Annotated in this window: 88 protein-coding genes and 3 pseudogenes (2 of these 91 cut by a window edge); 41 read left to right on the forward strand and 50 right to left on the reverse strand. The window is 54.3% G+C overall.

What is annotated here, in order from left to right; translation table 11 throughout:
* From KRAC_RS58805 to KRAC_RS58815, 3 genes and pseudogenes are all read left to right on the forward strand, one after another.
* Nucleotides 1–24 (forward strand): annotated as a pseudogene (locus tag KRAC_RS58805) (RNA-guided endonuclease InsQ/TnpB family protein) (its annotated part extends 723 nt beyond the left edge of the window); the annotation flags it as partial.
* 12 nt (nucleotides 25–36) lie between these two features.
* Nucleotides 37–309, forward strand: a complete 273-nt coding sequence (locus KRAC_RS58810; RefSeq protein ID WP_007923260.1) for a hypothetical protein — start codon at nucleotides 37–39, stop codon at nucleotides 307–309.
* A 291-nt stretch (nucleotides 310–600) separates the two neighbouring features.
* Complete coding sequence (locus KRAC_RS58815; protein ID WP_007923262.1) at nucleotides 601–1866, forward strand: PD-(D/E)XK nuclease family protein; 1266 nt, start codon at nucleotides 601–603, stop codon at nucleotides 1864–1866.
* On the opposite strand, the gene KRAC_RS64810 is transcribed toward KRAC_RS58815, so the two are convergent.
* Nucleotides 1839–2186, reverse strand: a complete 348-nt coding sequence (locus KRAC_RS64810; protein ID WP_007923265.1) for a DUF7007 domain-containing protein — start codon at nucleotides 2184–2186, stop codon at nucleotides 1839–1841. The two genes, KRAC_RS58815 and KRAC_RS64810, sit on opposite strands and share 28 nt — an antisense overlap.
* 277 nt (nucleotides 2187–2463) lie before the next feature.
* On the opposite strand from KRAC_RS64810, the pseudogene KRAC_RS80690 reads away from it, so the two are divergent.
* From KRAC_RS80690 to KRAC_RS58845, 5 genes and pseudogenes are all read left to right on the forward strand, one after another.
* Nucleotides 2464–2529 (forward strand): annotated as a pseudogene (locus tag KRAC_RS80690) (zinc-ribbon domain-containing protein); the annotation flags it as partial.
* 55 nt (nucleotides 2530–2584) lie between these two features.
* Nucleotides 2585–3751, forward strand: a complete 1167-nt coding sequence (locus KRAC_RS58830) for a hypothetical protein (RefSeq protein ID WP_244422652.1) — start codon at nucleotides 2585–2587, stop codon at nucleotides 3749–3751.
* Between the two features lie 125 nt (nucleotides 3752–3876).
* A complete protein-coding gene (locus KRAC_RS58835) occupies nucleotides 3877–5415 on the forward strand; it encodes a spermidine synthase (protein WP_007923273.1) in 1539 nt (512 codons plus the stop codon).
* A gap of 108 nt (nucleotides 5416–5523) precedes the next feature.
* The gene (locus KRAC_RS58840; protein WP_007923275.1) at nucleotides 5524–6822 is read left to right on the forward strand and encodes an adenylosuccinate synthase; all 1299 of its coding nucleotides are present in this window, start codon (nucleotides 5524–5526) and stop codon (nucleotides 6820–6822) included.
* Nucleotides 6823–7100: 278 nt separating this feature from the next.
* The gene (locus KRAC_RS58845; RefSeq protein ID WP_007923276.1) at nucleotides 7101–8471 is read left to right on the forward strand and encodes an MFS transporter; all 1371 of its coding nucleotides are present in this window, start codon (nucleotides 7101–7103) and stop codon (nucleotides 8469–8471) included.
* A 59-nt stretch (nucleotides 8472–8530) separates the two neighbouring features.
* Here the strand turns inward: KRAC_RS58845 and rsmG are convergent, their stop codons facing one another.
* From rsmG to KRAC_RS58860, 3 genes are all read right to left on the reverse strand, one after another.
* Nucleotides 8531–9238, reverse strand: a complete 708-nt coding sequence (gene rsmG / locus KRAC_RS58850) for a 16S rRNA (guanine(527)-N(7))-methyltransferase RsmG (RefSeq protein WP_040448618.1) — start codon at nucleotides 9236–9238, stop codon at nucleotides 8531–8533.
* A 25-nt stretch (nucleotides 9239–9263) separates the two neighbouring features.
* The gene (locus KRAC_RS58855) at nucleotides 9264–10001 is read right to left on the reverse strand and encodes a TetR/AcrR family transcriptional regulator (RefSeq protein WP_007923279.1); all 738 of its coding nucleotides are present in this window, start codon (nucleotides 9999–10001) and stop codon (nucleotides 9264–9266) included.
* Nucleotides 10002–10220: 219 nt separating this feature from the next.
* Nucleotides 10221–11357: a transposase gene (locus KRAC_RS58860; protein WP_007909372.1), complete on the reverse strand. Its 1137-nt coding sequence runs from the start codon at nucleotides 11355–11357 to the stop codon at nucleotides 10221–10223.
* 492 nt (nucleotides 11358–11849) lie between these two features.
* Here KRAC_RS58860 and KRAC_RS58865 point away from each other — a divergent pair, with 492 nt between their 5' ends.
* The 3 genes from KRAC_RS58865 (at nucleotide 11850) to KRAC_RS58875 (ending at nucleotide 15275) form a co-directional block, all read left to right on the forward strand.
* A complete protein-coding gene (locus tag KRAC_RS58865; protein ID WP_040448619.1) occupies nucleotides 11850–13274 on the forward strand; it encodes a transposase in 1425 nt (474 codons plus the stop codon).
* A gap of 103 nt (nucleotides 13275–13377) precedes the next feature.
* Nucleotides 13378–14379 (forward strand): YndJ family transporter, encoded by a 1002-nt coding sequence (locus tag KRAC_RS58870; protein ID WP_007923292.1) that lies wholly within the window; start codon nucleotides 13378–13380, stop codon nucleotides 14377–14379.
* The gene (locus KRAC_RS58875; RefSeq protein WP_007923293.1) at nucleotides 14370–15275 is read left to right on the forward strand and encodes a TIGR01777 family oxidoreductase; all 906 of its coding nucleotides are present in this window, start codon (nucleotides 14370–14372) and stop codon (nucleotides 15273–15275) included. Before KRAC_RS58870 ends, KRAC_RS58875 begins: the two co-directional genes overlap by 10 nt.
* A 71-nt stretch (nucleotides 15276–15346) precedes the next feature.
* On the opposite strand, the gene KRAC_RS58880 is transcribed toward KRAC_RS58875, so the two are convergent.
* The 11 genes from KRAC_RS58880 to KRAC_RS64815 form a co-directional block, all read right to left on the reverse strand.
* Nucleotides 15347–17536, reverse strand: a complete 2190-nt coding sequence (locus KRAC_RS58880) for a vWA domain-containing protein (protein ID WP_007923294.1) — start codon at nucleotides 17534–17536, stop codon at nucleotides 15347–15349.
* A 12-nt stretch (nucleotides 17537–17548) separates the two neighbouring features.
* On the reverse strand, nucleotides 17549–18952 hold the full coding sequence (locus KRAC_RS58885) for a sigma 54-interacting transcriptional regulator (protein WP_007923295.1): 1404 nt from the start codon (nucleotides 18950–18952) through the stop codon (nucleotides 17549–17551).
* Between the two features lie 251 nt (nucleotides 18953–19203).
* Nucleotides 19204–21405: an APC family permease gene (locus KRAC_RS58890; RefSeq protein ID WP_211221567.1), complete on the reverse strand. Its 2202-nt coding sequence runs from the start codon at nucleotides 21403–21405 to the stop codon at nucleotides 19204–19206.
* Nucleotides 21406–21691: 286 nt separating this feature from the next.
* A complete protein-coding gene (locus KRAC_RS58895; RefSeq protein ID WP_157508361.1) occupies nucleotides 21692–22984 on the reverse strand; it encodes a universal stress protein in 1293 nt (430 codons plus the stop codon).
* Between the two features lie 18 nt (nucleotides 22985–23002).
* Nucleotides 23003–23587 (reverse strand): potassium-transporting ATPase subunit KdpC, encoded by a 585-nt coding sequence (gene kdpC, locus KRAC_RS58900; RefSeq protein WP_040448905.1) that lies wholly within the window; start codon nucleotides 23585–23587, stop codon nucleotides 23003–23005.
* Between the two features lie 32 nt (nucleotides 23588–23619).
* Nucleotides 23620–25758, reverse strand: coding sequence for a potassium-transporting ATPase subunit KdpB (gene kdpB / locus KRAC_RS58905; protein WP_007923300.1), 2139 nt, complete (start codon nucleotides 25756–25758; stop codon nucleotides 23620–23622).
* A 3-nt stretch (nucleotides 25759–25761) separates the two neighbouring features.
* On the reverse strand, nucleotides 25762–27495 hold the full coding sequence (gene kdpA, locus KRAC_RS58910; RefSeq protein WP_007923302.1) for a potassium-transporting ATPase subunit KdpA: 1734 nt from the start codon (nucleotides 27493–27495) through the stop codon (nucleotides 25762–25764).
* Between the two features lie 38 nt (nucleotides 27496–27533).
* The gene (locus KRAC_RS68750; protein ID WP_007923303.1) at nucleotides 27534–27629 is read right to left on the reverse strand and encodes a potassium-transporting ATPase subunit F; all 96 of its coding nucleotides are present in this window, start codon (nucleotides 27627–27629) and stop codon (nucleotides 27534–27536) included.
* A 202-nt stretch (nucleotides 27630–27831) separates the two neighbouring features.
* Nucleotides 27832–28257, reverse strand: a complete 426-nt coding sequence (locus KRAC_RS58915) for a response regulator (protein ID WP_007923307.1) — start codon at nucleotides 28255–28257, stop codon at nucleotides 27832–27834.
* A 223-nt stretch (nucleotides 28258–28480) separates the two neighbouring features.
* Nucleotides 28481–29458 (reverse strand): zinc-dependent alcohol dehydrogenase, encoded by a 978-nt coding sequence (locus KRAC_RS58920; protein WP_007923308.1) that lies wholly within the window; start codon nucleotides 29456–29458, stop codon nucleotides 28481–28483.
* A 65-nt stretch (nucleotides 29459–29523) separates the two neighbouring features.
* Entirely contained in the window at nucleotides 29524–31146 is a 1623-nt protein-coding gene (locus KRAC_RS64815) for a serine hydrolase domain-containing protein (RefSeq protein ID WP_007923310.1), read from the reverse strand.
* A gap of 182 nt (nucleotides 31147–31328) precedes the next feature.
* Between KRAC_RS64815 and KRAC_RS58930 the strand changes: the two genes are divergently transcribed.
* Nucleotides 31329–31667, forward strand: a complete 339-nt coding sequence (locus tag KRAC_RS58930) for a YciI family protein (RefSeq protein WP_007923316.1) — start codon at nucleotides 31329–31331, stop codon at nucleotides 31665–31667.
* Nucleotides 31668–31884: 217 nt separating this feature from the next.
* Here KRAC_RS58930 and KRAC_RS58935 read toward each other — a convergent pair whose 3' ends face one another.
* Entirely contained in the window at nucleotides 31885–33801 is a 1917-nt protein-coding gene (locus tag KRAC_RS58935; RefSeq protein WP_211221569.1) for a glycosyl hydrolase family 28-related protein, read from the reverse strand.
* A 482-nt stretch (nucleotides 33802–34283) separates the two neighbouring features.
* Between KRAC_RS58935 and KRAC_RS58940 the strand changes: the two genes are divergently transcribed.
* Both KRAC_RS58940 and KRAC_RS58945 read left to right on the forward strand, forming a co-directional pair.
* Entirely contained in the window at nucleotides 34284–35594 is a 1311-nt protein-coding gene (locus KRAC_RS58940) for an MFS transporter (protein WP_007923320.1), read from the forward strand.
* A 29-nt stretch (nucleotides 35595–35623) separates the two neighbouring features.
* Nucleotides 35624–36910 (forward strand): copper resistance CopC/CopD family protein, encoded by a 1287-nt coding sequence (locus KRAC_RS58945; protein ID WP_007923323.1) that lies wholly within the window; start codon nucleotides 35624–35626, stop codon nucleotides 36908–36910.
* A 2-nt stretch (nucleotides 36911–36912) separates the two neighbouring features.
* On the opposite strand, the gene KRAC_RS58950 is transcribed toward KRAC_RS58945, so the two are convergent.
* Together KRAC_RS58950 and KRAC_RS58955 are read right to left on the reverse strand one after the other, a co-directional pair.
* Nucleotides 36913–39783 (reverse strand): serine/threonine-protein kinase, encoded by a 2871-nt coding sequence (locus tag KRAC_RS58950; RefSeq protein ID WP_007923325.1) that lies wholly within the window; start codon nucleotides 39781–39783, stop codon nucleotides 36913–36915.
* 478 nt (nucleotides 39784–40261) lie between these two features.
* Nucleotides 40262–41068, reverse strand: coding sequence for a phytanoyl-CoA dioxygenase family protein (locus tag KRAC_RS58955; RefSeq protein WP_007923327.1), 807 nt, complete (start codon nucleotides 41066–41068; stop codon nucleotides 40262–40264).
* Nucleotides 41069–41210: 142 nt separating this feature from the next.
* Here KRAC_RS58955 and KRAC_RS58960 point away from each other — a divergent pair, with 142 nt between their 5' ends.
* The 4 genes from KRAC_RS58960 (at nucleotide 41211) to ilvD (ending at nucleotide 48055) form a co-directional block, all read left to right on the forward strand.
* Nucleotides 41211–42218 carry an AraC family transcriptional regulator gene (locus KRAC_RS58960; protein ID WP_007923329.1) on the forward strand — a complete coding sequence of 336 codons (1008 nt, stop codon included), beginning with the start codon at nucleotides 41211–41213 and terminating at the stop codon, nucleotides 42216–42218.
* A 110-nt stretch (nucleotides 42219–42328) separates the two neighbouring features.
* Nucleotides 42329–45433, forward strand: a complete 3105-nt coding sequence (locus KRAC_RS64820; protein WP_007923330.1) for a family 78 glycoside hydrolase catalytic domain — start codon at nucleotides 42329–42331, stop codon at nucleotides 45431–45433.
* A 37-nt stretch (nucleotides 45434–45470) separates the two neighbouring features.
* A complete protein-coding gene (locus tag KRAC_RS58970; RefSeq protein WP_007923331.1) occupies nucleotides 45471–46280 on the forward strand; it encodes an SDR family NAD(P)-dependent oxidoreductase in 810 nt (269 codons plus the stop codon).
* A 38-nt stretch (nucleotides 46281–46318) separates the two neighbouring features.
* Nucleotides 46319–48055: a dihydroxy-acid dehydratase gene (gene ilvD, locus KRAC_RS58975; protein ID WP_007923332.1), complete on the forward strand. Its 1737-nt coding sequence runs from the start codon at nucleotides 46319–46321 to the stop codon at nucleotides 48053–48055.
* Between the two features lie 48 nt (nucleotides 48056–48103).
* On the opposite strand, the gene KRAC_RS58980 is transcribed toward ilvD, so the two are convergent.
* On the reverse strand, nucleotides 48104–50875 hold the full coding sequence (locus KRAC_RS58980; RefSeq protein WP_007923333.1) for an amino acid permease: 2772 nt from the start codon (nucleotides 50873–50875) through the stop codon (nucleotides 48104–48106).
* Nucleotides 50876–50998: 123 nt separating this feature from the next.
* The gene (locus tag KRAC_RS58985) at nucleotides 50999–51265 is read right to left on the reverse strand and encodes a hypothetical protein (RefSeq protein WP_007923334.1); all 267 of its coding nucleotides are present in this window, start codon (nucleotides 51263–51265) and stop codon (nucleotides 50999–51001) included.
* A gap of 214 nt (nucleotides 51266–51479) precedes the next feature.
* Here KRAC_RS58985 and KRAC_RS64825 point away from each other — a divergent pair, with 214 nt between their 5' ends.
* Entirely contained in the window at nucleotides 51480–52241 is a 762-nt protein-coding gene (locus KRAC_RS64825; protein WP_007923335.1) for a phosphatase PAP2 family protein, read from the forward strand.
* Between the two features lie 119 nt (nucleotides 52242–52360).
* Here KRAC_RS64825 and KRAC_RS58995 read toward each other — a convergent pair whose 3' ends face one another.
* The 4 genes from KRAC_RS58995 to KRAC_RS59010 all read right to left on the reverse strand — a co-directional run bounded on the left by KRAC_RS58995 (nucleotide 52361) and on the right by KRAC_RS59010 (nucleotide 58748).
* Nucleotides 52361–53254, reverse strand: a complete 894-nt coding sequence (locus KRAC_RS58995; protein WP_007923336.1) for a hypothetical protein — start codon at nucleotides 53252–53254, stop codon at nucleotides 52361–52363.
* 2 nt (nucleotides 53255–53256) lie between these two features.
* Entirely contained in the window at nucleotides 53257–55206 is a 1950-nt protein-coding gene (locus KRAC_RS59000) for a cyclic nucleotide-binding domain-containing protein (RefSeq protein ID WP_007923337.1), read from the reverse strand.
* A gap of 19 nt (nucleotides 55207–55225) precedes the next feature.
* Nucleotides 55226–57667, reverse strand: a complete 2442-nt coding sequence (locus tag KRAC_RS59005) for an FAD-dependent oxidoreductase (RefSeq protein WP_007923338.1) — start codon at nucleotides 57665–57667, stop codon at nucleotides 55226–55228.
* Nucleotides 57668–57863: 196 nt separating this feature from the next.
* Nucleotides 57864–58748 carry a TIGR03619 family F420-dependent LLM class oxidoreductase gene (locus KRAC_RS59010; protein WP_052569445.1) on the reverse strand — a complete coding sequence of 295 codons (885 nt, stop codon included), beginning with the start codon at nucleotides 58746–58748 and terminating at the stop codon, nucleotides 57864–57866.
* 1590 nt (nucleotides 58749–60338) lie between these two features.
* On the opposite strand from KRAC_RS59010, the gene KRAC_RS80780 reads away from it, so the two are divergent.
* Entirely contained in the window at nucleotides 60339–60896 is a 558-nt protein-coding gene (locus KRAC_RS80780) for a YciW-related (seleno)protein (protein ID WP_476629974.1), read from the forward strand.
* Between the two features lie 33 nt (nucleotides 60897–60929).
* Here KRAC_RS80780 and KRAC_RS73445 read toward each other — a convergent pair whose 3' ends face one another.
* From KRAC_RS73445 to KRAC_RS73450, 5 genes are all read right to left on the reverse strand, one after another.
* Nucleotides 60930–61106, reverse strand: coding sequence for a hypothetical protein (locus tag KRAC_RS73445; RefSeq protein WP_157508365.1), 177 nt, complete (start codon nucleotides 61104–61106; stop codon nucleotides 60930–60932).
* Between the two features lie 395 nt (nucleotides 61107–61501).
* Nucleotides 61502–62293 (reverse strand): TRADD-N-associated membrane domain-containing protein, encoded by a 792-nt coding sequence (locus KRAC_RS59025; protein WP_007923346.1) that lies wholly within the window; start codon nucleotides 62291–62293, stop codon nucleotides 61502–61504.
* A gap of 697 nt (nucleotides 62294–62990) precedes the next feature.
* Nucleotides 62991–63308 (reverse strand): hypothetical protein, encoded by a 318-nt coding sequence (locus KRAC_RS59030; RefSeq protein ID WP_007923347.1) that lies wholly within the window; start codon nucleotides 63306–63308, stop codon nucleotides 62991–62993.
* Nucleotides 63309–63332: 24 nt separating this feature from the next.
* Nucleotides 63333–65132, reverse strand: coding sequence for a group II intron reverse transcriptase/maturase (gene ltrA / locus KRAC_RS59035; protein WP_007913605.1), 1800 nt, complete (start codon nucleotides 65130–65132; stop codon nucleotides 63333–63335).
* Between the two features lie 563 nt (nucleotides 65133–65695).
* On the reverse strand, nucleotides 65696–66439 hold the full coding sequence (locus KRAC_RS73450; RefSeq protein WP_007923348.1) for a BAR domain-containing protein: 744 nt from the start codon (nucleotides 66437–66439) through the stop codon (nucleotides 65696–65698).
* 44 nt (nucleotides 66440–66483) lie between these two features.
* Here KRAC_RS73450 and KRAC_RS64840 point away from each other — a divergent pair, with 44 nt between their 5' ends.
* The 4 genes from KRAC_RS64840 (at nucleotide 66484) to KRAC_RS59070 (ending at nucleotide 70576) form a co-directional block, all read left to right on the forward strand.
* Complete coding sequence (locus KRAC_RS64840; RefSeq protein WP_007923349.1) at nucleotides 66484–67221, forward strand: hypothetical protein; 738 nt, start codon at nucleotides 66484–66486, stop codon at nucleotides 67219–67221.
* The gene (locus KRAC_RS59060) at nucleotides 67218–67646 is read left to right on the forward strand and encodes a hypothetical protein (RefSeq protein WP_007923350.1); all 429 of its coding nucleotides are present in this window, start codon (nucleotides 67218–67220) and stop codon (nucleotides 67644–67646) included. The genes KRAC_RS64840 and KRAC_RS59060 overlap by 4 nt, the downstream gene beginning before the upstream one ends.
* Nucleotides 67647–67708: 62 nt before the next feature.
* Nucleotides 67709–69076, forward strand: coding sequence for a baseplate J/gp47 family protein (locus KRAC_RS59065; protein WP_007923352.1), 1368 nt, complete (start codon nucleotides 67709–67711; stop codon nucleotides 69074–69076).
* 147 nt (nucleotides 69077–69223) lie between these two features.
* Entirely contained in the window at nucleotides 69224–70576 is a 1353-nt protein-coding gene (locus KRAC_RS59070) for an RNA-guided endonuclease InsQ/TnpB family protein (RefSeq protein ID WP_007923358.1), read from the forward strand.
* Nucleotides 70577–70664: 88 nt separating this feature from the next.
* Here the strand turns inward: KRAC_RS59070 and KRAC_RS59075 are convergent, their stop codons facing one another.
* The 3 genes from KRAC_RS59075 to KRAC_RS59085 form a co-directional block, all read right to left on the reverse strand.
* The gene (locus KRAC_RS59075; RefSeq protein WP_007923359.1) at nucleotides 70665–71654 is read right to left on the reverse strand and encodes an aldo/keto reductase; all 990 of its coding nucleotides are present in this window, start codon (nucleotides 71652–71654) and stop codon (nucleotides 70665–70667) included.
* Nucleotides 71655–71890: 236 nt separating this feature from the next.
* A complete protein-coding gene (locus KRAC_RS59080; RefSeq protein WP_007923360.1) occupies nucleotides 71891–73726 on the reverse strand; it encodes a serine/threonine-protein kinase in 1836 nt (611 codons plus the stop codon).
* A gap of 1232 nt (nucleotides 73727–74958) precedes the next feature.
* A complete protein-coding gene (locus tag KRAC_RS59085) occupies nucleotides 74959–75963 on the reverse strand; it encodes a MerR family transcriptional regulator (RefSeq protein WP_007923362.1) in 1005 nt (334 codons plus the stop codon).
* 95 nt (nucleotides 75964–76058) lie between these two features.
* On the opposite strand from KRAC_RS59085, the gene KRAC_RS59090 reads away from it, so the two are divergent.
* The 3 genes from KRAC_RS59090 (at nucleotide 76059) to KRAC_RS59100 (ending at nucleotide 79406) form a co-directional block, all read left to right on the forward strand.
* Nucleotides 76059–77063: an alpha/beta hydrolase family protein gene (locus KRAC_RS59090; protein ID WP_007923363.1), complete on the forward strand. Its 1005-nt coding sequence runs from the start codon at nucleotides 76059–76061 to the stop codon at nucleotides 77061–77063.
* 45 nt (nucleotides 77064–77108) lie between these two features.
* The gene (locus tag KRAC_RS59095) at nucleotides 77109–77924 is read left to right on the forward strand and encodes an IS5 family transposase (RefSeq protein WP_007923365.1); all 816 of its coding nucleotides are present in this window, start codon (nucleotides 77109–77111) and stop codon (nucleotides 77922–77924) included.
* A 336-nt stretch (nucleotides 77925–78260) separates the two neighbouring features.
* Nucleotides 78261–79406 carry a glutathione-independent formaldehyde dehydrogenase gene (locus KRAC_RS59100; RefSeq protein ID WP_007923366.1) on the forward strand — a complete coding sequence of 382 codons (1146 nt, stop codon included), beginning with the start codon at nucleotides 78261–78263 and terminating at the stop codon, nucleotides 79404–79406.
* Between the two features lie 25 nt (nucleotides 79407–79431).
* Here KRAC_RS59100 and KRAC_RS59105 read toward each other — a convergent pair.
* From KRAC_RS59105 to KRAC_RS59115, 4 genes and pseudogenes are all read right to left on the reverse strand, one after another.
* Nucleotides 79432–80308 (reverse strand): annotated as a pseudogene (locus tag KRAC_RS59105) (RNA-guided endonuclease InsQ/TnpB family protein); the annotation flags it as partial.
* A 286-nt stretch (nucleotides 80309–80594) separates the two neighbouring features.
* A complete protein-coding gene (locus KRAC_RS78965; protein WP_007923367.1) occupies nucleotides 80595–80723 on the reverse strand; it encodes a hypothetical protein in 129 nt (42 codons plus the stop codon).
* A gap of 137 nt (nucleotides 80724–80860) precedes the next feature.
* Nucleotides 80861–82759 carry a molecular chaperone DnaK gene (dnaK, locus tag KRAC_RS59110; protein ID WP_007923368.1) on the reverse strand — a complete coding sequence of 633 codons (1899 nt, stop codon included), beginning with the start codon at nucleotides 82757–82759 and terminating at the stop codon, nucleotides 80861–80863.
* Between the two features lie 145 nt (nucleotides 82760–82904).
* Entirely contained in the window at nucleotides 82905–83561 is a 657-nt protein-coding gene (locus tag KRAC_RS59115; RefSeq protein WP_007923369.1) for a nucleotide exchange factor GrpE, read from the reverse strand.
* Between the two features lie 989 nt (nucleotides 83562–84550).
* Between KRAC_RS59115 and KRAC_RS59120 the strand changes: the two genes are divergently transcribed.
* Nucleotides 84551–85489 carry a nucleotidyltransferase domain-containing protein gene (locus tag KRAC_RS59120; RefSeq protein ID WP_007923371.1) on the forward strand — a complete coding sequence of 313 codons (939 nt, stop codon included), beginning with the start codon at nucleotides 84551–84553 and terminating at the stop codon, nucleotides 85487–85489.
* A 56-nt stretch (nucleotides 85490–85545) separates the two neighbouring features.
* Here the strand turns inward: KRAC_RS59120 and KRAC_RS59125 are convergent, their stop codons facing one another.
* From KRAC_RS59125 to KRAC_RS59135, 3 genes are all read right to left on the reverse strand, one after another.
* Complete coding sequence (locus tag KRAC_RS59125) at nucleotides 85546–86595, reverse strand: ABC transporter ATP-binding protein (protein WP_007923372.1); 1050 nt, start codon at nucleotides 86593–86595, stop codon at nucleotides 85546–85548.
* A gap of 152 nt (nucleotides 86596–86747) precedes the next feature.
* Entirely contained in the window at nucleotides 86748–87569 is an 822-nt protein-coding gene (locus KRAC_RS59130; RefSeq protein ID WP_007923373.1) for an ABC transporter permease, read from the reverse strand.
* Nucleotides 87570–87584: 15 nt separating this feature from the next.
* Nucleotides 87585–88379: an ABC transporter permease gene (locus KRAC_RS59135; protein ID WP_007923376.1), complete on the reverse strand. Its 795-nt coding sequence runs from the start codon at nucleotides 88377–88379 to the stop codon at nucleotides 87585–87587.
* A gap of 84 nt (nucleotides 88380–88463) precedes the next feature.
* Here KRAC_RS59135 and KRAC_RS59140 point away from each other — a divergent pair, with 84 nt between their 5' ends.
* Nucleotides 88464–88934, forward strand: a complete 471-nt coding sequence (locus tag KRAC_RS59140; protein ID WP_040448624.1) for a hypothetical protein — start codon at nucleotides 88464–88466, stop codon at nucleotides 88932–88934.
* A 50-nt stretch (nucleotides 88935–88984) separates the two neighbouring features.
* On the opposite strand, the gene KRAC_RS59145 is transcribed toward KRAC_RS59140, so the two are convergent.
* The 3 genes from KRAC_RS59145 to KRAC_RS59155 are packed head-to-tail and all read right to left on the reverse strand — an operon-like array spanning nucleotide 88985 to nucleotide 91170.
* Nucleotides 88985–90244, reverse strand: a complete 1260-nt coding sequence (locus tag KRAC_RS59145; RefSeq protein ID WP_007923378.1) for an RNA-guided endonuclease InsQ/TnpB family protein — start codon at nucleotides 90242–90244, stop codon at nucleotides 88985–88987.
* The gene (locus KRAC_RS59150) at nucleotides 90216–90830 is read right to left on the reverse strand and encodes an IS607 family transposase (RefSeq protein ID WP_007906770.1); all 615 of its coding nucleotides are present in this window, start codon (nucleotides 90828–90830) and stop codon (nucleotides 90216–90218) included. Before KRAC_RS59150 ends, KRAC_RS59145 begins: the two co-directional genes overlap by 29 nt.
* A gap of 31 nt (nucleotides 90831–90861) precedes the next feature.
* The gene (locus KRAC_RS59155) at nucleotides 90862–91170 is read right to left on the reverse strand and encodes a PNPOx family protein (RefSeq protein WP_007923379.1); all 309 of its coding nucleotides are present in this window, start codon (nucleotides 91168–91170) and stop codon (nucleotides 90862–90864) included.
* A 190-nt stretch (nucleotides 91171–91360) separates the two neighbouring features.
* On the opposite strand from KRAC_RS59155, the gene KRAC_RS59160 reads away from it, so the two are divergent.
* Nucleotides 91361–92029 (forward strand): TetR/AcrR family transcriptional regulator, encoded by a 669-nt coding sequence (locus KRAC_RS59160; protein WP_007923380.1) that lies wholly within the window; start codon nucleotides 91361–91363, stop codon nucleotides 92027–92029.
* A 40-nt stretch (nucleotides 92030–92069) separates the two neighbouring features.
* Here KRAC_RS59160 and KRAC_RS59165 read toward each other — a convergent pair whose 3' ends face one another.
* Together KRAC_RS59165 and KRAC_RS59170 are read right to left on the reverse strand one after the other, a co-directional pair.
* Nucleotides 92070–92957 (reverse strand): hypothetical protein, encoded by an 888-nt coding sequence (locus KRAC_RS59165; RefSeq protein WP_007923381.1) that lies wholly within the window; start codon nucleotides 92955–92957, stop codon nucleotides 92070–92072.
* Nucleotides 92958–93223: 266 nt separating this feature from the next.
* A complete protein-coding gene (locus KRAC_RS59170) occupies nucleotides 93224–94102 on the reverse strand; it encodes an amidohydrolase family protein (protein ID WP_007923382.1) in 879 nt (292 codons plus the stop codon).
* Between the two features lie 391 nt (nucleotides 94103–94493).
* On the opposite strand from KRAC_RS59170, the gene KRAC_RS59175 reads away from it, so the two are divergent.
* The 3 genes from KRAC_RS59175 to KRAC_RS59185 all read left to right on the forward strand — a co-directional run bounded on the left by KRAC_RS59175 (nucleotide 94494) and on the right by KRAC_RS59185 (nucleotide 98990).
* Nucleotides 94494–95633, forward strand: coding sequence for a glycoside hydrolase family 3 protein (locus KRAC_RS59175; protein WP_244422653.1), 1140 nt, complete (start codon nucleotides 94494–94496; stop codon nucleotides 95631–95633).
* Between the two features lie 240 nt (nucleotides 95634–95873).
* Nucleotides 95874–97130, forward strand: a complete 1257-nt coding sequence (locus tag KRAC_RS59180; protein ID WP_007923389.1) for a glycoside hydrolase family 3 protein — start codon at nucleotides 95874–95876, stop codon at nucleotides 97128–97130.
* A 291-nt stretch (nucleotides 97131–97421) separates the two neighbouring features.
* Nucleotides 97422–98990 (forward strand): family 10 glycosylhydrolase, encoded by a 1569-nt coding sequence (locus KRAC_RS59185; protein ID WP_052569466.1) that lies wholly within the window; start codon nucleotides 97422–97424, stop codon nucleotides 98988–98990.
* A 287-nt stretch (nucleotides 98991–99277) separates the two neighbouring features.
* Here the strand turns inward: KRAC_RS59185 and KRAC_RS59190 are convergent, their stop codons facing one another.
* Nucleotides 99278–99913 (reverse strand): biotin transporter BioY, encoded by a 636-nt coding sequence (locus KRAC_RS59190; protein WP_007923391.1) that lies wholly within the window; start codon nucleotides 99911–99913, stop codon nucleotides 99278–99280.
* 359 nt (nucleotides 99914–100272) lie between these two features.
* On the opposite strand from KRAC_RS59190, the gene KRAC_RS59195 reads away from it, so the two are divergent.
* Entirely contained in the window at nucleotides 100273–101895 is a 1623-nt protein-coding gene (locus KRAC_RS59195; protein WP_007923392.1) for a glycoside hydrolase family 10-like protein, read from the forward strand.
* Between the two features lie 66 nt (nucleotides 101896–101961).
* Here the strand turns inward: KRAC_RS59195 and KRAC_RS59200 are convergent, their stop codons facing one another.
* The 3 genes from KRAC_RS59200 to KRAC_RS64845 all read right to left on the reverse strand — a co-directional run bounded on the left by KRAC_RS59200 (nucleotide 101962) and on the right by KRAC_RS64845 (nucleotide 105229).
* A complete protein-coding gene (locus KRAC_RS59200; RefSeq protein ID WP_007923393.1) occupies nucleotides 101962–102831 on the reverse strand; it encodes a carbohydrate ABC transporter permease in 870 nt (289 codons plus the stop codon).
* 2 nt (nucleotides 102832–102833) lie between these two features.
* The gene (locus KRAC_RS59205; RefSeq protein ID WP_007923395.1) at nucleotides 102834–103781 is read right to left on the reverse strand and encodes a carbohydrate ABC transporter permease; all 948 of its coding nucleotides are present in this window, start codon (nucleotides 103779–103781) and stop codon (nucleotides 102834–102836) included.
* Between the two features lie 140 nt (nucleotides 103782–103921).
* Nucleotides 103922–105229: an extracellular solute-binding protein gene (locus KRAC_RS64845; RefSeq protein WP_007923396.1), complete on the reverse strand. Its 1308-nt coding sequence runs from the start codon at nucleotides 105227–105229 to the stop codon at nucleotides 103922–103924.
* 701 nt (nucleotides 105230–105930) lie between these two features.
* On the opposite strand from KRAC_RS64845, the gene KRAC_RS59215 reads away from it, so the two are divergent.
* Nucleotides 105931–106401 carry an NUDIX domain-containing protein gene (locus KRAC_RS59215; RefSeq protein WP_007923397.1) on the forward strand — a complete coding sequence of 157 codons (471 nt, stop codon included), beginning with the start codon at nucleotides 105931–105933 and terminating at the stop codon, nucleotides 106399–106401.
* Here the strand turns inward: KRAC_RS59215 and KRAC_RS59220 are convergent.
* Nucleotides 106398–106895 carry a DUF6789 family protein gene (locus KRAC_RS59220; protein WP_007923398.1) on the reverse strand — a complete coding sequence of 166 codons (498 nt, stop codon included), beginning with the start codon at nucleotides 106893–106895 and terminating at the stop codon, nucleotides 106398–106400. The two genes, KRAC_RS59215 and KRAC_RS59220, sit on opposite strands and share 4 nt — an antisense overlap.
* 121 nt (nucleotides 106896–107016) lie before the next feature.
* On the opposite strand from KRAC_RS59220, the gene KRAC_RS59225 reads away from it, so the two are divergent.
* Both KRAC_RS59225 and KRAC_RS59230 read left to right on the forward strand, forming a co-directional pair.
* Nucleotides 107017–108357 (forward strand): amino acid deaminase/aldolase, encoded by a 1341-nt coding sequence (locus KRAC_RS59225; protein WP_007923399.1) that lies wholly within the window; start codon nucleotides 107017–107019, stop codon nucleotides 108355–108357.
* A 23-nt stretch (nucleotides 108358–108380) separates the two neighbouring features.
* Nucleotides 108381–109739 carry a D-arabinono-1,4-lactone oxidase gene (locus tag KRAC_RS59230; RefSeq protein ID WP_007923401.1) on the forward strand — a complete coding sequence of 453 codons (1359 nt, stop codon included), beginning with the start codon at nucleotides 108381–108383 and terminating at the stop codon, nucleotides 109737–109739.
* A 23-nt stretch (nucleotides 109740–109762) separates the two neighbouring features.
* Here KRAC_RS59230 and KRAC_RS59235 read toward each other — a convergent pair whose 3' ends face one another.
* On the reverse strand, nucleotides 109763–110824 hold the full coding sequence (locus KRAC_RS59235; protein ID WP_007923403.1) for a LacI family DNA-binding transcriptional regulator: 1062 nt from the start codon (nucleotides 110822–110824) through the stop codon (nucleotides 109763–109765).
* A 437-nt stretch (nucleotides 110825–111261) separates the two neighbouring features.
* Between KRAC_RS59235 and KRAC_RS59240 the strand changes: the two genes are divergently transcribed.
* The 4 genes from KRAC_RS59240 to KRAC_RS59260 form a co-directional block, all read left to right on the forward strand.
* Nucleotides 111262–112620, forward strand: coding sequence for an extracellular solute-binding protein (locus tag KRAC_RS59240; RefSeq protein ID WP_007923404.1), 1359 nt, complete (start codon nucleotides 111262–111264; stop codon nucleotides 112618–112620).
* 30 nt (nucleotides 112621–112650) lie between these two features.
* Nucleotides 112651–113601: a carbohydrate ABC transporter permease gene (locus KRAC_RS59245; RefSeq protein WP_007923405.1), complete on the forward strand. Its 951-nt coding sequence runs from the start codon at nucleotides 112651–112653 to the stop codon at nucleotides 113599–113601.
* Nucleotides 113594–114466 carry a carbohydrate ABC transporter permease gene (locus tag KRAC_RS59250; RefSeq protein ID WP_007923406.1) on the forward strand — a complete coding sequence of 291 codons (873 nt, stop codon included), beginning with the start codon at nucleotides 113594–113596 and terminating at the stop codon, nucleotides 114464–114466. Before KRAC_RS59245 ends, KRAC_RS59250 begins: the two co-directional genes overlap by 8 nt.
* A 320-nt stretch (nucleotides 114467–114786) precedes the next feature.
* Nucleotides 114787–115343, forward strand: partial view of a DUF4349 domain-containing protein gene (locus KRAC_RS59260; RefSeq protein WP_007923408.1) — the 5' portion only. Its footprint extends 541 nt past the window's final position; 557 of the gene's 1098 nt are visible here — the first part of the coding sequence; its start codon is at nucleotides 114787–114789; its stop codon lies beyond the right edge, outside the window.

Below are 115343 nucleotides of genomic sequence, written 5' to 3' on the forward strand. Positions count from 1 at the left end.
GCCGTGGTGTCTGAAGGTAGCAGATGATGCTTGCCTATGGAGGCTCGATTAGTAGGCCTAAAACAGGTTCCTTCCATCACAGAGGTAGCCAGTCGTGGCAACGAACTGCTTGGCAAAGAAGCTCCTGGCAATCCTAGCTATATCGTTGTCAAGATAACCCATGTCCAGGTGCTTCAGCAGCATGGTGGATATGATGCCCTGCTCCTGGTCGAAGTCGATCAACAGGAACCACTGAACCTGAAAGCCGCTGATGAGGAAGCCATTGTCGAGCTTACCTCAACGATTGATACCCCTGAAGAAAAGGCGTAGCAACACGTATGTGTTCGCTAGTATGGGAGGGAATGGGGCAAAGCCACAGACCTTACCCCACTCCCTCCCATACCCCATAAAGTGTGCAGGCGCCACAACCACCTTAGAAAAATCCTTTACAGCGCAATATCTATAGAATTTCACGATTTCATATCATACAAGCTAACAATTTTCCTTGCACTATCTATTTGAGATGGTTGACAAACTTAATAAATAAATGTATAGAATATAGAAGAGAAATAAATTGTAGTGTATCCTGGTATCGTCCCTCTAGATTCTACTGGGCGAGGCATGAAGCACACTACCAATACACTAAGCATTCTCACGGCTTCTCAGGCTGCAACGCAGCCTATTCCACAATATGTAAGTCTCAATTATGCGGATTTGTTTAAGATCCAACATATCCGCAATCCCTTCGTTCTTAATCCCGTCAGCTACTCAACCCTGGCCTCTTACCTTGAGTGCCCTTGCTGCTCCCTCGAACAACGGCGTAAACGGCGGCCAAAAGAACCCAAGCAGTTTACCATGGTCCGCCAGCAAGGCCTTTTTTCAGGGGGCGAACCTGATCCCCGCCTGGTTGGTACCCTTCTCCATACACTCATCAACCTGCTCCATGACCCCAAAGGCACACTCTCTGAAGAACAACAGGCCTCCCTCCTCACCCACCCCTCCGAACTCGTTGATTTTCTCCATACCGAGGCACTCAGCGCGCTACAGGCAGCGGGCAAGCTCCGTCTGGCCATGTTTTATGCAGAGCTTTGCGCGCATGAAGGGCGCTTCTATACCCTTATCATCCATCCCCTTTTACTCTATCAACGCGAACTCGCGATCACTGGCGCCACCGTTCTGGCAACATCGGAACGCTTCCAGCTAAAACTGCTCTCAACCAGGCATACCTTCGAGGGCCATACAGATTGGGGAGGCCATGTAGGGCTGGTCGGCGAGTTCGACCAGGTACGCATGCTACGCCTGGAACAGGGTGGATCTGTAAGTCAGAGACCCGCCATCATTGAGTTTAAGAAGGGGCTGGGAGTGCGCAAGCGAAAAGACGAGCCGCTACCAGGCCTCTTTGCGGGCCTGGCTGAAAAGCAGGAGCGAGACGAGAAATATGCAGCCAAAGTGCAACCAAATGAGTTTCACGCTATGCAATTGATGGTCTACTGGCTCGCATTCCAGACCCGCTGGAATGTGCTTGACTATATCAAGACCGAGAAAGGCATGCTTGAGGACATTCGTATGTCCTTGTATCAGGAACTAGATCTCATCATTTACAACCTCAATGATAGTTGCCAGTACCGTCTCTGTCCAACCAACTTTCAAAGCGCGTTACAAGCCATGACCAACTGTATTTTCTATCTCGACTGGGCGCTTAAAAGCGGCTATGCTGTGCAAGCACTAGATCATGACTGCGCCAAAACAAGGCCGTTGGCAGTCCCCAACCCTCGCATACACGTTGGGAACGCCATGCTCACCTCAGAAGAATGCTACGCGCACGCCCAGGCCTCGTTCGCCGCCTTCAAAAATACCATTCAATGGGAGGCGTCTTCATTCAGATAGCGCTTCTTTATGGCCTTCTCGCCTACAAAATAGTCTGGATAACGCAGGCGTAAGGCGTCTTCAGCCAGCTTTGCGCTGAGCTCTTCTTCAATCCAGGGATAGAGCTGGGGCTGCTCATAAAACACCACCATCATGGCATGCTCTTGCTCGAAAGCGAGAAAGTCATTCCAGGGCATCCCAATACGACATGCCCTGGTACTGAGCAACGCTTGCGCACGCTCCTTCTCTATCAGGAGACCAGCATGTATCGCCGTTGTAACCCAGTATACGCCCTCATCAAGCTGCTGTTTTGTCTGGGCTTTTCCCCATGGGGTGTGCATTGCATCTTTCCCTCATCAACACATAAATAACATCATACAGCCTTCGCGCCCTTCATCATAAACCTTGCAAGTAAGCTGTATTTAGATAGCAAACAGAAATAAGATCATAAAAAGAGCCTTACAGAAAGAATCGGGGACTGCTCTATAGTCTAGCATATCCAGCACAGTTTTTGTGGCTAGCAGCAATGCCATTGTACAGATGAAAGCAAATACGCTATAATGAGCGCCAAGAATACCCGGTCCAAATTCAGAGAATTCCAGGAGCGAGGATATCACCATGAGATGTTCCAGGTGTGGCAATGAGGTAAGCCAGGAGGAGGTCTATTGTGGACAGTGCGGGGCGGCAGTGAGGTCCAGCGCGACAAGATTGACAAATTCCAATCCCTCAAATGCAAACCATGATACCTACCACACACAACTGCCATTTGAATCAAACCCATCCCAACCATTGCGTTCGGGATTACTCTCGCAGTCCGGTCTACGGCCCACACCACTACCCATCAACACCGAATTCAGTCTCTGAATCCGGCATTCCATATCCCCCTGGAACCGGGGCGCTACCATCGTCAGGACAGCAACAGCAGACGGGCTTCTATCGCGATGCCACGGAGGCCATGTCAGCGCTTCCGGGGCAGGAGTACCAACAGCCCGTTCCCCACACACCAATGTTCTTAGGTGGGCAGCCAGTAGCCCCAAATCCTACTCAGCCCCCTCCTGGCTCTCACCCGTCTCAGTTTCGCCAGCAAAACTCCACTCATTTAGGAGGGGCGAGCAGTCCCGGAGGCTATTCAGAGCCGCGTAGTGGCGGTTACTATGCGAATCAGACGCAGTTCAATCCAACACCAGCACTGCCCCCACGCACAGGCAACAGCAATACCCCGCTGTTTATCGCCCTGGCTTGCGCGGGACTGGTACTTGTCTGCATTGTTGGGCTTATAGCCGTTTTTGCCAATCAGGGCTCGCATCCAGGTCCAGGCGCACAGGTAACAGCGACGGTGACCAAGGCACCCACGCCCGCACCCACGCCGTCTCCTGCACCCAGCCCGATGCCCAGTCCCACACCTGCGGTAACGGTCACACCGCCTCCCAACCCGGGCTTTGCCTGGTGCGACGCGCAGTGTAAAGCCTTTAGCTTCGCGACCCAGTATCCTGCGGGCTGGTCTGTCACTCCCGCCGCCAATGCAGCGGGCATACAGTTCACCAATCCTGGGGCACCAGATCAGTTCACGTCTTATAAGTCAGCCCAGGCGACAGCGTCTTCCGCTAGTGACATGGCTGGCGCCGATCTCCAGACCAATTTTGGTGCCAAACCCGGCTATACGCCACCGTCGAGCATTAGCGCGACTACCATTGGCGGTGAGACCTGGGTCCAGGCGATAGCCTATTATCAATCAGATCAGAATCCAGCCGCGCGCGAACGTGTGGTTATCTACTCCACCAATCACAATGGCAAAAATTATATTATTGAACAGCAAGCACAGGACGACCTGTTTGATGCCCTCAATGGCCAGGCCTTCGCTCCTATGCTCAGTACATTTCAGTTCGCTAATCCACCTGCGGCATAGTAAGATCTTATTCCGAAACCCAACCCCCCATTCGGAGGGGCAAGCGCCACTTGCGTGTCTAGCGCTTCGCGCTCAGGGTTTTCGGAGAAGAAGTAAGCAGCATAGAAGGAAAAGGTAGCAGCAGTTTGAAAAGGTCCTTTTTTATCATCCTAATCTTTATCAGCGGCATGACCAGCCTGGGGCTGGAGATGTGCGCATCGCGTCTCCTGGGCGCGTATTTTGGCAGTTCGCTCTATATCTGGGCGGTCCTGATCGGGCTGATCTTGATCTATCTCACCACCGGGTATTTCCTGGGTGGGCGCGTGGCTGACCGCTATCCCTCTGAGCGCGTACTCTGCCTGATTACCGGCAGCGCCGCGGTCGCCACGGCCTTGATTCCCTTTATCAGTCAAAGTGTGCTCTCATGGTCGGTTGATGCCATTGAGCATATCTCCGTCAGCGCCTTCCTCGGCTCGCTCCTGGGAACCGTCCTGCTCTTCGCCATTCCTGTGACCCTGCTGGGCCTCGTCTCACCGCTTGCTATCCGCCTGGTCACCAGTGATGTCAAACGTAGCGGGCGCATCAGCGGCTCGCTCTATGCCATCTCGACCTGCGGCAGCATCCTGGGTTCCTTCTTGCCTGTGCTCTGGCTTATTCCTACCTTTGGTGTGCGCCGCACCTTCCTGATCTTTGCCGCGCTGCTCTTTGCCGCCTCGCTCTGGGGCCTCTGGCAGATGCAGCCCCGACCCCTCTGGCGCCCCCTGGCGGTAATCATACAAGCCACCCTGATCGGGACGCTTCTGATGCAGTTGGGACCCTTGAAGCAAATTCCTAATCTGATCTACCATCAGGAATCACTTTACAACTATATCCAGGTTGTTCAGCAACCAGATGGCACACGCCAGCTCATTCTCAATGAGGGACAGGCCATTCACTCGGTCTATTACCCCGATAAGACGCACGTTCTGACCGGCTGGTACTGGGATTACTTTCTCGCTGCTCCCTACTTCAATAAAGGCTTTACGCCTGATAAATTGCATCGTGTGGGCATTATTGGCCTGGCAGGCGGGACCATCGCGCACCAGTTTACCCAGGTATATGGCCCGGTCCCCATCGATGGCGTTGAGATTGATCCCGCGATCGTAGACGTGGGGCGTAAATATTTCGACATGAATGAGCCCAATCTGCATGTGCATGTACAGGATGGGCGGCCCTATATCGCCACCACGCACGAGACCTATGATGAAGTCGTCGTCGACGCCTTTCAGCAGCCCTATATTCCCTTTCAGCTTACCACTAAAGAGTTCTTCAGCCAGGTACGCAGCCATCTCTCTCCCCAGGGAGTCGTCACATTGAACACAGGACATACACAGACCGACTATCGTCTGGTACAATCTATTGTAGCTACTATGAGCACGGTATACCCAAGCGTGTATGTGTTCAATGTACCAAATACATTCAACACGGTCGTCATGGCAACGATGCAACCCACCTCAATGGAGACGTTTCGAGCGCAGCTCTCTCAAGTCGATCCATCTACCACGCTAGGACAGGTCGCCAATGAAGTCCTGCCCGTCGTCCAAAAAGGGCAGCCAGGTAATGGGGTCGTCTTCACCGACGACCGCGCACCGATTGAGGAGCTTACTGACCAACTCTTGCTCAGCTATATTCAGGGACAACCCTGATGAGTATTGACAGTTACTGGAGCGTAATGTAAGGTAACACGGGCAAGCGTTGCGCATACCAGTTTTTGTTTGCGAGAGACTCAAAGAAAGCAAAGAGGAAACATCACTATGGTGGCAGTTGCAATTATTGGAGCACAATGGGGAGACGAAGGCAAAGGCAAGATCATTGATGAACTTTCGATGAAGGCCGATTTTGTCGTGCGTTACCAGGGAGGAACCAATGCAGGTCACCGCGTGGTTCATGAGAAAGGCGAGTTTTCCTTCCAGATTGTGCCTTCCGGCATTCTCTACCCCAACGCGACCTGTATCATTGGCAATGGCGTGGTCGTCGATCCCAAGGCCTTAATCCAGGAAATGGAGACCCTACAAAGCCAGGGCATAGATATTTCTCGCCTCTACATTAGCGAGCGTGCCCACCTGGTTATGCCCTATCATTTTGTGCTTGATCGCCTGGAGGAAGAGGCTCGCGGCAGCGAGGTCGTTGACAACACCTATCGTGGCATGGGACCCGCCTACGTCGACAAACATGCTCGCAATGGTATCCGCATGGCCGACCTGCTGGATGTCGACGCCTTCCGCGCCAAGCTTGCGACTATTCTCCAGCAGAAGAACCGCATGATCACTCAGATCTACGGTCAGCCTCCCCTCTCACTGGAAGAGATTCATGGAGAATATTTTGCCTATGGGCAGCGCCTCTATGCCCACATAGCCGACACGCAACAGATGCTCCAGGAGGCGCTAGAAGCGCAAAAGATTATTCTGCTGGAGGGCGCACAGGGAGCGCTCCTCGATGTTGACTTTGGCACCTACCCCTTCGTCTCCTTCTCCTCCACCATGGCGGCAAACGCCACCGTTGGCGCCGGGCTACCACCTCGCTCTATTGATCGCATCATCGGGATCTACAAAGCCTACACCACGCGTATTGGCAGCGGGCCGCTCCCAACCGGTCTCTTTGACGATATCGGCCAGATTCTGCGCGAACGCGGCCATGAGTATGGCACACGCTCAGGGCGCGCCCGGCGCTGTGGCTGGTTCGACTCCGTTGCCGGGCGCTACGTTGCACAACTCAACAGCCTGGACTCAGCCATTATTACCAAGCTCGATGTCCTGGATACGTTCCCCATCATCAAAATCTGCACCGCCTATAACTTGCGCGGGCAAATCATCCATACCCCCCCTGCAACGCTCAACGACCTGGCCGCCTGCGAACCTATCTACGAAGAGATCCCTGGCTGGCAGACCAGCACCACCAATATCAATACCTATGAAGAGCTGCCCGCCGAAGCCAAAGCCTATCTCAAGCGCCTGGAAGAACTCCTGGAGACGCCGGTCAGTATGGTCTCGGTTAGCCCACAGCGAGGGAGAACCATTCAGCTACAAGATGTGCTTGAATCCACGTCCCGCTAACAATCTGGCCCTGCTCCCTCTCACAGCTCCTGGCGCATAGGGAGCAAGGCCCAACCCCCAACCACGTGGCAAAATAATGGCTCCCCCCACCTGGCAATAGGGCGCACAATACTCTATATGAGCTGGCTTGTCACGTACACGAATTTAAGTGCAAACGAAAAAGGGGAGCAACTCTATTTTGCACACGATTTCGTCTATGTCCGCAAAAATCAATGATAGAAATATCATACTTCTCGCTCCAATTAAACTGCATATAAGATCACAAAGAGGTATTTTATATGCAAAAAACGAGAAATCACCTATTTCGCCTGTTACCCATTACGGATACGCGCCTGGTCATCTGGGCACGCGCGTTACGCACCTTTGGCTACGGCTTTACCAGTGTTCTGTTGGGTGTGTCTCTGACGGATGCTGGTCTTTCACCGCTAAACGTTGGCATCTTGCTCACTGTCGCGGCCCTTGGCTCAATCGCCTTTAGTTGCATGATGGGGCTCTACGCCGATCGTCTTGGTCGCAAGCGGCTGCTCATTCTCTCAGCCTTACTGATGATGCTCACCGGTATGGTATTTGCCGCAACCCAGTATTACCCTCTCCTACTGATTGCCTCCTTCTGTGGCACTATCTCGCCTTCAACCAATGATAATACGCCCTTCAGTGGCGTTGAACAAGCGATTCTGGCCCAGTCGGCCTCTACAAAACGCTATACCTCCCTGTATACCTACTATAACCTGACGGCTCAGCTAGCCGGTGCGCTGGGAGGATTGCTTGTGGGTATCAGCAGCGTCCTCTCGCCTCTGGGCATTAGCGAACACATGAGTACACATGGCCTGTTCGCGCTCTATGGGCTGCTGGCTGGCTGTACAGCCCTGCTCTTCCTGCGTCTCTCGCCCAAAGCCGAGCTAGCGCTTGAGCAGAAATATACGCAGAAATTGGATAAACAGGGCGAACATACCCAACTTCTCTATAAACCACGTGTACGCAAAGTTGTAATCCTGCTCCTGACCCTGTTTGCCTTCGATTCTTTCGCCGGTGGACTTGCAGTGCAGACCATGCTCTCACTGTGGTTTCGCCAGCATTTCGGTGCCTCACTCGGCTCCCTTGGAATGCTCTTCTTTGGCGTCAACATGTTCGCGGCCCTCTCACTTATCTTCGCTCCCTACCTGACAAAACGCCACGGCCTGCTGAAGACCATGCTCGTGCCCCATTTCATTTCGAATGTCTTTCTGCTCCTGGTCGCCTGTATGCCGACCTACTTCCTGGCCGCGCTCTGCCTGCTCCTACGCCAGTCGCTCTCAAAAATCGATGTGCCAGCCCGCCAGGCGTTTACCGCCGCCCTGGTCACGCCCGAGGAGCGCACATCCACCGCCAGCTTCGCGACCGTGGCCCGGAGCACAGCCGTGGCGCTCAGTCCCCTCGCCGCGAGCGCGCTCATGGTTGGTCCGCTCCTCGCGCTGGGCCTGCCCATCCTCCTGGCCAGTTGCCTGGAGATTGGCTATGACTTCACAATGTGGCAAACCTTCAAGCGTGTTACCTTACAAAGCGACACGGTGCTCGCTATCAGCACAATTACTATCCCACCGAGCAAAGTTCCAACCATTAGCGAGATCGAGATTCTGCCCAGTGGAGATGCGCCCGCCCTCTCAAGATAATTAAAATGATGGTATCATGACACTCTGCAATATTACAACTGAAAGCACGGTGTCACGACCTAACCCAGTGGGCGCTTAGCCATGGCGGCACCACTGCGTGGATACTGTTCAGGACAGCGCTTCTGCTGGCGCCAGGTGAGCAAACGACGCCCATCATTGATACCAGGGAGATCTACTACCGTATCCGCCTCCAGGACTGCTCCTACCTGGGCCGCAGCGCGCTTCCCCTGCGCCATCTCATCCTGCAGCTCGCCCTTCTTCGGCAAAATAATGGCTCCCCCCACCCGGCAATAGGGCGCACAATACTCTAGCAAGGCCGGAAGCGCCGCCACAGCGCGTGCCGTCACCAGGTCAAACGCCGAGCGATAGGCTGCCTTCTGCCCAAGCTCCTCGGCACGTCCATGAATGACCTCGACATGCTCCAGCTCCAACACGTCAACCATATGGCGCAGAAAGGTGACCTTCTTATTGGTGGCCTCAACCAGGGTCACCCGCCAGCGTGGGCGCGCCATCTTCAGCGGCAAACCGGGAAAGCCCGGTCCCGTGCCAATATCGAGCAGCGTAGTGGCCTCATCCTGAGGGTAGATAGCTAACAGCGAGAGCGAGTCCAGGAAGTGTTTGGTCATTACCTCTTCCGGATCCTTAATGGCCGTTAGATTGAAGCGTGTATTCCACTCCAGTAACTCCTGGCGGTAGCGCAAAAACGCCGCCTCCAGCTCTCCACTCAACCCCAACCTCTGCAAGCCTTCTTGAAAAACATTTGTCATAGTTAAGACTTCTATTCCTGTTTGATTATTCGCCATATTCACCTGGAAAAGTATACTGGCCCCCCTGCGACAATGCAAGATCCTCTTCCCATCCAAGTAATGGCCCGACAATTTGAACAAACCGGGCAACAACTTGAGCCGCCCAGGGGAGCCGTAAGAGCGGGCGGAGACGCCCCAGCAACTCATGGACGAACTTCAAAAGCTCTTGTGTTCGCTGAGTCCCCTTACTCAGATCCTGTAACCAGAACAGTACTAGGGCCAGTTGCAACCCGTAGAGCAGAGTGGCCAGGTCATCCGCCTGTGAGGCGCGCGGGGCATCTCTCGCCTCAGAGACCAGGATAAGATAGCTCGCTCTCGCCCGGCGACGAACCTCCGCCCCCTCTACGCCAAAGACACCTGCGCGTGAGAGCGGATTTAAAGCGGCCCCAGATAGCGCCACCAGGGTCAAGCGATGTGGGGCCATTATCACCAGCAACTCGCGCATCAGGTGGCGAAAACGGTCCGCGATAGATGCGGCAGGCAACAAACGTACCTGTTCTTCCAATTGGGTCGCCAGCCACTGATACAGCTCCAGGACCAACTCCTCTTTGCTGGCAAAGTACCGGTATGCCAGCCCTAGTGAGCAGTTTGCCGCCGCCGCGATATCTCGCATGGTCGTCTGATCGTAACCTTTGGTAGCAAACAGATGTAACGCGGTATCAACAATACGCTGCCGCGTTAAAGCTGCTTTCTGGGTCAACTTACCTACCTCAGATGATTCCATGATTTCCTCCTGCAAACAAGGGTGCAGGCTAACCGTGCCCCCAGCACCCTTGACAGTAGCATATCGCATTTGCTAAACTTATCACAAGTGAACATTGTTCATTTTTAGAGTACACGCATTTACAGAGAACGGCCCAGAAAGCCCCGTTCTTTCTAAGACGGGGATGAATGGGCGTTCCTTATCTGGGGCAGGGGTGGAGGCCTCTCTCCCTGACACATTTTAAAAACGTAGCGAAAAGCGCCATCCAGAAGCATGTTTGCGGAAAGGGAGGCAGTGAACCAGGTCAGCTGGGTTGCTTGTTCGACGCAGAATATCCAACAGCCAGAGGCGTCCGAGACGAAAGATGCCTTTGTCACGCCGATCAGTACGATCAAAACGATCTCGTTTGCCATGATGCATGCACGAGGCAGCCAAATGACTGACCCACCACATCGCCAGAAAAAGCGCCAGCAGCAAACGATTGAGGCGAGCTTCTTCCTTGACCAAACTGGCTTCCAATGTCCAGCCGCGACGTTTGCTGTCCTGAAAGGTTGACTCAACACGCATGCGTAATGCATACTCGTTCACACGCCGTTTGCCGGCTTTCAGGTCGGAAATCAGGATCCAGCCTTCCTCGCAATCGGGCATCCAACAGGCACTCACGTAGGTTTCGATCGTGTCCTCTTTCCAGACTTTTGCCCATCCATACCATTGCTGTCCCCTTTTGTGCACAAATGCATCAAAACGGGACCAGGAACTCCAAGCGTCGCCCATCTTGCGCTGACAGGTATGTTCTTTCGAGACACGTAACAGATAGTGCCACTTGCGATCGCGACAGAGCTTGACCAATGGGAAACCTGCCAAGCCTCGATCCGCGAGCAAGGTGCAATCCGTCCCGGTCAGATGCAGGATGGTGCGATCCAGCAGCCGTGCCACAATGCTCCATTGTTTCTCTTCCCATTTCTCTTGAGCTGGCATCACTGCCCATGCGACGGGCAAGACCCGTGAATGCACGAGCAGCCCCAGATAGACGATGGTTGCATCGTCGCGAAATGGCGTGCAATCCAGCACGAACCGCAGCGACTTCCCGCGCCAGAATACCAATACCTGCGATAAAAAATCGTCCCAGACGTTCGTGACCACGACCCGATCATTGGCGAGAAAACGGGCAAGCCTCCGTTCGATGCTGGTCATCTTCGCTGGATCGATACCATGCAAACTGATACCTTCGGCCACTCGTTGCAGCACAGCATTTCCTGTGAACACGATGCCGATGACAAACAAGGCAAGCGTTTTCTTTTGATGCCCATGGATCTTTGGAAACAACTCCTTGACTTGAGCGCTCCATCGTTCCCATAATACAGCGGATGCATCCATTGAGGCCGTTCCTCCGAGAATGATTTTTGCTTTCTTCTCTTTGGACGGTCTCTTTTTCTGCTCGCTTCCTCTCTAGCTAAAATGTGTCAGGGAGAGAGGGGGTGGAGGCAGGAACCTCTTCGTGTTCGCTTTGTTGTTGAATAGATCGTGCGATGATTCCACTGCTGACATTGCCTGCGGTCGAGAGGAAAGAAGGACGTCACAGCCACGTCGTCGAGTTACCGGAAGAAGACGGCACAGAAAGAAGAGCTTCGTAGCGTGTGAAAGTTGAGCCAGAACAAGGGACGGGACTGCTGCCCGTCCTTTTCTGAGGAGATGTACCGCATCGGAAGGGAGAGCACATCATGAAGCGAGCCCGCGACACCGACCTTTCTTCTCGAATTACCTCTCCAGGTCGATTGGAGCCAGGAACGCCAGGTACGCGCACACCTGGAAGCGGCCCGGTGTCTGTATAATGCTCTCCTTGATGAGGCCATGAAGCGGCTGAGAGGTATGCGCAATGATCCAGCGTGGGCACAAGCTTGCGCTATCCCTCGCTCCAAGAAACAGGAACGGGCACAGGCGTTTTCTACTCTGCGCAAAAAATACCGCTTCTCAGAATACGAGATGCATGAGTATACCAAACAAGCCCGTGTCTCGTGGATCGCTGATCATATCGATAGTACGATGGCCCAAACGCTTGCCACCCGCGCCTATCAAGCCGCCAATCGCGTCTGTGTCGGAAAAGCCAAACGGGTGCGTTTCCGCAGCAAAGGACGAGGCATCGATAGCGTAGAGGGCAAGCGCAATGATACCGGCATGCACTTTGTGCTGGACCCCAATGCAGGCGATGGTGGCTTTCTCATCTGGAATGCAGAGGTCATCCCAGCCATCATCGATTGGCTTGACCCGGTGGTGCAGCATGGCATGCGCCACCGCATGAAATATGTGCGTCTGGTCCGCCGCAAAGCATCGTCACCGCAAGCGCAGGGAACCGACAAAGACGGCAACCGCTATTACGTGCAACTGGTGTTAGAAGGCCGCGCGTTCGTCAAGCCCAGGCATGAGGAAGTGGGCAAAGACATCATCGGCCTGGATATTGGCCCATCCACACTGGCAATGGTGCCACGAGAAGGCAAAGCCGATCTGGTCACGTTCTGCGAGGAAGTAGCACCTGATACCAGAAAAAAGCGCCGATTGCAGCGCAAGATGGATCGACAGCGCCGTGCCAATAATCCTGAAAATTATGACGAAAAGGGACGTGTGAAAAAAGGTCGCTTGCGCTGGAAAGAGAGTAAGCGGTATAAGGCGACCAGGCGACAGCATGCCAACACCGAGCGCAAACTAGCCGCGCACCGCAAGAGTCTGCATGGCAATCTCGCTCATCGCATTGCACAGATAGGCACCACGATCACTCTAGAAAAGACTTCATTCAAAGCCTGGCAAAAACAGTATGGTCGGAGCATCGGACTTCGGGCACCGGGGGTGTTTATAGTGCATTTGACTCGCATAGTTGCAAAAACTGGCGGCACCCTGTACGAAGTTCCTGCATCATCGACCAAACTGTCTCAATATTGCCATCAGTGTCGGCAGTATCACAAGAAGCCGCTTTCACAGCGCTGGCACAAATGCCCCTGCAGCTTCGGGCCAGTGCAGCGTGATCTCTATTCGGCCTTCTTGCTGGCCTACCTGGAACCGGAGCAAACCATTCCCTCCGTCAACCAGCACGTCTGGGAAGGTGCGGAGCCGCGCCTGAGAGCCGTGATGGAGGATCTACAACAACGTGCGAATGAGGGGCAGCACTTGCCCCGAAGCATGGGCGTAGTGGCTCGGCGCAAGAGCGGAGCTGCCCGTGCCAGAGCGCGTCGGCTCGAAAGTCCTGCCTATCCCCGCCAAGAGCTGGTTTCTCCTTCGGGGGAGATCGGAAACGGTGGGTGAGGAACAGGAACCTCCGTGCCTTTAGGCCGGAGAGGTCTCAGAAAGGAATCTGGGTCGCCTGAGAGGTATTCTCTCCCATCATTCCACATAGAAGGGTTCGATTATGTCACTTAAGACGCTTGATCTGGTGAGATGGAACATCATCAGTATTGTGCTTGGAGGGAGCATCTGGGTACTGCTCGTGCTGGGTGCCTGGTTTCGTTGGATTATCCTCAACGAGCTGGAGCTTTTGCTTTTGCTGGCTCTCTTCGTCATTATGCCGTTGACAGTTCCACTCGTGTCGCTCCCTAGACAGTCCCGCCAATTTTATCAGCTCTCTTCCCTGATTCTGTTCTTACAGCCCTTTGCCGCGCTCATTGGTGGGGTTTCCTTTCTGCTAGCTACCGGTCCACTCGCCGCCGCATTTGCCGCCGTATGGCTGCTATTTACGGGCCTTCTCACGCTGCTGGGTCTGGTCCGGCTTTTCCAGGCCAGAAGAACGCTCCCTGATATCTGCCTGGCAGCGGCACTCCTCTATCTTCCAATTGGCAGCACATGGATGGTACTGGCGCGTTTGGGACTTCAGCCACTGGGTTTCGGCGTGCATACTGACTTGCTCACGGCTGTTCATTTTCACTTTATTGCCATGGCGGCTCTGATCATCACGGGCCTTACAGGTCAGGTTATACCAACAACAGCATATACGCTTTCTCGTGTGACTTATCGAGTTGCAGCTCTTGGCGTCCTTGTCAATCCAATCCTGGTGGCCGCGGGGCTGACCCTTGCCCAGGTCACCCAACTGCACTTCCTGGATACTGCTCCGGCTGACCTTTTAGCCCTGAGCTTGATCCTGATCGCGTTGCTAGGGTTGCGTTTCGTTGTGCCTATGACCAATTCCCTTTTGACACAAGTACTCCTCCTATTTTCATATACTGCTGTCTTCTTCACCATGTTGTTTGCCGCAGCCTATGCACTAGGAGTGGCGACCGGAGCCTGGACCATCACCATCTCCCAAATGATTCTGATCCATGGACTGGAGAACGCCCTGGTCTTTGGCTTCTGTGGTTTGCTCGGCTGGAGGCTTAGAGCGAGACAGGACAGTAAGGGAGGCGAAAAATGCGCGTAATCATTACTGGCGGCAGCGGCCTTATTGGGCGCTCGCTCGTTCAACTCCTAGGCACCCAGGGATACGAGATCATCGTCCTGAGCCGCCGTCCCACGCAGACGGCTCAGATGTTCGTCCAACTGGGGTTAATACACATCAAAACCATTGGCTGGGATGCGAGATCTGCCCAGGGATGGGGGAATTTGATCACCAGCGAGAGCGCCATCGTCAACCTGGCAGGCGCGACTCCAGCACATTGGCGCTGGACACGGTCGTATCGGGCACGTATCCTGGAGAGTCGTTTGCGCGCTGGAGAAGCTATCATACAGGCAATGGAACACCATGGACCGCCGAAAGTGCTGGTGCAAGCCTCAGCATCAGGGTATTACGGGGATAGCGGGCAGGAGTTGCTCACAGAGGCTTGCCTTCCTGGTCAAGGCTTCCGCGCACAGGTCTGCCAGGAGTGGGAAGCATCCACGGCCCTTGCCCAGACCAGGCGCTGTATTGCGCGCACAGGTCTTGTGCTTGATACACACACGGGTGCCTTTCCTCCGCTTTTGCACTTTGCGCAACTGCTCGGGAGACGCTTGGGCGATGGGCGACAATGGATTCCCTGGATTCACAAAGTGGATGTTGCCAGAGCCATCCAGTTCCTCCTTGAACAACAATCACTCTCTGGCCCCTTCAATCTATGCGCGCCGGAAGCAGTGACAAATCGAGAGTTGCTCCGCGAGGTGCGGCATGTTTTGAAGCGACCCTCCGTGTTTCCTCTGCCAGCCTTCGCCTTGCAAGTTTTGTTAGGGGAATTATCGACAGTGGTATTGGACAGCCAACACCTTCTCCCCCAACGTCTGATAGAGGCGCAATTCCAGTTCGCGTATCCCCAGCTAATGCAGGCACTCCACGACCTGCTGTGAGAAAACTGAAGATGGGTTGGGCTGAGGCCAGAAACCTCAGCCCAACCCATCTTCTCTTGCTAAGATTCGCGCTACGAGACAAATTTCTTCTTGCTGTTGAGGTAATCTACCAGCAGGTACTCGCCGAGATTATCTTTGTCAGCGTAGAAGGTACGGCCGCGGTTGATTTCGGCCATCTGGTTGACGAAGGCTACCATCCAGTCATCATCATAGAGCATGAAGGTGTTGATGGTAATGCCGTCGCGTGTGCAGCGCTGGACCTCCAGCAGGGTCTGCTGCTCCGCGTAGGGGCTAGGGAAGGCGAACTGCCAGCCACCATAGCGCTCCTCATACCAGACGGTCGGGCCACCATCGGTAATCATGATGATCTGCTTATTGACACCCCGATGCCTGGCAAGCAACTGGCGAGCCAGCATCAGTCCATGCGCCATATTAGTGCCGCGATCATTGTCGTAGCGACTCAACTCCATCAACTCATTGGATTTGTATTCGCGTGCGACAAACGAGAAGCCTACGATATAGAGGTTATCGCGTGGGAACTGCGAGCGAATAAGGCTCTCCAACGCCACTGAAACCTTCTTCGCCGCCTGCTGACAACCGTTATAGACCATGCTCAGGCTCATATCGATCATCAACACCGTTGAAGACTGGGTCATAAACTCTGTACGATAGACCTCAAAGTCGTCCTGCTGAAGCGCGAGTGGCGTTCCCGCGCCCTTGCGGTTGATGGAGTTCATCAGCGTCTTTTGTAGGTCGAGCAGGAAGGGGTCGCCAAACTGATAGGTCTTGCTCTCGTCAGTTCGCTCGCCACCAACCCCACGGAAGGGGCTGACATGACGGCCAAAGCCATCACGCTTGAGCTTATTAAAGATGTCCTGCAAGGCCTTCTGACCAATCTTGCGGATACCGCGCGCGGTCAGCTCCCAGCGATTGCCTTTCTTCTCGATATAGCCCGCCTCCTCAAGGGTCTTCATCAGTTCCTTGAGCTGCTCTATCGATTGGTATTCGTCATCACCAAGCAGTTCTTTGACCTTGTCGCTGTCAATAGCTCCCAATTCATCGAGGCGACGCGCCTCCTGTAACTGGTCCTGTAGGCCCTCCATCTGCTGAAGGCGGCCCATCATACGCATGGCCTCGTTCAGAGGCAGGGTTTCATTGCCTCTGAAGGGGAAACGCGTCCTGACCTGCTCCATAGGAGCGACTGCCTCCAGGTTTTGCGCCAGTTCGAGCATATCGACGCGGATACGGTCATCACCCATGAGTTGATCCATGAGTTGTTGCAGTTCCTGGCGCTGCTCGGGCGAGAGGTTATCCATAATACCCTGCATCGCCGCCTGCTGCATCTGCATCTGCTCGATGAGATCATCCAGCGAGTTGACTCCAGGGAAGTAGTGCCCGTGCTTCTGCATAAAGGAGTCGAAGTCGGGTTCAAGTCCCTGCTGGCGCTCTTGCAGCATCTTGTTGAGATCGCGAATCATTTCGCGCAGATTCGCCACATCTTCCTGGGTCATGTTCTGCAACGACTGCTGCATACCCTGGAAGTATTGCTGCATCATCTGCTGCTGCAAGCTTGCCAGTAACTCCTGGAACTGTTCGCGGGCCTGGTCATCCATGAAGTCATACTCGGAGAGCTGCTTGATCTGCCCAGGAATATCCTGGGGCAGGCCCTCCAGGTACTCTTGCTTGCGCTTGGCGATCATCTCCAGCATCTTGCGCATCTGCTCAGGCGAGAGCTGGTCGCCACCAGATCCCTCCTGGCCTTGCGCGCCCTCCTGCCCCTGCTGGCCAGGCTGCTGACTCTCCATTGAAGGGGATTCAGAGCTGGAGCGAGCAGATGGCTGTTGCCCAGAAGGTTGCTGGTTCTCGCCTCCGGGCTGCGGCTGGCCCTGTTGTCCAGGTTGCTGCTCGCCATTTTGCGCATCCAGGCGACGCTGAATGCCTTCGCGCTCCAGTTGCTTGATCTCTTCCAGTTTTTCGCGCAAGTCATCCATCACGCCGGAGGCCATGTTATAGCGATTGAGCTGCTCGCTACGATTCTGGCGCAGGCGCTCCATGATCTCACGCAGACCCATGGCCTGCCGTCCATCCTCGTTGCGCACTCCTTCCTGCATCAAGCGCCGAAGCGCCTGTTGCAGGTTACCGTTCTCCATGTAGTCATCGGAGAGCGCTTTGAGGATATCGTCGGCATCAAGGCCATCAATACGCTGTGAGCCATCCCAGCGGGTATAGCCGTAGCGATTCTTTATAAAGCGTTGAAACATAGCGCGTATCCTTTAGCGGCGATAGCGCACCTTGCCTCTGACCTCATCCTTGTTGAGACGCCGATTCAGGTGCAGCCCTTCGAGAATAAACTCAATGGAGGAGGCAATGCTCGCAGGGTTGCCGCGTCCATTCAGCTTATCAATAGCCTTACTCAAGCCTCCCACTTTGGAAAGCTGGTTGACGTACTCCATGGACGACATATCATCTCCAACCTGGACATTCAGGCCTTTTTCAAAACCCACCACCAGTTGGTCAAAGTCACGCTGCTCGAAGTATTCGCCGAAGATGTTGAGGATAGCCGAGTTAATGAGTTTCTGGACAACGCGCTCCTCTTTGACATCCCCTACCGCGTCCAGCTCGATCTTGCCACAGGTCGAAGCCAGAATCGCTGAGAGGTCGCTCACACGCGGCACAGCCGAGCGCTCGTTGAGGCGCAGGGCGCGGCGCACAGCGTTGCTCAGCACGTTCTCAAAGTTTGAGACCGACACGCGCACACTGACACCTGAACGCTGGCTAATGTCGTTACTGATGCGCGCCAGTTGTGTGACCTCAGCAATGACTTCCTTCATAAACTTGGGGACAACAACCTCAAGCCCCTCGGTTGGGAAGTGCATGCTCTCGGCCTCCATGATATTGATCTCATGCTCAAGGCCGCGGGGATAGTGCGTGCGGATCTCCGAACCGATACGGTCCTTCAACGGCGTAATAATGCGTCCACGATTGGTATAGTCCTCGGGGTTGGCGCTAGCCACCACGTAGACGTCCAGGGGCAGGCGAATCTTGTAGCCGCGAATCTGCACATCGCGCTCTTCCATGATGTTGAGCAAGCCCACCTGAATACGCTCAGCCAGGTCCGGTAGCTCATTAATACAGAAGATACCACGATTGGTGCGTGGGATCATGCCATAGTGAATGGTCAACTCGTCCGAGAGATAGCGCCCCTCCGCCACACGGATGGGATCAACCTCACCCACCAGGTCAGAGATCGTTATATCTGGAGTCGCCAATTTTTCCCCATAACGTCGATCACGGGGCAACCAGGCGATCTCTACCTCTTCGCCAGACTGGGCGACTTTATCGCGACATGCCTTACAAATCGGCTCATAGGGACTATCATTTATCTCACATCCCGCGATCACGGGAACCTCGTCATCCAACAGATTCGCCAGGCTACGGGCCATACGCGTCTTGGCCTGCCCTCGCTCACCAAGGAAGATGATATCCTGACCTGAAAGGATGGCATTCTCGATTTGGGGAATAACCGTCTCTTCATAGCCAACAATCCCAGGGAACAACTCTTCACCTGCGCGAATCTTGGCAATCAAGTTTTTGCGCATCTCCTCTTTGACCGAGAGCACCTTGTAGCCACTTGCACGCAACTCTCCAATAGTTCGCGGCCGAGTAGTGATTGACATTGAGTTTCTATGCTACCTTTCTTGGGGATTGGCTTCATGTGGACGCATGCGAGCGCGAGAGGAAACAGTATTTGCTCCTGCATGGGCCCCACGATACCAGACAGAGGTGGAACCACTATGATTCTACAGCCTGACATAAGAAAACGCAAGGGACAGGATATAAGCCCATCTATGTATTTGTGGTAGATAGTAAAGAGTCCCCTCGCGGGCTGTGGCCCGCGAGGGGACTCTTTACTATCTACCACAAAACTTTAGCGGCCACTCAACTCCGCGACCTCGGCCATGTCGGGGATGCGCGAGGGCAGGTGTTGGGGCATACTCGTGACCACAATACCTGGGCGGAAGAGTAGCGCGGCCTTCAGACGCAACGCCGTCTGGTTGTGCAGGAAATGCTCCCACCAGTGCGCTACCACAAACTCGGGCAGAAGCACGGTGATTGTAAATTCCGGGTACAGCTCTTTCACCGAGTCGATATAATCAAGGATTGGGCGATAGAGCGAGCGGTAAGGCGACTCGATCACGACCAGCATGGTCTTATCATCGCTTGGCAGGCGTGTGGCCCAATCCTGCCAGGTTGCGCGCACCTTGTCTGTATCCCCTTCGTCAATCGAGACATGCACCGCGACCACGTTTTTCGTAATCGAGCGCGCATAGGCAATGCTCTGTACCGAGACGCGGTCCATGGCCGCAATCGGCACAATAAAGAGGTGCTTGATCTCCGCTGCGCGCCCAGGCACCGTCGTCGTGCGCTGACCCTCCACGCCCCGATAATGCTTATGAATGCTCATAAACATCAGCACCAGGATCGGGATCAGGATCACGACGACCCACGCGCCCTCTAAGAATTTCGTACTGGCAATCACAATCGCCACCACAAGCGTGGTACAGGCGCCCAGAGCGTTAATACTGATCTTGCGCTGCCAACCACGCTCAGATGGGCGCAAGCGCCACCAGTGAATAACCATTCCACTCTGCGAGAGTGTGAAGGACATAAAGACACCGACAGCGTACAGGCCAATCAGGGCATCAGTGCTCCCCTTAAAGATGATCAGGAGCGCGCTCGCGAAAATAGCCAGGACAACGATACCCGTTGAGAAGGCCAGGCGATCACCACGGAAGGCGAACTGGTGCGGCAAAAAATGATCGCGCGCCAGCAGAGACGCCAGGCGGGGGAAGTCGGCATAGCTCGTGTTGGCCGCCAGCACCAGGATGAAGAGCACTGACAGTTGGAAGATGGGGAAGAAGAAGGCAAGCGGCCCTGGGTGACTGGGATCACCAACAAAGACCTTCTGCGCAATCTGCGCGATGACGGTAGGATTGCCACCAACTTGAGGCGTGACGCCATAGGCCATAGCCAGCAGGGTGATACCAATAAACAAAGTCGCCAGGATACTAGCCATCCAGGTCAGTGTGATCGCTGCGTTTTTCGTCTCCGGCTTTTTAAAGGCAGGCACGCCATTGGAGATGGCCTCAACACCCGTCATGGCCGAACAGCCCGAGGCAAAGGCCTTGAGGATCAAGAAGATCGAGACCGGCTCCATACCTGTTATGCCCGTAGGAGGATGGAAAGCAGCCATAAAAGGTTGATGATCGATGAGATAGGCCTTGAAGAGTCCACCAACAATCATGATCACAGCGCTTGCGATAAAGAAGTAGGTGGGGATGGCAAAGACAGAGCCAGACTCACGAATACCGCGCAGGTTCACAATCGTAATCAAGATCACGAGCGCAACATCGATGGCAACCACATACGGCCCCAGGCCCTGAAAGACCGAGGCAAGGTTCTGGACACCTGAGGAGACGCTTACCGACACCGTGAGGATATAGTCAATCAAGAGCGAGGCCGCGGCGACCAGGCCGGGCAGAGTACCCAGGTTATCCTTGGCAACGATATAGGAGCCACCACCACCGGGATAGGCGGGAATCGTCTGGCGATAAGAGATGGCCACAATGGCCAGCAAGAGCACAATGGCGATGCTGATGGGAAAAACTATACCAGTTGCCATGGCCCCTGCCGCGAGCAAGGCCACCATACTGGCCTCCGTCGCGTACGCCACCGAGGAGATCGCATCCGAGGAGAGCACTGCCAGAGCTTTAAACTTGGTTAAGCGCTCGTGAGCGGCCTGGGCATTAGTGAGTGGCGAACCAATTAAGAAGCGCTTGACCCGGTAGGTGACGCGCTCACTGCCACTTCTGGGAGCCAGTGAGGCTTCAGTCGCCTCCAATACGCCATCTCCAACACGCCGGAGTGAGGAATGACTCGGGCGCATAATGCGAATACGCTCATGCCCTGGCAACCTTCCTTGAACCAGTTGCGCACGGGCCAGAAGCGAGGGGTCTTCCTCCCTTAGTAATCTATCTTGCTCGCCTGGCGCTTGCTTAGGCGAAGCCACAGCCTGACCTACCGGTTCATGCTCCTGCGTGGAGGAAGCCTGAACGTCCTTGTGCTCCATGAGTCAAACCCTTCTCTGTTTACGGACACAGACATAATGCACACTATGCCATTCTTACTGCTTACCTAACAGATAAGTTATAACCCAGAAGATCTAAAGATAGTCTAAAGAAATGGAGAAGAGTTCTAAAAATTTGCTCTTTGCTAATAACCACTCGCTCAAAAAAACCGTAGGAAGCACGTATAAATCCTCAAAAGCGCTGTCCTCGACTCTACAGTTGAGGGCAGAAAGAAGAAGGGGTAAAAATGCCGCAGGCATTTTTACCCCTTCTTCTTTCTGCCCTCAGTTAGCTTTCGCGCTCCTGCGCTCGCTCCAGGGGGACGACATGGATATCGACATTGACATGTAAACGCAACAACTTATTGACGACCGAACCAAAGAAGAACTCCTCCAGGCGCGTGTGCGTTGGCTGGCCAATCACCAGTTGTGTAATCCGTTGCTCGCGCGAGGCCTGGGCCAGGGCGGTCGCAATGTCCTGGCTCTTGAAGCGTACAACTTCGGCTCCAAGGTCCTCCGCGAATAACGCATGTTCCTCCAGCCGCTGCTTCGCCTCTTCAAGGTATCTCTTTGCTCCACTGCCATATTTAAGGAAAGCCAGGACCTGGCGTTGCAGAGCCGTATATCCTTCAAGCTCGACAGAGACTGCGATCAAATCCGCGTGCAGGCCATGGGCCAGGCGCCAGGCATCGCGAATAATGAGCCGGCTCTGGACGCGATGATCGAATCCGACCAGCACGCGTTCATTGGTGGCCCAGGCGCCGGTAATGGCATGCCCGGTCATATATGCCTGTAGCTGTGACTCGGCTTTATTCGCGGTCAGGCGCAGGGCGATCTCGCGCAGGGCCGTCAGGTTGCCCTCGCGAAAGAAATTCTTCAGCGCAGGCTCAATACGCTCGGGCGGATAAATATTGCCATGCAGCATTCGCTGTCGCAAGGCACTGGGGGCTATATCGACCAGTTCTACTTCATCAGCCTGGTCGAGAATCGAGTCGGGAAGCGTCTCACGCACGCGAATACCAGTGATATTCTCCACCAGGTCATTCAGGCTCTCCAGATGCTGGACGTTGAGCGTTGTAATCACATCGATGCCGGCATCTAGAAGTTCCTGTACATCTTTATAGCGCTTGCGATACTTTGAACCCGAGACATTGGTATGCGCCAGTTCATCAACAAGTGCGACTTGGGGATGCCGGGCTATAACAGCATCCGTATCCATCTCCTCCAGCACCACTCCACGGTAGTCAATTTTCTTGCGCGGCACAATCTCCAGATCACCAATCTGCTCGGCGGTATTCTGGCGCTTATGCGTCTCGACATAGCCAATCACAACGTCGGTGCCACGCTCTTGACGTCGCCGCCCCTCGTTAAGCATGGCATAGGTCTTACCGACGCCAGCGGAGGCGCCTAGATACACGCGGAGACGACCCCGTCCTGGCGTCGGATCGCTCACATCGTCGAGTGACGTAGGGGATGGAACCCCTACGTCACTATCGCGTAGTTTATACCGATTCAGCAGCGTTTCAGGATCTAGGCGTCCATCCTCACGCCGATTATTATTAGGAGTTGATGTGTCCATCATTATCCTGATATTACTAACTTATTTACCGTCTAGCGCTAAATTAAGCTCAAGGACGTTGACATGCTCCTCACCCAGGATGCCCAAGAACCGCCCCTGGACATGCTTCATGACCAATGCACGCACCTGGTCCTCACTCATACCACGCTCTTTGGCGATGCGTGGTACCTGGAAGAGGGCACCCGCGACCGAAATGTCTGGGTCCAGGCCCGAACCCGAAGCGGTCACCAGGTCAACTGGCACTGGCACCCCCGGATTCTCCTTCTGCAATTCCTTCACCCGAGCCTGAACCGCATCCTGTAGATTTTTGTTCGTCGGTCCCAGGTTTGACGCGGCAGAGTTCTGCGCATTGTATGGCTCGCTCTTACTGCTATCGGTCACTGAAACCGTCGCAGAGGGGCGGCCATGAAAGTATTTCGGCGCGGTCCAATACTGACCAATCAGGTCTGAGCCAATCACCTGCCCATTAACGGTATGCAGGCTACCGTTTGCCTGGGAGGGAAAAAGTAGTTGCGCCAGGCCCGTTACAATACCAGGATAGAGTAATCCCGTAACCACTGTCAATAAAAGGGTTAGCACAATAGCTGGGCGAATTTGTCTCTTCATATCAAGAGCCATGTCTCTCTCCTTCCGCACTACTACGCGAGATGCAACAACACGAGCAGCAGGTCAATCAATTTAATGCCAATAAATGGGACAATCAAACCACCTACGCCGTAGATGAGCAGGTTACGCCGTAGCAATGGACCCGCCCCCAGGGGCTTGTAGTTGACACCACGCAGGGCCAGCGGAATCAAGAGAATAATGATGATCGCGTTAAAGATGACCGCGGAGAGAATCGCGCTATGTGGCGTCGCCAGGTGCATGATATTAAGCGCATTCAAGACTGGGAACGCGACCGAGAACATCGCCGGAATAATCGCAAAGTACTTAGCCACATCATTGGCGATACTAAAGGTGGTCAACGCGCCACGCGTCATGAGCAACTGCTTGCCTACCTCGACCACTTCGATCAACTTGGTCGGGTTCGAGTCCAGGTCGACCATGTTCGCGGCCTCTTTCGCCGCCTGAGTGCCTGTATTCATGGCCACGCCGACATCCGCCTGTGCCAGGGCGGGCGCGTCATTGGTGCCATCACCAGTCATGGCCACCAGGCGACCACCCGCCTGCTGCTCCCGAATCAGCTTCATCTTGGTCTCAGGCGTGGCCTGTGCCAGGAAGTCATCGACACCAGCCTCTCTGGCGATTGCAGCTGCGGTTAGCGGGTTATCGCCTGTGATCATGATGGTGCGGATACCCATCTTGCGCAGCTGCTCAAAGCGCTCGCGCATACCACCCTTGACGATATCCTTCAGCTCGATTACACCGAGCAAGCGCGCAGAACCATTGGCAGAGCCATTGTCGGCCACCACCAGTGGCGTACTACCAGCTCGCGCGATCTCCTCAACCAACTGTGTCAGTTCTTCGCTAGCCTCGCCACCATTCTCAGCCGCATATTTATTGAGGGCATCGCCAGCGCCCTTACGAATCGAGCGTGTACCGGTCCTGGTTTGGAAATCGACACCACTCATGCGTGTCTGCGCCGAGAAGGGGATAAAGATCGCCTCATCTGTATTGGCGGAAACATGCAAGCCATACTGCTCTTCGGCAAGCTTGACAATGGAACGGCCCTCAGGTGTCTCATCCGCCAGGCTGGAGAGCAGAGCCGCCTCAGCCAGCTCGCGCTCTTCAATGCCATTCAGAGGCACAAAGCGGCTCGCCATGCGGTTACCAAGTGTGATCGTACCAGTTTTATCCAGCAGCAACACATCCACGTCACCTGCGGCCTCAACGGCGCGCCCGCTCATCGCCAGCACATTGCGCTGCACCATGCGGTCCATGCCCGCGATACCAATCGCTGAGAGCAGACCACCAATAGTCGTTGGAATGAGGCAGACCAGCAACGCGATCAGGGTCGTGATCGCCACTGGGCTGCCCGAGTAAATGGCGAACGGCTCCAGGGTGATGACCGCCAGCATAAAGATAATCGTCAGGCTGGCCAACAGGATGTTGAGCGCGATTTCGTTTGGCGTCTTCTGGCGTGCTGCGCCCTCGACCAGGGCGATCATGCGATCCAGGAACGACTCACCAGGGTTGGCACTGATGCGCACTACAACCCAGTCGGAGAGTACCCGCGTGCCGCCAGTGACCGCGCTACGATCACCACCGCTCTCGCGAATCACGGGCGCAGACTCGCCCGTGATCGCCGACTCATCAACCGAGGCCACGCCCTCAATGACATCGCCATCACCTGGAATCACCTCGCCTGCCTCGACCAGGACCAGGTCACCCTTGCGCAGATCGGGCGCCTGTACCTCGGTGAAACCTGCCTGGCGCTCGCTTGTCTTCAAGCGCTTCGCCATCATTGAGGTACGTGTACTACGCAGCGCGTCGGCCTGGGCCTTACCACGCCCCTCGGCCATGGCCTCGGCAAAGTTAGCAAAGATCACCGTAAACCAGAGCCAGAAGGCAACGCCCAGAGTAAACCACATCTCGTTTACAGGGCCTTGAAGTAGCAGCCGCACCCACTCAATCGTCGTAATGACGCTACCTACCTCGACCACAAACATGACCGGGTTCTTCAACTGCCAGCGTGGATCTAGCTTTTTCAATGAATCGACCATCGCCCGGCGCAGGATTGGGCCATTGAAGATAGAGCTGGCGCTCTTGCGTCGTGTCTTCCACTGCTTCGACTCTAACGACTCTGTCTGCTCTATGGTATCAGTCTCTATACTCATTTTTTAAAACACCTTGCCCGACAGCATCAGCAAATGCTCAACGATTGGTCCTAGCGCATAGGCCGGGAAGTAGGTCAACGCGCCTACGATAATTACCACACCCACCAGCAGGCTTACAAACAGCGGGCCAGTAGTTGGGAAGGTACCAGCATTGGCGGGCACCACCTTCTTCGTGACCAGCGAACCGGCCAGGGCCATCACCGGAATGACGAAGAGGAAACGTCCTACCAGCATCGCGAACGAAAGCGTCCAGTTATAGAAATTGGTGTTCGCCGAGAGGCCCGCAAAGGCAGAGCCATTGTTGCCTGTACCAGACGTATAGGCGTAGAGAATCTCTGACAGGCCATGCGGTCCCGAATTGAGAATAGAGCTTGTCCCTGCTGGCAGAACACTCGCGATGGCTGAGAAGCCAAGAATGCTCGCCGGAAGGATCAGGATAGCCAGCGCGGCCATCTTCATCTCTTTCTGTTCAATCTTCTTCCCAAGGTATTCAGGGGTGCGCCCTACCATCAGACCTGCGATAAAGACCGCCAGAATGGCGAAGATCAGCATACCGTAGAGGCCCGAGCCAACTCCACCGAAGACGATTTCACCCAGGGCAATATTAGCAAGTGGAACCAGGCCACCCAGAGGCGTGTAGCTATCATGGAAGCCATTCACAGCCCCGCATGAGGCGTCAGTAGTAATCACCGCAAAGAGCGTGGATTGCGCGATGCCAAAGCGTACCTCTTTGCCCTCCATATTGCCACCCGCCTGCTGAGCCGTCACCGCTTGATTGGCTCCTAGCTTCGTTAGCATTGGGTTACCAGCCTGCTCCATGGGCAGTGCCACCGCGACGCCGAGCAGGAAGAGCGCGAACATGGCGTACCAGATCGCCCAACCTTGTTTCGTATTGCCAACCATACGGCCAAACATATAGACAAGACCAGCGGGAATCGCAAAAATGGCCAGCATCTCAAGCATGTTGGTGATGACATTAGGATTCTCAAAGGGATGCGCCGAGTTGGCATTGAAGAAGCCACCGCCATTCGTACCAAACTCTTTAATGAACTCCTGAGAGGCGACAGGTCCTTGCGCGATAGTTTGTGTGACACCATCAAGCGTGTGAACAACCGTATAAGCATTAAAATTCTGCACCACGCCCTGCGAAACCAGGACCAGGGCGCCAATAATACTGATGGGCAACAGGATGTACAGAATACAGCGCGTCACGTCAACCCAAAAGTTGCCCAGGTGTTGCGCGCTTCGACGCGACAGGCCACGAATAAAGGCCACGGCCAGCGAGATACCCGTCGCAGCCGAGACAAAGTTATGGAACGCGAGGCCCGCCATCTGGGTTAGATAACTCATGGTCTGCTCGCCGGTATAGGCCTGCCAGTTGGTATTGGTCGTAAAACTGGCAGCCGTATTAAATGCCAGGCCAGGAGCGACCGCCCCCATTTGCTGGGGATTGAAAGGCAGCCACTGCTGGGTGCGCTCAAGCAGATAGAGCAGCAACATACCAGCTATGCTAAAAAGCAGCATCGAGATAGTGTAGCCAGTCCAGCGCTGCTCTTCCTCCTTGCGTACGCCGCAAAGCTTGTAGAAGAGACGCTCTACCGGCACCAGCACAGGCGAGAGCCAGGTACGCTCACCTGCAAAGACCCTGGTCATGTAAAGCCCCAGCGGTTTGGTGAGCAGAACCAGGAGCACTACATAGACAAGCACCTGCAAGATCGCATTCATCGTCACAGGCATAATTTTTTCAACCTCACCTCAATCTTTAACATACGTCTTTAAAATTTCTCGGGCATCAGTAGGGCAATCGCGAGATAGACGATAAGCCCCAAAGCAATGATCCCTACCAGGATGTACTCAATTGGCGAATTCATTTTTGCCCTCTGTTACAAACGATCACAGACATGAGTAAAGCCAATACAAACAAAGAAAAAAGCGACCGTTGCGATCACAACAACCAGGTCAAGCACGATATCGGACATTGGTTCATTTCCTTCCTCAGTTACTTCTTATGCGAAAACCAACGCCACTGCCGTGGCTAGCGCTCCTCGTTCAGGTTTTCGATAGGAATTACTGCTAGTAGCTTGTTTTCACTTCACTGGCATGCTTCTGAGCCGCATTGGCAGCCAATCGGAGTAGCGCATCCATTGGAAACGGCTTGGGTAGATAGGCCAGCGGGTGAAACTCCGCCAGTCGACGAGGACTGACGCGTACCGCAGATAGGATCACAACTGGAAGTTTTTCGACCGGTGTACTCCCCTCTTTCCGGCAAGGCACAAGCAGGTGTTCCTGCTGGGCGATGCGTAGTACATCCCAGCCCGTGTGCTCAGAGAGATTAATATCCAGGAACACCAGGTCAAACGACTCCGCACGCAAATGGGCAAGCGCATCTTCGGCGGCACAGGCACACCACACACTGTGTCCCCGAGCGACCAGGTTCTGCTCAATCAGACTGCGCAACATGGCGTCGTCTTCCACTAGAAGAATATGTGCTTGCTGCATCTCAAGGCCCCTCGTTGTGGTGAGTACAGGTAGACGTGGTACACGTATAGAAGGAAGTTGTGAGGCCCAACAGCGAACGTCATGTGTCCAACCATCTTGCATCTGCCAGGCTGGTGGGCATCTCAGCGTTTTCCTGGACACATCGTATCGCTTATTCGCTCAGGGTGGCATCAAGAGAGGAGAGAGACAACTAAAAATTTGCTCAATACTTTGGATTTTTTTATCAGGCTTCAATTGGGTTCATTGCCTCTTCATAAGAAACGAGGACCTTTGCTGGGCGAATCTCACCTTGCGCCAACTGTTCAAATGTCGAGATCAGCTCATTGCGAGCTACGCGCAATTCAAAAAGCTGCTCCAGGCATGTCGCGTACTGCTGCACATGGCGAAAATACCATGCAGCATGCGTGTGATAATCCCAACCATCACTCGATCCAACGATGTGCAGCTCTTTCTCATGAAAATCAGGGGTCAGTACAAGCGGCTCAATATTTCCATCAGCAGTGATGCAGATGCGCCCATGTTGTTGAACCTGCTTTTGAAGGAGAGCAAATGCCTCGTTGCGGCTGGAGCACTCAAAGGCAAGAGCATACTCTCTACTCTCGCTGGGCATATCCTGTGAACGCCAAACATGTTGCGCACCTAACAGGCGTGCCAATGCGTGCCTCTCTGCCAGTGGTTCTACCACATCGACCTGGACCACGCCATAGGCACGCAAAATAAAAAGTGTCAGCAACCCAATCACACCGGCACCAGTGATAAGGGCTATTTCCTCTGGCCTGGGAGCGACCTTACGCACTCCCTTGGCTGTATCGCACGTCAAAATACTCAAAATCGCGAGCGCATCAGAGACCCCATCAGGCACTACGATAACCTGCGTTTCTGGCGCAACTGCGTACGTGTGATGCCCATAAAAAGCCACAACACGCTCTCCGCGTCTAACTCTCTGTACCGCAGAGCCACAAGCCACGACAAAGCCTACGTTCTCGTAGCCCACACTTCTTGGATATTGAGGTAGACGGCTGGCGCAAGCATTGCCCCTATACAGGGGCAACTCACTACCAATACTAATGGCCCCCGCCCTGGTTTGCACCAGCACATCGTGCGGACCGAGAGGTGGCAGTTCTTCAGTGATCCACTCCAGGCTCCTGGGAGCGGTGAGATACAGGCGCGAAGTTGTGCGTGCTCTATTGCTTGATTCCATGAAGAAACTCTTCCTTTTTTTGCTCTTTTACCATACTTTCAGAGCAAATAGAACAAATGCAGATGCTATGGCGTAAACGTGCGGAAATAGTCGCCACCCGCAATGCTCGCTCGTAAGGCCCGCTGATTCACCACTGTGTCGAAGTGGATGCATTCAGGTTCGTACTCCTCTTCACCAATGCGGAAGGAGTCTGAGGCGTTGTCAAGCACAGTGAGTTTCTTTTCTTCTCCGGAAGGATAGAGAAACACCAGTGATCCTTTACGCAACACAATGCGAAAATTGCTCAGCCAGGGATTGTAGGAGCGATAGTGGCCAACATAGGTCTCCCAATGTGGCGGAGAAGTAAGTGTGGTGGACGTTGTAGCGTGCTCACTCACATACCAGTCTGAACCATGGTAGAGTTCGACAATCTTGCCCTTTTCACGCACAAAGCGGAGAGAATAGAGCGCAAAATCAGGATGAGCCGTGTAGAAGACATCGGGCGAGGCATTGAGCTTTGCCAGCGGAATCCTCTCGCCCTGATACGCAAGCATCAATTGCCCCTTTTCATGGGTAACGACAAGCGTTTTGTCGTTGTCGCCACCATGATATGTTCCCGTATAGTCAGCCACACGTTCAGCGGGGAGCGCAGTAGCAAGAACAGGAGGCTCTGGCAATCTTTCTCCAAGAGAAGCAGCGCGCAACAGTTTAAGCGCGAAGTTGGCAATCCCAAAGGGATTAGCCGGACCATTGACGAAGACGACAGTTCCCAAACCATGCTCAGGATCTGCCAGGAGGACAGAGTTATATCCAACCATGCCCCCAGTATGCCCAATCACTGTAGCGCTATCGCGCTCACTAGTAAATAGACCGTAGCCATAGAAGACGCCTTCTTCCATCTGGACCAAGCGTTGCGTCATCAGGTGATAGTTTGCCTCAGAGAGAAAGTGTGATCCCTGTCCTTTGTTGAGAAGTAGGCGCAGATAGATTGCCAGGTCGGCGGCTGTGGCGGCGATGCTGCCATCTCCAGCTCCACACTCAAGCCAGGTCGCGGGCACAAGCGCGCTTGTGGCGAGGTTGGGACGATCATCATAAAAGTACTCATAGCCAATTGCCAGGCGTTTGCGTGTCTCATGCGTGAACACCGGCTCAGTAGCATGCATACCCAGGGGCGTCAGAAGACGCTCTTGCAGAATCTGTCCGTACGGTTGGTGGAGCAGTTCTTCCAGCAGATAGCCGAGTGCCTGATAGCCAACGTTGGAGTAATGGTAGTGGGTGCCTGGCGCGGAGGCTGCCGTGGTTTCACGTAAGGCCCATGTGCTATAGCGGGAACTCGGCGCAAAATCTACCCCAGAGGTGATACCAGCCGTGTGACTCAGCAGATGGTGTACAGTAATGGGTTCATAGGTAGACTGCACTTGAAACCAGGGGAGATAGCGCGTCACAGGCGCGTGCAGATCGAGACGCCCCTCAGCCTGCAATTGCAGGAGGAGCATGGAGGTAAATGATTTACTGATGGAGCCAATTTCAAAGAGCGTCTCAGGGGTCACGGGGCTACGCGTGGCAATATCGGCCAAACCATACGTAGAGACGCGCAGCAAGTGTTCCCGATCCGTAAGGGCCACCACCATACCAGGAATGTTTGCTTGCTGCATTTTCTCTTCAAGAAAACGATCCAGAGCCGCATAGACTGGAGCAAGATTGACCATAATTTGCTACCCTTCTCAGCATTTTTGTAGAAAGTGTATCATATTGACGTCCAGCAAAGGACGCGCCTTCGAGTTCAGTTCCTCTGGCACAGTGTAGCCAGTCTCCACTCAAGTTCTGGTGGTATAATGCTGTTTTGGCGGCGCAATGTTTTTTTGCAATTGAGAGAGAAGAGAAAGAGTTTATGCCACAAATTACAGAAGAATTTATGCGCGAGATGCTGGCAAAGAGCAGACCATACAGTGTGGTTATTTTGAAGGCCGGGCCAAAGATAGGGATGGAAGGGGTAAGAGATATCATCTGGCAGCACGGATGTAGGAATATGGAGTTACGTATGGCTGGCCTGCTGCCGATCATATGCCGGGTCACGGACGACAGTGACGTCGCAGGCATTGGCATCTTCAATGCGAGCGAGGAGGAGGTGCGCAAGATTATGGATGAGGATCCAGGTGTCCAGGCTGGCGTCTTCATCTATGACGTACATCCCTGTCAGAGCTTCCCCGGAGATAGCTTGCCAGGATAAGAACCCGATAAAGCAGGCTCCAGCGAATGCATGCCACCAGGTCCAGGGTATTGAACCCGATGGCATTTCGCGAATAGAGGTGACATTGCTATGAATTGTAACAGGCTACATTAGAGAGAGCCGGATATTGCTTCGCATAAGAGCGAAGCAATATCCGGCTCTCTCTATGAACAGTGAATGTCCTGCTCTGGCTAGCACGGCTGCATTTCATGCTGCCTTATGGATAGCTCACGACAGTGACCGGGACATCCGGGTTGGCGGAGGTCGACGAGCCACCAGTGTCGTTGACCACGTGCTGGATACCACCGGACCCGGCCGTGGAGAGGAAGATCGTGAGCAGGTCGTGGAGGCTTGACGCCGGAAGGGTAGCGGGAACCTCGAATGCGTGTGCGGCGTAGATATCCACTCCCTGGTTGAAGAAGCTGTAACTGCCCATACCGTATCCGGCGAAGCTGGTCACAGTGTCCGCAACCTTGAAGGCCGCCCAGCCATCTACACCAGGAGCCTCCATCCAGGCCGACTGGGCAGGTGGATCATAGGGCATCTCATTCTGGAAGAAGATGTCGGTGCCGCCGTTACCGTTCCAAATCACCTCGTACTTCTGGTAGTGCTCGACGAAAAGGCCGTACGCAGTCACATTGTCACCATTCACGATGACACCAGTATCTGCTGTGTTGCTGGTCCAGCCCACGCCATTGCCATGGTCGGCCCGCCATGCCCAGATGTCATCGAGGATGACGTTGTCGCTATTGACGACCAGACTGGTCTTTGCGCTGCCCTGCTCCGCGCCACCAATACGGAAGAACACATCCTGAAGGGCCGTCGGATCAGAGGCATCGTTGTCGCTGCGCGCGTGGCCGATTCCGACCTGCAACAGCGCCGGAGAGGTCTTTGCGCCCGCATCGAAGATCACCCCTGAGATCGAGATCCCCTTCGCACTCGAGACCGTCATTGCCTCGTTTCCATTGTCGGGAATCAGGGTTGGGAAACCGAGACCGAGCACGACAGTATCGGGATGCATGACCAGGAGGCTCTGGTCCAGGTGATAAACGCCCGGAGTCAGAATGAGGTCCTTCCCTAAAGCTAGTGCCACATTGATCTTCAACGCGGAGTCCGTTGGCTGAGCAATGAAGAACTTATTGAGAGAGAGGGACGAGCCGGGTGTCGCTCCGTTGGCCCACGTCGTGCCCACAGAGTTGTGTTGCGCCGAGGGCACGAAGACATTGTAGTTCCCGGTGGAGTCCATGTACAAATACGGAGCCTCGCGTGTCACGGGACTGGTCGCGAGCGTCGTGTATGGGCCACCACATGACGACTGACTGGGGAAACACTGAGCGGGCGCGCCTACGACACCTGAGAAGACCTGGTTCCAGACACCGTTGGTCCAGCCATCCAGCTTGCTGTTGCGGACCATGAACTGCTGCTGCGAACCGTTGATCACGGTGCCGCCGTCGAAGGCCGAATCAGCGATGAAGCCTCCGCTCGCGTACGACGGGCCGGAGCAATAGTCCATAAGTGTGACCGGGCCGTTGATGTGGACCCGGCGCATCGGCGCGGCCTGCGACACGGCCCAGAACTCGCCGTTGTAGCAGCCAGCGTTGGGGGTGTTTACGTTAATGGTTAGGTTCGACAACGAGCGCCAGAAATTATCGAGCGCGATACAGTTGTTAGAGCCAAAGCATTGATTGTAGACATCAATGGACCCGTTGATGGTAACATCGCTCGGTGAGAGACCGAGGCCAGCCACCGTAGTGTAGTAGCCAACCTTGAAGTTGAGGGGAGCGGTACTGGATCCATAGGTGCCAGGTGCAAACAGGAGTGCGTAACGCTGGGTTCCAAACTGGTTGGAGACCTGCTGGTTTGCTATGGAATCGACCGTCGCCTGAATCTGGCTCTGTGGCATACTGGGATTGAAGATATAGACATTCGAGCCAAAATTGGGTTGGCTGGACGCCGACGAAGCCGCATGGGCGGGGGCGGCACCGCTGGTAGCCATCACACATACGAAGGCCACAAGGACGCATGCAACGAAGATCGAAAGACGACGCTGCCATCCGCTATCAATGCGGACGCGCTGCGCCCTGTGGGGGCCTGGCTTCCATTGCCATTGGGAAAGAAATGTGCGCAAGTTCATCTCCTCCTTGATTTGTAAATTTTGCCGCAACCCTGCGGCTCTCGCATCTGTTCAGAAGAAACAACCCGCCATGACCAATTGCACCTCGGTATGCTCACCCAGGCCAGCGGGCAGTCCTGAGTAGTCAATCCTGAACGGGCTTTCCAGGATGTATAGCCTTGTCCCTCCCCTTTCCCCAACCATATTGATAAATTTCAATATAGAATGGTTTTTTTACAAAACATTTGGGACGTAACTATCATAGTATAGAGTCAGAAACCGCTTTCTGCAAGACATACTTTTTCTCACTTGACTTTCAATCTCGTCCGCTTAAGTCTTAGTGTCCTCATTTCTCAATGAGACACGCCTCTTCCAAGAAGGCTGCGAGGTTAAATAAATTGCTGCTTTTTGTTGGAAATTGGAATACATTTATGCTTCTGAAGAGTTACCCCTAATGTAGAGTATTCTGGTCATGTGCTGTATCCGTTTGAAAGGGAATTTCTGTGCTGGCAAAGTATATCCGTTTGCGCTTTCACTATGGTTGGCTGATTGCGATCATCACGTTCCTGGCGCTCCTCGCTTCGGCTGGGATGCGTTCGACGCCGAGCGTCCTGATTGTTCCGCTTGAGAAGAATTTTGGCTGGAGTAACGCCACTATTTCGTTTGCGATCTCTATCAACCTTGTGCTCTATGGCTTGAGTGGTCCTTTCGCGGCGGCTCTGATGCAGCGTATGGGCATTCGTCGCGTCATGATCGGAGCACTGATCCTGATCGCGCTGGCGTGTGGGCTGACGACGGTGATGACTGCTCCCTGGCAGTTGGACCTGCTCTGGGGCGTTCTGGTAGGCCTGGCAACGGGATCAATCGCCTCAGTTCTGGCGGCCCTGATTGCCAACCGCTGGTTTGTGAAGAACAGAGGTCTCGTGATGGGGCTGCTAACGGCCAGCAATGCGACCGGCCAGCTTGTTTTCCTCCCATTGCTGGCCTCACTCGCGGTCTCGTGGGGCTGGCGCGCTTCGGCCTGGGCGACCGCCATCGCCGCGCTTATACTCCTTCCCCTGGTTATTCTCCTCTTTAGTGATCATCCGCGTGATATCGGCTTACGCCCTTACGGCGCAGATCCAGAGGAGGAGGATCCATCGAATGCGACGAATGCGACTGGCAATCCCTTCTCCGATGCCATCAAGGGCCTGGTACTCGGGATGCGCTCGAAAGATTTCTGGCTCCTTGCTGGGAGTTTCTTCATTTGTGGTGCCTCTACCAATGGCTTGATCGGAACACACCTTATTCCCGCGTCGATGGATCATGGTATTTCAGAGGTGACGGCGGCGAGTATGCTGGCGCTCATTGGCATCTTTGACCTGATCGGAACCACCGTATCTGGCTGGTTGTCTGATCGCGTCGACGCTCGCTGGCTGCTCTGCTGGTATTATGGTTTGCGCGGGCTGTCACTGCTCCTGCTGCCCTATGCCCTGGGTAGCACCTATCTTCTCCTGCTTGTTTTCATCGTCTTCTATGGCCTGGATTGGGTGGCGACCGTTCCTCCCACGTCTCGCCTGGCCGCCGATATCTTCGGCAAAGAGCAGGTGGCCATCGTCTATGGCTGGATCTTTGCCGCTCACCAGTTTGGGGCAGCGACGGCTGCCTATACCGCGGGCGCGCTTCGCACCACGGAGGGCAGCTATCAAATTAGCTTCATTTCCGCGGGCATCCTCTGCCTGTTCGCAGCGGGCATGGTCATTCGTATTGGCCGAACACGCCGTGAGCAGGTAGCAATAGAGATTCCAGTAGAGTCAGCTAGCGCCCTTCAGTAGCAAGCACACAATAGGAGAAGAGAGGCGGCATGGACAGACAGCACGGCGGAAGAAGACAGTATGGTTTTGTGCTGTCCATCGCATTGCTCCTCGCGGGCCTCGTCATGTTTCTGCCGGGCAAAGCCCATGCCCAGGCATTGCATGCCGTGCTGTTGAGTTCTTCTCCCGCGGAGGGAAGTGTGCTGGCACACTCCCCTTCCACGGTTCGGCTGTGGTTCTCGGAACCAGTACAACTGGTAGGGCAATCGCTGACGATCTTCGCTCCATCGGGAGACGCTATCAGGCAAGAAACCATTCAGGTGCGGGGCCAGGAGATCAGCATGCCGCTTAAGGCCAGCACAGAAGGAACCTACCTGGTCAACTGGCAGGTCATCTCGGAGGATACAGATCCCACCAGTGGAAGCTTTACCTTTAGCATTGGACATCCAGGTGGTGCATGGGCTGGAACTGTTAGCGATAACACTTCAGCGACAGGGTTCTGGTTGCAAATCCTCGCGCATCTACTGCATTTTCTGGGCTATGCGCTCAGCTTTGGCGTGCTGGCCTTTCTCCGCCTGGTTGTCTATCCAGCCGTACCGTCGCAGCGGGAGACACTACAACAGCCCATCTGGCGACTCGTCAATCTTGGCATTCTCGTCTTACTGCTTGCCGAGGGCGCGGCTCTCATCGCGCAGTCTGCCAGTTTGAGGGGGCATGCGATCTTTGATCTTGCCTTCATTGTAACCATCCTGGGGTCCAGTTTTGGGCGCGTTCTGGCACTCCGCCTTGGTGCGGCTCTGACACTCTGGATACTGGTTGGGATCGCCCAGCAGGGCAGCAAGAGAGCCGTGACACTCTCCCTGGTCCTGGGAGGAGTATCGGCCTTTATTGATAGTGATGCGAGCCACGCCATCTCTTCACAGATGGCGTGGCTCGCCTTGCTGGCAACAACACTACATATCACGGCCATGGGGGTCTGGCTTGGTGGCTTGATTGCATTGCTCACGCTTTGGAGGCTTCAGGCGACGAAGGCTTATCGAAATGCGCTGCTTCTCCGCTTTGGTCCATTGGCTCTGGCTTCGGTAGCCGAACTGTTCCTGACGGGTATCGTGCTCTCCTGGTTACACCTGGCACAGGTGACGGACCTCTTCACGACATCCTATGGTCGTGTGCTTGGCATCAAGGCACTGGCTTTATTTCTTCCGCTCCTCTTCGCTATGCTTAGTAATTGGCAACAGCAGCCCTCACGAAAACGCTGGTGGCTGCTGGAGGCATTATCTCTGCTAGGCATGCTCGTGCTCGCGGCTACGCTTGTCTCGCTTCCAGCCCCGCGCTGACCCTACCCCATATATCCCAGTTCTCTCGACTTATCCAGGGCTTCTCGGGCCTCTTGCTGGCGTCCTACCAGGTTCAGCACCAGGCCTTTGTTGTAGTAAGCCAGGGCGTATTTGGGATCGAGGCGCAGGGCCTGGTTATATGCCTCAAGCGCTTCGTCATAGCGCTTGAGCGCCTTGAAGATCAAGCCCCGATTATTGTGGGCCGCAACAAAGTTCTCATCCAGGCGCAGCACCTGCTCATAGGCCGCCAGCGCCTCTTCATAGCGCCGTAAAGCCAGCAAGGCATTGCCTTTCCGATTCAACGTAATCGTATCGTTGGGATGGGTACGAAGGATATCGTTGCATGCGTCGAGGGCCTCCTGGTTGCGCCCCAGGTCGTAGAGGGCCAGCGCTCTACGGCTACGAAACTTCAGGGATGTGGAGTCATGCACCAGGGACTGCTCAAAGGCGTCGAGGGCCTCTTGATGGCGTCCCAGCGCGCTCAGGGCCAGGCCCTTGTTATAATATCCCGTAGCATAGGAGGGACTCAGACGTATAAGCTGTTCGTACATCTCCAGCGCTTCGCGATATCTCCCCAGTTCATAGAGGGCATCTCCACGGTCTCGATAGCTCTTCGCATCCTGCGAACCAAGCTCGGCAGCCTTCTCGAAGGCGTCGAGGGCCTCCTGGTAGCGCCTCATTTCATAGAGAACATCGCCTTTATCGCTATAGACCAGCGCGTCACGAGGATCAAGCCGCTGCGCCTGCTCCAGCATCTGTAGCGCCTCGGGGTAACGCCGTTGGGATTTATAGATGATACCTTTATTAATGTAAGCGGAAATAGCACTGGAATCCAGCCTCAACACGAGGTCATACACTTGCAAGGCCTCGTCATCGCGGCGCAAACCAAGGAAGGCATTGCCTTTGCGAATCAGATAGGTCACATTGTTTGGCTCCAGACGCAGAGCGGCTTCGCTTGCCAGCAAGGCCTCGTCATATCGCTTGAGATTATTTAACACCCAGGCCTTATTGCCATATGCCTGCGTAAATTGCGGATCGAGACGAATCGCCTCTTCGCAGGCTTGCAAGGCCTCGTCATAGCGCTGTAAGAGACAGAGCACATAGCCCAGGTTGCCAAAGGGATCGCTGTAAGAAGGGTCCAGAATGGTCGCCTGCTTATAGACTGCGACAGCCTCTGTGTATCTCTTCAGGCCAATCAGCGCCAATCCCTTGCGGTTATACATCACAGCGCTCCGGGGGTCAAGCGCGATGGCATGATCGCAGGCTTTGATGGCCTCGTCATAGCGACCCAATGTATTGAGCAAGCGGGCCATGCTAATGTAGGCATTGATGTAGGCAGGATTGATGCGCACCGCCTGCTCGTACGCCTCTATTGCCTCGGGATAGCGCTTCATAGCACTTAAGACCAGACCCTTGTTGTTATAGGCCGCGGTATAGCGTGGGTTGAGACGTAATGCATCTTCATGCGCGTCCAGGGCCTCTTCATAACGCTCCAGGCCCCAGAGCGCATTCCCTTTGCGCGTATAAGAGGCGGCATCATTGGGGTCGAGACGAAGCGCCTGTTCACATGCCTGCAGCGCCTCTGCATCTCTCCCGACAAGCGTAAGGATCCATCCCTTACTGCTATAAGCCAGCATATGTGAAGGATCAATCTGGATAGCCCGATCCCAGGCCTGGAGCGCCTCTTCATAACGCTTCAGGTTCGCTAATGTGAGGCCCTTGTTATAATGGAACTCAGCATTAGAGGGTTCCAGCAGAATGGCCTGCTCAAAGGACGCTAAGGCCTGCGTATCCCGTAAGAGATCGCTCAAAAGCAGGCCTTTCCGATTATAGAGGGCCGCGCGCGTTGGGCTACGTTGTATCTCCTGCTCACAGGCGAAGAGAGCGTCCTCAAGCGCCTTCGTAGATTTCGGTGCCTCGGTTTCCGGGGCAGGCGTTCGCTGAAATGTTTTTTCCGTCTGGGGACTTTCAGTTCCCACGGCAGGCGCTATCGAGACAGGTGTATTGGCTGCGGTTGATGGGAGAGCTTTCGCCGGCATGGGCACCGCCTGCCGTAGGGCCGATACAAATGCTTGTACATCGGCGTGGCGCTCCGTACGCTGTTTGGCAAGCGCCCTGAGTACCGCCTGCTCAACCGCAAGCGGGAGCGTGGGATTGTACTGACGTAGCGCGACAGGCTGTTCAGTCGCATGCAGAAAGCCAATGGCGATAAAGTCGCCGGCCTGGAAGGGCTGACGACCTGTGAAGAGTTCGTAGGCGATACACCCCAGGGCATACTGGTCGCTCTCCCGACTCAGCTTTCCCTGGAACTGCTCGGGGGCCATATATAATGGGGTTCCCACTACCGACGTTACCAGTTGTGAACGCGTCGTGGCCGAGGCAATAGTGGCAATGCCAAAATCCGCTAGTAACGCATCACCCTGCGCATTGAAGAGAATATTCTCTGGCTTGATATCACGGTGAATGACGTTATGCTGATGCGCAAAGGCAAGCGCCTCTCCCACCTGAGATAGGATTGAAATAGCCTGTTCAATTGAGAGGGGCAGCCTTTGTCTGAGGCGTTCACGCAACGAGCCACCCGCCGCATATTCAGTGATCAGGTAGGGCGCGGGTGCCCCTTCGAGAAAACCCACATCTAGCAGTGGCAGAATATAATGATGTTTAAGGCTCTCTAAAAACTGGGCTTCCTGCAAGAACTGCTCACGTTCTTGCTCAGTCTGGAGAAACATGTGAAGCAGTTTGACAGCAACCACGCGCTCTTTCAGCAATGTATGGTGCGCAAGATAGACCTGGCCGAACCCACCACTACTGATCCGGGAGGAAAGTTGATAATTACCAATACGTCTACCAAGATAGTCCTTCTCTTCAGGCATAAGATACTCCTTTTTCAATCATGTCTGGGCAGAGGGAAAAATAGCCAGTAACCATGTAATAGTACTCTTTGCGCCCTCATAATAGCTTATCAGGAATAAGAGGGATCATGATTGTTTGCAATACTGCAACATAGTATACGTCCTTCTCCCCACAACATATCTCGCAAGCAAAGAGGACTCATAGGCCAGAAGGGTGCTACAAACTCACAACAATCCCATTTCGTGAATACAAACTGGAGATTAAATTTAGCTCATTATACAATAATACACAAGCGAGAGGACCCAGATCCAGATTAATAATACACCTGATAAGACCTGAAAAGCAGACAAACAAACGAGAAAGGAATAGAGCAAGCAATGAAGATTGAACTGTTTGTGGAGGAGAAATGCAGACCCTTTATTGCCAGCAGTCAGCCCACCAGCGTCCTCGTTGAGCAGAAAAAATGTGCCAGCCATGAGTATGGCTGGCACATTTTGATCAGGCACCTTCAAAATGCTCACGTAACGCGCCTGGATCAATGGCGGTATCTTTTACCTGGTAACGGTTGTCAGTCGAGAGACGCAGACGATCGGGCGTCAGGTTCGGAAGCGCCTTGTGAATGGTATAGGAGCGGAAGAAGAGCGCGTCGCCTGGGGCAAAGTCAGACGTATGCCAGGTAGCCTGAGACTCGTCAACGGGAACGCCACGCCCTCCCACTGCGCCTGGATGCTGCACGGTATGCTCGATATACCCTTGTTTATGGGAACCAGGCCAGACGGCCAACCCACCCAGCTCCATAGGGCACGCTCCCAGCGGCGTCCAACAGGAGTATGTCTCAACAGAGCCGCGAATATAGAAAAAATCCTGGTGCGCAGGCGTGGTCCAGTTGACAGAGCCGGGGAAGGTGATGCGTCCAATGCGACGCGGATGCACGAAAACCTCACCATCCAACAACTTCTGCGCGACCGCCATCAGACTGGTGTGCGCAGGGAAGTCGTGAAAGAGAGGCGTACGCAAGATCTTGCGATAGACATCCGTATACTCACGCATCCCCTCAGTCTTGGGCTCAACATCCGGATAAACAACAGCATCCATCAAGGGATAACGCGGATCGAGCCAACCCGCCTCATTGAGATGCTCCAGAACGGCACGACGCACCTCCAGTACGTCCTCCGCTAGAACCAACTCGCGAAAGAAGAGATAGCCATATTCATGCATCTGGGCACGCAGTGTCTCCGCGCTCTGCGTAGAATCAGCCTCAATAAACGGCGTATACTCGCGCCTCTCGGAAATGACTTCACTCATGTACAAACCTCCTATGAGTGTTGAGATATAATACATTCAACTCTATCGATGATAAAAGCATACGTGAGAATGGCGAAGATTGCTTGTCGATTTAGTGGAGCATTTTGGCATTTTCTCGGAGATCGCATAGAGGCAGGTGACGATGCGTGAGAAACGGGTCTATCTCTGGCAAAGTTCCACAGACCAGGACGAAGTTCAACGCTGCTGGTTTAATGACTTGAGTCATTGGCATAATAACGAGCTTGCACTCGCCATTCGGCAGGAGCTATACGATCAAGGTAGTGATACCGGGCAACATCGTCATGAAGACTTTTACGCCCTTTATATCGTGCGTAGTGGGCGCGGAATACATATAATCAACGGCCACCCCTATGGCATAACACGCGGTGATATCTACCTGATGCCCATTGGGGCAATACATGCCTACCGCGATTACCATATGCTCGCGATAGACGCGTTCTATTTTCAGCCTCATATATTTCTGCCGGAGGAGCTGACCGCCCTTCGCGAGCTGGTTGGCTTCTGGCATCTACTGATTACGTTCGAGGAACATATAACAGACAATACCCATCCTGCTGAACGTCTTGAACACCGCCTCCATCTCTCGCCAGAGCGCCAGCGTCTCCTTGATGAGATGCTTGATGAACTCAATACAGAATATAGTTCCACGCGGCTAGCCTCAACTTTGCTGACACGTGGCCTCTTTTTTCGCCTGCTAGTGCGCCTCGCCTATTGGCAGGGTGAATACACTCAAGAACAAGTAAAGCAACACAGTAGCGCACAAGGCTTAGAGGGAGAGAAGCAAGCACTTTACGCAATTGGTATGAGCGGCGTCTTACGCATTTGCGAGGAACATTTCCATGAGCCACTAAGCGTATCGCGACTCGCAAGCCACCTGTTTCTCTCACCGAGCCGTTTTAGCGAACTCTTCTTACGCGAGGTTGGGATGTCCCCGGCAGCCTACATCCGACGCCTACGCCTGGAACGCGCGCAGACCCTCTTGCGTAGCCGCACACTCACCTGTACTGAGATCGCGCACCAGGTCGGCTTTCGCGATAGAGCACAGCTTTCACGAGCTTTTCGCGACCTGTTTCACCTGTCGCCGAGCGCATACAGGGCCTCGTTTCGTTCAGTATCGAGGTCAGGCTAGCAGAAAAAGCACGCTACAAACTGTAGACTCAGCTTTTTTCTCCTGTTGCTTGCCCGCATCTTTATGCGATATGATCAAGTATTCTGTAGAGATTGGAGTCACAAACAGCTATGCAATTCTCGCCCGCAGCTAACTGGATCTGGGCAGAGGGGGAAGCCGCCCCACGTAATAAGTGGTATCGCTTCCGGCGCACATTCCAGTGCCCTGACAATGTCGCTCGCGCCAGGCTGCTCATCAGTGCCGATAGCCGTTATGAATTGTACACAAATGGCACGTGGCTGGGAGTAGGACCCGGACGTGCCTATCCCTGGAACTACAGTTACGATGAATATGACCTCACCGCTCAATTGCAACCCGGGGCAGAGAACATCCTGGGCATGCTCGTTGTGCATTGGGGAGATCATACCTTCCAATATATCCGTGGGCGAGGGGGACTCCTGTGTGAGCTCATCCTTGAGCTGCACGATGGAACAGCCATCCATATCGGCAGCGATGACACCTGGCAGGTTGCCCCAGAGGAGGCCATGCGTGCACAGACGCCTCGCATCTCACTTCAACAAGGGTACGAAGAACAGTACGACGCCCGCCACACCGAACCCGACTGGCTCACAACGGTCTATAATGCGCATCACTGGTCGATGGCCAGAATCATTGGACCAGTTGGGAGTGCGCCCTGGACAGACTTGCAGGAACGCAGTATTCCTTTCTTGAGTTGTGATGATGTTGCTCCCGTTCGTGTCCTGGCCGCCGAACTGGCCCGTCCACGAGCCGGGTATCGCTGGACGTTTGACCTGCGTCACTATTTTGATCTTGCGCGCGACGGCATTCGCGCCAATCCTCCTGAGATCTCAGGCCATGCCTTTGCGACCGAGATTATTGCAGAACACCCCTGCACAATAACGATCTCTTCTCCTGGAGACTATGAAGCCAATGTCTGCGTGTTGCGTGGACAGCGCATTGGTGAGCTTCCCGCAACCGTGGAGCTACACCAGGGGAAAAATCTGTTCGTTATTACCGGCACTCCCTGGCCAGCACTTTATTTTGCCACCGAAGAACAATTAACCTTCGATGCCTCTCGCCTCACAACGTCGACCAGGACAACGCCCTGTCCCTGGGCCTTTCTTGGCCCCTTCGACACCCACACATCAATAAGAAACCAGCTCATGCAAGCCAAACACGTTGAAGAGTTGCCAACGCTTCCGGTACATCCACTCACCGAGGCCGATAACCTGGAGGACATTTACCTGCTCACCAGCCAGCAGCACTTTCTCTTGCCTGCCAGCGGCTTCTGTGATCCTGCCATCGCCGGGCCTCAGCCGCGTCAAGCGCTCCCCGAGCTCACAGCTCCTATCATCGAACATCCAGCGCACCTGCTGCACCAGAACACTCTCACGACCACGCTCTTACCCCAGACAGAAGGGGATACCCACCTGGTGATCGATTTTGGGCGGGAGCTGGTTGGCTACCTGCTCTTCGAGCTTGACGCGCCCGAAGGCACCATTATCGACGCCAATCTGTTTGAAGGCATTGATGAAGGCGGCATTTTCTGGACGCAGTATCTGCGCAACAGTCTACGCTATATTTGCCGCCAGGGGAGACAAACCTTTCGCTCACACGTCCGGCGCGGCTTTCGCTACCTCTCGCTCACCGTGCGGGCCGATGCTCCGGTAAAGATTTACAACGTGCGCTGTCTCCAGAGCACCTATCCTGTGGAAGAGCGAGGACGTTTCGCCTGTAGCGACGCGCTCTTGACCCAGATCTGGCAGGTCGCCGCCTATACAGTTCAGTTATGTATGGAGGATACCTATACCGATTGCCCAGCCTACGAGCAGACCTTCTGGGTGGGTGATGCACGCAACTCAGCCCTCGTCAATGCCGTGGCCTTTGGAGCTTATGAACTCACCGAGCACTGCTTGCGCCTCACCGCCGAATCGCTCTCACCCAATATCGACCGCATCAAACCACCCCGTGTGCTCAATCGCCCTGGCCTGGCGGTCAGCCATGCCGCCAGTGGCTGGTTCGATGAAATTCCAATGTGGACCTTCCTCTGGCTCTGGAATGTCCAGGAGCACTATCACCTGACCGGGGACCTCACAGCCCTGCAAGAACTCTACCCAGCGGTACGCGAATGCCTCTCACGCATCCTCAGCTTCTTAACCGAAAGGGACCTGGTCGACATTCCTGATGTCTGGAACCTTGTCGACTGGTCCGCCATGGACCTGGTCCGCTATGGCGAGGTTACTAGCAGTAATGCACTCCTGGTCGAAAGCCTGCGCCGAGCCGCTAGCATGGCCAAAATTCTGCTCGCCAATGCAGATACGCAAGATATGGTTCAGCTTCAAGCCGAGGCAGAGCAGTATCGGACAATGGCAGAGCGTGTGTATCAGGCCATCAATCGCTATTGCTGGTCGGAGGAGCAGGGGGCATATGTGGACACCTTGCGCGATGAGAAGGCCTATACCCGCCATCAGGACCGCCTGGATAAAGAGGGTGTAGACCTGCAAACCTTTCTGCTGGCTAGCCGTGTCAGCGAGCCAACAAACACCCTGGTCCTACTCTGCAATTGCGCTCCTCCAGAGCGTGTGAGCAAGATCTTCCCCCTGGTACAGAAGGCAGGAGAAGGAAAGTTTATTGGGAGTAATCCAGGCGAGGCTCCCTCCTGGCCCGCCGAGAAGGTGGTCCCGGTTGGCAGTCCCTGGTTCCTGTTCTTTACCCTGGAGACGCTTCTGGCACAGAATGAAGTTGAGCTGGCAATTCGTATCATTCGCGAGCAATGGGGGCGTATGCTGGAAAAAGGGGCCACCACATTCTGGGAAACCTTCCCCGCGGAAACTGGTGAGCACTGGAGCCGCAGCCTCTGCCACGGCTGGTCGGCTGCTCCTGCCTACTTCCTCTCTACCCTCGTCCTGGGTGTCTCACCAATTACGCCCGGCTATGAACGAGTACGCATCGCTCCACGCCACTGCGGCCTGACGTGGGCCAATGGGTATGTGCCTACGCCTCGGGGCGACATCGCAGTAGAGTGGAAACAGATCGATGACGCCTGGGAAGTTCAAGTACACCTGCCCGACGGCATCACTGGCGAGCTACAATTTGATGAGGGAACAAGCCTGCAACACCTTACTGGAACTCAGGGTGAACTTGAACAGAGAGACGGGGCCACCCTCGTTACCCTACACCAGGGAGGCACAACTCGCTATCGCGCGACAAAATAAAAAAGACAAGCAAAACAGCCAATGAAGGAGGAAACATGTGAATACATTTGCAGGGAAAGCCGTGCTTGTTACCGGGGCCGGGACAGGGATCGGCTATGCACTCTGCCAGGCCTTCGCCAGCGAGGGCGCCGCGGTCGCCTTAAATGATATCGACCCGGATCTCTGCGCGAGGGCCGCACAGCAGATAAACAGCGCAGTGGGAGCCGAGCGAGTCGCGCCCTACGCGGGCGATATCGCCGATGTAGAGGCCATCCGCAGCATCTTTCAACGCTTTACCGAAGCCGCTGGCAGGCTGGATATTGTGATCGCGAATGCTGGCATCACCAACTATGGGAACTTCCTTACCTATACGCCCGATGCCTTCGACCGTCTGACCAGCGTCAACCTGCGCGGAAGTTTCTTTACCGCCCAGACCGCCGCCAACAGTATGATCAAGGCCCGCATTCCTGGTCGCATTATTTTGATGTCTTCAGTCACTGGCATTCAAGCTCACGCGAACTTGGAGGGATATGGCATTACCAAGGCAGGCATCCGCATGATGGCGCGAGGAATCGCGCTGGACCTGGGGAAGTATGGCATTACCGTCAACGCCATCTGTCCGGGGGCGACGCTCACGGAACGCACCCTCCTGGATGACCCCAACTATGAAGCGAACTGGGCCGGTGTGACGCCAACAGGACGCGTGGGAAATGTCGAGGATATTGTCGCCGCCGCCCTCTATCTCGCCTCGCCCCAGGCGCGCCATGTTACCGGGCAGACCCTGGTCGTCGATGGTGGCTGGACCCTGCAGAGCCCCCTACCCAGCGCACATCCAGACCTGCCCGAGTATTCTTCCCAATTGCGATAGATGCACCACCAGTAGAGCAAGCAAAGGAGCGAAAAACAGTGCCGATAGATCCGAAAAAACTACGTAGTCAGCGCCTACGGGCGGTCAATCACCAGGGCGATGCCTTGCGTATGGGCATGAACTGGACCGAGGAAGACCTGGGCAAGCCCCAGGTGCTTGTCGATAGTGCCTATGGCATGGGACATCCAGGCACCTTTCATTTTCGCTCGCTCGTCGAGGAGGTCAGTAATGGCGTCTTTGAGGCGGGCGGCAAGCCAGGGGTTTTCACCGTCAGCGACATCTGCGATGGCGTCGCCCAGGCGCACGCGGGGATGTCTTACTCCCTGGTATCGCGCGATATCATGGCGGCCATGATCGAGATCCATGCCCTTGGACACCCGCACGACGGCATGGTCCTGGTCTCTGGTAATGATAAGTCTGTGCCCGCACACCTGCTGGCCATCGCGCGTTGCAACCTGCCCGCCATTCATCTCCCCGGAGGCACGCAACTTAACGCCCCCGATTATGTGACCTCGAATCATCTCTGGCCCATGGGCATGGCGGTCGAACGCGGCGAACTCCCCAGGGAGGACTTTGAGCAAGCGGAGCATGGAGCCTGCCCCACCTGTGGGGCCTGCCAATTTATGGGCAGTGCCAGCACAGGTCAGGTCATCTCCGAGGCGCTGGGTCTGGCCCTGCCTGGCTCGGCCCTTGTGCCAGCGCCCCTCACCCAGTTGCTGCGCTATGCCCGAGCCACGGGGAAGCAACTCCTCAGACTGATTGAGGAAGAGATCACGCCTCGCCGCATCCTGACGCGCGAGGCCTTTGAGAACGCTATCATCATTCACGCAGCCGTGGGTGGCTCAACGAATATGCTCCTGCACCTGCCACTCATCGCACGTGAGGCTGGCGTCGATATTAGCATCGACGACTTTGATCATATTCATCGCCAGGTCCCTGTGCTAGCCAACGTTAAGACCACCGGGCGCTACCCGGTCGAGTATTTCTGGTATGCAGGTGGAGTGCCAGCCGTCATGCTTGAACTGCGCGACATGCTGCACCTGGATTGTCTGACCGTCACCGGCAAGACTGTGGGAGAGAACCTGGAAGAGATAGAACACAGCCGCTTCTTCGCTGAGCGCATTGGCTACCTGCACAACGTCAAGGTCTCGCGCCGTGAAGTGCTGCGCCCGCGCTCAGATCCCTTTGGTCCCGATGGGGGGATCGCGGTGCTACGCGGCAACCTGGCCCCGGGAGGAGCCGTCATTAAGGCCTTTGCGGTTCCTAAAGAGATGCACATTCATACTGGACCCGCACGAGTCTTTGACTTTGAAGGCGAGGCCCTGGCCGCCCTGCGCGAGCGCAAGATCATCCCTGGCGATGTTGTCGTCATTCGCTATGAGGGGCCACGGGCTAATGGCATGCCCGAGATGTATTTTGCCTCGACCCTCATCGCCGACGATCCCGTGCTCAACACCACTACAGCCCTGATTACGGATGGACGCTTCTCTGGCGCCATGAAGGGTCCGTGTGTGGGACATATTACGCCCGAGGCCCTCGATGGTGGTCCTATCGCGCTTATTGGAGAGGGCGACCTGATCGAGATTCATATTCCCGAACGGCGACTGGCAATTGTGGGTGTCCAGGGGCAACCACTCCCCCAGGAGCAGATAGCGAGTATCCTGAGCGAGCGTCGCGCGCACTGGACGCCACCTGCATCCCGCCACAGCAGCGGCATTCTTTCACTCTATGCACGGGTCGCACGCGGCGCCTCTGAAGGCGCCTCCATGACATAAACATCTCCTTTCAACCCTGACATGGATCAAGGAACACGCACACGCTTCTTACTCAGAAGGCTCACGCTGCGATTGAGGAAGTACAATTGCCTCTAAGTCAGCATCTGTCGTACGCTGCTGGGTCTGGAGCACCTGGAGGAAGGCGCGTATAACAGCCGGGTCGAAGCGTGTTCCTGCACAGCTCACTAGCTTCTGGCAGATCGCGGTCTCGCTTCTGGCAGTGGAGCATAAGCACAAAGTATCATAGGCATCGACAACGGCCACGATACGGGCCGCTAGGGGAATCGCCTCCCCACACAGACCATGAGGATAGCCCAGTCCATCCCAACGCGCATGATGCGCTTCTATAGCTGGAGCTACAAGCGAGAAGATATCGCCAGCCTCCGCCACAATCGCCTTTCCATAGGCTGTATGTTTACACAGGTCAGTAGCATTTGCTTCCTGCCTTAATGGGCAAGTATCAGCCAGCGCCAGCATGCCGATGTCATGTAGCATAGCTGTCAGGCGCGTCACGAGCACCATGCTACCAGCGGATTGCATATTTCTGGCCACCATCACCGCAAGCGAGGCGATGCGCTGCCCCTGCTCGTAGAGCTGTGGGTCCTTTACCATTAATAGCCCTAGCAAGGCATGTGTCTGTAAGCTGGCCATACTGGCCACCGGGCCAGTATGGGTTACCGGGGAAGATAGAGCGCCTGTATCCAGCCCGGCGATACGTACACAATTGCGCCCCCCCTGCTTCGCCTGGTACATCAAACGATCAGCGGCTTCAAGCAACGTGCCCCGGTTAGCACCGTGGAATGGATATAAGACAACACCGGTACTCGCCGTCAGGCGCACATACACCGGAGGGCTATGCTCATTTGGACTCCAGGCATGTAATGCCTGCTGAAGCTGAACACGAACATGCTCAGCAAGTTCGCCTGCCTGCAACAGCGAGATGTTGGGCGCAATCACGACAAACTCTTCGCCTCCATAGCGACCCACAACGGCCTGGGGCGATACCGCCTGGCGCAAATTTTCGCCCACCTCGTGCAAGAAAAAATCGCCCGCTTGATGACCCCAGGTATCATTGACATGCTTAAAACTATCCAGGTCAATAAACAGAAGCGCACATGTCTCGCCCCGCTCTCGACTCTGTGCTAACAGCTCATCGAGCGCGTTCATCAAAGCGCGATGGTTGGGCAGCCCGGTCACCGGATCAGTCACGGCTAATTGTGCATGCTGCCGGAAGAGCGTATCGCGTTCTTGTAGCAGCGCTTGTTGCCTCTGGGCGAGAATAATCTTCTCATCATAGGCCTTTTGCAGCTGACTTCGTAGCGTACGAGCATAATCATTTTTCGCGTGCAGGTCATAGGTGAGCCGCCACTGGCGAGGCAATTCAGCCCCCAGCCATCCCAGAAGCAGCACCACACCAGTAAAGGAGGCAATCGTAAACGTCCAGTGCGAGGGCGAAAGCAGATGAGGTATCCAGGAAGAGGTGAGAACAAGGATACCACCCAACAAGGTCGTCAGCACACCCACCACAGTCACACCAAGGACGCGCCCCATGATTCGCCAGGGCACTCTTCTCTGGCGCTCGCGCAAGCGAAGAAATGCCCGTGGCCTGGTAATACATGTCCAGATGAGGAGTCCGTACAGCAGCAGAGTCGCCATCGACCAGATAACAGCCGCAAGGGCCTGCAGGACCACATTCACAATCTTCCCAGGAAGAGCTATCCATGCAGAGGGGCTGGAGAAACTATAAAGAGGAACATAGATGAGGGAAAATATCAGGCCGCACAGCAGCGCCAGCGTCAGAACGCTAGCGAAGGGGGCCCCTTTCCAGGAGAGACGACCAATACCCCTTGGCAAAAGGCGATCATAGGCCATGAATATCAACATACGCGAACAGACCAGGAAAACGGCGATAGAGATAGCAATTTGACAGAAGCCTAACAGGATGAGAAAGAGGGCGCCAGCCTGGGGGCCAAAACTATTTTGTACCGCGAGCAGCATGGCATCAAACGCCTCTACATGTTCATATGGGACGACGACCAGGACACCAAAGGTAGCAATGACATACGCTACGAAGATCAGGGCACACGCCCACCAGATAAAGCGTCCCGTCCGCATTCGTGCCTCGTCATTATCGTCACACACCTCTTTGCCCATGATAAAAGGCCAGTCGACACCCATAAAAGCCCACATGACAATGCCATAGATCCCAATGTGTTGTCTGATAGAAGGCCAGCCATGCCACACTGGCCAGGTGGCATGAAAGGGATGCCCCTGCCACAACCACCACATACCCGCCGCTCCAACGGCAAGGAACAATGAGATATAGAGGCCAGCCCCCAGCAGCAACATATGTTTAAGATAACGTAATGGCACCAGCGCAAGCGCGGCACAGAACAACACCAGGAACATCTGGGCACAGTAGAGTGTCAAAGGATTATCAAACCAGTGAGGCTCAAAATCCGTAATAAGAATCAGCGCTCCTTGTAAAATAGTCAGGATCACAAAAACACCATATAAGCAGGTAAAGGCGCCAGTGATCTCACCCCAGCGCAGACCACCCAACTTTCTAATCCAGATATAGTGCCCTCCATGAAATGAGAGATGTACCGATAGCCAGCGAGAGACATAAGCTGAGGGGAGCAGAAAACAGAGGCCAATCAGCCAGTAGCTAAAGGTCTCCAACGTCCCTGTCTGCACAGAGTTGACACACAAGAAATAGAGGACAATCAACACCGACATAGCAGCGAGATCGCGAGCGCGCAACTCTTGAGGAAGTTTCTGTTTTTCTGGTGCTTCTCTTATTTCATCTCCAGCAAGCATAGAAGGATATCCTCATGTGTATAAGCTCGTCTCCAACTGTGGAGACGAGCTACCTTCATCCCTTGATCCCAACAGCGCGCAAACCATGTTGAGCTGCCCCTTCACGCTGCATGTGCGCGTACACTACCAGTAGTAGGGATAGTAATAATGGTGATAGTAGTAGAAGGGGTGATAGTAGTAGAAGGGTCGATAATAGAAGAAGGGTCGGGAATAGCCATGCCCTCTATACCAGCTACCATACCCTCCATACGGCCACCAGGCTGTTCCGGCTGCGCTTCCTGTGCTTGTGGTCACGCTTGAGGTTGAGGCAGATGCAGGTGTTGCCATACCAACCATCAAGAGCAACGCAAACGCAGCGCTCATGAGGAAAAGACACAACATCTTTCTCATGGTGCAATCCTCGTTTTCGGTGCTTTGTTATATAGCGCTATCTTTGCTTCAAGCTCTACCAGATGGATCTACGCTTGCCTATACTTGCCTTTCCATTATAGGGAGCAGCAAAAGCTCAGGGGCCAAATGTGTAAGACATGCCCTACTGCATCTATACGCTATCTGAACAACGTATCCAATAGCAGAACATACAGCAATCAAGGAGGAACGTTCTATGGAACAATCTGCATCACATTCAGGGGAGGAAACAAAGAGGGGCCTGGTAAGCGGCCCGGCTCTTGCTTTATGGCTTGTGGGACTCATCTCACTCGCAATTCTTGGGTTTCTCGTCTCTATTCACCCAACGTTCTGGCCTCTTGAAAAAAATGTGGCGGATTTTATTCAGGGTCCCCATGCCATACCCTGCCACTTTTCGCCAAACGCACGCACGTGGATCGATACTGCCTCTGACTACGTCAATACATTTAATGATCCAATTCCATCAGTCATCATTCCCGGCATCCTCGGCATTGTGTTTCTGCTCTTTCGCGGCTGGATCGAGACGCTGGTCATGTGGATAACGGTGGCGACAGCCAGCGTCGTCTGGGGCGGATTAACCATCCTGGTGGGTCGCCCACGCGCTACACCCGCCGATGGCATCTGTATGCATCGCCTGATCCAGGCCTATAGCTTCCCCTCTGGACATGTCATGCACGATGTTGCCTTGTGGGGCTTTGTCTTCTACCTGACGCTTACCAGACCTGCGCGCACTTCGGCGTTGCGCTGGCTACTACCCATTCTACAGATACTCATGGTCATCTATGTCCTTATCGTTGGCTACGCGCGTATAGAGGCAGGCGAGCATCACTTTTTTGACGTCCTGGGTGGCTACCTGGCTGGCCTGCTCTGGCTGGGTATTGGCATTGCCGCCTATCAATGGCTTAAATATCGCTGGGAGCAGCGCCTGGCGCGCCGACACAAGGTGCAAACCGCATAAGCATCTTCGTCGTTAACGGCTGATTTCGCGCCTGCGGCGCTCAAAGTAAAGTGGGTGTGGATAAAAAACGGGAAGGGCTTTGCCCCTCCCGTTTTTTACCCACACCCACCTACCTTACTCTACAGTGGGCGGGTGTGAATCAGGCCTAGCAGGACGCGGATCAGCTCGGCAATGGCATGATAGGAGATGACGAGCAGGATCAGCGGCACCAGGACCATGTGGATACGGCGCCAGGTCTTGAAGATCAGGCGCGCCCGGGTCTGCACCTGGAGCGAGGCGGCGAGGCGCGCATGCTCCGCCAGGGCCGCGTGAGCGCGCTGAAAATCCGCTTGCTCCTGCGCGGGAAGCGTGGGAAGGTCCGTTGGTAGCAGCCCGACACACGCCAGGGCGCGCTCACAGTACTGCTTAAAGGCATCCGACTTCCCCGCGTTTAGGCGCTCAATGATATACTCCAGCTCGGAGAGGCGCGCCGGGATGGCCTTGGCGATACCCACACCGTTTGTACTCGCGTCCTGGGCGATCATCTTTGTCTGCCAGCTATCCAGCAGACGTCCGACGATCCCACTGAACACGAGAAAGATCAGGCCATAGAGCGAGGGCAGGGCCAGATATTTATCCGTGAGGCAACTCACACCGCTACACTCAAAGTGCAGGATATAGCGGAAATCGGCATGGAGCAGGGCCAGCATAATGGAGGCGATCCCCACCCACATATGCGCCCAGACCCAGTTCTGCGCCTTCCAGGGCAGGCCATGAAAGAAACGCGCCCGTAGCGAGTACGCGGCGACGCCCAGGATCATGAGATAGGACATCACGCCACAGCGAAACACCACGTCGAAGAAGGGACCTTTGAAGAAGCGCGCCTTCTCGTGTAGAAGCAAGAGGTAGAGAATATAGAAGAGCGCGGTATAGCCTGCGGCGAAGAGCAGCCAGTACAAAGCCGCCTTTGACGTCGGAGTGTGCCAGATGCGCGCCACTGCCTTCTTGCCGGGCGTCTTGGTCGAAACAGCCATGGTTAACGCTCCTGAGATGTAGTAAGATTGAGAATGTCTTCGGTGGAACCAAAGAACTGGCCCGGTTGCACGCGGAAGGCCGCGCCCGTAGGGCAAGCTTGCACACAGGCCTGATTGCTATATCCCGCGCAGAGGTCGCACTTGATCGCCAGTTTTTTGCGCACTTCGGCAATGGCATCAGAGCCATCGGCGGGCGTCAGGGGGCCAGGCATCGCGAACTGCTGCGCCATAGGGAGCTGGCGCTTGCCATATTCTCTGCCAACGCCTTTCGAGAAGAAGCGCGTGAAGCGCTCCCAGGTTGAAGAGGGAGCAGCCTCCTGCTCGTTCAGTGAGATAATGGAGATGTTGTCATAGGGGCAACGCTCGGCACAAATGCCACAGCCGATACAGCTCTCGGTAATATAGACCTCGCCGCTAGGCAGGCGTGCAATACCAGCGCGGCTACAAAGCAGGCAGACGGGGTCCTGGCAGTGACGACAGGCGGTGGCCACACTGATATTGCCTACGACCATACCACGACGGTTCATGCGCGAGTGTCCATGCCTGCGCTCGCACGCTTCCTCGCACTTATCACAGTGGACGCATTTATCCAGATCGATGACCAGCACTTCGGTCCCCTCAACGACTCCGCCACCGACCAGGGCGCGCAAACCAGCCCTGGCCTCCGCCTCGGCCAGGGCCTGTGTCTGCCCACGCAAGAGGAGGTCACGCGGCCCGATGAAGGTCTGGGCCGCGTCCGCCATCACCCGATACTCCTGCAAGCGATGCATAAAGCGCTGGTTGACCTCGGGATAGCGCGAGAGAATCACGAGCATATCTTCGCGCCGGATCTCCGCCAACCGCACACGGTTAATCGCAGTCGCCGTTACCGCTTTCCCATCGCCGAGCATGTCCAGGCCTCCGGCGAAATAGTCGCCATTCTGGCGGTAGGCAATGATGCGCTCTTTTCCCTGACCAGGATGAGAACCTGAGGACATGCGCGCCACCTTCACAAAGCCGTCCAGAATGACATGTAGCGCCTCACGCGCCGGTTGTGCCTCCTCCCTATCGGCGAAAAGCACTTCGTCGCGCTCGTAGTTTCTAAAGCGCACTTTACTCGCCAACCAGTGCATATCCTGGTCCGCAACCCCCTGGAAGAGGGCCATACGCTTGAGGATACTGACAATCGAGCGGGTGTTATGCAGGTTCTCAAAGTAGTGGCGCACCGAGGGCGCGACCTCCATCATGCGCTGGATCACCTGCTCGGGAACCTCAAGCACCATGGCCGTGGTCTGCGCCTTGACGGTGGCTGTCCGCTGCTGGCCCGTCAGCATTCCACGCTCACCCACAAATTCGCCACGCCCAAGCACCGCTATGGGCAGTTCCTGTCCCAAAGGGCCAAGTGTGCTCGTCATGAAGCGCCCATCAAGGATAAAGTACATCTCCCGACCATAGGTACGCTCCTGAATGAGGATGGAATCAGGCACCAGTGAGAGGAGTTTGGAACTGCTCAACAGGTGTTTGAGGTAATTATCTGGCACCAGTTGCGAATCACCAAACATGGGTTGCTCACGCAGGCGGCTCAGTAGCAAGGGGAGCGTCCACCCCTGGGGGAGATACTCAAGCACCAGGCTCATATCCACGTTACGATCCCAGGAGATCCCCAGGCGCTGTTTGAGCGAGAGCATAAGCAGATCACGATGGTTGTTGACCGGACAGACCGGCACACACGAGCCACACATGACGCACTCCTGCGTAAAACGCGCCACGTGAGGCGCGACCTCATCCGAGATCGTGGCCAGGTTGAGATCGGCGATATTGACCTGCGACGAGAGCGGGAGCGGGCATGCTCGCATACAGCGGTCGCAGCCGATACACATATCAATCTCAAAGCGCACCTCATTCTCGGTGAGTGGAGTGAGATGACTGCGATGCTGCACGCCAATCATGGGCAGGGCGGTTGGTTTCTGCATAGGCTTTCTCTCAACTCTCTTATTGTGGTGAGCCGCAACTGGGGCAGAAGCGCGCCTGAGGGGACACGAGTGACGCGCCACACTGGCGGCAATACGCCGTCTTCGCCGCTGTCCCGGCGCGTACAGGCTCGCTACCGGGCACTGCTACAGCTTGCATGACGGGTATTCCCTTTCCTCCACCGCGAACAGGCAGCGGTGAGCGTGGCTGTTGATAGTTCAGGAAATAAGCCCTCACATTCCCCAGTTCAACTGCGGCCTCGTGGGTCAGAGGGTAGACCGACGTAATCTTGTGATGATTCACACGCACCCCATTGCCACTCTGAAGGTCGCGAATATAAAAACTATTAAGACCATTAAGGCCATCGGGTCCAGGGAAAATGGCGGCGTGTTTGCGTGAGATGGACATCTCCTGGAGCGTAATATCGTTCCCTTGCTCCCGACCAATGGTGACCTGCCTCTCTAGAGGCAGAGCAAAGACCAGGGGATGGCCATTAAGTACACATACCAAGGCTGGCCCCTGGCGCAGAGGCGCCAGGAGATTAGCCGGAAGGGGGGTAGCAACACCAGGCAACGAGAGAGAACCATCGCTGGCAAGCACTGGCTGTCCCTGGGACAAGGCTGGTACAGGAGCGTGAATCACCGTCTGCTCACCCACCCCTGCGATCGCGGACGAGAACGTAAGTATATTCGCGGCCGAGCCTGGTGTGGCATTAAAGAAGGCTTGCTTCTGCTCTTTATTGAGCAGGACAGATTCAGCGGGGTCAACTGTTTGCAGTTTCAAAGCAAATTTCACCGAGCCAAACTGGACCTGGTTCTCTGGCGCAATTACGGTCAGGCTATTGGGCACCACCCGCTGCTCATTTACCTGCGTCCCATTCTTACTTCCCAGATCGCGCAACACATACTGCCCATTGGCGTAGCTAATCTCCGCATGGCGACGTGAGATCGTATTATGATTAATGACCAGGCTCGACCCCTCCAGCCGGCCAATGGTAACGACCCGCGTCTGACTGAGATAGGTATCGGTTAGGGGAGGTGTGATTGATAGCGGATTCACAGGCACCAGCCGGGCCTCGCGCAGAGTCGGCGCGGTTCCAGGCTTGTCAGTGGCGGGCTTCACTTCAGGCACAACCCCGGTCGCGTAAGCCATGCGCTGGACGGCGACCGCGCCCTCGCGATTGACCCCAAGCAGCGGAGGCGGCACCCCCTGCGTATCCAACCAGGCTCCCAGGTGAAAATCAGGGGCGAAGAGGCGTGAGACGACCGGGGAGAGATTCACGCTGTGATCGATAGCACGTTTATAGGTCAGCACACTCCTACGGTCACCCAGGGCCACCATCCCCACGGGGACGCCTTGCTTTAAAATAACCTTCTGATAATGGCGAGGTTGGGGATCAGCGACCAGTTCCTGGTAGTTCTTCTCACCCCTGGGAACCGTTGAGATGCCCACCGAGGCGAAATCAAGTCCATAGAGGAAGGTGGCGTTATAAAAGTTGCCGAAGCGGAAGAGGTGTTCTGTGTCCAGCAGATCGAGCATGCTATACGCGGCGGCACGCGCCTGCTGCACCGAGGGATACCACTGCCCAATCACACGCGCCTTGCCCGTAATGGGATCAGCGGTCTCAATCAGGTCGCCTGCCGCAAAAATATCTGGCACATTGGTACGCATCGCGCCATCGACCTTGACCCCACGCCCACAGGCGATGCCCGCGCTCTTCACGAAGTCGATGATTGGTTCAATGCCAATGCCCAGCAAGACGATCTCACAGGGGATATGCTGCCCCGTCGTCGTGATCACACCAGTCACCTGCCCATTTTGCCCACAGACCTCGGCGATCTCCTGCTCGGTGCGCACATCGACGCCCTCACGCCTCTCCTGCTGTAGAACCAGGTCGGAAGCCACGGGGTCCAGTACCTCGGACCAGAGGGTGCGTCGGCGTAAGAGGTGCGTTACCTCGTACCCACGATGGCGCAGCGTCTCGATAGATTCAAGTGCCAGCGTCCCGCTCCCCACAACCACGATACGGCGCGCGTTATTCAGCCGTACCAGCACGCGCTGGTAGTCGGCGACAGTGCGCAACGTCGTGACACCCGCCAGGTCGACGCCAGGGCAGGTCAGTGAGGTCGCACGCGCGCCATGCGCCAGCAGTAAGCGCGAGTAGGCAAGCGTCGCCCCACTGCGTAGCGCCAGGGTGTGCTCTCCTGGCCTGATAGCCATAACGCGGTCGGTCACAAAACGAATGTGACGATCGGGATAGAAACTGATGGGGCGCGCCCAGAGCTTCTCCTCACGAATTTTGCCGCCCAGGTAGTCCTTAAGCGCGGGGCGGTAGAAGACGGGAGTCGGCTCCTCCGCAACCACAGTAATCTCTGCGGCCCTATCTTCCGCGCGTATGACCTCCGCGGCGGTCGCGCCCGCGATTCCATTGCCAATGATGACATATGCTTGCTGCGTTGCCATTACATCCCCTGATAAAAGTAGTAGAACCAACGCGAACGAGAAGTAACAATATGAAAAGTTCAGCTTCTCATAAAATCACATTATAAACGGGCTGAGAAGGCCTTTTTGGGCATTATTTTCAGTAAAGGAGAATGACTTGGGAGGCCCTGACTGCCTGCGGCAGTCAGGGCCTCCCAAGTCATTCTCCTTTACTGAATTACTGAAAATGGGGTGCGACCTGCTCGTTGAAGTAGTGTAGGGTCTGGAGGTTGGGAATGCGGAAGATAAAATGCGTGACGCCGATGGCCTGGAATTGCTCCAGTTCCTGGCGCACCTCGCTCGCGTTGCCGGCGATGTAGTGCTTCTGCGGGTGGCGCTGCACCTGGGCAGGATCAGCGGAAGCGCTCAGCGTACCCAGGTAGGTTAGCTTAATCTCGTCGGGATTACGTCCGATGCGCTCGCAATGCTGGCGCAGGATCGCCAGCTTACGCGCATATTCCTCGACTGGGCAGGAGTTGAAGTTCCACCAGTCCGCGTGGCGCGCCACAATTGCCAGCGTGCGCTGCTCCCCACCACCCCCAATCAGAATAGGAATGGACGGCTCAGGCCGGGGCGCGCAATAGGCATCCTGTATTTGATAGAATGCGCCCTCGAAGCTGGCGGGCTGTGACTGCCAGAGCGCACGCAGGATATTTACCGTATCCTCCAGCTGGCTCATGCGCTCCTTGACGGAGGGAAAGGGATACCCATACGCCCGGTATTCATCCTCCTTCCAACCGGCGCCCACACCCAGGATCAGGCGCCCACCGGTCAAGGCCTGAATATTGGCCGCCATCTTCGCCAGCAGGGCGGGATTGCGGTAGGATTGGGAGAGGACCAGCGTACCAACCTTGAAGCGCTGGTACTGCGCTGCCAGGTACGTCAGCGTCGTCAAGGCCTCCAGGTGATCGTTTGCCCCCACCTCAAGATGATCCTCCAGCCAGAGCGTCGTAAAGGCGGGAGAGAGCGCCTCGACGCACTGCCGGTTATACTGCATCAAATTCTGAAAAGAGTCCCCAGGATTGGTCGGACGCAACATCAAACCAAAATCAACCTGTGCCAAAATACACCTCCAAAATCTACTACATCTATATTCTTTTCTTTCAGTCTCCTCGGCGGAGTGATTCCCTCGGCAACATGATACATATCCTCTCTGGGAGCGCGTGGTTATCCTTTCAGTCCCCTCCGCGGAGCACAGGCCTCTGTGAGTCAGAGTTGCACCAGATAATGACCGGATCTCCAGGAAGCTTTCAGTCTCATCTACAAAGCAAAGCTCACTGTAACCGCGTGCCGCCCGCGTATAACTGGGCGTCCTTCCAGTACTTTCAGTCTCCTCTGTGGAAAGATTTCCTCTATAACACCACCACGTGGCAGGCGGTTTCCCCGTTCTGGATCTCTCAGTCTCCTCTGTGGAGAGACTCCCTCCGTAGCTATGACACTGGCCTCCGGTTAGACTGACTTCCATTACTTTCAGTCTCCTCAGCGGAGAGATCCCCTCCGTAACTCTGAACACCTCATTTTGCAACTGCGCATCACTCGGTGACTTTCAGTCTCCTCGGCGGAGTGATTCCCTCTGTAACGTCAGGTCAGACTGAGCAGGGAATCTACTTCATCCACTTTCAGTCTCCTCAGCGGAGTGATTCCCTCTGTAACTTCGTCGCGCCTGCGTAGAGTTGCGCGTCCTTCCAGTACTTTCAGTCTCCTCTGTGGAAAGATTCCCTCTGTAACTGCTGGCTCAGGCCTGTGGCGCCCGCGCGGTCTCATTGACCTTTTAGTCTTCTCAGCGGAGTGATTCCCTCTGTAACCGTCACTGAGGCACACACGACCTTCATATGCCTCAACTTTCAGTCTCCTCAGCGGAGAGCCCCCCTGTAACACTCCAAGCCCCACCGTGTTGCCGCTCGTCCCCATGCACTTTTAGTCTCCTCAGCGGAGTGATCCCCTCTGTAACCTTTCGATGCAGTACGAGGCCGACCGGCTCCCCATGCACTTTCAGTCTCCTCACACGGAGAGATAACCTCTGCAACTTTGCACACTTTTTCGAGACACGACCACTGAGAAGTTACTTTCAGTCTCCTCACATGGAGACGATTTGCTATCAGTCATGAGGTCTGGCTAATCTCACAAATGGACCATTACCTTTGCAGTAGTATAAATGAGACTCCAGGGGTTGTCTATATGGAAGAGATGAAAGTAAAAGAAAGAACCAGCGGGTGAGAGAATTGGCCAAAATATTGATCAGCTTATCCCCAAAACTGTGTCAGAGCCGTAATCCGGTCCATTCATACTCAAGGGCCTATTTTGAAGCATGGCTGGACGGCTACCGAAGAGTTCGGCCTTTCAACCGACATGACGAACAAGCCGTTGCAGCATTCAGCATTATCGGTGATTTGCGCATAGTCGCCTGGAAGCTTGGCGTAGCCCGTTCATCACGCGGAAAACCACTCCTTGGGATAGCAGATCTCCCAGGCGTCGTAGATACGTGGCTTGAGTGGGAGCGCGAGAAGACGCGATGACGTTATATTGGTAACATTGGCTCTTTTCTGGCTTCCCTTCGCCGCGTAGCATAGAATGATGCTAGATTTATATTCGCGCTTCGCTTCTCTAATCATATGAAGGGGAGATGCATATAGCAAGGAAGGAAGCCCAGATCATGGCACGAATCGACGGGGTAAATCCCGAAGAGGTAGATGCGTATACGCGCAAAGTCCTGGAGGCCCAGGAAAAGACATGGGGAGCGCCGCTGCTCAACCACCTGGTATATGCACGACGGCCCTCGATCTTTCGTGGGGCGCGGGCGATGTGGACGGGTATCGCGACTTCAGGGTTGATTGATGAAAAGTTGCAGGCACTGGTCAACCGGCGTGTGGCCTCGCTCAACGGGTGCGAGTTCTGACAGGATATCAATGCTGCCGTGGGCAGTAGTCTGGGTATCTCTGATGAGAAGATTCTCGCGCTGGCCGATTACGCGACCAGTCCGCTCTATAGCGAGGTCGAGCGTGTAACGCTGGAGTACGCCGATAGGATGACGATCACCGGGCGCGAGGTCAGCGATGAATTCTTCACCCGCCTGCGTGAGTTCTATAACGATAATGAACTGGTCGAATTGACGGAGATCATTGCCTGGGAAAATGCCTCAAGCAAATTTAACCGGGCCCTGCGCATTCCCTCACAAAAGCTCTGGAAGCGCGAAGAGCCCGCCGAACCTTAGGAAAGCGGGTGCTTTACGTCAGTCTTCGAAAGGTCAAAACACGTCAATGACAATCAGTACGGCGAGAACGCATAGGGGGAAGACCAGAGCGGTCAGGGCCATGCGCTGCTCGAGAGCGCTTCCGCAGATTGCTCCCACGAGGTAACATCCCCAGATGCCGCTCAGCAGGAGGAGACGACGAAACGAGGCTTGCTGCATCGATTCGCGCACAACCTGACCAATCCGCCGTTCTGTGGACTGCTGGCGCAGCCAGGACAGGGCCCTTGAGTATGAATGGACCGGATTACAACGCTAACGTTGTAATCCGGTCCATTCATACTCAAGGGCCTTTTTCAACCAGTGAGGCCGGTGTTTCCTCTTCTCTCTACCTCCTCAGAAGGGCATCTTTCAACCAGCTGGGCCGAAGCTGCTACTCTCTCGTCACAATGCTGTAAACCAGTTGAGCCGAAGAACCAATTTTTTTTTGGGGGGGGCGAAGACATGGGTTTGACCACGAAAAAGTGGAGGGTTTGATCCCAAGGCAGAAAAAGAAAAATCGGCCCGTCAAATAAAGCTGCTCTTAAAAGAATGCTCAGACCTTGAAATGGCATTACTTGACCGGCTCTCTAGAGGGATTTCTTGTCTTCTGACGGTGGGGTTGGAGACTGTTTATGGATGGCACCATTGACAATCACGCGAATAATTTCAGAGCGCGTGTTCTGTTTAATCTCGCCTTCTAAATTTTCACACATACTATTCGCAAGAAGAATCCATTGGGTGCTTTCTAGGCTAGAACGAAAAGTCGAGAGTTGATCAGAGGCTCGCCTATGGAGCAGGAGATAGGTTGATGCTGAAACCTCTATGATGGCACCGCTGATAACGCTGATAATAGAAATTTCAAGAGATTTCTGAAAGAGGACAATACCAACGGCCGTCAGAAAAAAGCCAAAGCCAATACCACACCAGACCAGAGACCAACGAAGGCTCTGTCTTGATTGTTCCAGCCCACTTTGATAGTAGCTATTAATGATGGCAAGTTGAGATGCGGCAACTTCCTGAATGTTACCAGGATTAACACCGGCAATGTTTGCAACAGCTTGAGAGAGAGGGGATTTCGATTGCTTGAGGAGTTCCTTCAAAACTTGTGTATTCTCTTGTTGGGCGCTGACTTGCTGGCTAGTCATATTGCTCAACACGGTTGCACTCTGTTGCTGGTAAGCAAGCTGCTCTTTTAAGAGGTCCATCTGATCTTCGGAAACCTCTGCAAGCTTCGTTAATTGCTCGGAAAGATTTTCAAAGGTGCGTATATTCTGCAGGGTACTCTGATTTTGGCTCACCACTTGTTGCTGGATGAGAACCTCAAGCTGATCAATACTTTTTGCGAGATCTTCAGGGTTGGTAGATGAATTTTGGCTCATAGTCAAAAGGTACTCCTTCACCTTCTACAACAGGATAGGCTACTCTTAGAGTACCGTGTCTTCTTCCTGTTTTCAAGGTTTTTACCCGCAAATGAGGTAGGGCTAGGATCACTGCAAAAATCTATCACAAGATTGCCTTGTGATAGATTTTTGCAGTGATCCTAGCCCTACCTCATTTTACCCCCATGTTGGCAGTGCCTGTGAAGTATATCCTGGCACTGTTTCACGCTCCCAGGCCGATCGAGAGCAATCAGGCAATATGATGTTGTGAAGCATCTTTTGGCAGCGATTCTGTATTGTGTAGCATATTGTAGCTCTTAGACTCGTTTGGTGATACGGATTGCGTATGCAAGAGCGCACCAAGCCCTTGCACACCTTCGAGAGCATGGAGAGGATTCAGCATAGCCCTTCGCTGTTCCCAGGCCGATCTGGTTCCATTTCTTCTCACCAAACGAGTCCATGAGCCAACATATGCTTCACAGGATTGTCTTTTCTCTCAAAATACGGTATGCTTGTCTTAGGTTGAGTTGTCCCTCGTAGGCCACCATCCACTTTGCACCGTTCTGCACTATGGAATTACGCTATCAGCAACTCTCACCAGTCAATGTCGAGTCTGCCCACGAGATCTTGCGTCTATGTGGACTAGATATGCAGGAACGCCTGGGTTTGAACCATTGGGTGCCTCCTTATCAGGATCTCACGCCACTTCCTTTTCTTGCGCATCTAGATGTAGAATGCCTGAATCTTGCAGGCGAAAGACCAGATGGCGTCCATCTGGTAAGTTTGGCTGTCCTTGAGCAACCTTTGCACACAGCGTTTCCAAATCTCGGTTGAGTGCGCGGTCGTTAAATCGCTTGAGTACGACCTCAACTCGCTCCCGTCCCCAGAAGATGCGCCCCGGCAACTGAAAAAAAGGCTGCAAGCGGTGCCAAGTTGCATGAGCGTACTCGACTGGAAAATAGTGATCACGCACCCATATACCCAAATTCGCGAGAGCCACCTTGAAGATCGTCATCACTTGATCTTTGTGGTTGTTAAACTAAGCAGGAGGATCGCCCCTCCCGCTCGTCTTCAAAACCGGACTTGCGCCTTTCAACGCATCCGGCTCCTCAATGATTTGGCTTTTGTCATAAGCACCGGCAACACGTTTTGCGTGTCTTACATCATGGCAATGTCGATGGAGTGCGAATTTATTGCTCAATTCTTCTCCACCTCCTTCCTTTTTGGGGGTAATGTGATCGATTTCTATCAGATCTCCATCTTGAAAGAGGAGTCCACACCATCGGCATTTTCCTTCTTGTTTTTGGAGGAGTTTGCCTTTGGTGCTGCTCAGCATTGGGTGTTTGCTCAGTCTTTGACTCCAGTAGAGTAAGTCTCCATTGTATGGGCTTGCCGTCCCTCTTACTTTGGTATGGCGTTGGATATGCGTGAGATCATGGCTCCATAAGGTGGCTTTTTCGTCTTTGAAAATCCATCCTGCGCCATCCTCAACATGCCAATATTTCCTGGCTATCCATCGTTTCCCTTTGTTGGGGTGTCGTCGTCTCCCCCATTCTTGGAGTTGCTGAAACAGATTTCTCCTGCATCGCTGGAAGGTTTTGGCGGCTACCACGGTCTTGTGATAATTTGTCCATCCACGTATCACCGGGTTCAACTTGTTGATAAGTTGTTCTTGGGATACATGGCGGTTTTTCCGAATGATTTCTCCCAATTCCGCTATATGGCGTTTCTCTGCTTCTTTACTCGGTTTGATGATGGTCTTGAACCCCAGTGGACGCTGATGGAGTTTTCCTGAGTGCGTTTTCCCAACCGGGAATTGCCTCACAGTCCATCCCAGGAAATCAAATCCTATCGTTCCTTGATATTCTTGGAGCGTATGTGTAATCCTGGTTTTACTGGGCTTCATTTCTAATCCCATGTCCTTGATCCATGCTTCTAGCACTACTTTAGCCTTGAATATCCCTTCTTCCGTTGGATGAAAAACCACAAAATCATCGGCATATCGGACAAAGTTTGGTTTCCCTTCTTTGGGTCTATATGCTTCTGTTAGAGCTATTTCCATCCCGTGAAGTGCGATATTTGCTAATAACGGTGAAACGACTCCCCCTTGCGGTGTGCCGCTCGGTGTTTCTTCAAACACCCCGTTATCAGCATAGCCAGCCTTCAACCACGCCCGGATCACCCGTTTGAGCGCCGGGTAGGTTTTCAGTTTTTGAAGCAGTGCCTCATGGTTGATGTTATCGAAGCACCCCTTCAGATCCGCATCTAAGACATATTTTGCCTTTTTGTTGATCTGCATATAGATGGCTCCGATGGCATCATGACACGAGCGTCCAGGGCGAAATCCATAGCTGTTCGGCTCGAATTTTGCTTCCCATTCTGGCTCTAGTGCTTGTTTTACTAGATGCTGGTGGGCGCGGTCGAGCATGACAGGTATGCCTAACGGCCTTTTTTCCGTTTTTCCCGGCTTTGGAATGTATATTCGTCTGACCGGTTGGGGCTTCCTGTGTCTTATTCGTTTCGGGTGCAAGAGATCAGCCATTTCCAACCGTTGTTTGGGGTGGACAGATTTGATTCCGTCTATCCCTGCGGTTTTCTTGCCCTGATTCTCCTGCGTCACCCGCCGGACAGCTATCATTCGCGCTGCTCTGGATTTCATCAAGAGTTTTTGGAGTTTGTGGACTGCTCTCACGTTGCCACGTTGTTCGGCTCGAAAGATGCGCTTTTGTATCCTATACACATGCCGCTCAAACTTGCGCCAGGGCAGCTTGTGCCAACTCTCACTCTCAGGGTCAAGTGGCATTTTCCGCTTCACCCTAGGTGCCTTCGTATCTGTCATACTACTTGTGCCTCTTTCTTCCAGATCATTGTGCCGACGTTAGCCTATCTAGGGCATTACCCCTAGCATTCGCTTTTTCGGCAATCCTTCCCTCAAGCGCATGCGGCCTGGTCGCCTGCTCATTGTATCGACCATCAATGAGAGCGGTTTTGAGGGTTATCCCGTTCCGATCATCCGTTTTGCGCTCCGTTAGGCTTGTACTATCCACCGAGGATAGTGTTGGGTGAGATGATGCGGTCTCGACAACCACATCACGTTTGCTAGTCATTTGGATACTGCTAGCCTTATCCTGTTCCCTTTTGGGCAAGTCTTTCAGTCTGTTTGACTTGTTGTACGTTACGATGGTTCAGCCGTACATTCAGTTTCCTTAGCCATAGGAGCCTGGCTCAGAAGTTCACCGTCGTCAGACTCACAGTTGCTTCTTTGATGCCCGCTTCGTGGATTGATGACCAGTCGCTACCACGGGGCCTTGCTGTTCCGCGTTCACCTCGCGGGTGAGGAATTGCGCCTCACATCGGATGATCAGTTGTCAAAGTTCATCACCTTGCCAGTCGTCCTCCCGCTTATGCAGCGAGTTTAGACTGAACGGGTCGCACGTCCAGTTCGTACATTTCCCGCTCCTGTCGTTCTAGATCCTCAAGTGCTCGGAGTAACTCACGTTGTTCTCTACAGTACTTCTCGCACTTCGCAAACTCCTTGTTGCTGGTGTGATAGGCTTTCCACTGGCGCTGCTGGTACTCCTCAATTTCGGCATCAGCCCCAGCCTTCTCCTCTTTGATCGTTTTGTGCCGAAGCCAGTGCTCGACGCCTTGCTGCTCCATCTCCATTTGATGCTCGTTAAGGACGCGATAGAGCATGTCGGCTCGTTCTTTCGTCTGTTGACAACGTTTCCGGTACAGCTTACTCGCGTTGTGCATACGCTTGCGAGCTCCATCTGTCCACCGCTGCACGTTCTCAAGCCGTTTTTGCAACGCTTCTCGCTTTTTCGTCACTTCAGAGTTGGCGACGACGGTTTTTGCATAGCCATGATTGGTATCGATGCCAAGCGGGATAAGCCAATCTCGAATAGCATTCTCTTGAGCAGGCCACCGTCGAGTGTAGCCCCGGCCACCACAATCTCCTCCGCTTCCGTGATCATACGTGGGGGCTCGAAGCTGCGCCCTCCATCGGTTGAGCGAGCCAGGCCAACCCGAGTCAGTTTCTCTGCCGCCTATGATACGTTCCGCTCGGCACTTTGGCGCTATGGCTATCTCTGCGGCTGGAACGAAGAGTTTTACCAGTACGCGATGCGCAAGCGAGAGGAACAAGCCAATACCTCAAAGCCAGCACGCGACGAGAGGGGGGAACGATAATGCGCCCTTCTCGCTATCGTCCAAACCTGGAAACCGAGCAGCCACCGAAACAGACAAAGTGCGTCACCAGAGCTCCGCGAGTGGACATAGACACGCAAGACCAGATCAACGAAGACGCCTTATATGACACACGCACCCATACCAGCGTGGTCCGTCAAAACCTCTACCAGCCAGCCCAGATGAACGGGCAGGTGACGCGCCGAGTCAGTGTCCATGTTCACAACCAACCCAGGCAGCAGAGGCAGCCCCAGCAGCCGCCTCTCTTGCCCGTTGGGACACCCAGGCCGTTTCAATTTCCCCGCTGGCCTCTCTATGGAGGACTCCTGGGCCTCGCGATGGTCGGGGGATGGCTTGGAATGAACATGGGACAACAGGCGTTGCAGGGGTGGCAAGATGACCTGCACTATGGACGCCCCCGAACCTACCAGACTGACGCCGTTGTCGGTCACAATCACGACACCAGCACAAACCCATCCCACTTCATGGTGCTCAATCTGCATGGCCAGATTACGGTCATTGAACTGCCCGCAGGCGACCCGAGCAAAACACACATCTACAAAACAGGAATGAACCTGTTAGGAAGTGGGCAAGACTTGACCCCGGCACAGGTCGCATTCAAAGACCTGGATGGAGATGGCAAGCCGGACATGATTGTTTCTGTTGGAGGGCAAAGCGTCGCCTTTAAGAACGAGAACGACACGTTTAGTGCTACACCTATGAAAGAGGTCAAAGAGTGATAGCCACACAAGCATACCCCATCCAGGACGAGCACCCACAACGCCCCCAGGAGAACGCCCCTAGGGGAACATACAGAACCATACGCATGTTGACTCAACGGGTACACGACCTTATGGGCGTGACCTTTAGCGGAGAAGATAAATATGTGGTTATCGCATGTTCCGAGACCATCACAGCCACCCTTGCCCTGAACTTTCAGACCACATTCCAGACGGAGCGCCCCATACAAGCGGTTCTTGTCTCGTATGGCAAAGCCAACCCGTCAGGAGATGGCTATATCATCATCCGTTGGCGTGGAATCGTCCCAGAGAGCTTCTTTGACCAACTCGACCAGTTTACTAGAGAAATCGCTTACTACATGACCTTTAGCGCAGGCCCGCTCGATATCTGTCGAGCACCGTGGGACGGGACCACCAACGCCTAATGTTTCTGGGAAGAGTCACATCACAGTGTGCTCTTCCCTCTCCTGCCGTTTGGAGGGAACCCATGCAAGACAATATGTACAACGACCTGGAGCAGATGCTCCGCGAGCTTGACCCGGAGCACCAGCAGGCGTACACGACAAACGACATACCACACATCGAAGCCAAACAGGAGTACGACCGCGAACACCGTATGTATGACATTGAGATCCACATTTACCCCAAGGAGGAGGCAGAGGAGCCAGCCAACACGGTTAATAGCCTCCCACCCCATCGATCAGGAGCCAGAACCAGGAGAGCGAAGGTATTACAGTGGGTAAGAGCGCACACACGTCCTCTTGTGGCTCTCAGCCTCATGGTATGCGCCTGTGCGCTTGTTGTGGGCTGCCTACTGTATGTGTTGCCCTTCTTAATGACGACGACAACCGTGACACTGGTTCCCGTCTCACGCACGCTAGAAACCCGTTTGACCGTGACTATTGGGGGGAGCACTGACAGGACACATAGTCAGGTGCCGGGAAGGATACTTCCCACGGTGACCATGAGCCAAGCGCGCATGGTTGCCACGACTGGGAAAGCCTACCAGGACGCCCAGAGCGCACATGGGTATATCACGTTCTATAATAGCGCGACCTATGCGCAGACCATACCCGCCGGAACCCTTGTCACTTCAGCCAACGGGGTACAGGTGATTACCGATCAAGATGTGACTATAGACGCGGCAAGCTTTCCCACCTTTGGGCAAGCGAGCATCAGTGCCCACACGACCCAGGCAGGACCAGCAGGCAACCTGAAGGCAGGCGTGATCTATGGCCCCTGTTGTCGTGTGAATATCTCTGCCGTGAACGGAGCCTTTAGCGGAGGGCAAGACGCACGCGACTACCAGAGCGTGACGCAGCACGACATCGACACCGCAGGCGCAAGCCTGAAAGCCAGCCTTGACCAGAGCACCATCGCAGCTCTCCAAACCCAGGTCAAGAGCACCGAGACATTAGCAACCCCTTTGCACTGTCAGCAGAAGACGAATAGCAACCACCAGCCAGGGGAGGAAGCCACTAGCGTACAGATCACGCTTGACGAGACGTGTACAGGCATGGTCTACCAGACACAAGTCCTACAAACACTCATTACCCAGGCACTTACCATCCAGGCGAGGCAGCGGTTCGGAACCGGGTATACACCAGAGGGAGAGATACAGGTCACGACCACGGCACAGGGAACAACGACCATGCAGGCAACAGGGACACAGACATGGGTGTATCAGTTCTCTCTGGCCGAGCAGGAGCGCCTCAGGGCCAGCATTGCAGGCAAGAGCCAGGCCCAGGCCAAGAGCCTTCTACTCGCACAATCAGGAATCCAGTCGGTTTCTTTCTCTAATAACGCGACCCTCCCAGACGCTCAACATATCCGCTTGTTGTTCCTTACCTACTGACCTGGGAGGAGAAGAGATGTCCATCAGCAAAAAAATCAGTTCTGAGCAGAAATGGAACAAACACCAGGACGCTCTGCACGAAGCACGTCATTGGGAAAGCTGGAGATAGGCCGGGCAGCGTTCGCGCCCCTCTCGAAAGTGAACAACATGCGGCAGATCATCACCGCCAAACTCAAACTCATAACAAGCCCAGAGCAGTTTGAGGCCCTGGGCCACACGCAACTGGCGTATCGCGATGCCCTCAATGCGGTGAGTCAGTATGCGTTCGAGCAGAGCAAAACCAGCAGTGTGACCCGGCTGCACAAAGGGATGTACGCCGAGCTTCGTGCTCGGTATCATCTCCCTTCCCAACTCGCCTGTAGCGTGGAGCGGCAGGTGGCCGCCACATACAAAGGATTGTGGACCAAACTCAAAAAGAATGCCGAGCATCGCCGTGCGAAAATCACAAAAAAGCGCTTCAAGGGCCTGGATCAGCCGCCGCACTACAGTTCCCCGACGGTGCAGTACACCTATGAGCGAGACTATACCTTTCAGAGAGAGAGCCGAGTCAGTGTCAGCACGCTTAATGGGCGAATCAGTCTCCCTTACCAGGGCTATGACAAGCACATCGCATTGATCCGGCAAGGAGCCAGGATCGGGGATGCCAAGCTCTGGTACGACCAAGCCAGGAAAACCTTCTATCTGCTCGTTTCCCTCTCCATTGAGGTTCCTGAGCCAAGAGCCGACCACCTGCAAGAGGTCGTCGGAGTGGATGTGGGGATTCGTTACCTGGCCGTAACGTCCACCTCCACAGGCAAAGCGAGCTTTCACCCAGGCAAACGAGTTCGACACCAAGCTAACCACTACGCACGACTACGCAAACGCTTGCAGCAAAAAGGCACTCGCGGCGCGAAACGTCGGCTGAGACGCATCGAGCAGCGAGAGAGACGGTTAAAATTGCACGCCAATCACACCCTCGCCAAACAGATCGTTGAGCAGCACCCACACACCCTTCTTGGGCTAGAAGACCTCACCCATATTCGAGAGCGAACCAGGCGCAGGAAGCGCAAACGCAAGAAGAACGGCAAGGGCTATGAGCCTGTTTCTGTAAAGGCTCGCAAAGCCAATCGGGTGTACTCGCAATGGTCCTTTGCCCAGCTTCACACGCTCATCAGCTACAAGGCCGCGCTTGCCGGATCGCTCGCCATCAAGGTGGATGCGAATGACACCTCAAAGGCGTGTCCCATGTGTGGGCATACGGCCAAGGAGAACCGCCCGCGAAAAGGGTTGCTGTTCGTGTGCCAGCAGTGTCATTACTGCCTGCACGCCGATCTGGTTGGTGCAAGAAATATCACGATGAGAGCGCTCCTGGTCCGGCAGGACTGGAACAGGACGGGATGTTTGTCAATCATCCCTGATGCCTCGGACCGTGAAGCCAAAGCAGCGCGCCTGCGAAGGTACGCTGAGTTGCGGTGGAGTCCAGAGGTAACCAACAAGCCTCCGGTCAGAGACCTGAGGTGATTGACTATGCAACACGCCTCTGGAAGAGAGCATCTGGGGGCTGTGTGCTTATGGCACACAGCCCCCAGATGCTCTCTTCCACTCTCTTCTACCAGCGGGAGTGGACGCTGGTGCGGAAGCGCCGGTCATAGAGTTCCTGGATGCGCTTCATGGTCTCATCGCTCAGCGCGGGGAGTTCTGAGGCAGCAGTGTTATCCTCCGCCTGCTGTGGATTCTTCGCCCCGGCAATCACCGTCGAGGCCTCGGGGAACATCAAGATCCAGCGCAGGGCGAACTGCGCCATCGTCGTTCCCTCGGGGACCAGGTCCCGTAGCTCTTCAACCGCCTTCAGACCCTCCTCATAGTCCACCCCGGAGAAGGTCTCGCCCTGGTCAAAGGCCTCGCCATGACGGTTATAATTGCGGTGATCGCTCGTGGAGAACTGGCTCTGCGCGCTAAACTTGCCCGTCAAGAGGCCGCTGGCCAGAGGGACACGCACGATGACGCCAACGTTGCGCTCCCGTGCCGCCGCGAAGAACTTCTCGGCGGGCTTGAGGCGGAACATATTAAAGATGATCTGCACGCTCTTGACGTTGGGATATTGTATGGCTTTGAGCGCCTCTTCCACCTTCTCGACACTGACGCCATAATTGCGGATCTTGCCCTGCTGCTGCAAATCATCGAGGATCGCAAATACCTCGGGCATATCGTAGACCTCAGAGGGTGGGCAGTGCAGTTGCACCAGGTCCAGGGCCTCGACGTCGAGATTGCGCAGGCTACGCTCAATAAAGCCTGCCAGGTTCTGGTGATTGTTGTACCCTTCAGCCGTGTGGGGATTGAGGCGACGGCCCGCCTTCGTCACGATAATAAGCTCTTCTTTGCGCGCTTGGCGCACCTGGGCAATCAGTTGCTCGGAATGGCCATCACCATAGACATCGGCAGTATCAATGAAGTTCACGCCCAGGTCAATAGCCTTATTGAGGGCCGCAAGCGCGGCGGTATCGTCTTGCTGTCCCCAGGCATCTCCGCCAATTCCCCAGGCCCCAAAGCCAATCTCAGAGACATTCCAGCCAGTTCGTCCAAACGAACGGTATCGCATATATACACAACCTCTCTTCTCAACAGAGAATTTTCATACGAATTTTTATGAAAGACGTGAAAGACGCACAACGCCATCTCTTAGCTAGCACGCACAACAGGACAGCTACAGTGACGCCGCCCTCTCAGCTTACCGCATCCATAAACCATTCTGCAAACAAGCAGTTTTTTCCACACATGAAGAGAGGGGACGCGACATAGATCTATGTCGCGTCCCCTCTCGAAATAAAGAGAAACCTAAGCGGGAAACTGAATCTGCCAGACCTGAATAGAGCCATCGGCATCGCCACAGGCCAGCAGCGAACCACCTGGCGACCAGGCCACCGCGTGCACGGGAGGGTGCTTACTACTGTAAGCAAAGACACAGGCTCCTGTGCGCACATCCCAGATACGTACGCTCCCATCGGCGCTCGAAGAGGCCAGGAGCTTGCCATCCTGCGACCAGGAAAGCGAGAGAATCTTCTGCGTGTGCCCACTGAAGAGCAATTTATCCCGGCCCGTGTTGGTATTCCAGTAGTGGATAACCTGCTCCTCTCCGCCTGAAGCCATATAGCTATTCCCAGACGCCCAGGCCAGGGCCTGCACACTAGCAAACGAGGGGTCGCTAAAGATGCGCCCATGATGCCGTGGCGTGTTGACATGCCAGATCTGTACGCCCCCATCCTCGCTGGCCACCGCGACACAGGTGCCATCAGGAGACCAGGTGAGCGCGGCCACATCTTTATCCTGAGGTTTAAAGGTCGCGTGCTGCATTCCCGACATGGCGTCCCAGACACGGACCATGCCATCTGGTCCATCAACCGAGGCAAGGCGCTGGCCATCGGAGGACCAGGCCAACGCCTTCACCGGCTGCGTATGCGCCTGGAAGGTATGCATAATAGCACCCCTGGTCGCGCTCCACACATGAACCTGTGGATCATAGCCCGCCGAGGCAATCAATAACCCTCTGGGTGACCAGGCCACGGTATGCACACCCGTCCGGTGCCCACCGTAGGAGAGGAGAACCTTTCCCGTAGAGGCGTCCCAGACGCGAGCCTGCATATCATTCCCGCCCGAGACAAGCCGACGCCCATCATAAGACCAGGAAAGACTCCGAACCGCGCCATGGTTCGCGCGTGCCGTCCAGATTACTCTTCCCGCCGCCTTCACCTCTGCCGGAGCTTCCGGCACATCTACGGCAACACCATTTGGCGTCGAGAGGGGAGATAAAGGGGTAGTCATCTGGCTAGCGGGGGCAACCGCCACCCGCTGCGGGAAGGAGCGTAGCGGCCCAGAGGAGGGACGCGCACGAAACGCCTCTTCAAGCGCACTTGCGAAGGCTTGCATGCTTTTGAAGCGCTGGTGTGGCTCCCGCGCCAGCGCGGTCATGACCACCTGCTCAATTTCGGTCGACACGCTGGGGACCTTCGCCCGCAATGGAGGCAACAGCGAACCATACTGAAATAGGCGCGTGCTAAGCGGATCATAAGTTGGACGCTCACCCGTAAACCATTCATAGATGATCAGTCCTAAGGCATACTGGTCACTGGTCTGACGAGCCACACCCTGATATTGCTCAGGGGCCATGTAGAGTGAGTTCTCTGGGGAACGAGCCGTAAATATTCCCAGAGGAAGAAAGAAATCACTCAGCAATACATTACCTTGCTTATCAAGCAGCATATTCTCTGGCTTAATAAACTGGTGCAGATAGTTTTCGCTATGTGCATAGTGCAAAGCCTCAGAAATCTGCCTGGCATATGCCAGAATGCGTTGCGTGGAGAGACGCGTCCCTTCGGGATGGCGACGACGCAAACTCCCATTGAGGGCAACCTCCATGACCAGGTAGGGAACATTCCTTTCGACACCATAATCACTTACACGCATGATATGAGGATGGCTCAGGTTCGCGATTCGGCGAGCCGAACGCGAGAATTTTTCAATTTCTTCCTGAGCGAGGCGTGCCCGTAACATTTTGATAGCTACAGGCGCTTGAGAAGGAAGGTGCTCTGCAACAAATACCTGAGCATGCGGTCCCTCCCCGACAATATGGGTTAAACGATAGTGGCCTATCTGTTGTCCCGCACGATACAGCATGAAATAAGTCCTTTGGGGGCGATGTAATCCTAAATATCCATGTAACTGATTATAGAGAAGTTGCTTTTTCACGTCAATGCAAAGTCTGCTCGCTCACTTAAAAAGAGCCTCACCTTCATCCCCATAAGGCAATTGCGCAACACACATCTTGACACAACATGAAGCGCCAGCAGCGCATTTACGCCTGCTGCACAAACACCGGATAAGCTCAAGGGCAAACAACGTTCTCTTGTGCATCATGAAGAGGAATTCACAAAATAGGCTATAATCACCTAGCCTATTTTGGGGATACGACCATATCTTTCTCAGGAGAGTTCTTCGCACCTGCGGCGCTTGGAGTAAGGGGTGTGTGTGGAAAACGGCTAAGAACTTATCCGAAAACCTGATCTTGCCCGTGATATGAAAAGGTCTCAGGAAGGTTTTCGGATATATTTTTAGTCAGTGAGATACTCAAATTACTCTGGTTAATATGGCATTTTGATGATGTAGCCGGAGACCAGAACTAACGCGATCCCTCCTCCAATAAAGAGCAAATCGGTCCACCCAGGCCAAACCGCAAGGAAGATTAAACCCATGATGATGGACAATATACCCATGCCTAGGGCCTGTGGTCTTACCACTTTTCGCATATATGCTTGAAAACCTCCTTGTATGAATCTAGCATATGATGTTGTTCATCTATTCTATCACATTGTGACGATTCTCAGATGCTATTCCTTCGCCTTTTTTTATGTGCTTTAGAGGAATCAAAATGAGGTTGTGAAGACATGCGCTACTTTCTTCCTTTGCTACCTCAAATGTGAAGCATAATAGATATGTCATGAATAGTTCTGCTTTGATACAGTTTATATCACTTTATGAGAATAATGCAAGAGATATGAGACAAAAAACAGTTTCTGTTGCCAAAAGACGGAGGGAAACGCTATGCTTGATCGATTGAAATTTCTTTCTTCACGTTCGAATAGCTCCTTCAGCCCTTATTCTTGAGAAGTGCAGTACTTTATTATAGCTCTTGGGTCGGGGAGAGTTGAACTACGCCTCTGCTTATTTTTTGTTGGCTCTATAGCTGCTTCGATACGTCTGTAAAGCTGTTTCATTTAGTGCTTATCCGAAAACCTGTAATTGTCTCGGCATCTAGGAGAGTCAATAAAATGGAAAGGAAGAGGAGAAAAAGGTAATTTCCCACAAGATACTTCTTTGCTTTCCCTTTTCCCCTGAGTAAGCGTCTTTTGTTACTGCTCTTGAGAAGGATCATCTAGCACAGTGCTGAGCGCCCCTGGTTTCGAGATGAGGAAGCGCAAACCCGCAGCCAGCAGGTCGAAGCCTTCTTGAAAAGAAGGAGGTGCTTCACGTCCGCTGAGCAACGCCATGAGCGTCCAGAAGCGCTGCATGCGTTCGCTCGACGAGGTGGAAAGCTGAGTAGAAAGCTTGTGCACAAATGCAGGTGTCATTGCTTGTTGCGTTGACGCAGCGATGAGTCTGATCCAGTTTCTCAGCAACGTTTGCACCGACTTGCTCTCAAGAGGCTCTCCCTGTAACGCGGCTGACTGTGCCTGCTGGATAAGTATGAGCGCTTGCTGGTTATACTCAGCGATATTCATCTGGCGCGTTGATTTGTTGGGTGTGGGTGAGTTCAAATGGAGTGCTTCCTCAGTGAAAGCCGGGTCGTTGAGGATGCTGACAACCTCTGTCCAGGCTGCTATCTGCTCTGTCGTGAGCGTGTCTGGCGATTGCCAGGTGAAGTGGTCGAGGAGATGTTGTCGCCATTCCTCTGGCAGGTTGGCCTGTTCTACCAGTGCATGTAACTTCTCGGTAACAAAGCGGCTGCGTTCAGCCACGTTTTCGCTTAACGCCAGGGCCAGCTCATAGAGCGTCTGGATGGATTGTTCTGGCTGATGTCTGGTCTCCTTCGCCTGTTGTAAGACCTCCTGAACCCGTTGAAGCTGGTGGATCTGGTGTGCGACAGCGTCCAGTTGCCAATCGATGGCAGTGCTCACCGAAAGATTCCCACCGATGATGGCCCGTATCTCCTCCAAGCTGAATGCGAGTTGACGTAGCACGCGAATCAATTGAAGTTGCCAGATCGCTTCGGTTGAATAGAGGCGAAAGCGTGCCTGCGTTCTGTCGGTGGCAGGTAAGAGGTTGATATCGGTGTAATAACGGATCGTCTTGATTGGCACCCCCGTCAGTTTTGCGACAGCGCCAATGGTGTGTAACTGCTCGCGTGGCTCGTTCATACGCTCCTCAAGAAAGACTTGATTCTCCAGTTACTGGAGAGTGTACACTCTTCTCTGCTGCTCAGTCAAAGGCAGCATTTGAAAAGGAGGAAAAGATGGAACAGCCCTATCAAGAAGAGCACTTGGCGTTGGAAGCAGAGGGGTATCGGCTTCCGGCAGCACTGACCTTGCCTCAAGGAGAAAAAGTGAAATGGAGGATCGTTCTTCTTCCCGGTTCTATGTCTAACGACGTGGACGGAAACTATCCTGGAACACTGATGAAGCCCCATCTGTACGCAGACCTGGCGCGGCAACTAGCGGGACGAGGGCATGCGGTCCTGCGTTACGCCAAGTATGGAGCAGGAACAGGGGCAGAAATGGTGGATGAGAAGCGGGTTGTGGCGCATCGGATCTTCCCACGGCAACGATATATAGCCGAGGCAGCAGTTAAGAAGCTTCGCGAAATGGTCCCGCAGGCGAAGGGGCTGGCGGTTGCAGGGCATAGCGAGGGGAGCGTGCATGGAATGATGATCGCGCAGCAGTCCGAAATGGGCGTCGATGCCTTCATAAGCCTTTCTGGACCGGCACTGCGCTATATGGATCTCTTTATTCATAAAGCCCAGGAAATGGCAAAGGAACAGGGGGAGATCATCGATTTTGGAGCGTTCAAAGTCAATGCGACGAACTATATCCACGCCTTCGAACTCATGCGCGCAAGGAAGCCATTCACAGAGGACATCAAAGCTGATCCGACCATGGAGTTCTTGGTGAAGAGTTGGGACAGTGACAACCCTCAAGCGCACGAGGGACAGCAATACATGCGCGACTACGATGCGGTCGATCCATGCATCGAGATCGCAAAGGTGGCCTGCCCGGTGCTGGTTGTGCAGGGGGGCATGGATGAGTCAGGGGTGCATGCGGACAATGGTGAACGGCTCTATCAGGTTCGACATGCGGTCCATCCTGAGACAACGCAGCTGGCCTTCTTCCCTGATCTCCAACACTTCTACAAGCATGTCGTGCCTGGCATTACCTGGCAAGAGGCGATGGCAGTGGATGCGGAAACGGATAGGCGAGTAAGTGAAGTGATGAGTGCCTGGCTGGATGGGTTAAGAGAATAGATTGGATCTTGGAACCGAAGAAAAGACCAGGAGAGGAGGAAAGCCATGCCACGAACACGTCGGTGGGAAGTGAGCGATGCATGGTGGGAGAAAGTCAAGCCGTTCATCCCGCCGGCACCCTCGCGTGCCAAAGGAGGACGGCCACGCATGGATGATCGTCAAGCCTTTGCGGCGATCATCTATGTGTTGCGCACAGGCATCCAATGGAATGCGTTGCCGAGGGAATTAGGAGCAAGCTCAACAGTGCATGCCCGCTTTCAAGAGTGGGAACAAGCGGGCTTCTTCAAAGCGCTCTGGCAAGCTGGACTGGAAGAGTACGATGAGGTACAAGGGATCGAGTGGGAATGGCAAGCCGTAGACGGAGCGATGACGAAAGCCCCTTTCGGCAAAGCCGCAACTGGAGCCAATCCCACCGATCGTGGCAAGAGCGGAACCAAACGCAGTCTCCTCACAGATGGGGCAGGAATTCCCCTGGCCTTGGTCGTTGATGGGGCTAATCGTCACGACGTGCGCTTGCTCTGCGCTACTCTGGATGGTATTGTGATCATGCGTCCTGAGCCAACAGAAGAGCACCCTCAGCATCTCTGTCTGGATGCAGGTTATGATGGAGCACCAGCGCGCCAGGAGGTCGAGAGCCGTCACTATATGCCTCATATTCGTAGTCGCGGGCAAGAGAAGCAGGAGAAAATATGCCTTCCGGGTCATCGGGCGCGACGATGGGTGGTGGAACGCACCCACTCCTGGATCAATCGCTCTCGTCGGCTTCTAGTGCGCTGGGAAAAGAAAGTGGAAAATTATCTCGCTTTTCTTCACCTCGCCTGTGCTCAATTGATCTTTACTAAATTAGAGGTTTTCGGATAAGCTCTAAGCCGTTTTCCACACACACCCCTTACTCCAAGCGCTCATTTCGCGAGCCGAGACCAGATCCAATTTATCGTTACTTTTGGCCTTTTTAAAATGTGCTATCTGTGTCAGATATACTTAAGAGAACCAATTATATGCTGTGCAATATTATTTTAATTAGTTATTCGTAAAACAATCTGAAAAGTCTGCAATACACTTTAATTCAATATTTTAGTATAAATTTCCTGATTTCACGTCTTTTTACAACGAAAGCGGCCTCCCTTTCATCGAGGGAGTTTGTACCGGTAAGCACTGACATAGACAAACGCACACCCGTGTGCATGGGAGAACATAATGAAAGCAGTCGTCTACAATGGACCACGTAGCGTGAGCGTACAGGATGTACCAGATCCAAAAATCGAGCGTCCGACCGATGCGCTGGTAAAGATTACCACAACCAACATTTGTGGCTCCGATTTGCATATGTATGAAGGCCGAACCGACTTCGAAAAGGGCCGTGTCTTCGGGCATGAGAACCTTGGCGAAGTTGTTGAGATTGGAAACGCCGTTGACAGAATCAAGGTCGGCGACATGGTTTGCCTCCCCTTTAACGTCAGCTGTGGCTTTTGTCGAAATTGTGAGAAGGGATTGACGGCGTTCTGCCTCACCACCAATCCAGATCCAAAGATGGCTGGTGCGGCCTATGGTTTCGCAGATATGGGACCATACCAGGGCGGGCAGGCACAATACCTCCGCGTCCCATATGCTGATTTCAACTGTCTGCGGCTGCCAGAGGATGCACGTGAGAAGCAAGATGAATATGTGATGATCTCCGACATCTTTCCAACCGGCTGGCACGCAACGCAATTAGCGGGCGTACAAGCAGGCGACACTGTTGTCATCTATGGCTCAGGTCCGGTTGGACTTATGGCGGCTTACTCAGCAACGCTCAAGGATGCGAGCAAGATCATGATTGTCGATTTCCATCCAGATCGGCTCAAGCTTGCTGAATCCATTGGGGCAATTCCTATTGATTTCTCGAAGGAGGATCCCGTTGAGCGTGTGTTAGAACTCACGAATGGCAGAGGAGCAGATAGAGGCTGTGAGTGCGTAGGCTATCAGGCACATGATCCCCAGGGCCATGAGCACCCTAACATGACCATGAACAACCTGGTGCGTTCAGTGAAATTTGCTGGTGGGATTGGGGTCGTTGGAGTCTATGTCCCTAACGATCCAGGCGCACCAGATCCTCAAAACAAGCAAGGAGAGATACTCTTCGACTGGGGTCTCCTCTGGTTCAAGGGGCAGAGCATCGGCACAGGACAGTGCAATGTGAAGGACTATAACCGCCACCTGCGTGATCTCATTCACCTGGGGAAGGCCAAACCGGCCTTCATCGTCTCGCACAGGTTGCCCTTAGAGCAAGCCCCCGACGCATACAAACACTTTGATGCGCGCGACAACGGTTGGACCAAGGTCGTGCTCAAACCCGCAGCATAAGGAGGAAGAGGCTAAAGTCAGTACCCTACGGCGAAAGCCGAGGGCTTGGAGTTGTGTCTGAACTCCACCGCAATTCAGCATACCTTTTCAGGCGTGCGGCTTTGGCTTCATCGTCCGACACAGAAGGCGCGTACTGACAAGAGGCCCGTTCCTCTCCAGTCTTGCCGGATAAGAAGCGTTCGCATCGCAATGTTTCTTGCTCCAACCAGATCGGCATGGAGCGTGTACTGACAATTCTGACAGACGAAGAGCAATCCTTTGTTGGGTCTATTCTCTTTGCAGGTGTGCCCACATTTGGGGCACGCTTGCGAGGTAGAGTTGGCATCGACCTTGATTGCCATACTTCGATGTAAGAGCGCTTTATAGGCAATCATGCTATGCAACTCAGCGAAGGACCATTTGGAGAAGGTACGATTGGCTTTTCGCTGTTTTGCATTTTTGCCTTTGCGTCGTTTGGTACGCTCTCGAATGTCTGTCAGATGCTCCAGTCCAATCAAGCTTTGAGGGTGCTGTAGGACAATCCGCTTACTCACGACATGATTGGTATTCTGCTTCAACCGTCTCTCTCGTCCACTGATGGCAACGAGCCTTCTTGTCGCTGAACGAGTGCCTTTCTTTTGCAGACGTTTTCTCAGTCGTGCGGAGTGGTTTGCCTTGGGGACAATCTGTTTGCCTGAATGGAAGGTGCAATCCCCTTGCATCGTCGCCGTGACGGCAAGGTATCGCATCCCCACATCCACGCCAACGACTTGCTTGTGTGTTTCAGGTGTAGGATCAGCCGTCTCAATTGCAAGAGAGACAAGGAGGTAAAATTGTTTCTTGGGCTTGTCATACCAGAGTTTCGATGCACCAATCTCCGCTCCACGCTGGATCAATGCCACATGCTTATCGACCCGAGCGTAAAACCCTGGGCTTTAGCCCCAGGGATAGAAGCGAGTCATTTGAAGGCGGATAGGGTGGTTGGGGATATCCCTCTCTTGATACTATCCACCTTTTACACTATACTAGAACAAGTGTTTTGGTACATACACAACTGAAAAGTGTTTGGGCGTTGCAAGGTAAATCGTTCCCTTGCGTAAAAGCACTTGCGTACAAGTGTCCCTGTGCCCTCTCGGTGAGGTCTTTTAAGAGCTTCAAAGCCGCCTTGCCATCCAAGAGAGCAAACACGTATTGGCTCGGACGGAGCCTTCAGGAAACTTCGGTTTGCTGAGAAGCCCCCGGATTTATCCGTGGGGAGTCGTCACGAATGAGTTCCTGGACAGCCAGTAGATCCAGACCAGCCTCCGTCAGCGTTGCCTCCCCAACGTATTGATCCATGCGGGCACACCTATTCTCTTGAATGCACACACAGAAAGCAAATTTATATGTCTGCATCCAGTTTTGGCATTGAAAAGGTGTACTCGACATCCTGGAGGCACATCAGTGTCCCCTCCAGGATATCCTATTGTGAGTAGCTAGAGTTCGCGGTATTCGCCTTCGACGGTTCCCGGCTCGCTGCCAGAACCGGTCTGTGCTCTCGCTTCAGTGGCTTCACTACCAGCCGGAGCGCCTGTATAGCTGGCAATCTCCTGTTGCATGCGTTGATAGGTGCTCTCCAATTCAGCCATGGTGCTCTGCACGCGCGCTGTATCACTCCCAGTCAGCGCGTCACGTACAGCCTTGATCCGATTCTCCGCTTCACTGCGCACATCGGGCGCGAGTTTCTCTCTGTTTTCCTGGAGCATACGCTCTGCCTGGTAGGCTACACTGGAGGCATTGTTGCGTATCTCGATCTCCTGGCGGCGCTGTCGATCTTCCTGGGCGTGCTGCTCCGCTTCACGCACCATGCGGTCAACATCACTTTGCGAGAGACCACTGGAGGCGGTAATAGTGATCTTTTGTTCGCGGCCCGTGGCCTTGTCGCGCGCGGTCACATTGAGTATGCCGTTTGCGTCAATATCGAAGGTGACCTCGATTTGTGGCATACCACGCGGCGCGGGACTGATACCCTCCAGGCGAAAATTCCCCAGGCTCTTGTTATCGCGCGCCAGTTCGCGCTCGCCCTGAAGCACATGTACATCCACCGCGGATTGATTATCTTCAGCCGTGCTGAAGGTCTCGCTCTTGCGTGTGGGGATGGTTGTGTTGCGCTCAATGAGCTTGGTTGATACGCCGCCTAGCGTCTCAACGCCAAGTGAGAGCGGGGTTACATCCAGGAGTAAGACATCCTTGACCTCGCCTCCCAGCACGCCTCCTTGAATAGCGGCACCAACGGCAACCACCTCGTCGGGATTGACCCCCTTATGCGGTTCCTTGCCAAAGATGTTTTTAACAAACTGAACGACGGCTGGCATACGGGTCTGCCCACCTACCAGCACATCTTCATTGATGTCATTGGGCTTGACCTGTGCATCTTCCAGGGCACGCATGACCGGGCCACGTGTGCGCTCGATCAGGTCGCTCACTAGTTGCTCTAGCTTGGCACGTGTGAGCGTCATCACCAGGTGCCTTGGCCCACTGGCGTCAGCCGTGATAAAGGGGAGGTTGATCTCGGTTTGGGTCGATGAGGAGAGCTCAATTTTGGCACGCTCGGCGGCTTCTCTCAAGCGCTGTAGCGCCATGCGATCGTTGCGCAAATCAATGCCCTGATCCTTGCGAAACTCGTCGGCAAGCCAGTCCACGATCCGCTGGTCAAAGTCGTCGCCACCAAGGTGTGTATCACCATTGGTGGCCTTGACTTCAATGACACCCTCCCCTAGCTGCAGGACGGAGATATCAAAGGTGCCACCACCAAGGTCATAGACACCAATCAACTCATCATGCTTCTTGTCCAGCCCATAGGCAAGAGAGGCCGCGGTTGGCTCATTAATGATGCGCAAGACTTCAAGTCCTGCAATCGTGCCCGCGTCTTTTGTGGCCTGGCGCTGTGAATCGTTGAAGTAGGCGGGGACAGTGATAACAGCCTGAGTAATGCGCTCTCCCAATTTGTCTTCCGCATCGACTTTCAGCTTTTGGAGGATCATGGCCGAAATTTCTGGCGGGCTATACTCACGCCCTCCCATCACGACGCGGACATCACCATTATCAGCACGTGTGATCTTGTAGGGGACCATTTTCATCGTGCGCTGCACTTCAGGATCATCAAACTTACGCCCCATGAGACGCTTAATGGAGAAGACGGTATTTTCCGGGTTGGTCACGGCCTGGCGTTTGGCTACCTGACCCACCAGGCGCTCGCCATTCTTTGTAATCGCAACGATAGAGGGCGTGATCCGCGCACCCTCCCTGTTCTCAATGACGGTGGGTTCACCCGCCTCCATGGTTGACATAACTGAGTTTGTTGTTCCCAGGTCTATGCCGAGTACCTTTGCCATTGTTGCCCCTCTCTCTTGTATTGTGTCCACAGCTCCTCTCGACAAGAAGCCCAAGCAAGTATGTGGCCTGCTCACGTGAACTGTCGAATGCCAGAGGCTGCTTCTTTATCTGGCACCATCGACTCCAATGAGGCGTTGTCACTGCTCATTCGGCTTGCTTTTGCCTGTTGTTAGGATCAGTCTTTTCTTGCGCCGTGGGCGTTTCGCGTTGTGGGGAGGCTCCCGCGATACTCACCCTGGCTGGACGAATGACGTGATCCTCAATAATGTACCCTTGTTGAAGTACATCGAGAATGGTCCCTTCTGGCGCATCTGCACAGGCCTCTGTCGTGATAGCCTCGTGCCAGCGTGGATTGAATTGTTCGCCGATGGCACCGACACGTTGCACACCCAGCTGGTCAAGCATTGACTCAAGTCTGCGCGCTACCAGAAACAGACCCTGCACCCAGGAATGCGGACACATCTCCGCTGGTGCCGAGCGCAGCGCCAGTTCAAGATCGTCGAGGACAGGCAACAGGTGATAGAGTAAGCTGCTCTGGGCTGTGATGCGCCCCTCAAGCTGTTCCTTACCCATGCGACGGCGATAATTAACAAACTCCGCCTGCGTTCTACGCAGTTGATCCAGGTACTCTTCCGCTTTGCGTTGCTCTTCCTGTACCGCCTCGCTCTGGGGAACTGACTGGATGGCTGTCGTAGCTTCGGGCGGAGTCTGCTGTTGCTCTGCTTGACTCTGTTGAGTTGACTCAGTGGCTGTCGTGGTTCCAGTTGTGGCCTTCTGTTGTTCCGGGTTGTTTGACTGCATAGCATGAACCCTCTTCTTTTAAGCACTGTTTTTGACACGTATTAGCAGCATCTTGCCAAACAACAAGCTAAGAAAAAGCAATCGTGAACGCCGCCACCCCTCAGCCTTGTGAAACTTACCTCTTAGGTGCATACCTGTTTACCTCTCGGGCGGCTTCGCTCACACGCTTGAATGGCACCTGATATTCCTTTGTGCATACGATGGCGGTGGAGGTCGCTATACATCCAGATACCAGTGTCTAGATGTATATTTTGCTGGTGGAGGTCTTCTGAGAGGGAACTCGCGTCACGACGATGCATTGAAAACAAGAGGGTAACAATGATCGCCTTTATAGTTCCTCAGATTGAGACCTGTATCAACTGGCTGATCAATATTCACCTATATCCTGCTGTTGCCCAGTTCACATCATCAAACGAAAGATACCATGAAAAGAAAAATTTCTCTATAAATTTTTGCCAGTAGTAACACAGATAAAGCATCTAAATGTTCTGGTCCGCAAACCCATAACTCACTATAAATAGCATAACTTCTAAACTATTTAATGTGGGATATCATGGGGAGGCGGCTTCTCACCACTAAGTACACCTACCCCATGCGAAGAATAGCAGATATTGAGGAGAAACTCGACTATTTAGCGCAGAGACATCAACCTGGCAGATAAATATGCGTTGGGTGTAGTATGCGCTGCAAGGCATACAAGGAGTGGTCAGAGGAGCCGGTGTAGACAAGGTCTTCATCGACTGCGACTGAAGCATGAATCACGTCCTCGTTTGGTGACACCAACGTTTCTCGCCCGAGTGAGCGTTGAGCGCGCAGAGGTTGCCAACGTTCCTTTCATTGGGGTACACTTCTAAAAGTGTATCTATATCTTAACAAACACTCATGGCGCTTATCTTGCACCTCTTGCGAATGCAAAAGTCTTTCACAACAAAGCTCCGTCTCATTGAGATGATACGGGGAGAAGAGTCTCTTGAAGAGAGAGGAGTAATGTGCCTCACTTTACACTTAGTCACTCAACCAACCATACACAGATAGATCAGGCTCTGCAACAGCTTGTTGAACGATATGAGTCTTCCTTTCCCGAGCGCATCACCGCATACTACCTAACAGGGAGCTATGCCGATGAGAGCGATGTACAAACAAGCGATGTAGACCTCGATATTATCTTCCGTGAGCGCTTTCGCAACATAGAGGAGCGCCAGCTCGCGGAACAGTTGCGAGACGAGTTTACGGCACGCACTAAACGTCGACAACTCGAATTCGATATCTCCCTCACCGAGGAAGAGGCGTTCCGCGCCAGGGGCATCGACCCCAATCTCAAGCTAGCTGGGCAGCGTCTCTTCGGCGAGGATATCTGCGCACGCTATCCCTTGATACCTATCGAAGAGTGGGCGCATGAGCGCATGCATGCCGTCTACTATCTACTCACCCACGTCTACCCCAGAGAGGGCCGCCTGAACCTGGACTACCCCGAATGGAGCGATGAGTTCTTTGGCTATATGAATCGCACCGTCACGCTCGCGAATGGGAGCGAGGCCCCCTGCACACGCAACCTGCTCCGCACTACGGGCTGGGCCGCGACAGCGCTGCTGGCGTTCCAGGCTAGAGCATACGTGGCGCGCAAACGCGACTGCCACCTCACCTACCGGCAACATATCGATGACGAGTGGGGAACATTGTTAGAGAGTCTCTATACCCTCTGTCGCCAGCGCTGGCACTACCTGCTCCCCACCAGCACCCAGGAGCGCCAACAGTTACGAGGAATTTGCCAGCTCGTACAGGGCTTTGAGCAGCACTTTATGCGCCAGTATAAGCAGTTCATTCTGACCGAGTTACAGGCAGACTCAGAGGAACTAAAGCAACGCACACGCGAATTCCAACAACGCTTCCCCCTGCACGACGCCGAGGTAGAGGCAGCACTCCGATGAATTTTCATCAATCATGTATGGTCCATGCTGGCATGGACCATACATGATATGCCTCTCTAGACTGTCACGCCCTGCTCTTGCAAGAGCAGGTCCTCTTCGTAGATACGGCGAATCACATCTTCGATCTCTGGCTCCTGGAAGGTGACATCGCGCAGGCGATGCCGCTCGCCCAACCAGGCCACCAGCTCATGCGCGGGCAGGGTATCGCGCGCAAAGCTGAGCCAGACACGCGGTCCCTCAGATCGCACCAGGCGTACACCAGGTGGGAGAGTTGGTAGCACAACCTGGTCCTGTTCGTCGCGGGCCAGTTGGTCCAGCTCAGCGGGATCAAGGACCGCGATCAGCGTACGCTCGCCGCCGAAGCGCTCTCGAATGTCCGCTACCGAACCATCGTAAAGCTTACGACCGTGATCGATAATGACCATGCGGGGACAGAGTGTCTCGACGTCATCCATATCATGAGTTGTCAGCAAGACCGTGGTCTTCCGCTCGGAATTCAGTTGCAGCAAGAACTCGCGGATACGAGCCTTGGCCACAACGTCCAGGCCAATGGTTGGCTCATCCAGATAAAGTAGCTCCGGATCATGCAGGAGCGCGGCCGCGATATCTCCACGCATCCGCTGGCCCAACGAGAGCTGGCGCACAGGCGTATCAATAAACTCGTTTAAGTCGAGTGTCTCGCGCAGCTGCTCCAGATTCGCGCGGTGGCGCTCCTCCGGCACCTGGTAGAGGTGGCGCAGGAGGCGTAGCGAGTCTATAAGGGGCAGATCCCACCAGAGCTGGGTTCGCTGCCCAAAGACCACGCCGATACGTGAGGCCAGTTCGCGTCGCTGACGGATGGGTTCCAGGCCCGCCACGCGTAGAGTGCCACCGCTGGGCGTCAGGATGCCCGTCATCATTTTAATCGATGTGCTTTTCCCCGCCCCGTTGGGACCCACCAGGCCAAGCATCTCCCCGCGCTCAACACGCAGCGAGACATCCTGGACCGCGTTCACCAGGCGCAGCTCTGGATTGACGATACTGCGTATTCCACCCAGCATTCCAGGCCGGCGCCGGGCCAGACGAAAGGTCTTCGTCATCTGCTCAACCTCAATGATTGCCGACATGTTTTACCCCTTTCATAAATGACAATTTACTTCTTATCCGAGATCCTGAGCGCGCTTGCCGTGCCATCTTCAGGTGGTCCCCGAATGGGGGAAGCGCTAGTTACGCGAGTGACGCGCGCCCCCGAATGGGGGTTGAATTTCGGAATAAGATCTTAGTTGCCAGTGCTTTGATATTGACGAACGCCAAAGCGCCAGGCCAGCACGCAGACAGTGGCAAAGGCCAACGCCAGGACAGGCGCACAAAAGGCCAGCCAGAGCGGAAGGCCAAAGGGCAGAGGCCGCTCAAGAATGTAGCAGACTGGAATATAGGAGCCAAAGGCCAGAGGCACAATAAAGAGAAAGAAGCGCTGCATCAAGGCGTTATACGCCGTGAGCGGATAGCTCAGCATCTCACGCCCCCCGTAGGAGAGCACATTGGTGATCTCCACTGCCTCGATGGTCCAGAAACAGATGGTCGCGCCAAGCAGCAGGATCGCCACAAAAATGAGCGCTGTACTGACAATACCAACCGGCAGTAAAAGCGCCTTGATCCAGGTCCAGTGGAGCTGGGGCAACAACGTCAGGGAGTAGCCCATTGATAACACGCCTAGCGAGATACGCCCCAGACGGCGCAGGCGAAAATCGCTGCCCACAATCTGGAGGAAGACCCCCGTTGGACGCAGGAGCACCCGGTCAAACTCGCCCTTGCGAATCGTCTCAGGGAAGTTGTCGATACCTGCGCCCACCAGCTCGGCCACGCCAAAGCTCAAATTGATCACTGAGCTGAGAAAGGCCACCTCGCCCACCTTCCAGCCAAGCAGGTCGGGGAAGGGGATGAAGAACAGCAGGAGCGCGAAAAACTCCAGCCCGGTCACCGCCAGGTACGAGCCAATATCCAGTAACAGATTAACCTTGTACTGAAACTGAGTCTTGATCTGCATGCCCACCAGGTAGCGGTAGAGGCGCAGATCGGCCAGAAATGTTGATAGCATCATATAAACACTCCTCTCTTAACCGCCCTGAGACACCACGCGACGCGTCGCGATGGTAGTCACGGCACGCGCGATCAGGATAAGGACTAGCAGCCAGCCCAGTTGGCGCACAAACTCAAACCAGAAGTCGGTCAGCGTCATCTTGCCCAGAAAGGCCAGCGCGGGCGCGTTCATAAAGCCATTGAACGGCAACCAACCCGCAAATGTCCGCAGCCAGCCAGGGAAGAAGTAGACCGGCACATAGGACCCGGTAAAAAACTGCGAGATAACCACTGACATCGTGACCATGGCTCGCCCTTCAAGAATCCAGAAGGCAAAGATGTTATAGAGAAAACGATAGGCCACACCCAGCAGAATAGCGGGCGGCAGCATCAAGAGAAGCGTGCCCCAGCTCGTCCAGGAGACAGGCGTGCCTATATGAAACAAAAACATGCCTGCCACGTAAATAGGCAGCGCACGGAAGAACAGGAAGAAGAGGCTCCGTCCCACTTCGCGGCTAAACCAATACAAGCAGAAGTCGCAGGGCTTGCTTAGATCCGACACGACCTCCCCGGTGCGAATTGTCATCATCAGGTCCATCCAACCAAATGGCGAAATGACCATAAGGAAGGATTGTAAGAGCCAGGTATAGCGCAGGCTATCCTGAACGCTATAGCCAGGGACCGCTGGTCGCGCGTGATAGAGCGCGATGATGATATAGCTAAACAGGGTACAGAAGAAAATGTTGGTCACCAGGCCCGAAATATTGGCCCAGCGATAGATTAATTGGCGGCGAAATGCGGTCAACGCCACCTCAACATAAAAAGGGAACATATCACTCCTTGCAAAGGACAGCCAGAGAGAGCACAAAACGCCCTACTCTGATGAAAGGACTGTGACAAAACGTGGCTTATGTGCATGCAAACCAGGTACACGGACAAGGCCGTGTTGATGGAGAAGATGTGGAAAGGAAATTATCGGGGACACGACGAAACCGGGATGGCTCACAACCAACCCGTAAGGAAGAAAAACAAGTACCGGAAAACCCCTACGCGCCAAAGAGAGCGTTATCTTCACGCGAAGGAGCACTATTATAGCATCAGCCACCATAGCTTAGCAAGTCCTTTGCCCTTCGCGCCTGCGGCGCTCAGAAGTAAGGGGTATCTGGTGGCGGGATGGCTTCGCCATCCCGCCACCAGATACCCCTTACTTGGTGTTGGATGTGGGCGAACGCTCACACCCAAACACCACATTATTCTTCCCAGGGCTAACTTGCCAGCCGAGAAAGGGAAGATCGATGTGCCCACAGGAACTCGTGAATGCCTCTTGATCGATATACAAATCTCAGAAGTGGAGGATAGGCAACTTCCGCCTGTGAAGCGGGGATAATCTCAGGCCTCTCTAACACATACTGCCTTTCTAAATCTACTCAAAAGTGCTTACACACCCTCAAATAGATTCAATTGCTGCACTTGCCCCTTACAGGAAGCCCCTTTGACTTCTACGCCGCTTTGGGTCGCATGCAGCACACCGCACTCAGGACGAGCCTGAGTGTGTGGCTCTTGCCGAGCAAAAAACCTCGTCAGGATATTGTGCGCACTATTCTCATCGCGATCCATAACGAGTCCACATTCGACACAACAATACGTTCTCTTCCACAGTGGCATGGCTTGCAGATTCCCACAGCCACTACACTGCTTGGAGGTATTGCGCTCATCTAAAAAGTGAAGGTCCTTCCCGTACAATTGGCTTTTGTAGGTGAGCATTTGAATGAAAGTGTACAAGCCCCACTCATTGAATACTGCACGATTGAGGTGTTTGTTGCGCTCTCGATGCTCTTTCGTGACCATTTGTCTTTGGGAAAGGTCCCCAACCACAACGGTTCTCTCAACCAGTTTGTGGGCTATCAAGTGTGACGCTTTATGAAGACTATCCTGTTGTTTATTGCGTTTCTTCTGCGAAACGCGCTTGTAGACCTTGCTTAAGTGAATATATCGACGTGATTTCTTTTTGCACTTGTCACGCTTGGAACGAATCTTATCCAGTTGTTTGTTGTGCCAACGTGCCCCCTTGAAGCCGCCAATGGTATAGACTCTGCCTTGCTCATTGACGCCTGTTGCCAGGGTCTTGATGCCTAGATCAAAAGCAACCGTTCCTTCTGTTTCGTGTCGTTTCTCGTTGCGCTCTCTGACAAATGAGGCAGAGTAGTTGCCTCTGCCATCGCGACTGATCGCCACTTCTCGAAAACCCTCTGGGGGCGCTTCTGTGAGGCGTGCAACAATGTTGGGATACACCTTTGCACCATGTTTCCCTCCACCACCAGTAGGCAGAATGAGCGTATCGCCTTCAATCTTGAGATACATTGCAGGATAGCAGAGCGTGAAAAAGCAGTGACGTGGGCGTACTCGCGGGAATCCTGGCGTCTCTCCTGCTTTGACTCTGCGATAGAAGGCTTTCATCGCACCATGAAGGCGGTAGTAGACCTCTTGCAGCAGTTTACCATAGACCTGAACGAGCTCAGGATCATGCTGTTTGCTCTCTTGCAAGCTTCGTTTAGCTTCGTAGAGATCCCACTTCTCGCCCTCTCTGAGCCGCATCACCCACCAGTTGTACAGCCCTCTACACTTGCTTTGCATGAACTCAAGCGTAGCGGCATCCTGCTCGCTCACGTCAATCTTGATCTTTTTGCAAAGCAGCATCTTTTATTGCTTTCTTGTAGGAGCGCAATCCGTGAAGCCGGGCCGAAAAGACGGTCACGATAGCAATCAAATCTCGCACAAGCTCTTGTTCAGGAGAAAGGTTTTCGCCATTGATGACCACGAGTTCGGTATGGTGTCGCTCGCAAAACACTTCAAAGTATTCATAACCAAAGCGAACTAGCCGATCCCGATGGGCAAGAACAATGCGCCGTACCTGACCAAGCTCCACCATCTCCATGAGACGATTGAAGTGTTTGCGTTTATAGTTGAGTCCACTACCAATATCCGACATCCATTCATCGACCTTGAGCGAATGCTGGTGACAATAGGCTTCTAACGCTTTTGTTTGATGAAGCAAATCAGGCTTTTGAGCAATCCCAGAGACACGTGAGTAAGCGATGGTGAGGCCCTGTTCTGGCGCTTTAAACCCGCGATACTCAAGGTATTGATCGTGCGTATAGTAACGCCTGTTTGATTGTGGAGAACGGTGAGCAACTAATTTGCCTTCACGGTCCCATTTTTGGAGCGTTTTGGTGGACTTGCCAATAAGTTTTCCGAATGCCTGGATATCGTATGTGTTCTTCATAAACACATTTTAACACAATTTAGTGCTTATGTCAAAACTGTTTCATAACCTCCTCCCCACCTGTCTTGAGAACACAACGGTCAGCGGCCATCACATTGCGGACCCAATCAACATTCTTTGCCTCCCCATAGAGCACTGCCATAACAAAACCATCACCCAGTGGATACGCCGAGAGAGGTGTGATATATTCTCGGCCACTGCTTCGTCCAAGATGCTTGAGCACAGAATAGGTGCGCAAACACCCTCCAGAAATTTTGAGGAAGAGCGCGTTCGATCTCTTATTTAGTTGCCGCCTGGGGCGCGCTTCAATTGTCTCTTGCTGTTCTGTATTTACTGACACGGTACCACCTGCTTTCTCGTTCACCTTTTTTCAAGCTTGTTTTGCAAAAGTCCCTATTTGACAGGCATGCTATTTTGTAACGTAAAAGAAATTTCGTAACATGTTGTCTCTTTCCAAGTGTAGCCTGGCTCCTGGCTGGAAACAAGCCACAATCGGAGCCAACTGTTAGATATGTAACAAGGAGCGCAAGATGTCACACTCGCCTGGTGATTTGCGTGTGAGGCGCACCCAGAAGCTCATCCGGGATGCGTTCATCGCCTTGATAGAAGAGCGCGGTTTCGATGCCATCACTGTTGGAGAGGTTGCAAGCCGTGCGATGGTCAGCCGAACCGCCTTCTATCGCTACTATGAGGATAAATACGACCTGGTCATGAAACTATTTGAGGAGACCGTCATTACTATAAACCGGGATTTCGATGTCTTTCGTCGCGATGCATTGAGCACTGCTGACCCCAAAACCCCTGCGCAGTCCTGGACCCAACTCTTCAAATATGCCGAGGAAGCCATTCCCACGCCCCTACCATATGTGGAACTCTTCGAGCATGTTGCGGAATATGAGAGGCTGTATCGGGCGCTGCTTGGCAAGAGGGGGAGTTCCTGGTTTGTAATGAACATGCGGGCATATCTCGCCGATATGATAAGCGAGCGTCTCCAGGAGTTGGTAAAGGCTTTCAACGGGAATCTCGGAGTTTCTCGCGTGTTGATGGACGGATTTGTGCCCGCCCAAATTGCCGCGCTCCTGGTTGATACCATCACCTGGTGGCTAGAGCAGGGAAGGCCCTACACGACCAGGCAGATAGCCATGTACTACTACCACATGATGTGCTCGATCCTCAAGGATGTTCCCACGTGGGAATAGTATGCCTCTCGCTACCAAACAACGGGAGGCATACTACCATTTACTCTGGTGTGGAGGGGGCTTCCCCGGTGGGATCTTCCTGCTCCAGAAGGAGAGGGAAGGGCGTTTTTTTGCCGTTGGCAGAGAGCGCTGAGGGGCGCGCGGAGTGATTATTGGGATGCGCGCGCTCAAGGGGGAGCTGCTGGTGATGATAGATACGATTCGAGAGCAGGGCGTGATTGGCGTTCATCGCCACCTGCATGGATTCAATGATATGCTCCAATTGTTGGATACTAGTGAGCATTTCTTCAATATTGGTAATATTGCTGGCAAAGGCGGGCTGCTGCTGCATGAGGTCCGCGTGCAGACTCTGCATCTGGACCACCAGGTAGTTCTGGACCTCTTTGAGCATACCGTGCATGGAATCATCGAGGACGCTCAGGCGCTGCTCCAGCACCTTGTCAAAGACGCCCGCCATCTCATCCCAGGGAATCTCGGTCTGTAACTCTATCGAGTCGTACTCGGAACTCAACTCCAGTTCGGTGCCACCCTCCCCAAAGGTTGCAAAGTCACTCTGAGTATATTGCTTGATTAGCTCCTCGATGGCCAATAGTTGGGCCGCCAGGGCGTTCTCCATGGTATGCTGAAGTTGTCCCTGCTGGCGATCCTCGCGCTGTTCCAGGTGGCGCGCCAGAACCTGGTCCGCATGCTCCTGCCCGGAAGAGACGATCTGGCTCAGCCCCTCCAGCGTGCGCGCATGCTGCTCATTCAAGCGACGAGGAATAGTACGTAAAAGTTCCTGGTTGAGTGAGGAGAGGCGCTGCTCAAACTCGCGGCGCAAGGTCGCAAAGCGGCTATCCAGCGAGCGCTCCATCTCGCGTCGATGCGCGCTCAGCCGTTGATCGAGAATGGTAGTAAATGCTTGTAGCTCATCTTGAGTAAATGACATGACCTATCCCCTCTTCATATTTCGTCCGCTTGAGCGTGTCTTGCCTCACCAGTATAGGTAGCAAATACAGCTATGTCAATATTTCCAGGCTTTTAGTCAGTTTTTTTAGCACGAAACGCCCCTTTCAGGAGATCCCTCGCGCCTGCGGTGCTCAGGGGTAGGGGAGTGTGTGGGAAACGGCTCTGCCGTTTCCCACACACTCCCCTACCCCGAGGCGAGCGTAGCGAGCCGAGGTAAGAGCGAGAAGAGAAATGAAAAGCCCCAGGCTAGCCAGAGAATTTCATCTGGGCCACGGCGGTATGGTCTAGGAGCTTCTGCGCATTGCGCCACATCAGTTTTTCGCGTGCCTCAGGCGTAAAATAGTCAAAGGCCTCGAAGTCGCGCAGCCAGCGCTGGGGGGTAATAAAGGGATAGTCGGAGCCAAAGAGGAAACGATCCTGCATCCGTGTCGCGGCCTCGCGCAACAATACCTCGGGGATGCGCTTGGGCGACCAGCCTGAGAGGTCGTTATAGATGTTGGTCTTATGCTGCATGGCAGCCAGCATCTCCTCATGCCAGGGCCAGGAGGGATGAGCGCCAATAATCGTCAGGCCGGGGAAGTCAGCCGCCAGGGCATCCAGGTAGATCGGGCGTGTATAGTCAAGCTTGATGCCCATGCCACCAGGCGTGCCAGCTCCCAGGCCATTGGTTCCGGTGTGAAAGAGCGCCGGAATGCCCAATTCCTGAATCTTCTCCATCAATGGATAGAATTGCGGATCATTGGGATAGAAGGCCTGAACTCCTGGATGGAACTTGGCCCCACCCAGCCCGAGGTCTTTCACAGCACGCTCTATCTCTTTCACGGCGACCTTGCCCTTATGGGGATCGACACTGGCAAAGCCAATAAATTGCTGCGGGTAGCGCTTCACAATCTCGGCAATATAGTCATTGCCCAGTGGGGGCAGGCCAGTCGCGGTCTCGGCGTCCCAGGCTAGCAGCACACCGATCATATCTAACTCGGCGTAATCGGCGGCGATCTGCTCGATATCTTTAAGCTTGACTTCGGTGCGGAAGAACTTCTCAGCGGCCCTGGCATATGGGCCAAGCGTCACCTGCATAAACTCCGTAGTCGGCAGGTGGACATGAAAATCAACGGCGCGTGGCATATCATAACTCCTTGTAATCGATACCCTGAATGACACACAACATTGTGTATCTATCTACGCACTCTCATTATAGTATCGCGAAAAGGAGGCATGTCCAAATGGCTGGCGTCTTCTCGCTTGTAATACAGCCTTTTTTGGTGTGCCTCGAATGCTTTATTGCTTCCTTTATGGGACATCTGGTCTTCTCAGGGGCAAAAAGGGAACTTATTGCGTTATGGTAAGTGAGGATGGCGCGATGCCTTCCTAGAACGCCATAAATATTTTTGCTGGAGACATATCAATTATGCAAAAATACCTGCTAAAACACACTCAGATAACCAATCAGCATATTTCAAGATCTTTATTTACAAGCCTCTGCTGTTTACTGCTCTTTCTCACAGGTTGCTCAGATATGGCAGCTGCCAATCCATCAGGCACGTCATCTCAGGCCGCTGTGGCCAAAGGGAACGAAAACACATATGAAAGCACACTCGAACAGCAACGCCTCAGCAAAGTCAAAGCCTTAATTTCGGGCATGTCTCTCGACGAAAAGCTCGGGCAACTCATCATCGTCGAGTATCTTTATAGCAACTATGCTAGTACTGAACTTCCCGCCATGATTGCACAGCATGTAGGTGGCTATCTCTACCAGGCAGCAAACCATAACTTTGACCCTCCTTTCAATACTATTGACGCGGCAAAGCAGGTGGGGAATTTAGCCAATAAAGATGCCAGGATTCCCTTGCTGATCGCCGTCGACCAGGAGGGCGGCTTAGTCAATAAAATCGCGACCTTCTTTGGGGATGCACCGGCTGCGGCAGACCTGACAGCCACCGGCGATCCCAACAAGGCCATGGAGGCGGGGCGGGTAGCTGCCAAGCACTTGCAGCAGCTAGGCATAAACACTAATCTTGCGCCCGTCGTCGATGTGCAAACGGTCACACCTCCGCTCCTCCAATCACGCATCTTCGGTTCGGATGGCGATACTGTCGCGACCTACGCAGGCGCCTTCTTAAATGGCGTGCAGAAAAATAATATTATTGGCTGCTTGAAACACTTTCCCGGTCTGGGATCGCTCACAAGTGCGGACGATCCTCACGACACTCTACCCGTCGTCTCCAGCAGCATGGATACACTCCAAAAGTACGACCTGGCACCCTATAAAAAACTGATCGCGACGCAGAAACCCGCCATGATTATGTCGACCGACGTGGTTACCACAGCCATTGACCCCGATATGCCAGCGGAGCTCTCGCCCAAGGCCATCGATGGCGTCCTGCGCAAACAGCTCGGTTATACCGGTGTGGTGATTACAGATGGACTCTATATGGGCGGCATAATTAATCATTGGACGCTAGGAGAGGCCGCCGTCCTCTCGATCATCGCGGGCAACGACCTGATCGAGGGCCCCACCACCGCCTCAGAGGTAGCCGAGGTCGTGCAGGCCTTTAAAGACGCCATCCAGAATGGGCGCTTAAGCGAGCAGCGCATCGATGAATCCCTCCAGCGCATCCTCTTGCTGAAGATGCAATATGGCATTATCAAAGCCTGAGTTCGCCTCTCATGACTTCGGCCTATCCACACCACTCCCATCCCGAGCGCTGAGTAGTAAGTTGGATTTTGCATTGTGTAGCCACTTGTGGCGCGCCTCGCAGGCTTAATTGCTTCCTTTATGGGACCTCTGGTTTTTGTTGAAAACAAACGGGGGGGCTTTGCGTTATGGTAAGTAGGGAATGGCATGATGCCATCATATGATACCGCAAATGTTTTTTTGCTGGAGCTTTAATTTACTATGCAAAACTATCCGTTAAAACGCACACAATCGACCCATCAACATATTTTAAAATCGTTTCTTGCCTGCGTCTGCTGCCTCCTCCTCTTTCTTACCAGTTGCGCAGATGCGACAACGGGCAACTCACCAAATACATCCTCCCAAGGCAGCCAGGCCACTGCCTCCAAAGGGAACGAGAACTCGTATGAAAACACACTTGAACAGCAACGCCTCAGCAAAGTCAAGGCATTGATCTCAGGTATGTCTCTCGATGAAAAAATTGGGCAGCTCATCATTGTCGAATATTTCGGTTCAGACTATGCTAACACTGCTCTCCCCTACATGGTAGGGCAACAACATGTGGGTGGCTATCTCTATCAGCAAATAAATCACAATTTTGAATATCCCTCCAACACCATCGAGGGGGCAAAGCAGGTCGTGGACGCAGCCAATAAAGACGCCAAGATTCCCCTCCTGATCGCCATCGACCAGGAAGGCGGGGTTGTCAATAAGCTCAGCACCTTGTTTGGCGATGCCCCCTCCGCCGAGGATCTGGCTGCCACCGGAGACCCGAACAAAGCCCTGGAGGCGGGACAGGAAGATGCCAACCACATGCAACAGGTTGGCATTAATGTGAACCTTGCCCCCGTCGTCGATGTGCAGACGGCGACACCTCCACTGCTCGCCTCGCGCACCTTTGGCACAGACGGCAACTCCGTCGCAACCTACGCGGGTGCCTTTCTGAATGGCTTGCAGAAAAATAACGTTATTGGCTGCTTGAAACATTTCCCTGGTCTGGGATCACTCACAAGTGCGGACGATCCTCATGACACTCTACCCGTCGTCTCCAGCAGCATGGATACACTCCAAAAGTACGACCTGGCACCCTATAAAAAACTGATCGCGACGCAGAAGCCCGCCATGATTATGTCGACCGATGTGATCACCACGGCCATTGATCCCGACATGCCAGCCGAACTCTCGCCCAAGGCTATCGATGGCGTCCTGCGCAAACAGCTCGGCTATAACGGTGTGGTGATCACGGATGGCCTCTATATGGGTGGTCTCAAACGCTGGGGCCTGGCCGAGTCTGCCGTTCTCTCGATCATCGCAGGCAACGACCTGATCGAGGGACCCTACACCTCCTCCCAGGTAGCCGAGGTCGTGCAGGCCTTTAAAGATGCTATCCAGAATGGGCGCTTAACAGAAAAGCGTATCGATGAATCCCTCCAGCGCATCCTCCTCATGAAATTGCAGTACGGCATCATCAAGGCGTAAATTACTTGTGTTTGTGAATATAATGGGCCCTGGCAACCTCAGGTTGCCAGGGCCCATTATATTCACAAACACAGACAATGTGATGCTCTTTTTCAGAGCCTCCTAGCACAAATAGCATATTTCACTCAACAAGGCAGACTTTGTATGATACAATTTCAACCTGTACAATGTTGTCCGCTTTCTTCAGTAGATCCCCCATGCAGAAGGAGAAGCTCGCCGATGAGATTAGCACTTAAACGACTTCATCACCTGGGAAAACACCTATCTATAGGTGTGCTTATCTGCACCCTCATGACCTTAGGCATAGTACCAGGAACAGCCTCAGCCCACGAAACAAGCAAAACGTCCACGACAGCCAACCATGCCCTCTCTTCCACAAGTACAGACTCACCCAAGCGCCAGCTACGTGCCGCCTGGATCGCTACAGTTACAAATATCGATTGGCCATCACAGCCGGGCCTGCCCGCAGCCACGCAGCAGCAGGAATATCTGACGCATCTAGATGAACTACAGCAGATGAATATGAATGCCGTTGTCGTCCAGGTGAAACCCACTGCCGATGCGTTCTATCCATCACACTATGGCCCCTGGTCCCAATATTTAACCGGGGTGCAGGGGAAAGATCCCGGTTATGATCCCCTGGCATTTATGGTCAATGAGACACATAAGCGCAATATCGAATTTCATGCCTGGTTTAATCCCTACCGAGTTAGCATGCAAGGCGATATCAACCAGCTTGTGCCAGATCATCCCGCACGCCTGCATCCCGATTGGGTCGTGAGCTATGGCGGCAAGCTCTACTACAATCCCGGTATTCCCGCGGCTCGCGAGTTTGTGGTGCAGAGCATCCTGGAGGTTGTGCGCAACTACGACGTTGATGGCATCCACCTGGATGACTACTTCTATCCCTACAAGGTCGGCAACCAGGACTTCCCCGATGATGCCACCTACCAGCAGTATGGCGCGGCTCGCTTCGCCAATAAGGACGACTGGCGCCGCGATAATGTCAACCAGATGATCCAGGAGCTCTCAAGCGGGATCAAACAGATCAAGCCTTATGTTAAGTTTGGCATCAGTCCCTTTGGTGTCTGGCGCAATCGATCGGTTGATCCAACTGGCTCCGATACCACCGCCGGTCAGACCAACTACGATACCCTCTACGCCGACACACGTCTCTGGATCAAGAACAACTGGCTCGACTATATCGCGCCCCAGATCTACTGGAATATCGGCTTCGCGCCCGCAGCCTACGACAAGCTTGTAAGCTGGTGGGCCAACGAGGTCGCCGGAACGCATGTCCAGCTCTACATCGGGCAAGGCGCCTATAAGATCGGCACCAGCAGTCCGACGAACTGGCTCAACCCGGACGAGATGCCCAATCAGCTCGCACTCAACCTGCAATATCCCCAGGTTCAGGGCAGCATCTTCTTTAGCTTAAAAGATCTCAATGCCAATTTACTAGGCTTTAAAGACCGCCTGGTCAACGATATCTATAAGCAGAAGGCACTGGTCCCCACCATGCCATGGCTGGATAGTACCGCTCCACGCCCCGTGGTACTCCTGCCTAGCGGACCGAAACAGGACAGCGCGAGTCTACGCTGGCTTGATCTCCCTCACAACACAACGGCCTACTATGTGATCTATCGCTTCGACGGCAAGATTGTGCCTACCCAGGCGGACTTTGACAACAGCGCCAACATCCTCACAACGCTGCGCAAGCTACAAGAGGAGAGCACACAGCAGCAGTTTGTCGATACAAGCGCCCAGAGCGGTCACGCCTACACGTACTATGTCACCGCAGTGGATCGGTTGCATAACGAAAGCCAGCCTTCAAGTGGGCGATCGATCACACTCGCCTGAGCGATAACATCATCAATCACACTTAGGTGAATGAGAATGCTATCGATCACACATACTTCTATCATAGAATGTCCCCAGCAATCCGAGATTGCTGGGGACATTCTATGATAGAAGTATGCAAAGCGCTTGTAGAGTCCATGCAAGCATGGACTCTTCGGCCTACAAGCTGAGGTTCAGCCATCGGGAGATCGCTGCGCTCGTAGTCCATGCCAGCATGGACCCTACACGTTCCATGCCAACTGCCAGGCCAATATTGCATTCGATCAATTCATCACACTCAGGCGATGCTAGGACTCCTGCTCCTTGCGGACGCGGCGTACAATAGCCCAGGCGGTGGGCAGCAGGGCCGCGGCAACGATCATCTTGAACGCCTCGCCAGGGAGGAAGGGGGCCGCGCCCGCCAGCAGGGCCGCGCCCAGGCTATGATTCACACCGTGCGCCATGGGCAGACCGAAGATAGCCAGCCAGGCCACACCCAGACCCAGGTTAATAACCACAGCGGGCAGCATGGCAAAGATCGAGGTCAGGTAGCTGCGATCCAGGCCACGCTCACAGAGCCAGCCAACCACGAAGGCCGCAATAGGAAAGGCCCAGATGTAGCCCGCAGTAATCCCGATCAGACTGGCAGGAGAACCCCCACTCGCAAAGACTGGCAAGCCGACCGCACCTTCAGCGATATACAGCAGCATTACCAGCGCGCCACGCTTGCTGCCCAGAGCCGCCCCTACCAGCAAGACCATAAATGTCTGTAGTGTTATAGGAACCGGGGTAAAGGGGAGGTAGAAACCGATATGCGCGGCCAGGGCCATCAAAATACTAGCACTCACTATGAGCAATCCATCACGCCCCAGGCTGGCGACACGTGATGTCCGTCGCGCGGGGACTGCATAATCCAGAATAGTTGTTCCTGGTGCTATTGCCATTAGTATACTCCTCATGTGTTGTTCTGTTCGTTCTTCAATTCCACAACGCTGCCCAGGCCAAAGATCTTCTACGAAATACACGCTACAAAAGACCTCTTCCTCGGGGCCAGCATTCACCGTAGCGAATTCTACCACATTCCTGGAAATTATTGGTAGGTTGTTTTAGGGGTTATTGTTGAGTCTGCTGGCTTCGCCAGCAGACTCAACAATAACCCCTAAATGCACGCTTTACATGTATATATAATCTTAAAAGCCTATGCGAATACAAAACTATTTATAGCGTGTTACAATACAATTTATATAAGAATGTTCGTTTTCTTCTTTCAATTTCCGCACTCAAGAGATGGAGATGTCACACGATGAGACCACTGCCAGCACGCCTCATGGGCAAACTCATGTCACTCTCCGCGTTGCTCTGCGCCCTGCTCGCCCTGAGCCTGGTGCCAGGCACAGCCAGCACGTATGGTGCCACAAGCGGCCCAGGTAAGCGCCTGGGATCAACGGATACGCTCGCGCCCAAGCGCCAGTTGCGTGCCGCCTGGCTCGCCACCGTCCAAAACATCGATTGGCCTTCGAAGCCTGGATTGCCCGTCGACACACAGAAACAAGAGTATACGGCCCACCTGGACGAAATGCAGCAGATGAACATGAACGCCATCGTCGTCCAGGTACGGCCCACTGCTGACGCATTCTATCCATCACGCTATGCCCCGTGGTCGGCCTACCTGACGGGCACACAGGGACAGGATCCCGGCTATGATCCCCTGGCCTTTATGGTCGATGAAACGCATAGGCGGGGACTGGAGTTTCACGCCTGGTTTAATCCCTACCGGGTTAGCATGCAAGGTGATATTAACCAGCTCGTCGCTAATCACCCGGCACGCCTGAACCCCGACTGGGTCGTGAGCTATGGAGGAAAGCTCTACTATAATCCCGGGGTGCCCGCGGCACGCCAATATGTTGAGGATAGTATTCTTGAGGTGGTACGCAACTACGACATCGACGCCATCCACCTGGATGACTACTTCTATCCCTACAAGGTTGGCAATCAGGACTTCCCCGATGACGCCGCCTATCAACGCTATGGCAGCGGAAGCTTTGCAAAAAAGGATGACTGGCGGCGAGCCAACATCAATCTCCTCATCTATGAACTCTCCACGCGCATCAAGCAGATTAAGTCCTTTGTCAAATTTGGCATCAGTCCCTTTGGCGTCTGGCGCAACAAAGCTGTCGATCCCACCGGCTCGGATACCGCCGCCACGCAGACCAGCTATGATGATCTGTACGCCGATACCCGCACCTGGCTCAGAAACAACTGGCTCGACTATATCGCTCCACAGATCTACTGGAGTATTGGCTTCACGCCTGCCGCCTATGACAAGCTCGTCGCCTGGTGGGCCAACGAGGTCAGCCGGAGCCGCGTCCAGCTCTATATCGGGCAAGGAGTTTACAAGATCGGTACCAGTGAGACAACAGGTTGGCAATCTCCCGATGAGATGCCCAATCAGCTCGCGCTCAATCTGCAATATCCCCAGGTCCAGGGTAGCATCTTCTTTAGCCTGTCCAGCCTGCACGCCAATCCATTGGGATTCAAAGATCGTCTGAGTAGCACCATCTATCACACTCCGGCACTGGTCCCCACCATGTCCTGGCTCCCGCGCACAAATCCGCGATCTCTCACATTGCAACCGCCGGAACAGACCACGCAAGGGATCACCCTGCACTGGAACGACGCACCATATAACGGCACAATAGCATATGTGATCTATCGATTCAGCAGCAACGGCGCAACCCAGGCAACCGACTTCAACACTGGCACCAACATCCTGACGATTCTCCCCAAGCTCCAGAACAATTATCAGCACGCCTTCATGGATACCAGCATCCAGGCAGGAGGAAACTACACCTACTACATTACCCCCGTTGATCGCATGCACAACGAAGGCACGCCAGTTCGTTGGCAACCCGTAACACAGCGTTAAGGCGTCAAGCATGGTTAAAATAGTTTTGCCGGCTCAAGCCGGCAAAACTATTTTAACCATGCTCCTTTATCCCTTGAGGGCTCCCATACGGACGCCCTCCAGGAAGTAGCGCTGGAAGATCAGGAAGAAGATAATCATGGGGAGGGCCGCCAGGGCCGCGCCCGCGAAGATGATGCCATAATCTGTGGAGAACTCGCCTTGCAGGCCAGCCACGCCAACTGGCAAGGTATAGGCGGAGCCATCATTGAGCACGATCAGTGGCCAAAGGAAGTCATTCCAGTGGCGCACAAAGGTGAAGATGGCCAGCGCGCCAATGGCGGGCCTGGAGAGCGGCAGGATGACATGCCAGAAGACTCCTGGCTCACCACAGCCATCGATGCGCGCCGCATCCATCAACTCTGAGGGCAGAGTCTGAATATACTGGCGCATCAGAAAGATGCCGAAGACGCTGGCAAAGCCAGGAAGAATCACCGCCCAGAGCGTGTTGAGCAGTTGCAGATTACGTGTCACGAGATACATTGGTACCAGTGTCACATACGTTGGCACCATCATCGTCGCAATAACAGTCCAGAAGAGCACATTGCGCCCCGGAAAACGCTTCTTGGCAAAGGCATAGCCCGCCAGTGTGTCAAAGAAAACGTGGAAGAGTGTGACACATAGCGCAACAGCGATACTATTGCGCGCCCAGATCCAGTAATCGCTCGCCTGGTTCAATAGACGCTGAAAATTCGAGAAGTCTGCATGCAATGGCACAACATCAGGCGGCGTTTTCAAGACAAAGGTGGTCGGCGTTAGGGCGGTCACAAAGAGCCAGTACATCGGCCAGAGCGAGATACAGGTCGTGATAGCCAGGACCAGCCAGGCAAGCCCCTTCGATGGGTGCCAGAGACGAATACGCGCAGCCCGTGGACGCGAAGAAACTGATTTGCTTGCCATTATCAATACTCCACATCAGATCTGAGAAAGCGGAATTGGACCAGCGCGACCGCCGCGATCATCAAGAAGAGGACAAAGGCCTGCGCCGAGGCCAGGCCATAGCGAAACTGCTGGAAGCCGTTCTGGTAAATCTGCGTCACGATGACCTGCGCACTATCGCCGACGCCAGCGGGAACCATCACAAAGACCTTCTCAAAGACCTCAAAACTGGCAATGGTATAGAGCACCACCAGGTACAGGGTAGTGGGCCTGATCAGCGGCAGGGTAATATGCCACCAGCGGCGCAGGGGACCCGCACCATCCAGCATGGCGGCCTCATAGTACTCCGTGGGAATACTCCCCATCGCCGCATTAAAGAGCACCACGCCCGTCGCCGGTACGGTCAAGACGGTTGAGAGCGTAATGCTATTGAGCACAATATTGGGGTCTGACAGCCAACGCACAGCGGCAAGGTGGAAAGTACCCAGGATATAGTTGAGGAAGCCGTACTCACTGTTATAGATCCAGCGCCAGGTGATGGCAATAATAACCACGCTGGTAACGGCGGGCAGATAGAACGCCGAGAGAAAGAAGGTGCGCCAGGGCTTGCTGCGCCCCTGAATCAGGCTGGAGAGGATCAGCGCAATCAGAATATTGGCGGTGACCGTGATCACAGTATAGTAGAGTGTATTCTTGATCGCCTGGCCAAAGACGCCACCCTGCGTCGTAAAGGCATGTACATAATTGCTCAAGCCCGCCCACTTGCCATTCCAGACGAAGGTATAATCATAGCTTTGAAAGGAGATAAGCAGTGCCCAGAGCACGGGCGCGAGCGTAAAGATAGCGAAAACGAGCATACTGGGGAGGATAAAGGCATATCCCCACCCATATGCTTTGAAGAAGCGCCTCAGGCTGGCAACGACGCCGCGTTGCCGCTGGCCAGCCTGCTTTTCAAGTGCGAAATGTGACATAGGTCTCTTCCTAATATTGACGCTATAGCGAGTGATGTGCCTGAAGCCGCGCGCCTGTGCGCTGGCTTCAGTTGATGATGTGGTGGAGGTGTGCGGCCAATAGCTGCACACCTCCACCACATCATCAACTTGTAAAGTGTTTAGCCGTTGAGCAGTGAATTGACCTCGCTGGCGGGATTGTTGAGCGCGTCTTTGGCTGTGACCTTGCCCAGGACGGCCTTCTGGATCTGATCGTGCAGGATCGTGCGAATCTGCGGCCACTGCGCGATAATCGGGGTAATATAGGTATAAGGCACAAACGGCTTGAACAGAGCGATAGGATTGCTCACGTCGACCGATTTACGCGCTCCGGGCGCCAGGTAGTAGCCAGTAATATCGTGACCCACCTGCGAGCTTGTCAGGTAGCGCGCCAGATCCATGGCGGCCTTAAGCTTATTCTCATCCTGCAGGTTCGCCACCGAGATCAGGCCAATGCCTCCGGTTGTGAGCGGTTTGCCACTCATGCCAATGGGCATCGACTTGACTGTAAAGTTCATCCCCAGGGCTTTATAGGTCGCGGAGGAACCACTGGGCTCACTATACATCGCGTAGTTCTTCTTCTGGCTAAAGCCGGTGACCATGTCAGTGGGGGTTTGCGTACCAAAGTCAGGAGGCGTGACCTTATACTTCAGCGCCAGGTCCATCAGCTTTTGCAGACCGCTCACGCCTTCAGGGGTGTTAAAGGTATACTGTTTGTTATCTTTGCTCAGCGGATAGGCCCCATCGCCCATAATAAAGGGCCAGGTATTGACGACGCCGGGATCAATGACGCCGCTATAGCCATATACCTGCTGGCCATTGGAGCGTTTGAAGGTGAGGCGTTTGGCGATATCCACGAACTCCTCATAGGTCCAATCATCCTTGGGAACATCGATGCCTCGCTCTTTAAAAATATCCAGGTTGAGATACATGCCCACAGGCGGCACCCAGAGCGGCCAGGAGTAGCGTTTGCCATCAGTCGAAACCGCGTCAAGAAGGTTAGAGGCGATATCGCTCTTGTCGTCTGCCGTGAGGAAGTCATCAATTGGCGCAACCGTCCCCGAGCGCACCAGGGTTGGCAGGACATCGGATGGCAGGCGAAATACATCCACGGTACTGCCTCCCTGCACCGCTTGTGTCAGCTTAGTGAAGCCACTCTGATCGCCTGTATAACCTGTAATCGTCACCCCCTTCAGGTTCTTGTGAGCCTTTTTATAAGCGGCGACCGCGGCATCGGTTAGCTTACCCGTCTGGTTACCACCATTGGGCGAATAGCCAAGCACCCAATAGCGTAAGGAAACATCACTTGTTTGATTCCCCGACCCCGAATCCCCCCCACACGCGGCGAGTAGTGCGCTCAGCACACTGGCACTTACAGCAACTTTGCTGCCCTCAACAAGCAATTGACGACGCGTAATCGAGCTACTCATCCTTGTACTCCTCATCTTATCAGGCCCAGGCAGCCGTATTCATGAGAGATGATGTGCAGGCACACGAACCGGCAGGTTGAGCCTTACACTACAAGCCAACGCCTAGCGCTCTGCATGTCACACGCGTTAACCTTTAACAAGCCCTTTCCCTCCAGGTAGGCGCTCCAACGAGCCTCCACGCAACTCGCACGCGATGTCCACAGGCAGCAGCGCCCGCGTTCTCCAGTATCAGTTATGTTCGATAGACAAACATGCTCACCTCATGCGTAAAAAATAACAGGTGGTAGGCGAAGCTATTGAAGGGTGCAGAGACAGGAGGAGAAGATACTAAGAGAGATCGCCTGGCAAAGGGTAAGATGGAATTTGTGCGCATATATAAATATATATACAACATGATCACTTGCAAAAAGTGAGGCTTCTTCTTACTCACAACGCCAGGAATGCGAAAGAACATTTGCGATTGGGAAGGTGCATGGGTTTATTTTAACATCATTAATACGGTGTATGCAATATCGACAAAATCTTAAGTAGAAGTGTTGCCTGGCAGGTCGCCTTCAATGAAGCGCCAATAAGCGGCAGAGGTAGAGTGTACAAGCATAGACCACTATTTTCTTCCTATACGGGAGAACAGAGCAGCATATACCATCATTCCTATGCTACAATAGCAACTGCAGGCGATTATATGAAGTAGGCATGGAGCAATGGCACGCATCGATTATTATAATGACCCTCAAGCCCCCAGACCCAATAGCCTGGTGCCCGCGGCATCAGCGATTATCTGTGATCAGCAGGGCCGCATTTTACTCCATCGGCGCAGCGATAATAATCTCTGGGCACTGCCCGGTGGCGCAATGGAGCCAGGCGAGTCTATTGGCAAGACAGTAGTACGCGAGGTGCGGGAAGAGACGGGCTTACATGTCCAACCAGAGCGGATTGTGGGTATCTACTCAGATCCGCGCCACATCATTGCCTTTAGCGATGGCGAGGTCAGACAACAGTTCTCGGTCTGCTTTGCCTGTATTCTCCTTGGTGGCAAGTTACGCGTCAGCGCGGAGTCATTCGAAGTCGCGTTCTTCTTCCCCTGCGAGATAGAGTATCTGAGCATGCATCCCTCTATTCGCCTGCGCATCCATCACTTTCTTGAGCAACGCACACAACCCTACTTCACCTAGCGTCGGTTGGCAAACAGGGACGCAAGCAGGCCCGTCGCGCTCCCCCAGACCAGGTGGGCGGCGATCATCATCAGGTTACGCCGTCCGGGTTCGCGGTAGGCTGACTCTACCAGTCCCAGCGCAGGCAGGAGTCCAAGGTAGCTTGCGACCCAGACAAGCAGGCCAAAGCCGCCTCCCTTCGCCAGCGAGGGTCCGGGCATATAGCGCTCGACAGGTCTATAGAACAGGCCCATAGCAGTTCCATAGCCGAAATGAGATACAAGCGTCGCCAGCAAGACCTGGCGCTTGCTGAGCAGCCAATGAAGGTGCGCTCGCCGCGCCAGGTCTTGTATGATGATCTCGGGTGGCAGATCGTAGCGCTGCCCATGCGGCAAGAAGCGTTGTGTTAGCAGCATAAACAGCGTCATTGGCGCGGTCGCTACACATCCGGCAACGGCATCATTGATCCACGATGGATACTCCTGGGCATCGGCCTCACGCGCACGTGTCGACATAGCATCTCCCCTTCTTGAACGGCTCCATCCTTCTGCGAGCCCTTTTCCTTTCACACGTTAGAGCGCATGAATTCGTGGCTAGCTCGTTTATTATTGCTTGCTTGACGCTGCGCATTTCTAGATGCTACACTCAGGGGCAAGTTATCCAAACAGGACCTCTCATTTTGCCTGCATAAAGGATACTGCCATGTCTACACACAAAGAAGAATTTTTGACTACAGCACAAACGGGCTCTGCATCATCTGTCTCTTTCCATCCTCCAGAGCAGCTTGATGCGCGCTATGAGTATTACCGCGAGATCTTTAAAGCACGGAGAAAGCCCTTCGCCTTTGTGGATCTTGACCTCTTACAGCAGAACGTCGAGCGCATCGCCACCCAGGCGGGAGGGAAGCATATTCGCCTGGCGTCAAAGTCTATCCGCAGTACCGCTATCCTGCGCCGCATCCTGGAAGCCAACCCATGCTTTCAGGGCATTATGTGCTTTACCGCGCGTGAGGCGGCCTTCCTGGCGGAACAGGGCTTCGATGACCTGCTGCTGGGCTATCCCACCTGGAATGAGGAGGATCTCGCCGAGATTGCCCGCGTCAATGCTCAGGGGAAACGCGCCGTTTTGATGGTCGATAGCCTGGAGCAGATCGCGCAGGCGGAGCGCGTTGCGCAGCAATTCGCCGTACGCCTGCCGCTCTGCCTGGATATTGATATGTCTCTACCCCTGCCGGGGCTGCACTTCGGCGTCTGGCGCTCACCCCTGCGCACCGTCGCGGATGTGCGTCCACTGGTTGAGCATATCCAGGGCTCAGCGCATGTCTTGCTTGATGGCGTCATGGGCTACGAGGCCCAGATCGCGGGAGTAGGCGACGCCTTCGCAGGCCAGCGCGCAAAAAATACCCTCGTCCGCCTGCTCAAGCGGCGTTCGCTCCCAGATATTGCTCGCAGGCGAGCAGAGATCGTGCGCTACATTCAGGAGGAGGCGGGGCTTCCATTACGCATCGTCAATGGCGGCGGGACCGGAAGCGTACACACTACCCGCACAGAGACAGCAGTCACCGAAATCACGGTCGGCTCAGGCTTCTACGCGCCCACTCTCTTTGATAACTACCAGGCGTTTCGCTATCAGCCCGCGCTTGGCTACGCCATCGAAATCGTCCGCCGACCTCAGCCTCAAATCTATACCTGCCAGGGAGGAGGCTACACGGCCTCTGGCGCGGTCGGACTCGATAAACAGCCTCAGCCCTATCTGCCCAAAGGAGCCAGGCTGGACCCCATGGAGGGCGCAGGAGAGGTGCAAACACCAGTCCACTACAAGGGAAAGCTCTCCCTCCACCCGGGAGACCCTATCTTTATGCGCCACGCCAAGGCGGGAGAGGTCTGCGAACGCTTTACGCACCTGCTGCTGGTGCAGTCCGGCACAATCATCGACGAGGTAACTACCTATCGCGGCGACGGTAAATGCTTTTTATAAACGAGTTGTAAGAGGGAATAGATATGAGCCAGAAGAGTTTGATGGCCCCAACCAGCACGGGAAGCGCGCGTAACTGGCGCAACTGGTCGGGTTCGGTTGCCTGCACACCCCAGAACTTCGCGCACCCAAGCACGATAGAGGAACTACGTAAGCTTGTCCTCCAGGCGAGCACAGCAGGTGGACAGGTGCGCGTCGTCGGTGCAGGACACTCCTTCACGCCCCTCGTACAGACTAATGATATCCTTATTTCGCTGGACAACTGGCAGGGGATTGAGCATGTCGAGAAGGTGGACGAGCGACAGGACATTGTTACTGTACGCGCAGGCACTAAACTAAGCACACTGGGCAAATTGCTACACGAACATGGTTTAGCTCAAGAGAACCTGGGTGATATCGATGTGCAAAGCATTGCTGGCGCCATCAGCACGGGTACGCACGGTACCGGCATTCAGTTTGGCAGCATCGCGACGCAGGTCGTTGGCCTGACACTGCTGACAGCGCAGGGCGAAGAACTAGAATGCTCACCTGAAAAGCACCCCGATATTTTTAAGGCCGCGCAGGTCTCGCTGGGCAGCCTGGGCATTCTCACACACATCAAATTGCGCACCGTTCCCAGCAAGCGCCTGCACTACCGCAGCCATCGCGAGAGCCTTGAAAGCTGCCTGGAGCACCTGGAGAGCTACAAACAGGAGAATAGCCACTTCGAATTTTACTGGCTCCCGCATACAAAGTGGGTTCAGACCAAGTTTGCCAATGAAACGGAGGCCGCGCCCAACGCTGGAAGTCTCTGGAGCACGATTAACCAGGTCGCGCTGGAGAACGGCCTCTACTGGCTGCTCTCGGAGGCCTGTCGCCTCTTCCCTCGCCTGACGCCTACTATTAGCCGCATCTCCGCCATGGGTATCTCCCCCGTGGACGAGGTTGACTACAGCCATTTGATCTTTGCCACCCCCCGCTGGGTGCGCTTCCAGGAGATGGAATACAATATTCCCGCCGAGCACTTCACCACTGTCCTCGCCGAGGTCCGGCGTTGCATCGAGAAGCACAACTTTGAGGTCCATTTCCCCATCGAATGCCGCTTCGTGCGGGGTGATGATATCTGGCTCAGCCCGGCCTACCAGCGTGATTCCGCCTATATCGCCGTGCATATGTATCGGGGGATGCGCTACAAAGACTATTTCCAGGCCATCGAGGAGATTTATCAACACTACCAGGGGCGCCCCCACTGGGGCAAGATGCATACTCTCACAGCGGAGCAACTGGCGAGCCTCTACCCTTGCTGGGAGGACTTCAAGCGCATCCGGACACAGCTTGATCCCCAGGGACTCTTCCTCAACGACTACCTGCGTGTCCTGTTTGGCGTGCCACCGGCGTCCGTTTAAGAGCGGAGGGATGTGCTGAAAGGTCATGCATGATCTTTCAGCACATCCCTCCGCTCTCCTCCCCACGCACGCCCCATTGTGCTTTCGCGCTCGATGAGCCGGAAAGGGATATACACACGCTCTGGTGGTACATCACGTGTGCCCTCGATACGCCCCAGCAGGAAATCGACCGCCGTCTCGCCAATCAGTTTTTTGTCGGGCGAAATGGTCGTCAGGGATGGGAAGGCGTAGCGCCCCTCCTCGATATCATCAAAGCCGATGACCGCGACATCCTCGGGCACGCGCAATCCCATGTCATAGAGGGCACGTATGGCTCCCAACGCCATCAAGTCATTGAAGCAAAAAATGGCATCCACAACGACGCCATCAGCGAACAGACGACGTATAGCGCTATAGCCACTCTCGCGATCATAGAAGGCTTCGGTTGTGGTAATCAGTTGCTTATCAGAGGAGATGCCAACCTCCTGTAAGGCCTGCAGGTAGCCACGCAGGCGTAGTTTGGACGTTTCGGTCTCGTCGGGGACATCGATGCGCAGGCCAATGGCGGCGATACGCCTGTAGCCCAGGCGCAAGAGGTGGTAGGTGGCTTCATAAGCCGCGGCAACGTTATCAATCGCCACGTGATCATGGGGGACATCGAGGAAGCGCTCGCCCAGCAGCACCACGGGCGTCTCAACCAGGCCCGGTTGCAGATCCTCCTGCTCAAGCGCCAGGGGACTTAAGATTACCCCATCCAAGAGCTGCGGACGCCATCCATTGATGACGATCCGCTCATTGGCGCGTTCCCCCCCAGTCGTATCCACCAGGACGGTATACGCCTGGCGCCCCGCAGCCAAGATAACAGTATTGCTGACCTCCGCAAAATAAGGGTTTAAGAGTTCAGGGATAGCCAGGCCAATCACACCCACACGTCCCTTGCGCAGATAGCGTGCCGAGAGGTTGGGCTGGTAGTTCAGCTCTTTGAGTGCCTCTTCAACCCGCTCGCGCTTCTCATCAGTGACATACACCTGGCCATGAATCACATTGGAAACCGTTTTTATAGAAACCCCAGCGCGTAATGCGACATCTTTGAGCGTCGTTGGCACGTGTTTCTTATTCCTTTTCCCACAACTCCATGAAATACAACGTCAAACAACTATACCATTAAAAATTTATGACCGTCAATACAAACGTCAAAATATATTGACAATGGTAAATTTTATATGGTACAGTTCTTTACAACGTTGTAATCGCGATTACAACGTTGTAAACAGTGGAGTTACAAGAAATCTGACAGGCAAATTCACGAATCAACGTAGATTTTTAGAGGTGCCGAGGTGCCAACGCTGGTGACGATCTCTTCTTCCGGCCTTTTATTGTTGCTCACATGCAATTACAACGTCAATCACCTGCTTGTATCCTCGATCCTATTCACGCAGATTCAACTGGGAGTGTAAGTTACAGAGAGGCCTGCCATGCTTGTAACCGTGTGGCGCTGACACAGCTTTTTCAGAGGAGTATCACACAAAGGAAGGATCACTCAATGGTCTCTGAGCAGCGTACATTTACGACGGGTTCTGAACCGGAACAGGCGTCGCGCATCAGCCGTCGAGGCTTCCTCGGGCGCGCGGCCGCTCTCGGTCTGGGAACCACGGCCCTAGCTGGAATCCTCAACTCTTGTGGCACAACCGCCTTTGGCGCGGGCAAGACTCACATTACCTACTGGCACCTCCTGGGTGGCGGCGACGGCGAGCGCATGCTTGAGATGGTGCAACAATTCCAGCATAACCACCCCGAGGTCGACCTGGAAGCGGTCACCCTCTCCTGGGGAACCCCCTACTATACCAAGCTTGCGATGGCGGCGGCGGGCGGACGCCCACCCGATGTGGGTATTCTGCATATGTCGCGCCTACCAATGTATGCGGGAAGCGGCCTGCTTGAGCCGTTCGATACCTCCGCCCTCTCCAACAACGGCATCACACAGGATAATTTCGTGGACCCCGTCTGGCAGAAGGCGCATTACAACGGCAAGCTGTATGCCGTACCTCTTGATACCCACCCGCTGGTGATGTACTACAGCACGGACGTCTGCCAGAAGGCGGGGCTACTTGACAGCAACGGCAAGCTCCAGGAATTCAAGGGTGAGGACGATGTTCTCAAAGCCTTTAGCGAAGCTAAAAAAGCCTCTGGTGGCCTGGGCCTCGCCATGGGCGTGGGTGATCCCTCCACCTGCTGGCGCGTCTTCTGCGCCCTTTATGCTCAGCTCAATGGGCAGTATTTCTCAGCTGATGGCACGCAACTGACCTTTGAAGATGACAAGGCGGAGCAGGTTCTGGCCTATATCTCGAAGCTCGCCAAAGAGGTAGGTAGCACCAATATCGATTATGCAGGAGCCATCGCGCTCTTCAGCGGTGGCAAGGCAGGCTTCCACTGGAATGGTGAGTGGGAGGTCACGACCTTCCAGACGCAGAAGATGAAATTCGACATGACGCTCTTCCCTAATGTCTTTGGTGGACAGCAGACCTGGGCCGACTCGCACTCTCTCGTCCTGCCACGCCAGGGCACGGTTGATCCAGAGCGGCGCGCGATGAGCATCAAATTTGTTAGTGAGCTTCTCAAGAGTAGCTATATCTGGGCACAGGGTGGGCACATTCCGACGTATCTCCCCGTAGCTACCAGCAGCGAATATAAACAGCTTGCGCCCCAGTCGCACTACGCGGCCGAAGCCTCAAATGTGGTATACGATCCTCCAGTCTGGTTTGCTGGAGCAGCCTCTGAGCTGGAAAACCAGGCGGGCGCGGCCTTTCAGTCGGTCATCACGCAGCAAAAGACGCCCAAGCAGGGCATCCAGCAATTCCGTGCGGCCATGCTCAAGCAGTTGCAAACGCCCAAACCGTTTTAAGGACGCTCTACAGCACAGAGAGGATTCGTCATGTCAGAAATTTTGCTTGAACAACAGCCTGCCGAGCGTCTTCAGAAGGCGCAGCAGGCCAGAAGGCAGGCTCGCTGGCGCAATGAACTGACCGGCTTTGCCTTTGTCCTTCCCTTCCTGCTGGCTTATGCCATCTTCCTCATCTGGCCCGTCATTCTCGGCTTCCGCATGAGCTTCTTTAACTGGAGCCTGGCGGGCACGGGCACCGACGTGTTCATGGGCTTGAGCAACTATGCTGAGGCCCTGGGCGACGCCAACTTCTGGGGTGCCCTGGGAAACACCTTCCTCTTTACCATCATTAGCACGCCTATCCTGGTGGTACTGAGCCTGGGCCTGGCTTTGCTGGCGAATATGGCCATTCCAGCGCGCTGGCTCTTCCGCCTGGCCTTCTTTGCCCCGTATATCCTGCCGGTCTCGGTGGTGGTCCTGATCTGGAACTGGCTCTACCAGCCTGGCTTTGGCCTGCTCAATAGCGTGATCACGGCCTTTGGGTTCAAAGAAGTCGCCTGGCTGTCCGATCCCAATGTGGCGATGCTCTCGGTCGTCATTGTGACGGTCTGGTGGACGCTTGGTTTTAACTTCCTGCTCTACCTGGCAGGTCTACAACAGATTCCCCAGGAGATCTATGAAGCGGCCTCAATTGATGGCGCGAACTCCAGCTCGAAGCTTTTCAGCATTACCGTTCCACTCTTGAAGAATACGACGGTTACCGTGATTATCCTCCAGGTCATTGGCTCGCTCCAGCTCTACGCGCAGGCAGCCCTGCTCACGGGTGGCGGCCCAAACTTTATGACCCGCCCTATGCTGGAATACATCTACGATTCGGCCTTCACCTCCTTCCGCGTCGGGTTCGCATCGGCGATGTCGTATCTCTTCTTTATCGTTGTACTCGTCGTAACAGTCATCCAGTTTGTCGTACTGTATCGTAGGGAGGCAAAAGGCAATGAGTAGTCTGGCATCTAATCTGTCGACCCGGGGACAGGCAGAACCCAGGAAACGTTTCTCGCTTTCGCGCACGCTCGCGCTTGTCTTGCTGACGATCATGGCGCTGCTGTGGATCATTCCCCTGCTCTGGGCGGTCGATACCTCGCTGAAACCAGAGGCCGAGACCACTACAGTGCCTGTAAGCTGGCTGGCCTCGCACTTCACGGGCGACGCCTACCACAACGTCTTCAGCACGGCGGATATCTTCCGCTGGTACTTTAATAGCGCGTTGACGGCGTTGATCTCCACGGTACTGGTCATTGTCCTGGCGAGCCTGGCCGCGTTTGGTCTCTCACGCATTCGTTTTCGCGCCCGGGGTCCTCTCTTCTGGATCATTCTCGCCGGCTTGATGGTCCCCGGTCAGATCCTGATCGTGCCCCTCTTCACCGAGATGCAGCAGATGAACCTCGTCAATACCTACTGGGGCATTATCCTGCCACAGATTGCCTCTCCCCTGGCGGTATTCATCTTCAAGCAGTTCTTTGATAATATCCCACAGGAACTGGAGGAGGCCGCCATCGTTGACGGGGCCAGTCGCTTCCGCGTCTACTGGCAGATCTGGATGCCTCTGGCACGCACCGCGATCTCGGCAGTCGCGATCATTACCTTTATCGGCGTCTGGAACAACTTCCTCTGGCCCTTCATCGTCGCCACCGGCGTTGACATGATGACGCTGCCCGTCGGCCTGGCTACGGTCCAGACCTCCTATGGCGTCCGCTACGCGCAGATCATGGCCTCGGCGGTCGCGGGCGGCCTACCAGTCTTGATCGTCTTCCTGTTCTTCCAGCGCCAGATCATTCAGGGCGTGGCTGGAACAGGCCTCAAAGGCTAAACGCCCTCTCTCGCGCCTGCGGCGCTCAAGGGTAAAAAGAGATGGGCGCGTGGCGCTGGCATTCGCCAGCGCCACGCGCCCATCTCTTTTTACTCAACAGGCACATTGTGAGAAATTTGGCGCAAAATGCGTATTATATCCAGCAGAACATGCTGCTTAACCTCCTGGGAACAAAACACGCGCCTCTGACGTCTCTTAATGTAGAACAAAAACTGGACAAATCATCTCTATACTGGCTGTCTTGAGACCGCCACACAATGCATACCGTTGTCTGTACGTACGGTTGTTGTATTTTTATGTCTAAAAAAGGAGCCGCAATTATGAAGGGTCGGGGAAACCAGCTACGAGGCCTAAAACTAGGGGGCCTGCTCTGCTTAGTACTGACCATCTTCCTTGTAGGCTGTGGAGGCGCGAGCACGAGCAGCGGCACCGCCACCAGCAATGCTGGCAGCACAGCAGACTATAATGCATCCAAGCAGGCCAGCTCCAGCAATGCGAGTGGATCTTCTAAATCCAGTGCGCCGACAAACTACACGCCACAGTACCTCATTAAGCAACTGAATGTCACCATGGAGGCCAAAGATACAAACAGTACCGCCAATGATCTACAAAACTGGATCACGAGCACCGATACACGCGCCTCCTCATCGGGTATGCAATACCAACTGAACGGAGATACGTATACGATCAGCATTACCTTCTCCGTGCAGGCCAGCGACTATACCCAGATTCAGCGCTACCTGGTAGACTATCCCGCCAAACACAACGGGCGCCTGCTTAGCCTCAATGAGTCGGTACAGAATGCCACCAATGACTACATTGATACGCAGTCGCGCCTCAAGAATCTGCGCGTCGAGCAGCAGCGCCTACAGGATTT

The sequence above is a fragment of the Ktedonobacter racemifer DSM 44963 genome (assembly GCF_000178855.1).
In the GTDB taxonomy this organism is placed as follows: Bacteria; Chloroflexota; Ktedonobacteria; order Ktedonobacterales; family Ktedonobacteraceae; genus Ktedonobacter; species Ktedonobacter racemifer.

Excerpts from the sequence above, each read along its gene's own strand:
- KRAC_RS58810 (WP_007923260.1), top strand. The coding sequence starts at position 37 with ATGGAGGCTCGATTAGTAGGCCTAAAACAGGTTCCTTCCATCACAGAG.
- KRAC_RS58815 (WP_007923262.1), top strand. The coding sequence starts at position 601 with ATGAAGCACACTACCAATACACTAAGCATTCTCACGGCTTCTCAGGCT.
- KRAC_RS64810 (WP_007923265.1), bottom strand. The coding sequence starts at position 2,186 with ATGCACACCCCATGGGGAAAAGCCCAGACAAAACAGCAGCTTGATGAG.
- KRAC_RS58830 (WP_244422652.1), top strand. The coding sequence starts at position 2,585 with ATGATACCTACCACACACAACTGCCATTTGAATCAAACCCATCCCAAC.
- KRAC_RS58840 (WP_007923275.1), top strand. The coding sequence starts at position 5,524 with ATGGTGGCAGTTGCAATTATTGGAGCACAATGGGGAGACGAAGGCAAA.
- KRAC_RS58845 (WP_007923276.1), top strand. The coding sequence starts at position 7,101 with ATGCAAAAAACGAGAAATCACCTATTTCGCCTGTTACCCATTACGGAT.
- rsmG (WP_040448618.1), bottom strand. The coding sequence starts at position 9,238 with ATGACAAATGTTTTTCAAGAAGGCTTGCAGAGGTTGGGGTTGAGTGGA.
- KRAC_RS58855 (WP_007923279.1), bottom strand. The coding sequence starts at position 10,001 with ATGGAATCATCTGAGGTAGGTAAGTTGACCCAGAAAGCAGCTTTAACG.
- KRAC_RS58860 (WP_007909372.1), bottom strand. The coding sequence starts at position 11,357 with ATGGATGCATCCGCTGTATTATGGGAACGATGGAGCGCTCAAGTCAAG.
- KRAC_RS58865 (WP_040448619.1), top strand. The coding sequence starts at position 11,850 with ATGCGCAATGATCCAGCGTGGGCACAAGCTTGCGCTATCCCTCGCTCC.
- KRAC_RS58870 (WP_007923292.1), top strand. The coding sequence starts at position 13,378 with ATGTCACTTAAGACGCTTGATCTGGTGAGATGGAACATCATCAGTATT.
- KRAC_RS58875 (WP_007923293.1), top strand. The coding sequence starts at position 14,370 with ATGCGCGTAATCATTACTGGCGGCAGCGGCCTTATTGGGCGCTCGCTC.
- KRAC_RS58880 (WP_007923294.1), bottom strand. The coding sequence starts at position 17,536 with ATGTTTCAACGCTTTATAAAGAATCGCTACGGCTATACCCGCTGGGAT.
- KRAC_RS58885 (WP_007923295.1), bottom strand. The coding sequence starts at position 18,952 with ATGTCAATCACTACTCGGCCGCGAACTATTGGAGAGTTGCGTGCAAGT.
- KRAC_RS58890 (WP_211221567.1), bottom strand. The coding sequence starts at position 21,405 with ATGGAGCACAAGGACGTTCAGGCTTCCTCCACGCAGGAGCATGAACCG.
- KRAC_RS58895 (WP_157508361.1), bottom strand. The coding sequence starts at position 22,984 with ATGATGGACACATCAACTCCTAATAATAATCGGCGTGAGGATGGACGC.
- kdpC (WP_040448905.1), bottom strand. The coding sequence starts at position 23,587 with ATGAAGAGACAAATTCGCCCAGCTATTGTGCTAACCCTTTTATTGACA.
- kdpB (WP_007923300.1), bottom strand. The coding sequence starts at position 25,758 with ATGAGTATAGAGACTGATACCATAGAGCAGACAGAGTCGTTAGAGTCG.
- kdpA (WP_007923302.1), bottom strand. The coding sequence starts at position 27,495 with ATGCCTGTGACGATGAATGCGATCTTGCAGGTGCTTGTCTATGTAGTG.
- KRAC_RS68750 (WP_007923303.1), bottom strand. The coding sequence starts at position 27,629 with ATGAATTCGCCAATTGAGTACATCCTGGTAGGGATCATTGCTTTGGGG.
- KRAC_RS58915 (WP_007923307.1), bottom strand. The coding sequence starts at position 28,257 with ATGCAGCAAGCACATATTCTTCTAGTGGAAGACGACGCCATGTTGCGC.
- KRAC_RS58920 (WP_007923308.1), bottom strand. The coding sequence starts at position 29,458 with ATGGAATCAAGCAATAGAGCACGCACAACTTCGCGCCTGTATCTCACC.
- KRAC_RS64815 (WP_007923310.1), bottom strand. The coding sequence starts at position 31,146 with ATGGTCAATCTTGCTCCAGTCTATGCGGCTCTGGATCGTTTTCTTGAA.
- KRAC_RS58930 (WP_007923316.1), top strand. The coding sequence starts at position 31,329 with ATGCCACAAATTACAGAAGAATTTATGCGCGAGATGCTGGCAAAGAGC.
- KRAC_RS58935 (WP_211221569.1), bottom strand. The coding sequence starts at position 33,801 with ATGAACTTGCGCACATTTCTTTCCCAATGGCAATGGAAGCCAGGCCCC.
- KRAC_RS58945 (WP_007923323.1), top strand. The coding sequence starts at position 35,624 with ATGGACAGACAGCACGGCGGAAGAAGACAGTATGGTTTTGTGCTGTCC.
- KRAC_RS58950 (WP_007923325.1), bottom strand. The coding sequence starts at position 39,783 with ATGCCTGAAGAGAAGGACTATCTTGGTAGACGTATTGGTAATTATCAA.
- KRAC_RS58955 (WP_007923327.1), bottom strand. The coding sequence starts at position 41,068 with ATGAGTGAAGTCATTTCCGAGAGGCGCGAGTATACGCCGTTTATTGAG.
- KRAC_RS58960 (WP_007923329.1), top strand. The coding sequence starts at position 41,211 with ATGCGTGAGAAACGGGTCTATCTCTGGCAAAGTTCCACAGACCAGGAC.
- KRAC_RS64820 (WP_007923330.1), top strand. The coding sequence starts at position 42,329 with ATGCAATTCTCGCCCGCAGCTAACTGGATCTGGGCAGAGGGGGAAGCC.
- KRAC_RS58980 (WP_007923333.1), bottom strand. The coding sequence starts at position 50,875 with ATGCTTGCTGGAGATGAAATAAGAGAAGCACCAGAAAAACAGAAACTT.
- KRAC_RS58985 (WP_007923334.1), bottom strand. The coding sequence starts at position 51,265 with ATGAGAAAGATGTTGTGTCTTTTCCTCATGAGCGCTGCGTTTGCGTTG.
- KRAC_RS64825 (WP_007923335.1), top strand. The coding sequence starts at position 51,480 with ATGGAACAATCTGCATCACATTCAGGGGAGGAAACAAAGAGGGGCCTG.
- KRAC_RS58995 (WP_007923336.1), bottom strand. The coding sequence starts at position 53,254 with ATGGCTGTTTCGACCAAGACGCCCGGCAAGAAGGCAGTGGCGCGCATC.
- KRAC_RS59000 (WP_007923337.1), bottom strand. The coding sequence starts at position 55,206 with ATGCAGAAACCAACCGCCCTGCCCATGATTGGCGTGCAGCATCGCAGT.
- KRAC_RS59005 (WP_007923338.1), bottom strand. The coding sequence starts at position 57,667 with ATGGCAACGCAGCAAGCATATGTCATCATTGGCAATGGAATCGCGGGC.
- KRAC_RS59025 (WP_007923346.1), bottom strand. The coding sequence starts at position 62,293 with ATGAGCCAAAATTCATCTACCAACCCTGAAGATCTCGCAAAAAGTATT.
- KRAC_RS59030 (WP_007923347.1), bottom strand. The coding sequence starts at position 63,308 with ATGACGATCTTCAAGGTGGCTCTCGCGAATTTGGGTATATGGGTGCGT.
- ltrA (WP_007913605.1), bottom strand. The coding sequence starts at position 65,132 with ATGACAGATACGAAGGCACCTAGGGTGAAGCGGAAAATGCCACTTGAC.
- KRAC_RS64840 (WP_007923349.1), top strand. The coding sequence starts at position 66,484 with ATGCGCCCTTCTCGCTATCGTCCAAACCTGGAAACCGAGCAGCCACCG.
- KRAC_RS59065 (WP_007923352.1), top strand. The coding sequence starts at position 67,709 with ATGCAAGACAATATGTACAACGACCTGGAGCAGATGCTCCGCGAGCTT.
- KRAC_RS59070 (WP_007923358.1), top strand. The coding sequence starts at position 69,224 with ATGCGGCAGATCATCACCGCCAAACTCAAACTCATAACAAGCCCAGAG.
- KRAC_RS59075 (WP_007923359.1), bottom strand. The coding sequence starts at position 71,654 with ATGCGATACCGTTCGTTTGGACGAACTGGCTGGAATGTCTCTGAGATT.
- KRAC_RS59080 (WP_007923360.1), bottom strand. The coding sequence starts at position 73,726 with ATGCTGTATCGTGCGGGACAACAGATAGGCCACTATCGTTTAACCCAT.
- KRAC_RS59085 (WP_007923362.1), bottom strand. The coding sequence starts at position 75,963 with ATGAACGAGCCACGCGAGCAGTTACACACCATTGGCGCTGTCGCAAAA.
- KRAC_RS59090 (WP_007923363.1), top strand. The coding sequence starts at position 76,059 with ATGGAACAGCCCTATCAAGAAGAGCACTTGGCGTTGGAAGCAGAGGGG.
- KRAC_RS59095 (WP_007923365.1), top strand. The coding sequence starts at position 77,109 with ATGCCACGAACACGTCGGTGGGAAGTGAGCGATGCATGGTGGGAGAAA.
- KRAC_RS59100 (WP_007923366.1), top strand. The coding sequence starts at position 78,261 with ATGAAAGCAGTCGTCTACAATGGACCACGTAGCGTGAGCGTACAGGAT.
- KRAC_RS78965 (WP_007923367.1), bottom strand. The coding sequence starts at position 80,723 with ATGGATCAATACGTTGGGGAGGCAACGCTGACGGAGGCTGGTCTGGAT.
- dnaK (WP_007923368.1), bottom strand. The coding sequence starts at position 82,759 with ATGGCAAAGGTACTCGGCATAGACCTGGGAACAACAAACTCAGTTATG.
- KRAC_RS59115 (WP_007923369.1), bottom strand. The coding sequence starts at position 83,561 with ATGCAGTCAAACAACCCGGAACAACAGAAGGCCACAACTGGAACCACG.
- KRAC_RS59125 (WP_007923372.1), bottom strand. The coding sequence starts at position 86,595 with ATGTCGGCAATCATTGAGGTTGAGCAGATGACGAAGACCTTTCGTCTG.
- KRAC_RS59130 (WP_007923373.1), bottom strand. The coding sequence starts at position 87,569 with ATGATGCTATCAACATTTCTGGCCGATCTGCGCCTCTACCGCTACCTG.
- KRAC_RS59135 (WP_007923376.1), bottom strand. The coding sequence starts at position 88,379 with ATGTTCCCTTTTTATGTTGAGGTGGCGTTGACCGCATTTCGCCGCCAA.
- KRAC_RS59140 (WP_040448624.1), top strand. The coding sequence starts at position 88,464 with ATGCAAACCAGGTACACGGACAAGGCCGTGTTGATGGAGAAGATGTGG.
- KRAC_RS59145 (WP_007923378.1), bottom strand. The coding sequence starts at position 90,244 with ATGCTGCTTTGCAAAAAGATCAAGATTGACGTGAGCGAGCAGGATGCC.
- KRAC_RS59150 (WP_007906770.1), bottom strand. The coding sequence starts at position 90,830 with ATGAAGAACACATACGATATCCAGGCATTCGGAAAACTTATTGGCAAG.
- KRAC_RS59160 (WP_007923380.1), top strand. The coding sequence starts at position 91,361 with ATGTCACACTCGCCTGGTGATTTGCGTGTGAGGCGCACCCAGAAGCTC.
- KRAC_RS59165 (WP_007923381.1), bottom strand. The coding sequence starts at position 92,957 with ATGTCATTTACTCAAGATGAGCTACAAGCATTTACTACCATTCTCGAT.
- KRAC_RS59170 (WP_007923382.1), bottom strand. The coding sequence starts at position 94,102 with ATGCCACGCGCCGTTGATTTTCATGTCCACCTGCCGACTACGGAGTTT.
- KRAC_RS59175 (WP_244422653.1), top strand. The coding sequence starts at position 94,494 with ATGGCAGCTGCCAATCCATCAGGCACGTCATCTCAGGCCGCTGTGGCC.
- KRAC_RS59180 (WP_007923389.1), top strand. The coding sequence starts at position 95,874 with ATGCAAAACTATCCGTTAAAACGCACACAATCGACCCATCAACATATT.
- KRAC_RS59185 (WP_052569466.1), top strand. The coding sequence starts at position 97,422 with ATGACCTTAGGCATAGTACCAGGAACAGCCTCAGCCCACGAAACAAGC.
- KRAC_RS59190 (WP_007923391.1), bottom strand. The coding sequence starts at position 99,913 with ATGGCAATAGCACCAGGAACAACTATTCTGGATTATGCAGTCCCCGCG.
- KRAC_RS59195 (WP_007923392.1), top strand. The coding sequence starts at position 100,273 with ATGAGACCACTGCCAGCACGCCTCATGGGCAAACTCATGTCACTCTCC.
- KRAC_RS59200 (WP_007923393.1), bottom strand. The coding sequence starts at position 102,831 with ATGGCAAGCAAATCAGTTTCTTCGCGTCCACGGGCTGCGCGTATTCGT.
- KRAC_RS59205 (WP_007923395.1), bottom strand. The coding sequence starts at position 103,781 with ATGTCACATTTCGCACTTGAAAAGCAGGCTGGCCAGCGGCAACGCGGC.
- KRAC_RS64845 (WP_007923396.1), bottom strand. The coding sequence starts at position 105,229 with ATGAGTAGCTCGATTACGCGTCGTCAATTGCTTGTTGAGGGCAGCAAA.
- KRAC_RS59215 (WP_007923397.1), top strand. The coding sequence starts at position 105,931 with ATGGCACGCATCGATTATTATAATGACCCTCAAGCCCCCAGACCCAAT.
- KRAC_RS59220 (WP_007923398.1), bottom strand. The coding sequence starts at position 106,895 with ATGTCGACACGTGCGCGTGAGGCCGATGCCCAGGAGTATCCATCGTGG.
- KRAC_RS59225 (WP_007923399.1), top strand. The coding sequence starts at position 107,017 with ATGCTACACTCAGGGGCAAGTTATCCAAACAGGACCTCTCATTTTGCC.
- KRAC_RS59230 (WP_007923401.1), top strand. The coding sequence starts at position 108,381 with ATGAGCCAGAAGAGTTTGATGGCCCCAACCAGCACGGGAAGCGCGCGT.
- KRAC_RS59240 (WP_007923404.1), top strand. The coding sequence starts at position 111,262 with ATGGTCTCTGAGCAGCGTACATTTACGACGGGTTCTGAACCGGAACAG.
- KRAC_RS59245 (WP_007923405.1), top strand. The coding sequence starts at position 112,651 with ATGTCAGAAATTTTGCTTGAACAACAGCCTGCCGAGCGTCTTCAGAAG.
- KRAC_RS59250 (WP_007923406.1), top strand. The coding sequence starts at position 113,594 with ATGAGTAGTCTGGCATCTAATCTGTCGACCCGGGGACAGGCAGAACCC.